The organism is Paraburkholderia ginsengisoli NBRC 100965, from assembly GCF_000739735.1.
GTDB lineage: Bacteria > Pseudomonadota > Gammaproteobacteria > Burkholderiales > Burkholderiaceae > Paraburkholderia > Paraburkholderia ginsengisoli.
The window spans coordinates 1-98,095 of sequence record NZ_BBJF01000012.1 but is presented as its reverse complement, the minus strand read 5'-3'; the positions used below and the strand labels follow the sequence as shown (position 1 = coordinate 98,095).

Below are 98,095 nucleotides of genomic sequence, written 5' to 3'. Positions count from 1 at the left end.
CCCGCGTATATCGACGACCTGTCGCTTGCCGATTCGCTGAATTTGCTACTGCGCGGCGGTCCGCTCACCGCGCATGTGTATGTCGGAGAGCCGCTCGCGGCGGGCGCGGATCGGCGTACGCTGGCCGCGCAAGCGCAGGAGGCGGTGGCCGCTGCGTTGCGGCAACTGCAAGGCGGCACGGCGAAGGCCGGCGCGCTGGTGGCGGAAGAAGCGGCTGCGGGCGCCGCGACCGGCGCGCTGATCGAACCGGTCGATCGGCCGGGCCGCTCGGCCTGAGGGCTTCGCGCTCATCGCGCGGCACGCTTCTATCGCGAGTGCCGGCGCGACACCGCGACACCGCGAGCGCGCGAGTCCGCAACCCGCGCCCCCTGATCGCGCAACGCCCCCGACCCTTCCAGACCTCCTCGTGTTAGTTGCCGCCGCCCGGCTCGCGGCACGACTCGCAATCGACCTGCGTCAGCGTGCGTTCCGCCGGATCTTGCGCGAGCCGCACGGCGGACAGCTTTGCGCCCCACACGCAGCCCGAGTCGAGTCCGATCAGGTTGTCGCGCAAGGTCAAACCGAGCGCGGCCCAATGACCGAACACGACGGTCACGTCGGCGGTCTTGCGCGACGGCACATCGAACCACGGCACACAGCCCGGCGGCGCGGAGTTCAGGCTGCCGCTGCTGCTGAAATCCATCGCGCCGTCGGCGTTGCAGAAGCGGATGCGCGTCAACGCGCTGCAGGTTACGCGCAAACGGTCGATGCCCTTCAAACCCGGCTTCCAGCGATTGGGCTCGTTGCCGTACAAACCGGCGAGCGTCTCCTTCCAGTTCCGCGCGCGCAACGCGCGCTGCAATTCGTCGGCGAGTTCCAGCGTCAGGTTCACGTCCCATTGCGGCAGGACGCCCGCATGCACCATCAGCATGCCGTGCTCGAAGTGCGCGAGCGGACGATGGCGTATCCATTCGAGCAGATCGGCGGCGTCGGGCGCGGCGAGGATCTCGTCGATCGTGTCGCCTTTCTTCGACTTGCGAATCCCCGCCGACACCGACAACAGATGCAGATCGTGATTGCCCAGCACCGGCACCGCACGTTCGCCGAGCGCGATCACGTCGCGCAGCGTGGCGAGCGATTCGGAGCCCCGGTTGATCAGATCGCCCGCGAACCACAACGGCGTGCCGTCTGGCGGCGCAGCCTTCGCGAGCAGTTGCTGGAACGGCTTGCGACAGCCTTGCAGATCGCCGAAAGCCAGAGGGACCAGGGCAGAGGAGGGGTGGGAGGTCGAGGAGGGTGTCATCAAGGAGTCGGTGCGGTTCGATACTCGCGGTGACGCACGGGGCGTGCCGCGTTGGGCAGTGCAACATGCTAGCGTGACATAATAGCCCGTTTGACGTTCCGATATCGTGACGTGCCGCGTCGAGCGCCGCTAGCAGGCGAGCCCACCTGCGCCGCGCGCGATATTGCAACACAACAGGATGACCCTCGTGAACGGAGAAAGCATGTCGTCTTCCCCTTCCCATGCGGAGCAACCTATCCGCACGCTCGTCACCGGTGCGAACGGTTTTACCGGCCGCTATCTGGTCGAAAAGCTGCTCGGTCGCGGCCATACCGTGATCGAAACGACGGCCGGCCACAGCGAACCCGACACGCCGACCCGCGTGCGTCTCGACATCACATCGCCCGAGGCGTGCCGGCGCGTGATCGAAAGCACGCGGCCCGACTACATTGTGCACCTCGCCGCGATCAGCTTCGTCGGCCATAAAGATCCGCTCGACTTCTACCGCGTCAACGTGATCGGCACGCTGAATCTGCTGGAGGCGTGCGACGCCGTCGGTCATACACCGCGCAAGCTGTTGATCGCGAGCAGCGCGAACGTCTACGGCAACGTGACGAGCGACGCGATCGACGAAAGCTTTCCGCTCACGCCAGTCAATCACTACGCGGCCAGCAAGGCGGCAATGGAAGCGATGGTGCGCACGTGGTTCGACCGCTTGCCGATCCTGATCGTGCGGCCGTTCAACTACACCGGTCGCGGGCAGGCAACGAACTTCCTCGTGCCGAAGATCGTCGAGCATTTCGCGCGCCGCGCGCCGTCGATCGAACTCGGCAACATCGACGTCGCGCGCGATTTTTCCGACGTGCGCTATGTGGCGAGCGCGTACGAAGCGCTACTCGATTCCGACGTCGCGGGCGAGACCGTCAACGTCTGCACCGGCACGCCCTACACGCTGCGCAACATTCTTGCGACCGCGAGCGAGCTGACGGGGCATGAGCTCGAAGTCCGCATCAATCCCGCTTTCGTTCGCCAAACCGACGTGAAGATGCTGGCCGGCTCGCCGGCCAGGCTGCGCTCGCTGGTGCCGGGCGTGGAGTCGATTCCGTTCATCGAAACGCTGCGCTGGATGCTTGCCGCATAACGTGCGGCAGCCGCGGCGCGTCGGCGCATCGCGATTGCGTCGCCTGCCGCGTTTTGCGTGCGCGTCTGCGCGTTTTTTCGGCATACGCTACGTTCGTTCCCCTTCCGCCGTGTCGCGTCGCTCATCCCCAGCGACGCGACCGTCTTCTCCGCGAATCGCCGGCCTGTCTTCCTACACCTCGACGCGAGTTGCAATCACGCGTCGCCACGCCATTGAGCGGCAAAAAAGTCCCCACATCCCGACCATCGGAAACCAAACCTGTCAAGCTGTTTCAAGTTGTTAGGGTTCTAGTTTTTGCCCGGGGCGGCTTTATAATCGGGGCATCATAAAATTGGCGTCTGAGCGTCTGCTTGCACACAAGCAGAGCAAACGACGCCTGCAGAATCGGAAAATCACCACGCGGGGTGAGCAGGGCGGCGAATCGAGTCCGGCTTGCCACTAACATCTAGAAGGGAATTTCATGATCCTGGTAACGGGCGGCGCCGGTTTTATCGGCGCCAATTTCGTGCTCGACTGGCTCGATGCCTCCGACGAAGCGGTGCTCAACGTAGACAAGCTGACGTACGCAGGCAATCTGCGCACGCTCAAATCGCAACAGGGCAATCCCAAACACGTCTTCGCGCGCGTGGATATCTGCGATCGCGACGCGCTCGACGCGCTGTTCGCCGAGCACAAGCCGCGCGCCGTTTTGCACTTCGCCGCCGAGAGCCACGTCGATCGTTCGATTCACGGCCCGGCTGACTTCGTGCAGACCAACGTGGTCGGCACCTTCACGCTGCTCGAAGCGACCCGCAACTACTGGAACACGCTCGGCGAGGCCGACAAGGCTGCGTTCCGTTTCCTGCACGTATCGACCGACGAAGTGTTCGGCTCGCTGTCCGCCACCGATCCGCAGTTCTCCGAAACCACGCCGTACGCGCCGAACAGTCCTTATTCGGCGACCAAGGCGGGTTCCGACCATCTGGTGCGCGCGTACCATCACACGTACGGCCTGCCGGTACTGACGACGAACTGCTCGAACAACTACGGCCCGTACCAGTTCCCCGAAAAGCTGATCCCGCTGATGATCGCCAATGCGCTCGCCGGTAAGCCGCTGCCGGTGTACGGCGACGGTCAGAACGTGCGCGACTGGCTGTATGTCGGCGACCACTGCAGCGCGATCCGCGAAGTGCTCGCGCGCGGCACGCCGGGCGAAACGTACAACGTCGGCGGCTGGAACGAGAAGAAGAACCTCGACGTCGTGCACACGCTGTGCGACCTGCTCGATCAACTGCGTCCGAAGGCGGGCGCTTCGTATCGCGATCAGATCACGTATGTGAAGGATCGTCCGGGCCACGACCGCCGTTATGCCATCGACGCTCGCAAGCTCGAACGCGAACTCGGCTGGAAGCCGGCGGAGACGTTCGAAACGGGTCTCGCCAAGACGGTCCAGTGGTATCTGGACAATCAGGCCTGGTCCGACGAAGTCGCTTCGGGCGAATATCGCAAGTGGGTTGAGACCAACTACGCGCAGCGCGCGTAAAGGCACGGCAATGGCGCGCAAAGGCATTATTCTCGCGGGCGGATCGGGCACACGCCTGTATCCGATCACGCACGTCGTATCGAAGCAACTGCTGCCGGTCTACGACAAACCGATGATCTATTACCCGCTGTCCACGCTGATGGTGGCGGGCATTCGCGACGTGTTGATCATCTCCACGCCGCAGGACACGCCGCGCTTCGAGGCGATGCTCGGCGACGGCAGCCAGTGGGGGATGAACATCCAGTACGCGGTGCAGCCTTCGCCGGACGGTCTCGCGCAGGCGTTCATCATCGGCCGCGCGTTCGTGGGCAACGATCCGTCGGCGCTGATTCTCGGCGACAACATCTTCTACGGCCACGATCTCGCGAAGCAGCTGGAGCACGCGAATAGTCAGGAAGAAGGCGCGACCGTGTTCGCGTATCACGTGCACGATCCGGAGCGCTACGGCGTGGTCGAATTCGACCGGGAATTTCGCGCGTTGTCGATCGAAGAAAAGCCGGCCAAACCGCGTTCGAACTATGCAGTCACCGGCCTATACTTCTACGACAAGCAGGTCTGCGATATCGCGGCGGAGATCAAGCCGTCGCCGCGCGGCGAGCTCGAAATCACCGACGTCAACTCGCACTACCTCGCGAACGCCGCGCTGAATGTCGAGATCATGGGCCGTGGTTATGCGTGGCTCGATACCGGCACGCACGATTCGCTGATCGAAGCGGCGACGTTCATCGCGACGCTGCAAAAGCGCCAGGGTCTGGTGGTCGCGTGTCCGGAAGAGATCGCGTACCGGCGCAACTGGATCAACGACGAGCAACTGCTGGCGCTCGCCAAGCCGCTCGCCAAGAACGCCTACGGGCAGTACCTCCAAAACATTCTTACGGACCACGTCGCATGGCCATCCAGGTAACCGCAACCGCGCTGCCCGAAGTCAAGATCATCGAGCCGAAGGTGTTCGGCGATGCGCGGGGCTTCTTCTTCGAGAGCTTCAATGCGCTCGAGTTTGCCGGGAAGGTCGAGGCGGGCGTCGAGTTCATTCAGGACAACCACTCGCGCTCCGCGAAAGGTGTGCTGCGCGGCCTGCACTATCAGATCGAGCACGCGCAAGGCAAACTGGTGCGTGTGGTCGAAGGCGAAGTGTTCGACGTGGCCGTCGATATCCGCAAGAGCTCGCCGAATTTCGGCAAGTGGGTCGGCGTGCATCTGTCGGTCGAGAACCATCGGCAGCTGTGGGTGCCGCCCGGTTTCGCGCATGGCTTCGTCGTGCTGTCCGAGTCGGCGCAGTTTCTCTACAAGACCACCGACTACTGGTTCCCCGAGCATGAGCGCAGCATCGTCTGGAACGATCCTGCGATCGGCATCGAATGGCCGATCGACTTCGAGCCGCTGCTCGCGGCGAAAGACGCGGCGGGCAAGCGGCTGGCGGAAGCGGACGTGTATGCATGAGGTGGGGCTGTGAAATCTGAACCGACGATCTTCGTGACAGGCGTAAATGGGCAGGTCGGCTTCGAACTGCTACGCTCGCTGCAAGGTTTGGGGCGTGTGGTTGCGTGCGACCGTTCGATGCTCGATTTGTCCGATCTGGACCGGGTACGCAGTGTCGTGCGCGAGTTGAAGCCGTCAATCATCGTGAATCCGGCCGCCTACACCGCCGTCGACAAGGCGGAGACAGACGTTGATGCGGCGCGCCGCCTGAATGCCGAGGTGCCGCGCGTCTTCGCGGAGGAAGCGGCGCGCAGCGGAGCGGCACTGGTTCATTACTCGACCGACTACGTGTTCGACGGCACCAAGAAGGGCGTCTATGTCGAAACCAATGAGACGAATCCGCAAAACGTGTATGGGCTGACAAAGCTCGAGGGTGAGCGGGCCATCGCGGCGACGGGATGCGCACACCTGATTCTTCGGACCAGCTGGGTGTACGGGCGGCGAGGCAAGAACTTCCTTTTGACGATGCTGAAGCTCGGCAGTGAGCGCTCCGAACTGCGCGTTGTTGACGATCAGATTGGCGCGCCGACTTGGGCGAAAACTATCGCCACGGCGACATCACATATTGTTGCGCAAGCGTTGGCGTCGGATGAGCGTGACTGGTGGGCGCGGCGCTCTGGCCTATATCACTTCGCGTCCGCTGGCGCCACATCGTGGCACGGATTTGCAGAAGCGATCTTTGCCGATGCGATGGGCGAGCGTGCGCCGAAGGTCGTGCCGATTCCGTCGAGCGACTATCCGGTGGCTGCAAAGCGTCCTGTCAATTCGCGGTTGTCGCACGACAAGCTGACCGAAGCATTTGGGTTGCGGTTGCCGGATTGGGCCGATGCGCTGAAGCTGTGCCTGAGTGAATAATTTGAGCCAATACCCCGCGCGTGAACAGCGGGCCGGTATCGTGGTCGTGTTTTATCGACCGGATCGCGACTGCGTGGCTCGCGCGAATCGGCTCGCCGAGGTGTGGCCGTGCGTGGTCGTCGACAATACGGAGAGCGCGTCCACGCCGGCCGCGCTTGGGCTCGACGCGCGGATCGACTATGTAGCGAACAACGCCAATCTTGGCATTGCGACGGCGCTTAATCAGGGAGTCGAGCGCCTCATTGGCATGGGTTGTACGTCAGCATTGCTGTTCGATCAGGATAGCGAACCATCGGAGCAGTTGCTGATTGAACTGCCGCGGACGCTGGAGGTCGAGCGCATGTGCGATCATCGCGTGGCGCTCATTGGCCCGGCTTATGAAGATGTGCGGCTGCGCGGAGTCGCGCCGTTCGTCCGCTTCGGTTATCTGTGGCTGCGCCGGATCCGGCCGGAAGGCGTGAAGCCGATCGACGTCGACTTTCTGATCACGTCGGGATCGTGTGTGAATCTCGCAGTCTGGCATGACATAGGCCCAATGGACGACGCGCTGTTCATTGATTTCGTCGATCTCGAATGGTGCGCGCGGGCTCGCTCGAAAGGATATTCGGTGCTCGGAGCGCCGGCATTGCGCCTCACGCATGAACTGGGCGGCCAACCCGTGAAGGTCTTCGGGCGAAGTTATCCCGGCCATAGTGCCCTTAGGCACTATTATTTGTTCCGCAACGCGATCGTACTGATCCGTCGCGCCTATGTGCCTTGGAGCTGGAAGTCGACGGAGCTTGTGAAGATGCCCGTGCGGCTACTCATCTACGGTTTGTTCATGCAGCCTCGCCTCTTGCATGTGCGATTGTCGCTGCTGGGCATTTGGCACGGGCTGACCGGGCGTACCGGGGCGCTTTGAAGCGCGGGACTGCCTGTTTTTCAATTTCACTCACTTACAAAGATTGCATGCTGACTCTTTCACTTCTTGACCTTAAACAGAGCATCTCGTCATGGCGGTTGTGGACGCTGCTTGGCTGGCTGGAGATCCGTCAGCGTTACGCGCGCTCTCGGGTCGGACCGTTCTGGCTCACGATTAGTATGGGCGTAATGATTGGGTCGCTCGGCATGGTCTATGGCACGTTGTTCGGACAGAAGATGGACGAATATCTCCCGTTCCTCGCGTCGAGCATCGTGCTATGGGGGCTCTTTTCGCAGTCGGTTAACGAAGGCAGTGTCGCGTATATCAGCGGGGCTTCTTACATACGACAGGTCCCTACGCCAAAGCTAATCTTCATTCTGCAGGTCGTATGGAGGAATCTGATCGTCCTCGCCCACAACTTCGTGATCGTGATTGGCCTCCTTGTGATCTATGGCGTTAAAAGCTGGGAGACGCTGCCGATCTTCATTCCTGGGTTGCTGGTGTACCTTCTGAATGTGCTTTGGATTGCGATGTTGACCGGCTTGTTGTCGGCGCGCTTTCGCGATCTACCGCAAATCATCAGTGCGTTGCTGCAAGTGGCTTTCTATATCACGCCCATCATTTTCCGTCCCGATGCATTGAACCGATTCGCGTTCATCGTCGAATGGAATCCGCTTGCTTATCTCATTGAGATCGTACGTGCTCCGCTGATCGGGCAAATGCCCAGCATGCTGGCATGGCAAGTGACCATTGGCATGGCGGTCATCGGCTGGCCGATTGCATTGCTGATGACCGGCCGATATTTGAAACGTCTTCCGTACTGGGTTTGAAGAGAGAGCGACATGGCTTACATTGAACTGAACAACGTGACGTTGGATCTGCCGATCTTCGACGTCCAGGGTCGCTCGCTGAAGAAGCAGGTGCTGCGTATGGGACGACGCAACCGGATTGCGGAAGGCAACGACGGTGTTATCGTCGTACGTGCGTTGGACGACCTCAGTTTTCGCTTCGAGCGCGGAGATCGCGTGGGCCTTATCGGCCACAACGGCGCAGGCAAGTCGACGCTATTACGGGCGATGGCGGGCATTTACCCTCCGACGGCGGGTACGCTGTCGCGAGACGGCAAGGTCGTGCCGTTGCTCGACATCAGTCTTGGCATGGACGAGAACTCGACCGGCATGCAGAACATCCGGCTGCGCGGTCTGCTGCTCGGCATGACCGATGCGGAGATTCGGGAGAAGCAAAGCGGTATCGCCGAGTTTAGCGAATTGGGCGACTATCTGGATCTTCCGATCCGTACATACTCAAGCGGGATGAGAATGCGGCTCGCGTTTGCCGTTTCCACAGCAGTCGATGCAGAGATTTTGCTTCTCGACGAAGTGATGGGCGTCGGCGATGCATCGTTCATGCACAAGGCGGAGGCGCGTCTCGAAGAGCTCCGCTGCCGGGCCGAAATCGTTGTTCTTGCAATGCATTCGAACTCGGAAATCCGCAAGGTTTGCAACAAGGCATTGTGGATGGAACGCGGGCGCGTGCGCGCGTTCGGAGAAGTCGAAGAAGTCGTGTCGCAGTACGCGACTGCAATGGGGGGCTGAAGCTTGTGGATTGGCAAAGCCGAGGTGGCAGGGTACTGAGTCCATGAGGATTCGCAAAAAGCGCTCGCTCCTGAACCAGGCAGCCGGCGGCGACGGTTTGCGACGGGTCGTACGCAAGGCGTACGGCGTCTTTCGCCGTGAAGGACTTGCGGGCATAAAAACCCGGATTGCGTGGTTGCGCGCAGGCGCGCCCGGTACGGTCGATCCCCGGCGCTACGGCGAATGGGTGCGCTGCTTTGATCAGATCGACGACGCAACTCGCGCAGTCATTCGTGAGCGCGTCGCCAACTTCGAGAATCCGCCTCGGATTTCGGTGGTGATGCCGGTGTACAATCCCAACCCCCAATGGCTTGCACAGGCGATCGAATCGATCCGCGCTCAGCTTTATCCGCATTGGGAACTTTGCATCGCAGACGACGTATCGACCGATCCTGCGATCCGACCGCTACTCGATCGTCATGCGTCCGCAGATGCGCGGATTAAGGTCGCTTTCCGCGAAAAGAACGGCCATATTTCGGCTGCGTCGAATACCGCTTTAGGACTCGCGACTGGCGCATGGGTCGCGCTGTTCGATCACGACGATGTTTTGCCGGAGCATGCGCTTTATTGCGTCGCCGATGCGATTCAGCGCAATCCAGAAATCCGGATGATTTACTCCGACGAAGACAAGATCGACGAATCAGGCAAGCGCCGTGAACCGTATTTCAAGTGCGACTGGAATCCCGATCTGTTTCTTTCGCAGAACATGTTCAGTCATCTGGGTGTGTTTCAGAAGGACCTGCTCGACGAAGTCGGTGGATTTCGAGAAGGATACGAAGGATCGCAAGATTATGACCTTGCGCTTCGTTGCGCCGAGCGCGCAGGTGGTGGCGCGATTCATCATATTCCTCGCGTGCTTTATCACTGGCGTGTTCATGCGGAAAGTACTGCGTCTGGCACGGATGCGAAGCCTTACGCAGTGGTGGCTGGCGAGCGCGCGCTCAACGATCACCTAGACAGAACGGGCATTCGAGGCACGGCTGAATTTGAGCTTAACGGTTACCGTGTACGATACGCGCTGCCGGATCCGGCGCCGCTCGTGAGTCTGATTATCCCGACGCGAAATGAGCCTGAGTTGGTCAGGGAGTGCATCAAGAGCATTGTCGATAAGACCACATACAGAAATTTCGAAATCATTGTGGTCGATAGTGGATCGGGTGATCCGGCCACGCTGGGCTCTATCGCCTCGCTCGAACATGACGAAGTCGTACGGGTACTGCGCGACGATCGACCGTTCAATTTCTCCGCATGGTGCAATTCGGCCATCGAGGCGTCGAATGGTGACATCGTGGGGTTAATCGACAATGGTATCGAGGTGATCACGCCCGGGTGGTTGTCGGAAATGGTCAGTATCGCGTTGCAGCCGGGCGTCGGGGCAGTAGGCGCGAAGGTGCTTTATCCCAATGACACGGTTCAGCATGCCGGTTTCGCGCTCGGTCTGTTGGGCATGGCGGGACGCGTCCACCACCACCTTCCGCGCGGATCATTCGGATATTTTGGCCGGGCTAGCCTTAGGTGTACCGTTTCCGCGGTGTCGGCTGCATGCATGATCGTGCGCAAGTCGGTTTATCGCGACACGGCAGGGCTGAATGAGAAGGATACAAGCATGGCGTTCAGCGATGTCGACTTTTGCATTCGTGTGCGTGAGGCCGGCTATCGCAATGTTTGGACGCCTTATGCGGAGTTGTATCACCATGAGTCGGCGACTCGACGTGACGACAGCGATCTCGCAATGCAGGCTCGCTTCGACAAAGAGGTGCAGTACATGCGGACGCGCTGGGGCAGCTTGCTGCGGGACGATCCGTTTTATAGTCCCAATCTGACTTTTGACGAAGAGAATTTCGGATTGGCGTGGCCGCCACGAGTGGGTGCGCTCGTCTGAGAGCGGGTGCCCGGCGGAGTGAGTTGCTTGCTGCCGGAATCGGTGAGTCTACTGATCGGTGGCCGGAAGTTTAGAGGCAAATTGGAACGGATTGAGTGTCGTCCGCTGGACGTCACAAGAAATTCAACATTGGTTAACTGAAAAGAAACATGACTGTTGCGATCATTACTGGCATTACAGGGCAGGACGGTGCATATCTCGCAGAACTTCTTCTCGAGAAAGGCCATACTGTCTATGGCACCTATCGGCGCACTAGTTCCGTGAACTTCTGGCGCATCGAAGAACTCGGCGTCGGCAATCATCCGAACCTCCACCTCGTCGAATATGATCTGACGGACCTGGGTGCGAGTATCCGACTGCTTCAGACAACGCAGGCAACCGAGGTTTACAACCTCGCGGCACAGAGCTTCGTGGGCGTATCGTTCGATCAGCCGGCCGCCACCGCGGAAATCACCGGGATCGGTGCGCTCAATCTGCTCGAGGCGATTCGAACCGTCAATCCGGCAATCCGTTTCTATCAGGCCAGCACGTCCGAGATGTTCGGCAAGGTGCAGGCGATTCCGCAGCTTGAAAGCACGCCTTTCTATCCGCGCAGCCCGTACGGTGTGGCGAAGCTCTACGCGCACTGGATGACGATCAACTACCGCGAGAGCTACGGCATCTTCGGTTGCAGCGGCATTCTGTTCAATCACGAATCGCCACTGCGCGGACGCGAGTTCGTCACGCGGAAAATCACGGACTGCCTCGCAAAGATCCGTCTCGGCAAGCTCGACGTGCTCGAGCTCGGCAACCTCGACGCCAAGCGCGACTGGGGTTATGCGAAGGAATACGTCGAAGGCATGTGGCGCATGCTGCAGGCGGACCGCCCTGACACCTACGTGCTTGCGACGAACCGTACGGAGAGCGTGCGGGATTTCGTGTCGATGGCAGCGCAGGCAGCTGGCTTCCAACTCGCGTGGGAAGGTGCCAGCGAGAACGAGATCGGTATCGATACGCGAACCGGCAAGACCTTGGTCAAAGTCAGCCCGAAGTTCTACCGGCCCGCTGAAGTCGATCTGCTGATCGGCAATCCGGAGAAGGCCCAGAAGGAACTTGGCTGGACGCCGAAGACCACGCTCGAGCAGTTGTGCCAGATGATGGTCGACGCGGATATCCGCCGGAACGAAGCGGGCTTTTCGTTTTAAAGCCGCAATAGAAGATGTTGTAGTGCACCCGGACGAGTTGAGTGGCCGCTAACTAGCGAAGGCGGGGTCGAGTCGTTCGGGTCACGAAAATGGTGCAAGCGCTAGCCGCGGCTTCACGACGCATGATCTGTGACGCTCGTTGCATTTGGCGCGGCACACACAGCCAGCGTCACGCCGGCAAACTCCACGGCGCTCGTCCAACTCGAAAGAATGCTATCGGGGGGCGACGGGTCGAGCCACATCATGGGTGGCGTATAGAAGCCAGCGCTAGCAGGCGCAAGCGTCGGTCGAACTCTCCGAGTCGGGTTGCTCCATTTCCGTGTTGTAAAAATTGTATTCGATCAGCGCACCGTCTGGGAGATTGCTGGGAGTGCGGACAAAATCCTGGACTATCTGGAGGTGGTCCATGTACTCGTACGAAGACCGCGTTCAAGCGGTTCGGCTCTACCTAATGTTGGGAAAGCGCATCAAGGCGACCATCAGGCAGTTGGGTTAGCCGACAAAGAATTCCCTGAAGGCCTGGCATCGTGAATACGAACAGTGTCATGATCTACGAACTGGCCATGTTCGTGCCGCGCCGAGGTATTCGGCCGAATAGAAGCAGCTGCCGTCGATCATTACCTGAGCCATGACCGTCGTGCTGCTGCAACCCTAAGGGCCTTGGGCTACCCGAGTCGCGGGACGTTTGCAGCCTGGATTGAAGAACTGTGCCCCGAAATCGGAAAAACACCTTGTCGGCAGAGCAGTTGGTAGCGTTCCGAAATCGCTAGCAGTGAACCGGGCGGCAGTCATCGAATTGTGCGCCAGAGAGGAAAGCGCACGCGTGGTCGCCCAAAAAACAGGCGTGAGCGGGCCGATGCTGTACGAATGGAAGAATCAGCTCCTAGGTCGGGAGGTTCCAGCATCCATGAAACGCCAGAAGAAGCCAGCACCGGACCATGAGCGTGCGGAACTGGAACGACAGGTCGAATCGCCTCGACGCGATATCCGGAAGTTGCAGCTCGAGCACGACATCCTCAAGAAGGCGAACGAACTGGTAAAAAAAGGAATGGGCATCGACCCGCAGCTCCTGAGCAACCGGGAGAAGACGATGCTGATTGATGCCCTGAAACAAACCTATCCGTTGCCAGAGCTGTTATCCGTTCTGAGGCTCGCCTGCAGTTCTTACTTCTATCACCGTGCACGTCTGCTTGTCGCTGGCAGGTATGCTGGCGCGCGTCGCATCATCGCAGACATCTTCGAATGCAATTATCGCTGCTACGGCTATCGTCGAATCCGACGCGGTATTGAGCAGGCAGCAGGTGTTCATCTCGGAGAAAGTCGTGCAACGTTTGATGCGACAGGAGGGGCTGGTCGCTGCCACGACCAGACGACGCCGCTACGGCACCTATCGTGGAGAAATAAGCTCTGCGCCGGAGAATCTCATCAATCGTGAGTTCCATGCAGTCGCCCCGAACCAGAAATGGCTCACTGACATTACCGAATTCCAGATCCCGGCCGGCAAGGTGTATCTGTTGCCGGTCATCGACTGCTTCGACGGTGTCGTTGTGAGCGGGTCAATCGGCACACGACCAGATGCTGAACTCGTCAATACCATGCTCGATTCGGCTACGAGTCGGTGGCTGATAGTGATGAGCGGCCAGTGGTCCACTCTGATCGCGGTGCGCACTATCGTCGGCCGGGATGGCTATCCGGGATGCACGATGCCAGGTTCGTTCGCTCGATGTGACGCAAAGGATGCTCGCCCGATAACGCAGCCTGTGAAGGCTCCTTCGGGCGACTCAAGACGGAAATATTCTATCCTCGTGACTGGCGGGCTACGACCGTTGATCAATTCATCGAGCCCCTTGACTCCTGCATCCGGTGGTACAACGCAACGCGGATCCACGTCTCGCTCGGCTCTCTCAGCGCCCTTGAATACCGGGAGAGTCTTGGAATTGCGGCATAAATCAGTCCAAGAATTTAGCCGCACCCCCAACAGACGGTATATATTGCAGCGTCGTGAATTGGAGCGATCCACTTGTTACGCGTGCCTTCTTTGATCTGATTCAAGAAAAATCAGGCAATCGAGCGGCTGCGTAGAAGAGCGACTGAGTGGAGCGTGTTACGCACTTGATTGAGATTTGGTGCCTTGGCGGGATGAAAAGAACAGACCCACAGGGTACCCGACCGATGTGTCAGCCCGGCCTTGTACCGCTCCCAAGCGCAGTTCATCGACTCGATGTGCATTCCCTACGCAATCCTGCTCTTCGGCTGCCACGTCGTGTACCACGCATCTTCAAAAATCGCGTCACACATCTTGCGATAGCAGTTGTCCCAGGTGAATTCCGATCCGGAGCGCGGACGGGGCGTAAAGCCGGTCGCGGCCCAGTTTCGCAGTGCCGTGGCAAGCGCCTCCGGATCGGTCCCAGAGAAGTAACAGGCATCGTCGCCGGCCACCTCCCGGAATACCGGAATGTCACGCACCAGAACCGGCAAGCCCGCCTGAAACGCCTCGACGATCGGCAAGCCGAATCCTTCGCTGACGGATGCCATAACGAGTCCCGAGCTTGCGTTATACAGGGCGCGAACCTCGTCATCGCTGCAGCGAGGCAGCCAATGCAAACGCTTGCCAAGCTCAGGTGAACGCTGAAGCTGGTCGGCGAATTCGTCCATCTTCCAGCCCTGCTTGCCGATGATGATGAGATTGAGCTTCTCATCGACTTCCCATAGACGTTCGAACGCTGCGAAGACCTGTGTGTGGCCTTTGCGGGGTTCGACCGTGCCCACCATGATGACGCTCGGTCGCTGCCTTGCATTGTCGAGAGCGGGCTGCGTGGCCGGCGAAATCCGCCCTTCCGACTCTTCCTTGCGAAAGTCGTTTCGAAAATCCGCGCCGAGATGAGCGAAGCCGATCGGCAGAGGCTTGTTGCGCAGACTAGGGTCTTCGTCGAGCCAAGCCATCACGTCATCCGCGACAGACTGGGAAATGCAAAGGGCGGCGTCGGCGATGCCAAGCAGATTGCCATACCAGTTCTGCGTGACGAGCTTGACGAAATCGTCATTGAAATATTGAGGACAACGCAACGGGAGCAGATCGTACACGAGCAGCACCACGCGCAGTCCGTTCAAGCGCAGGCGCCGCAATTCGTCGAATTCGGCCGCTGTGATGACGGGATTGACATCAGCGAGGAGCAGCACATCGCCAGGCCGGACATCGACCGGGGCCTCCGGCAGATCGAGTGGCGGCAGATTCAGCAGGGACAGGGGTCTCGCATAGGTATGGCGTAGCTGCCCTTCGCGGATCCGTACTGCTTCTCCGAGGCGGCCGTGTGGCGGTGCTTCGAGAGCACGACGGGTGATTTCGCGTACGACGCGTTGAATGCCCGAACCCGAATCGATCCGCGCCAATTCGGAAATATCGATCAGCAAGCGGTTATGGCCTCCGCCACGCCAAGGCGAGGGGAAGCTGCGGACTATACCGCGCGACGCAGCCGCGATGCCGTTTGGCAGCGCGGAGACTGCCTGGAGATCTGTCCGCATGCTTTGTGCAATGACGGAGGTGCCGGGCGTCGAGTAGACCTCTTCGATAGCATCGGCACAGATCCGGGCCGTGGCTTGAGCGGGCTGCTTTTCTGCGGGGATCACGACAAGCGAGCGCATCGCGTCTTGGCCGAAATGCTGGCTCATTACTCTGGTATCGAGGCACGAGTGCAGGATGACGCCGACCGCTTCCTGCAACACAGAAAGATTACACGGATAGTGCCGCAGCGTGGCTTCAATGCCGTTCTGTTCAGCGAAGCGCAAAGCCGGATATCCGTGGGCCTGCAGCAGCCCTGCCTGGAATTCATCGGGACGTCCCCGTTCGCTGCTAGACGTGTACATCAGGTCGGACAGCGATGCGTCATGCAGTACGACCAAACCTGGGCAGCGCGGCAACAGGGTCTCGATCTGGTAGCGGTGCAACGACGAATTGCCGATTTGATAAACGACGCGATCGAAGCGTCGGGCTTGCGCCAGGAAGTCTTGCGGCGTCAGTCGTGGAAATCCCCACAGGCGATGCTCCGACGTTTCCTCCTCACTGACGAGCGTGATGTCGTAGTGACGCGCGAGGCTGGGTAGTAGTTCTGCACTGTATGCGGCGACAGCAGTGTCCTGCGGCGGCAATGGCGAGACGAAGGCAAGGCTGAGGCGTTTCGGCAAGACGCTCGCGATGCGTGTGCGACCTTGTCGTGATCGTCTTTCAAGGATGGCCTCGAGCGCATCCCAACCCCTTTCGGCCGACGCCTGCCACGTAAAGCGTCCGGCCTGAAGTGGACCGTAGCTTGCGAGTTCCTGCTGAAACGCCGGATTCTCCAGTACCTTGCACATGCAAGCGGCAATGGAGTCGGGGTCTTCGGGGTCAAAGGTCGCATCTTCGCGCCCGATGACTTCGGGAAGACTCGTGGTATTACTAACAATGGTCGGCGCGCCGCATGCCATCGCCTCCCCAGCCGGCAAACCAAAACCTTCGTGCCGGGAAGGGAAGACAAAGAGATTGCAAGCGGAATAGAGCGCCTGCAAGTCGTTCTCCGCCACGAAGGGGGTGTATACGAGACTCTTGGCTGGGATGCCGAGTTCCGCCGCTTTCTGATAGAGCCTGTGCCGGTCTCGTTGCCCTGCTATGAAGAGCTGATGTTTCGTTTGCAATGCCTTCGGCAAGCGCGCATACGCTGCCAGCAACCCCGCTTCGTTCTTGTTCGGCGTGTCCGCGGCAAGAAACATGATGAACGCGTCGCTCAGGCCATAACGCGCCAGCAACTCAGCGCGTTGGTCAGCCGGCAGTGGCATTGGATGAAACTGCGGCCCAATACCGGCCCGAATGTTGAAAACGCGTTCCGGCGTGAACGCAAGATGGTCGATCGCCTCGTTACGGCTCGATTCGGAAATGGCGAGCAGGCCTTCGCACGACGCCAGCTCCTGAATGCCACGGTAATACCAACGCGTGTGCGGCGAAGGTACTTTTGAAGTTCCGAAGAAGTCCGCATGTCGCAATAGCGGGATCAGATCGTAGAAGGTCGCGACCACGGGCAACGGTTGCAGTTGGCGCGGCTGGCAACTGACGACGTCGTTGTCTTCGAGCATGCTGCATACGTGCACGAGGTCTGGCTGCAGGGAGGTAAGGAATTGCGCGCGCAAGGTTTCAGCAAAGGCAAGGCGGGGTGCGTCTTGCAGCAACGGTACCGCGCCGCGCGGCGGATGCCAGACGCGGATGTCCGCGCGCGGCAGAACTGACGAGAAGGTTGCGATCAGTTCCTCGGCTTTCTCCATATAGCTACCATTGAGCGCAATGATGACCTCATGCTCCCGCGCATTGCGGGCCATGGCCAGCGCAAGCTCCCGTGAATAGCGACCAATACCGCGGTCGCTGCCGCTTCCTTGGGCTGCCTGTAAATCGATCACAAGACGCATAGTGTCTGTTCTAAGAGTGCAATAGAGGGAGCATCGAGACGCGGACGATCAAGCCGATGTCGCAATGGCAGGATCGGTCGTGATCAATTGCCGATACAAGCGCGCCTCTTCAGGGCTAAGATCGGTCTCACTCGCAGGGGCGGCTGCCGCCACCTGTTGCTGCATGACCGCGGTTTGCTCGTACACCCGATAGCGACGAGCCAGCCATTCTGCCGGCCGTGGGGCAACCGCACGAACAAACCGCAAACCGCGTTGGCCTCCCGGCAGCCCCAGCAGGAATCGGCCGCCGCGATGAAACACCTCGCGAGCAAGCTGTTTGGTGGGCTGCATACGTCGCACCATGCGCAGCGGCGCGGTTACGCGCCAACACGTGCTGTTGAGCATCGCGGCCACTTGCTCGTTTGCCAGTCGCGCGGAGTGCTGCGCCGCGTGTGCGGCGCGCTGCGCGTCGTCGCCGCGCAGCGTCTGCTCGGCCAGAGCCGCATGGGCTCGCCGGGTCGATTCGTCCAGCGTTTGCGCCATCTGTTCTACTTGTTGCATGGCTGCGGCCGCACGATGGTTGGCCGCGTCGACGAGACGCGCGAACTGTTCGACGGCGGTGGCTGCCTGACGGCTCGTCGAATCCGCGTCACGCAGTGTTGCGGCTGCCTGCTCCTGTACACGCTGCGTTTCTTGCGCTGCTTCTTCGCGCACATGCTGCAGTTCATGGGCAGCCTGTACACGAGCCTGCTGCAGTTCCTGTTCGGCACGCTCGGCACGTTGCAGGAACTCGAAAGGCGTCCGAAACCCGTCAAAAACGTTGGGCTGAACCCGGAAGTACGCTCCCAGTTCGTGCTTCTTCTCGTCGGCCAGGTAAAAGCGGTTCAGTCCGTCGAACCACACGAAGCCATAGCCTTGCGACGTGAGCATCGGCTCCCAGTCGGCATAGGATTCTTCCTGCGAATTCGGCAGGGTGGCTTCCACCAGCACGATCCATGGGCGAAAACGCTGGAAGTCGGCGCCGGCCAGGACATCGCCTTCGGCGCCCTCGACATCGATTTTCAGGAAGTGAATGAGGCCATCGGGGCAGTGTTGCCGGCAGATCTCGGCGAGCGGTAGCGCTTCGATGGTCTCTTCCGTCACATGCCAGCCAGCAGCCTGATGGCGGGCGGCGATGTCGGCATCGACGGTGGAAAGGCCGCTGCCATCGATCCGGTGGAAGTGGAGCGATTTCGCTTCGCGACTAGCGGCGAGGCGAAGATTTACATCATGGGGCCGCGCCGCAATCAGCAATTCAAAGAATGTTGCGTCCGGCTCCAGATTGATGCCGTGCCAACCGTGGTCGTAGAAAAGTCGCGTGACCGACGACATCTTCGGGTCCGCTGCCCCCACATCGATATAAAACCCGTTGCAAACGTGTCCGAGCGCGCGCCAAAGCATGACGTCTTCTTGGTTCTGTGCGAAGGAGGTCAATGTCATGAGTGATCAGGACGTGATAGTGGTGGAGCGACGAAACATTTCTGATTCTCAGAGCATACGCATGAGCGTTTCTCGCAGCGACGGGACGTCGAGCGAGACGCCGTTCGCGTGAAGCAGGCTGTTCAGTTTGTCGGGGTTGCCGCAGAGCCGATGCACTTCGTTCTTGCGCACGAAGGCTGGATTGACTTCGATCGCCATCGGGTGCCCTGTGATTGACTCGAACGTGTCGATGATCTCTCGCAGCGTGTATGGCTGGCCTGTGCAGACGTTGTAGGTTTCGCCGGCTTGACCGTGCGACAACAATGCCATATAGGCATCGCAAACATACTGCACGTCGTTGAACTCGCGCTCGACGTCCAGGTTGCCAAGTGCTACCGAAGGGGCGCGCTCGGCAAAGTGTTTGGCGAGCTTGGGGATCAGGAAATTGACGCTCTGATCATGCCCCGTGTAGTTGAAGGGCCGACTAATGACAATGTTCAGCCGCTCTGCGTAGGTCCTCGCCATGTATTCCATCGCCAGCTTGCTCATCGCGTAATGGTTCACCGGCGCCGGCGGATGCGTTTCGTCCAGTGGGGATTGCTCGCTGTTGCCGTACACGTTGGCACTGCTCGCGATCAGCACGCGCTGCGGCGCGGTGGGCAATTGTGCGAGGGCATCGAGCAGATTCGTCGTGCCGACGACATTGACGCTATAGAACGCGCTGAGATCGGCATGTCCGACGAAGCTGATGGCCGCCAGGTGGACGACCGCATCCGGCGCTATCTTCGGCACTTCGTCCTGCAGCGCATCTTTGTCAGTGAGATTCGCGTGCAGTTCGACGATGTTGTGTCCCGCCGCCGCGGCTTGCGCCGCGAAGTGGCGGCCCGTAAAGCCGTGGGCTCCGGTGATGAGGATCTTCAAAACGAGAACCCGTCGGCGTTGCGGCGCAGATCGGCTTCGACCATCATCTGGCACAGTTGCTCGAGCGTGGTGTGCGGCGCCCACCCCAGTTTGGCTTCGGCCTTGGCGGGGTCGCCGATCAACAGATCGACCTCGGCCGGGCGGTAGAACTTCGGGTTCACGCACATAACCGTCTTCCCGGTGGCCGTGTCCACGGCCGATTCCTGTTCCCCACAGCCCTTGAAATCCACCGTTATGCCGGCGCCTTTGAACGCCATGCGAACGAAGTCGCGCACCGTCTCTGTCCGATTTGTGGCGAGCACGAAAGTGTCGGGCTCCTCGGCCTGCAGCATGCGCCACATGCCTTCAACGTATTCTTTTGCGAAGCCCCAGTCGCGCTTGGCGTCCAGGTTGCCCAGTTCCAGCACGTCCAGTTTGCCGAGCTTGATCTTGGCCACCGAGTCCGTAATCTTGCGCGTCACGAATTCACGCCCGCGCAGCGGACTTTCGTGATTGAACAGGATCCCGCTGGACCCGAAGATGCCGTAACTCTCGCGGTAGTTGACCGTCATCCAGTGCGCATACAGTTTTGCTACGCCATAAGGGCTGCGTGGATAGAACGGCGTGTCCTCCACCTGAGGGATCGCCTGGACCTTGCCGAACATTTCGGAGGTGGACGCCTGATAGTAGCGAATCTTCGGGTTCGTGAGCCGGATCGCTTCCAGCTGGTTCAACGCGCCGACACCGGTGATCTGCGCGGTGGTTGCCGGCTGGTTGAAACTGACACCGACGAAGCTCTGCGCTGCGAGGTTGTAGACCTCGTCCGGTTGGACATCTTGCATCAGCGTGATTGAGTTGCCCAGATCCGTCAGGTCATATTCGACGAGTTGCAGGTTTGGATTGTTCTGGATACCGAGTTCCTCGATACGCCAGAAGTTGACCGAGCTCGTGCGGCGATATGTGCCATAGACTCGATATCCCTTGTTCAACAGCAGTTCAGCCAGATAGGCGCCGTCCTGCCCGGTGATTCCGGTGATGACCGCACATTTCTTCGAGATCTGAGAAGTATTCATGACAGTGATTGACGTCGATACGGATGGGTGACAGGCGCTCAGTTCGTAGCGAGCGGACGCAATGCCAGCGATTGACGATCCAGCCCGGGATTGAACATCGGATCGTTGTACAGATAGGTTCGCCAGCGTTTGAGAAAGCGGTTCAGATCGGTGCCGGGAGGTGCCGTTTCGCCGCGCGAAGCCTTTTCATGATGAACCAGCTCAGCATGCGGCGTATAAACGATCCGGTATCCCAGCATCTTCAGCCGCAGACACATGTCCACGTCGTTGAATTCCAGCGTGAACACCTCGTCGAAGCCGTTGATCTCTTCGAGGACCGAGCGCCGGGTCGCAAACACGGCGCCGGTGACCATCGACCATTCACGATGGACGATCGCCCAGTCCTGATAGGTCGGCTGATCGGCAGGCCAGCCGAGCCAGGTGTGGGCGCACGTGCTGATTAGTCCGCCTGCCATCCCCGCGTGCTGAAGGGTACCATTCGGATACAACAGCCGCGCGCCAACGCCACCGACATCCTCCTGCATTGAGAAGGTCAGCAGCGCTTGCAGCCAATCAGTCGAATCAGCGCTAATGTCGTCGTTCATCAGCACGACTTGTTCAGTCTGGCTCAAGCGCCAGAGCTGATTCATCTTTTTCGCGTAATTGAACGGCTCCCCGGGAGCGCGCTTGGTGACGATGCGCGTCAGTTCGAAGGGCCAACGCCTGTCAGCATACGCCGAGCCGTCAGCCAGGTCATCACCGACGATGACTTGCACTCTGTCCATCGGATAGTCGAGACGCGCGATGGTTTCGAGCAAGCCGGTGATGAATGGACGGTTCCCCGCTCCAAGGCTGCCTTGCCGAGTAGGGATGCACAGCGTGACGGGCGGCATGTCGTCCGCATTTCGTCTTAGTTGCAACGCGTAGGGCGCAATACCCGGCCTCAGTTCGAAATGCGAGCGGTCCTGGCCAAGCCAGGCCTTTATCACGCGCTGACGGTCTTGCCGTGGAACTTGCGGGTAACGCTTGTCACGCGTCGCGAGGATCTGTGCAATGCGGCCGATGGCGACGCCAGTTTGGACGGCCTCTAGCAGCAGCGCATAGCTGAAGGCGACACCATGGGTCGTCGCGGCAGCCTGGAGCTTGCTCAGGACCTTCGCCTGAACGGCGATCGGCAGACCGATGTAGTCATAGGCGAGGAGCAGCGCCATATCGAATTCCGGACGCAGATCGAGCGCCTTATCGCGCTGTAGACGCTGATCGACGTAGAAGATGCCGATATCGGGCCGACCCATCGCTTCGCGTTGCAGGACCGAACCGAACTCCTCGGAGAGTTCAGTGCCTGCATCGCTCAGCACGTACCAATGCGGGCCGTCCTGAATTTGTGCCGCCCGGCCTTTCGTGTCGCGCAACTCACCGGCTGGGGTGACGGTCAAGGGAACCACAAACGAGTTCGACAATAGGTTTTGCATGAGGTCAGGCCCGTCGTTGTGGCGCGAGAAGTTGCTCGATGCTTTGCTGAATCAGCGCGCCGACCCGCTCGGGCGACAAATCCGTGGCAATGCGTGCACGTGCGTTTTCTCCGATTCCGTGGTCGCCCTTTTCAACAAGCGCGGCAGCCTTTTCGAGTGACTCGGCCAGATGATCTTCGTCGACTTGGGCCCAGACGTTGCCGGTCGTGTAGGCGCCGTGATCATCTTGCAGCGCGCTGACGGTATAGCGAACCGGAAACCCGCAGCTATCGTCCAGGAAGTCCCGTGTGCCGCTATAGTCGGTGGCGACCACGATCTTGCCCATCGCCATCGCTTCGGCGACTGTCAAGCCGAAGCCCTCGGCGCAATGCGGCGACGCGTAGATGTCGGCCATCGCCATCAGGTTGCGCATAGTGTCGAGATCGAGTGCGCGGTTAATCAGCACGACGCCATCCGCGGCATCGCATAGCTGCTGCAACTGGTTGCCCTGTTGCTGCATGTCGAACAGATGCTTGGTCTTCAGCACTAGCTTCCAGCCGGATCGCGCGAGGCGCGTTCGTGCAAAGGCTCGTACCAGCGCGAAGGGATTCTTGCGCACCAGATAGCTAGAACCGTCGAACGCATAAACGATCACGCGATTCTCAGCCTGCAGGCCGATTTCCACCTTGGTCCGGCGAATCTTGTCCGAGCTGGGCAGGCTGGGTGGTACCGTCACAACATACGGAATCACGTGAACGGGCGCATCGGTACTCGCTGCGAATGCTTTCTGGCAATAGCGGCTGGGAGCCCAGATCGCATCGACTGAACCGAATGTCGGATGCCAGTAGTTCGGAATATCTTCCGTTTCCCAGACGAAGAGCCCCAGTTTCAATGGGGCGCGCTGTATTGTCTGCCTTTGTTCTTCGATCAGCAGTGCCGGCCAGGCCTCTGGATTCAGATGGATGGCGACCACGTCGGCCGGCCCGGAAAAGTCGTTGATGTCCAGCGGCAAAGCCATACGCCGGTGAATATGGAAGGGGCGTTTGATCGGCGCGACATTGAGAGCGTAAGGGGTGCGCCGCAGGGCCGACAAATAGGAGCGGCTCGCGACGCCGAGGCCGTTTGCATAGTTCCAGGGGCCGATGAGCTGGATGGCCGGCGGCAGCGCAGAGCCGGGCAGATGCCGGGGGAGCGTCGAACGAGTCGGCACGCGGGACGGCGCCGTATTGTTCGCGGCTGGATCGGGATTCGCCGCAATCACCTGAAGCGCGGGCTCGGCCAGTGCCAAGTCATAACCGTGCGCCGTCAGTACCGCGCGCCAGCCGCTGCTGTCCACGCCTTCGATCTTGTCGCGCAGCGCCATGATTTTGACGAACGGGAAGCCATCGTCGATCAGCCTCTTCCAGTCGAACAGCGTGCGGTTGTCGCGATTCTCGGACGGGAACAGCACAGCATGGGAAATTCCGCTTGCACGCAGCGTAGGGGCGAACTTGAGTTCATACTGCTGGATGACATCGTGCTTCGTCGGCAGGATCACGACGCTGTTGAAAAAGTCCTGAAGAACGGGCGATGCCAGCGCCCCGCGACGCAGCGCGAGGAAGAAACTCTGGACGTGCCACTCATATTCCCAGCTTTCCGTCATGCCGATCATATCGGCGGGCTCCGAACGCAGGCGACACAGCAGCTTCTCGAAAAGTGTGTCGTTGAACGGGCCGATGAGGCTGTCATTGAGCAGGTAGAGCGTATCGCTATCGAACAGCTCTGGTTCCAGTTGGAGTACATGCGCCCAGGCGGCGAAGTCGAGCCCGAGGTTCTCGCGCACGACCAGCGTATCGACCTCGTCGAGCGGCAACGCATCCTGGTCGAGCCACGCCGCGTCCGCGGCCACGATCAACGTGACTTCGATGCCATGGCGGCGCAGTGCCGCAGTATACGGGCGCACGTGCGGTTTGAGCTTGCCGTCTGGCGAGTGCGTGACGAACAATGCGACCTCGCGGCCGTGACGCGTCGCTTTGCGATATTCGATGACCGCGTTGGTCACGGGTGGGCCGAGTGGGGCGCCAGACTCGTCTGTCGGATACGTGGGCGCGAGGCCGCTACCGTAAAGCGCCTGCTGTCGCCGTGCGCGCAGAAACGCGATGCGCGCGGGCATCCGATGAGGCGTCGCTGCCCACCAGAGGGCTTTAGCTCCGCGGCGCAGCGTTGAGCGAACAGAAGCCGGGATTCGGATCGTCGGTTTTCTGGAAGGTGCTTGCTGTCGTCGTGCTTGCAGAAACGCGATGCGTGCGGGTATCCGATGGGGGGTCGCTATCCACCACAGTGCCTTGGCACCTTGACGAAGCGTTGAGCGCATCGGAGCCGGCATCCGGGTCATCGTCCCGCGCAGCGGGGCCGCCATTCGCCATGACGCGCTGTTCATGATCTCCGCGACGCGTTCGTTAGCCCTCTGCGCGTCGCGTCGCACTTCATCGTTACGCCGTTCCTGCTCGGCCCGCGCTGCGCTGGACCGGCGCGTTGTTTCGTCGAGCCTTTGCGCCATCTGCGCAATGGCTTCAGTCGCGCGGCTGTTCGCAGCATCGGCTTTGCGCGCGGACTGCTCCACTGCCTCGATCGCTTCGCGGCTGATGGTATTCGCCTGGCGCAATGTCTCGGCGGCCTGTTCGCAAGCCCGTTGCATCTCCTGCGACGCCTGTTCGCGAACCTGTTGCAACTGCTGCGAGGCCTGCTCGCGAACCTGCCGCAGTTCGTGAGCAGCCTGCTCACGAGCCTTTCGCAGTTCCTGTTCGGCTCGTTCCGCGCGTTGCAGCAGGTGCACAGGGGCTTCAAAGGCGTCGAAAACATTCGGTTGAACCTGGAAGTGTTTTCCCAACTCATCCTTCATTTCGTCGGCCACGTAGAACCGGTTCAGGCCGTCGAACCAGACGAACCTATAACCCTGCGAGGTGAGGATCGGCTCCCACGCGTGGGACTCTTCCTGCGACAGCGGCAGCGTCGCTTCCACCAGCACGATCCACGGGCGGAAGCGGTTGAAGTCGGCGCCAGCCAGCACATCGCCTTCTGCGCCTTCGACGTCGATCTTCAGGAAATGAATCGGACCGTGAGGACGATGCAATTGGCAGATCTCGGCGAGCGTCAGCGCCTCGACGGTCTCCTCCACCACGTTCCATCCGCTCTCGCGATGACGCGCCGCGATCTCTGCGTCGAAAGTCGAGAGGCCGGTGCCATCGATTCTGTGGAAGACATGCGAGGCTGTTTCGCGACCCGCGGCGAGCTGCAGGTTGATGTCATGGGGACGCGCAGCGCTCAGTACGGCGAAGTAGCTCGCCTGAGGCTCCAGATTGATGCCGTGCCAGCCGTGGTCGTAAAAGAGCTTCGTCACCGACAGATCGGCGGGATCCGCGGCCCCAACATCGATGTAGAACCCGTTGTGCACGTGGCCGAGCGCACGCCACAGTATGATGTCTTCCTGGTTCTGCGCAAAGGAAATCAATGTCATGAATGGTCAGGCCGTGATGTTCGTGGTGCCGAGAAATATTTCTACCATGATTGACTGATGAATCACAGAGGGGGGCAGGCGGTCGACCATCTCATTGTGCGCGGTGGGCCGCACGGACAGGGGCCCCGTTTGCGCCAGAGGAGGCCGAAGAGGGCCGTACGACCTTGACGCGAGACGAGCCGCAAAGGCACGGAGCAGAGCGTTGACCATCGTGCCGAGGTGAAAGCCGACGCTGCGAAATGCTCAGTCCAACAGCCGCGTGCGGCTTCGCTCGGGCTGCTCTCGCATGGTAGCCGCGGGTCAGGCGTTAGCTGCGCCCGTAGATATCCTCGAAACGCACGATGTCGTCTTCGCCCAGATATTCGCCGCTCTGCACTTCGATCATGACCAGATCCAGCACGCCGGGGTTTTCGAGGCGGTGCTTGTGGCCGGCAGGGATGTACGTGGACTCGTTGGTACTTACGAAGAAGTCCCGGTCCCCATTGACCACCCTGGCCATGCCGCTGACTACGATCCAGTGTTCGCTGCGGTGGTGGTGCATCTGCAGACTCAGGCTCGCACCCGGCCTGACCTCGATGCGCTTGATCTTGAAGCGCGTGCCTTCTTCCAGCACGGTATAAGTGCCCCACGGACGGGTTACCGTGCGGTGCAGTTTGTAGGCTTCGTGGCCCTGCTTTTTCAGGCGCGCCACCACCTTCTTGACGTCCTGCGCCTTGTCGGGGTGAGCCACTAGCAAGGCATCGGGCGTGTCAATGATCATCAGATTGTCGACGCCCACGGTCGCCACCATGCGGTTGGGGTTGTGCACATAAGTGTTGTGGCTATCGACGAAGATCGCCTCGCCGGTGGTTCGGTTGTCGTTGGCGTCGGGCGTGGACAGGTCGCGCATCGCGACCCACGACCCGATATCGCTCCAGCCGAAGTCGGCAGGGACGACGGCGACGTGGTTGGAGCGTTCCATTACCGCGTAGTCGATCGAGATATCCGGTACCTGGGAGAAGGATGCCGCAGGGATTTCAAGCGTGGCGCCGTCGTGAGGCATCGATGCCCAGCAGGCCTCAACTGTCTTCCCGACGTCGGGTGCGTGGCGGGACATCTCGTCGAGGATCGTGCCTGTCCTGAAGCAGAACATCCCAGAGTTCCAATAGAAATTGCCGGCCTCGATATATTCGCGCGCCTTCTCCAGATCGGGCTTCTCAACGAAGCGCAGCGCGCGTTTGCCGCTGCCAATGGCTTCGCCTGCCTCGATGTACCCGAAGCCGGTTTCCGGAGCGTTGGGCACGATGCCGAACGTGGCCAGATGGCCTTGCTGGGCGAGGTTAACAGCCGCCTCCACGGCCTCCTCGAAGCGGTCCTGGTCGCGGATCAGATGGTCGGCCGACAGCACCAGCATCAGCGCTTCGCGGCCATACCTTGTGGCTACGTAGTGCGCCGCGAGGGCTATGGCTGGGGCGGTGTTGCGCCCCTGCGGTTCGAGCAGGAAAGCGCTGGCCCGGTCCACCTCGGCCCGCGCGAGTTCATCCTTGCTCATGAAATAGTAGTCGCGATTAGTGACCGTCAGGATTTCTGCGCCCTTCTCGGTCACCGTGGCCGCCCGCCGGTAGCTTTTATGCAGCAGGCTCTCCCCATCTGCCAGCTTCATGAAAGGTTTCGGATAGCCCTCCCTGGAAACCGGCCATAGTCGGGTTCCGGCGCCGCCGGCAAGTATGACGGGAATCAGCATGGTTCTCTTCATCACATTGCTAGGAAAGGGTAGGATTCTACCCGTAACCGGCGGTAATCGGTTACAGGCGATCGACAATGTGCGTTGCGCTGACCATCCACTGCCAACGAGCGGCAGTTGCTCATTCCACCGGCAGCGTGCTTGCCGTTTGGTATGGCGGGCACTCCGAAACCCGGCGCGATGGCTTGGATGAGATATCCGGGATTTGTGGCCTCGCAGGCTAAATTCTGAGCCGTCTAATCTCCGAGCCGCCGCTTGCTTGCGCATCTTATCGAACTGACGATTGATCGCCCGCTCTTGTCACATGCTTTGTTCAGCCGTCACAAACATCGCGCGGCGCGTCCCCGACAAATCGGCGCCAGGCAACTGCCCGGGTACCGCAATCAACCAAATCGTATAAGGATCAATTATGCGTATTGCCATTATCAGTTCTCCGCGAAGCGGAAATACTTGGGTGAGGTCGGTGCTGGCGAACAGTCTCGATTTGCAGGAAATCGCGGTACATAATTATTTGGACGCGCCGGCCGAATTGCCGCCGCGCTGCATCTTTCAGATTCACTGGTATCGCGAGCCGAACTTTCAGCGTTTCCTCGAAGAGAATCACTTCAAGTCGGTCATAATCGGACGGCATCCGTTGGACGTCCTGCTTTCCGTTTTGCAATTCATCCGCCACGAGCCCGCGACCAGTCAGTGGTTGCTGGGCAACGCAGAGATTCCACTCGATCTGGCCGGCCAGTCCCCTAGCTCCGATGCGTTCACCGACTATGCATTGGGGTGGGGTGCCGAAAATCTTTTATCGGTCACGTATCAGTGGTGGCATGATCAGCGCGCGCTGCGTGTCAAGTACGAGGACCTCGTGGAAGGCTCCAGCGAAAAGTTCGCCCGACTGGCCTGTGCCCTCGCCGGCGAGACGCCACGCGCGCGGCTCGACGAATCGCTGAAACGATTCAGTTTCAAGTATTTTCAATCGCTGCCCAATCATCACGGATGGGCAGGGCGCGCTGGCCTCTGGCGGCAACTGATTCCCACGCGGGCGGCGCGGGCTATTTACACGCGACACCGTCGTCTGTTCGACGTGCTCGGGTATGAGGTTCCGTGGACCTGGACGACGCGTCGGCAGGCGACGCGCAACTGGGACTCCTTGCGTTGACTTTCCCTGAAGGCAAACGCTTGCCTGGCGGCCTTGTTTTCGTCCGGGTATTCAATTGCGCGCAGTTGCTGGATGCCCCCAATTCGACACCGTTGTCCGAAACGCCGAGTTGTTGCAAAAGAGATTGGTCAAAAAGTAGAATATCGGCGGTCCCGCGGCCAGCGCGTGGAACGCGTGCTCCAAGTAACAAATAGAAAAGTCGGTTGCGAAAAGTGCGCATTTTGAGCACACTCGCCGCTCTCGACCGGCCCTTTAGACCATCCGCACACGATGCCCAATCCTCGCGTTCCGAGATGACAGTGACTGCAGTATCTAGCGTGGATCAAGCCGGGTTGACCGTCTCTGTGGTTGTGTTTTATCCGGACCGCCAACTGCTTGCGCGAACCTTTGCAAGCCTCGCACGAGCCCGCGCCGCGTTGGCGCGCGCCGCACCGGGAATGTCTGTCCACATGTATCTGGTCGACAATGGCGGCATGCCCGAGATCGGCGAGAGTTTCGCGATGTTGTCGCAAGCTGGCATCAGCTGCACGGTGCTCACTGGACACGGCAACGTCGGTTATGGGCGCGGCCACAATATTGCCATCGAGCAAGCCACGAGCCAATTTCACCTGATCCTGAACCCGGATATCGATATGGACGCGCAGGTGCTGGTGGCCGCCTGCGAATTCTTCGGCGCCCATGCCAACGCTGGCTTGCTGGCGCCTCGGATCGACGACGCGGCCGGTGGCGAGCAGTACCTGTGTCGCCGCTACCCGACGCTGCTCGTTCTGCTCGCACGCGGCTTCTGGCCGTCGATCCTGCGCCGGTCAGTGTTCGCGAAACATCTCGCCCAGTACGAAATGCGCGATGTCATGGACGGGACTTCCGTCGTCTGGGACCCACCGATCGTCAGTGGGTGTTTCATGCTGTTTCGCACGAACGTGCTTAAGCGACTCGGTGGTTTCGATCCGCGCTATTTTCTGTATTTCGAGGACTACGATTTGAGCCTGCGCACCCATGAAGTTGCCCGCGTCGCGTATGTACCCACTTTACGCGTCGTTCATCACGGCGGCGGCGCAGCACGTAAGGGTATTTCCCATATCCGCATGTTTGCCGTTTCCGCGTTCAACTTCTTTAGTCGATTCGGCTGGAGGTGGTGGTGAGCCTCGAGCTTGCCGATCGCCAACTGCGCAGCGTGCGGCACAGGGTTATTCGGAATGCGGGAGGGATCTTCGCCCATCAGACTGCTCTTGTGCGCGCCGACCGGATTGAAGTAGCGCGCGCGATCGGTCAGCTTTTCGGCGTGCCGTACATCGTTGCCGACACACCGACCGCGAACTGCCTGACGTTGCGACCGCCTATCACGCCGAGCAACGCCAGTAGGTTGCCGACGTTGTTGCTGTAGTATTCGATCGGCCCGCGACCGATTCGCCCGCCGCCTTCATCGCGGCGAAGTGAAGTCGCCGCGGTGTGCGCCGCGGCATGCGCCTCCAGCCCCGATGTTTCCAGCGTGCTTGGCAGGACGAACGCTTCGCAGGCTGCATAGGCCGAGAGCGCAGCACTGGCGAATCGTGAGCGAGCGTGCCCGCGTAGACGACCTAGTCCGCGCCTTCCGCGAAGCAGGCTTTCGCAGATTCCGGGCCGCGCTGATGGCCGATCAGCACTAGCGTGAGTTCGGGGAGCGACTTCATTGCGCGGATGAGCGCCAGCTGGTTCTTGCGCGGTTGGATGTTGTCCACGTTGAGGACGAAGCGATCCTGAATTCCGAATTCGCTGCGGAACAGTTCCGGCTCGACCGGCTCGTAAAAGCTCTGTTCGACACCGTTGAGCACACTGACGATTTTTTGCTGGGGCAGGTCGAAGATGCGCACGAGCGTGTCGCACCCGATCTTCGAATTCGCCACCACCCGGTCGGTGAGCGAAAACCGATGATGAATCTCGCCGATCGGATAGAGGTGCTTCGTTTCCTCCGTCACTCAGAGACTAGAGGAAACGACCAGCCGTATGCCCAACTGTTTAACAAAGTTATAGAAGTGAACCGAGCCGCCGACGCACGAAAAGGAATGCATCACATCGTGTTCGAGGAAGCGCGGATTCCATAGATCGACCAGCGTGACGTCCACCCCGTGCCCGGGCAGATGCTTGTGATACGCAAGCAGCTGGATCTCCCCCACCTCGGGCGGTATGGAAAGCCGTGGGGCAAGTAGCGAACAGCACTTCCACAGATCGGACTCTATTTGCTCAAACGTTTTCTTTTCGTCAAATCAGCGAAGCGCTGCGCAGACCGATGGCGTCAGCCGTATCGGATCTTGCGTGTCTGAAGTGGATGAAACACCGGCCCGTGAGCGATGCGTTCGCATCCGGGCCCGGATGTTGCGGAACCTTCGCATAGGAACATGCCGCGTGCTGTCGCGGCAATCCGACCTTGACTCGACGTGGCGCGGGCCGGTGGCCGCTCACACAGCTGCTGGGCGAGCCGGATTGTGCTGCCGTCGAACACGTCGAATCTTAGCGAATTCCACATGCGCGAATATGTTTGAGATGTTACGAAGTGTGCGGACGGCGCTTCTGAATCGCCTGTCCGTTTTATCATCACGGCCGGGACTTCGCCGTGCTTAAAAACTGTTGGGCTGCGGGGCACATTTACCGCCGAACCTTCGCGAGGAGTGGGCCGCAGCGGAAGTCGCCCGCATACAATACGTTCCCGATCAGACTTCTCAAGAAGCGTCACCGATGCCAGATTGTATTGTGTCTCATCTGCTTTTCCGGTCCTATTCGGGTAGGGCAACCCCTGTCGGTACACGCCCATGGTCGCGCTCGGGGCGGGCCGTCGCACGCCTCGCGCGGACAAGCTCCGCGATCACGCACAGGGCGGGAGCAGGGCGGCGACGCGGCAAGTCGGCTGCTGGCATGGCGGGGGCGTGGATCGGTTCCGTGACCCGCCTCGCCGGAGCCAGCCGATGACTCACTCTGTGCTAATCACCGGCGCCAACGGCTTCGTCGGCAAGTCGGTCTCCACAGCCTTGCTGCAGCGCGGCGACCGGGTCGTCGGCGCGGTACGCCGCGCCCAGACCGCGGCGCAAGGTGTGCGTGAATGGCTGCTCGACGCGGACGACTTCCAGGGCATCGAGCAACGCTGGCCGGTGACGCTGCAATGCGATGCGGTCATCCATCTCGCCGCTCGCGTCCACGTGATGCACGACACGACCGCGGAGTCGCTCGCCGCCTATCGCGCGACGAACGTCGACGGCTCGTTGCGCGTTGCCGCCGCGGCCCGTCGCGCGGGCGCGCGCCGCTTCGTGTTCGTCAGTAGCATCAAGGCGATGGCGGAAAACAGCGTCGGCCAGCCCATCAAGGCAACGGACCCGCCCGCGCCGTCCGATCCCTACGGCATCTCCAAGTTCGAAGCCGAGCGGGCGTTGCTCGAATACGGCCGCGAGTCGGGTCTTGAGATCGTGATCGTGCGGCCCCCGCTGGTCTACGGTCCGGGCGTACGCGCGAACTTCCTGCAACTGATGGATGCGATCGCCCGGGGCGTGCCGCTGCCGCTCGGCGCAATAGCCGCGCGCCGCAGCCTTGTGTTCGTCGACAATCTCGCGGACGCACTCGTGCATTGCACCACCGATCCTCGCGCGGCCGGTCACACGTTTCACGTCACCGACAACCGCGATCTGAGCGTGTCGGAGTTGGCGCGCGCGCTGGCCACGCAACTGCACGCGCAGCAGCGGCTCGTGTCGGTGCCGGTCGGCGTGCTGCGCCTCGTGGGCCGTCTGACGGGACGCTCGGCGCAGGTCGAGCGGCTGGTTGGCGAATTGCGCCTCGACAGTTCGCATATCTGCGAGTGCCTCGGCTGGTATCCGCCGCACACGGTCGAGCATGGCCTGCTGGAGACTGCCGCTTGGTATCGCTCCACACATTGATCACATAGAACCGAACGCACTGCCCTGCATTGAACCTTCTCCCAATGTCTTCACTTTCCACCTACCCGGTGGTCCATCTGCTGCTATGCGGTGCGCTCGCGCTGGGCGCGTGCGTGGCGATCCTGTGGGCGCTCCTCAGAAGCGGTCTCGCGTGGCGGCTCGCCACCGACATCCCCAACGACCGCTCGCTACACACCCGGCCGACGCCGCGCGTCGGCGGTTGGGGCATCGTGCCGGTGAGCGTGGTGCTGATCTGGCTGGTCGCGCCGGCGCTCTGGCTGCCCGCGCTGGCGGCGGCGGCGCTCGCCGCGCTGTCGCAAATCGACGACCGCCGCGGCTTGCCCGCGCGCGTGCGCTTCGGCGGGCATGCGGCGGCGGTGGCGGCGCTGATTGCCGTCTATCCGGCCGACGTTCCGTGGTGGGCGCTCGCGGCCATGGCGGTTTTACTCGTGTGGCTCGTCAATCTGTACAACTTCATGGACGGCTCGGACGGTCTGGCCGGCGGCATGGCCTTGTTCGGCTTCGGTGGCTATGCGATTTCCGCTTCGCTGCCGGCCGGGTATGCGGCTCATCCGGACCCCGCGCTTGCGCTGGCCAGCGTGGTCTTGGCCGGCGCGGCGGCGGGCTTTCTGCTGTTCAATTTCCACCCCGCGCGAATTTTTCTCGGCGACGCCGGTTCGATTCCGCTCGGCTTTCTCGCCGGTGCGCTCGGCTATTGGGGCTGGCGCGAAAGCGTATGGCCGGTCTGGTTTCCGGCGCTGTGCTTCGCGCCATTCATCTGCGATGCGTCGGTGACGCTCCTCAAACGCCTGCTGCGCGGTGAAAAATTTTGGCAAGCGCACCGCGAACACTACTATCAAAGACTGGTGCAGTCCGGTTTGGGACACGCATCGACGGCATGGGTTTGGTATTTGTTCATGGCGGCGGGCATAATGCTTGCTGTCTGGGCACTGAGATTTGCTGTCCTGTATCAATGGCTGGTTGTCGTCGTTTGGGCTGCCGTGCTGGCAGTCGCCGGGCTATGCATTGATCGCCGCTGGCGGCGCCACACGTCCCGTTCCGGGCAATCCTGAGGTTCTGCGCAATGAAAAGTTTTAAAGCCCGATGGCTTTCGTTCAGTGCGTTTGCGTTCGACTTGTGCGCAGTGGCTCTGGCCTGGCTGCTGGCATACGTGATCCGTTTCAACGGTCCGGTGCCTGCTGTGTTCTGGGCGAGCGGCCTGCATGCACTCGTGTGGGTGCTGCTGATCTACGCGGTGATGTTTCGCAGCTACGGCCTCTATCGAGGCATGTGGGTATTCGCGAGCCTGCCCGATCTCGTGCGCATCGCGAAGGCGATCGGCGTGGGTGCGCTGGTCGTCGTGATCGTCTCGGCGCTGTTGCAGCCGGCGCCGGTGGTGCCGCGCTCCGTGCTGATCGTCTCGCCCATGTTGCTGTTCCTTGCGATGGGCGGCTCGCGCGCACTCTATCGCGCGGCCAAGGAGTTCTATCGCTACGGCGGTCTGGTCGGGCAAGGCAAGCCGGTGCTGGTGCTCGGCGCGGGCAACGCCGGCGCGAACCTCGTGCGCGAATTGAAGCGCTCGGGCGAATGGCGCCTCGCGGGTCTGCTCGACGACGATCCGGTCAAGCAGGGCCGTGAAATCTACGGCTACCGCGTGCTCGGCGCGATCAGCGACCTGCAGAAAATTTCCGCCGAGTTGAAGGTGGAACACGTGATCATCGCGGTGCCGTCGGCGTCGGTCGAAGCACACCGGCGCATCGCCACGCTGTGCGTGCGCGCGGGCGTGCGGGCGATGACGTTGCCCGCGCTCACACCGCTCACGCAAGGTCAGGCGTTTCTGTCGCGGGTGCGTCAGATCGATCTCGAAGACCTGCTGGGCCGCGACCCGGTGACGATCGACACGGAGCACGTCGAAGCGCTGCTGAAGAACCGCGTGGTCATGGTGACGGGTGCGGGCGGCTCGATCGGCTCGGAACTGTGCCGGCAGATCCTGCGCTTCGGGCCCGTGCAGCTGGTCGCATTCGACATCTCCGAATTCTCGATCTATCGGCTCAACGAAGAACTGCGCGACAAGTATCCGGAAGTGTCGGTGGTGCCGATCATCGGCGACGTGAAGGATTCGCTGCTGCTCGACCAGGTGATGGGCCGCTACTGCCCGCACATCGTGTTCCATGCGGCGGCCTACAAGCACGTCCCGCTGATGGAAGAAGTCAACACGTGGCAGGCCGTGCGCAACAACGTGCTCGGCACGTATCGCGTGGGGCGCGCAGCGATCCGCCACGACGTCGCCCATTTCGTGCTGATCTCCACCGACAAGGCCGTCAACCCGACCAACGTGATGGGCGCGAGCAAGCGTCTCGCGGAGATGGCCTGTTCGGCGTTGCAGGCGCAGGGCGCGCGCCGCACGCAGTTCGAAACCGTGCGCTTCGGCAACGTGCTCGGCAGCGCCGGCAGCGTGATTCCGAAGTTCCAGGAGCAGATTGCGCGCGGCGGTCCGGTCACCGTCACGCACCCGGAGATCACGCGCTTCTTCATGACGATCCCGGAGGCGTCGCAACTGGTGTTGCAGGCGTCGAGCATGGGACGCGGCGGCGAGATCTTCATCCTCGACATGGGCAAGCCGGTGCGCATCGCCGATCTCGCGCACGACCTGATCCGTCTATACGGCTTCACCGAGGAGCAGATTCGCGTAGTGTTCACGGGGCTGCGTCCGGGCGAGAAGCTGTACGAAGAACTGCTCGCCGACGACGAAACCACGACCCGCACGCCGCATCCGAAGTTGCGCATCGCGCGGGCGCGCGAGGTGCCGGACAGTCTGATCGACAACCTGCTGCCGTGGCTGATGCAGCACCGCGTCCCGGCCGACGACGAAGTGCGCCGCGACCTGCGCCGCTGGGTGCCCGAATACCAGCCGGCGAGCACGACCGCGCTGCGCAGCGTGAGCCCGGCGACGCGGGCGTCGTAGTGTGGTTGTGTCAGGACCGGGCCGCGCAACGACGGCGGCCTTCCCGCTCAAGCAATAAAAAAGGCGCTTCGGCGCCTTTTTTATTGCAGTCACGTATTCACACCGGGGCCGCGTTCGCTCAGAACCGGCGGCAAGGATTCGGCGCTGTTGTCGTGCCGGCTTTGGTCGCCATCGACATCGCCCCCAGCGCCGCGACCGTTCCCGCAAACTTCAGCAGCTTCATCAGCGGATCGGCGTTCGCGTCGCCTGGCTGCGTCACCTGCCGGCCCGAGTAAGCGGTGCATTCCGGCTGTTCGGTCACGGCCGCCACCGGCCTCGCGCTCCAGGCGATGTTGTCCGACGCCGTGTTGGCGAAAGCGGGCAGACTGGCTGCCAGCAGGCTGATTGCAAATACATGAGCTTTGCACTGCATGCCGGTCTCCTCACGCTGATTATCGGAAACACCACGGCTGCTCCACGCAGCCGCCGCGCTCACGCCAACACAGCGTCGCTTCGCTGCCTAGCGCTTGCCCTTTCTCACCACCATCCACCTCGGCGACTTGAAGCGCACGATGCTCATGTACAGCCACACATAAGTCGCCGCGAACACCATCACGAAACAGAACAGATGCAGCGTATGCCGCCAGAACAATGTTGCGGGCACGACCGCGATCAGGCACAGCAGCCACAGATACGGCGAGGTCAGCGAATTGCGCCGCGTCAGCTCGCGTGCGGTGCGCGTGCCGACCGCCCAGCGCATCAGCCGCTTGTAGACCAGCATGTGCAGATGCACGCCGTCGGGAATGCCCGGCGACATCCCGCGAATGAACTTCTTGCGGTAGATCGAGAAGCAGGTCTCGAAGATCGGATACATGAACAGCAGTACCGGATACCACGCCGACACATCGCGATTGCGCATCACCAGCATGATCGACAGTTCGGCGAGCATGAAGCCGATGAAGTACGCGCCGCCGTCGCCGAGAAAGATCAGCCCCGCCGGGAAATTCCAGATGAAGAAGCCGAGCACCGCGCCCATCATCATGAACGACGCGGACAGCACGATCGGGTCGGACACCTGGAACGCGACATACGCGAGCGACGCGAACATCATGAACGCGACCATCGACGCGAGGCCATTGAAGCCGTCGATGATGTTGATCGCGTTCGCGAGCGCCGCCACCGCCAGCACCGTGACCGCGAACGAGATCACCGCGTACGACAGCAAGAAGTCGAGCGGCGGCACGCTGATGCGCGTGACCGCAATATCGAGCAGGAAGAAGGCGAGCGCGGCGGCCGCCATCGTGCAGACGAGGCGCGCGAGCGGCGACACGCGCTTGGTCAGATCCTCGACGAGACCCGAGCCGAACGCCGGCATCCCGCACGCAATGAGTCCGAGAATGCCGCCCGACACGGCCGGATACGCGCGGTGCAACTGCACGGCCGACACGATCAGCCCGACCAGAATTCCGGTGCCGCCGATGCGCGGCACGGGCCGCACGTGGAATTTCTGCACGCCGGCCAGATCGGTGTCGGTGGAGAATTTTTCATGCAGATGCGCATAGCGCACGATCAACAGCGTGATCAGCAGTGAAACGAGAAAGCCGAGCGCAAAACTAAGCATGAAGGTGAGCCTGAGCGAAGACGGCGAATTATACAAACGAAATCTGCGGCGCCCGGCAGACGGCGCATCGGCAAGAGCGGCGCGCCACGCGCCGCCGATCCCAGATAGTGAGGTTCGCAACGGGCGCAAAGGCGCGCCAGTCATGGATTTCACCTATCCAGCGGGCGCGCCGGGCGGTCGTTAACCTGGATGCGGCGAAGTGTAAGTCCCGCGCAACAGCCGGCAGCCACCGGCGGCGCGTGCGCCTGCCAACCTGTCTCGCCGCGGATCGGCATGACGTTCGGAGACCCAATGCTAAACAACATCACAATTCGTGGCGGCCTGACGCTGGTGATCAGCGTATTCGTCGCTTTCCTTCTGACGGTGATCGGTGTCGGTTACGGCGCGCTCAAGCTCGCCAACAACAGCCTCGACGACACGCAGCGCAGCGCGCTCGCGTTGTCGCATCTGAAGGCCAGTTCCGAGAAGCTGCTGCAGGTGCAGCTTGCGCTCGGCACGTACCAGACGCTGTTCAGCGTCGGCAAGCAGACCGACGATCTGCTGCCGGCCGCGCATAAGGTGCTGGTCGAATCGAACAAGGACTTCCGCAACTACATGGCCGGCCCGTTCGCGAGCGACGCGGAGCGCAAGCTCGCGCAGGGCGTCGAGCAGGCGCGCGCCGCGCTGGTCGACAAGGCGATCGAGCCGGAATTCAAGGCGCTCACCGACTTCGATTTCAACACCTTCCGCAACATTCAGGGCGACACCGCGAACAGCTTGTACGCGACGTACTCGAAGGCGATCGACGCGCTCGAAAACGCCCAGATCGACACCCAGCATCAGCAGGCGGCGACCGGCGCGCAGCGCTTCCAGCTGGCGACGCTGCTGTTCGTCGCGATCGGCGCGATCGCGCTCGTGATCGGCGTGGCGGCGCGCATCGCGTTGTCGGCGGCGCTGATCAAGCCGGTCAACGCGACCGTCAAGCACTTCGAGCGGATCGCCGCCGGCGATCTGACGGTCGCGATCAAGGTCCGCTCGCGCAACGAGATGGGCCAGTTGCTCGGCGCGCTGACGAAGATGCGCGACGGCCTCGTCGAGACCGTCGCGAAGGTGCGCGGCAGCACGACCGCGATCAGCCAGGGCGCGAACGAAATCGCGTCGGGCAACGCGGACCTGTCCGCGCGCACCGAGCAGCAGGCGGCCGCGCTGCAGCAGACGGCGGCGAGCATGGAGCAGTTGTCGGCGACGGTGAAGCAGAACGCGGACAACGCGAAGCAGGCTAACCGGCTCGCGCACGGCGCGCTCGATACGGTCACGCGCGGCGGCACGGTGGTGTCGCGCGTGACTGAAACGATGGACGGCATCAGCGAATCGTCGCGCAAGGTGACGGAGATCATCGGCATGATCGAGGGAATCGCGTTTCAGACCAACATTCTCGCGTTGAACGCGGCGGTGGAAGCGGCGCGCGCCGGCGAACAGGGCCGTGGCTTCGCGGTGGTCGCGTCGGAAGTGCGCAGCCTCGCGCAGCGCTCGGGCGCGGCGGCCAAGGAGATCAAGGAGCTGATCGGCGAATCGGCGGCCAAGGTCGAGGAGGGCGCGTCGCTCGTATCCGACGCGCAGAAGACGATTCACGAAGCGATGAGCGCGGTGGAGCGCGTCACCGGCGTGATGAACGAGATCGAGGCGTCCGCGCTGGAGCAGAGCGACGGCATCGAGCAGGTCAACAAGGCGGTTTCGCAGATCGACGAGGTCACTCAGCACAACGCGGCGCTCGTCGAACAGGCCGCGGCGGCGGCGAAGTCGCTGGAAGAGCAGGCGGCCATTCTGAAGGACGCCGTAGCGGTGTTTCGTCTCGACAAGCTGGCCGCGGTGGCTTGAGCCAGGCGTATGACGTGGCAGGGAAGCGAGTCGGTGACATGCGTCGGTGAAATGACCTGGCGAAGCCAGTCCACCGACACGATCAATGACTCGTGCCCAGATAAGCCGCCTTCACCGACGGATCGTTGCGCAGTTGCGCCGCCGGCCCATGCGCGGCGATCCGGCCGTTCTCCAGCACGTAACCGTAGTCGGCCACATTCAGCGCCGCCGCGGCGAACTGCTCGACCAGCAGCATCGTCACCCCCTGGCTCTTCAGATTCTCGATGATGCGAAACACCTCTTCGACGAGAATCGGCGCGAGCCCCATCGACGGTTCGTCGAGCAGCACCAGCTCCGGGTTCAGCATGATCGCGCGCGCCATCGCCAGCATCTGCTGTTCGCCGCCCGAGAGCGTGCCGGCCAGTTGATGACGCCGCTCCTTCAGACGCGGGAACAGTTCGATCGCGCGCTCCAGATCGGCGTTCACGTCGCCGCGCGGCCGCGCCCACGTGAGGCGCGGGAAAGCGCCGAGAATCAGGTTGTCGGTCACGCTCATCGTCGCAAACACGCGCCGGCCTTCCGGCGAATGCGCAAGGCCGAGCCGCGCGATGCGGTGCGAGTCGAGCGTGTCGATCCGCTTCGCGCTATCGCCGACGCCCATCGTGATCTCGCCGGCGCTTGGGCGGATCATCCCCGAGATCGCGCGCATCGTGGTGGTCTTGCCCGCGCCGTTCGAGCCGATCAGCGTGACGACCGATGCCTTCGGCACGTCGATCGAAATGCCGTGCAGCACTTTGACCTTGCCGTAGCCCGCATGCAGATTTCTGATCGATAGCATGTGTGTTCCTGTGAACCTCAAAACGCGTTCGTGCGACGCAGGTCGTGAAATCAGGCCGCTTGCCCGGCCGCCTGGCCGCCGAGATAAGCCTCGATGACTTTTTCGTTCGACTGGATGTCGGCCGGATTGCCTTCCGCGATCTTCTGCCCGAAGTCGAGCACCGACACGCGGTCGCACACGCTCATCACGACGTCCATGTGATGTTCGATCAGCACGACGGTAATGCCGTGATCGCGCACCTTGCGGATGATCGCGATCAGTTCCTTGATGTCCGGCGCGGTGAGGCCCGCGGCCGGTTCGTCGAGCAGCAGCACTTGCGGATCGAGCGCGAGCGCCCGTGCGATTTCGAGCAGCCGCTGCTTGCCGTAGGGCAGATTGCGCGCTTCTTCGCCGGCCGCGTTCTCCAGCCCGACGAACCGCAGCATGCCGAACGCGCGCTCGCGGGCGGCCTCTTCCTCGCGCCGGTAACGCGCGGTCATCAGTCCGACGTCCGCGAGATTCGCGCGGAACGTGTGATGCAGACCGACCAGCACGTTTTCGAGCGCGGTCATCTCGCCGAATAGCTGCACGTTCTGGAACGTGCGCGCGATGCCCGCCAGCGCGATCTGCGCCGAAGTTTTGCCCGCGAGCGACGTGCCCCGGTAATCCAGCGTGCCGGCGGTCGGCACGTAGATGCCGGTCAGCACGTTCATCATCGTGCTCTTGCCCGAGCCGTTCGGGCCGATCAGTCCGTGAATGGTGCCGCGCTGCACGGTGAGGTCGACGTTGTTGAGCGCCTTCAGGCCGCTGAACTGCATCAGGATGCCGCGCAGTTGCAGGATGTCTTCCGTGCCGCCGGACGGTGCCGCCTGTACCGCCTGAATCGCATCGCCGCCGACCGTCGCGGGCGCGGTGGTGTCGACGGTGACCGTGCGCACGCGGCCATGCAGCACGATCTTGCGCACGAAGCCGACCACGCCGTCCTGCAGGTAATACACGACCAGCAGAATCATCAGGCCGAAGATCGTCAGCCGCCAGTCGGCGAGCGTATCGATGCGGTACGAGAACGCGGCGAGCCCGACCGTGCCGAGCACCGGAATCGCGACCTTGCGCGGCGTCGATACCTTGCGCGCGAGCGCCACGCCCGCGCCGATCACGACCACCGCCGCCAGCACCGACGCGACGATGCGGAACATGTCGATGTCGTCGAGCAGTTTCGGCAGCAGCACGATGATCGCCGAGCCGAGCAGCGCGCCGGTGCGCGTCTTGCGTCCGCCCATGATGATCGCCAGCAGGAACAGGATGGTGAGTTCGAAGTTGTACGTGTTCGGCGAGATGTACTGCTCCGAATACGAGTACAGGCAACCGGCCAGGCCCGCGAAGCCCGCGCTGATCACGAACGCGTAGACCTTGTAGCGATACACCGACACGCCCATGCAGTCCGACGCGATCGGGCTGTCGCGCAGCGCTTCGAACGCGCGGCCCAGATGCGACTTGAGCACGCGATGCACGACGATCAGCGACACCACCAGCAGCGCCGCGACGAGCCAGTAGTATTCGACTTCGTTCATCGGCCGGCCGCCAAGCGACGGCTTCGGAATCTTCACGCCCATCGGCCCGTTGGTCAGGAAATCCATCTCGTTGATGAGAATCTGCAGGATCGTGCCGAACGCGAGCGTGACCATCGCGAGATACGGGCCGGACACGCGCAACGCGGGCAGCGCGAGGATCGCGCCGAAGCCGGCGGTGATCAGGATCGCGAGCGGCGCGGTCACGAAGAACGGCATGCCGAGCTTGAAGAACAGCACGCCCGCCGTGTAAGCGCCGACGCCGAACAGCCCCGCATGGCCGAGCGAAACCTGGCCGGTATAGCCGACCACGATGTCGAGACCGAACAGCAGGATCGCGTAGATCATGATGGTCTCGAACAGATGGATGTAATACGGGTTGCCCGACAACACCGGGAACACCGCGAGCGCAACCAGCGCCACAGCCGACGCAATGAGTTTCTTCAGGTTCACGGCGGGCCTCACACTTTCTTGATCGAGGTCTTGCCGAACAGGCCGGCGGGTTTCAGCGCGAGCACGATCAGCAGCAGCACGAGCCCTGGCACGTCCTTGTAGCCGGTGGAGATGTAGAAGCCCGTGGTGGTCTCCGCGATCCCGAGAATCACGCCGCCGACCACGATGCCCAATCCGCTCGACAGCCCGCCGATGATCGCCACCGCGAACGCCTTGAGCCCGAGCACCGCGCCCATCGTTGCGCCGGTCAGCGTGAGCGGGGCGATCAGCACGCCCGCGAACGCGGCGGTCAGCGACGACAGCGCGTAGGAAAACGTGATCACGAGGCCGGTGTTGATGCCCATCAGCGCGGCGGCGTCGCGGTCGTTCGCGGTGGCCACCACCGCCTTGCCGAAGATCGTCTTGCGGTTGAAGAACTCGACGGCCAGCATCATCACGAGCGCGCCGCCGACCACCAGCAGTTCCATCGGCAGCACGTTCGCGCCGAACACCTTGAGCGGCGCTTCGGGCAGCGGCGACGGGAAGCGCAGATCGTCGCGCCCCCAGACGTTCTCCGCGACGTTCTTGAAGATGATGCCGAGCGCGATGGTCGACATGATCCAGCCGAATTCGGATTTGATCTTGATCGCGGGCCGCACGCCGATGCGTTCGACGAACGCGCCTTGCAACAGACCGAACAGGCAGACGAGCGGAATCATCAGCCAGTAGTTGACGCCGAGTGAGACGAGCGTGAGGCCGACCAGCGCTCCGAGCATCAGCGCGTCGCCCTGGCCGAAGTTCAGCGTGCCGGATGTCGCGAACGTGAGTTGGTAGCCGAATGCGATCACGGCGTAGATCATGCCGAGTGCAATGCCGCTATAGATGAGCTGCAGAAGAATGGCCATCGTCGTGCGCCTTCGTGTTCACCGCTGATGAGGCAAAAGCCGCGCTCGCTATCAGGCGGGCGCGGCTCCCGGAGCATGCTGCCGCGCGTCGTGCGCGCGGGTTTGCCGTGAGACCGGCGCGGGTTGCGCGCCGGGGTTCACGTCGGGTTTGCGTCGGGCCCGCCTAGTTCGACGACGCCTGCTTGGTGCGCAACTGACCGCCGCCCTTGCGATCGGCTTCGTACGCATAGACCACGCGGCCGCCCTTGACCTCGCCGACCACCGGCACGTTCGGACTGATCGCTTCGTGGTCGTCGTGCGTGAACGGCTTGTCGTAGACCATCACGACGCCTTCCACCTTGGTGTTGAGGCTTTCGAGCGCGGCGCGCACCTTCGGGCCGTCGGTCGAGCCGGCCTGGGTGATCGCGGCGGCCAGCAGGTAGATCGAGTCGTAACCTTGCGCGGCCGACACCGGCGAATCGATGCGATTGTTCTTCGGCTTGAATTCCTTCAGGTACGCGTCGATGAACGCCTTGCGTTTGGGCGTATTCGCTTCCTGAATGAAGGTCTGGGGCATGCGCGCGCCTTCGCCGTTGGTGCTCGCGTTGTCGATGTAGTTCGCCATCGAGAGCGTCCAGCTGCCGATCAGCGGCACTTTCCAGCCGAGCTTGGCCATGCCGTTGGCGATCTGCGCGAGCTCAGGGCCGATGCCGTACGTCAGCACCGCTTCAGCGCCGGCCTCCTTGGCCTTGAGCAACTGCGCGGTCATGTCGACGTCCTTGATGTTAAATTTCTCGACGGCGACCGGCTTCACGCCTTTCGCGGCGAGCGCTTTTTCGAGGTCTTCTCGGCCGAGCTGGCCGTAGTTGGTCGAGTCGGCGAGAATCGCGACTTTCTTGAAACCGCGTTTCGTGACGGCTTCGTCGACGATCATCGGCGCCTGAATGCGGTCCGCGGCGGCGTTGCGGAACACGTAGTTGTCGGGCTGATCGGTGAACTGTTTGGTGACGACGCTGCCGGTCGCGACGTTGTTGAAGACCGGGATCTTCGCTTCCTGGAAGAAGCGTTGCGACGCGAGCGCGACGCCGGTGTTGATGTAGCCGACCACCGCGACGACTTTCTCCTTGTTGATCAGCTCTTGCGCGATCTGGACGCCGCGTTCGTTTTTCGCTTCGTCGTCGCGTTCGACCAGCACGATCTGCCGGCCGAGCACGCCGCCGCTCTTGTTGATTTCGGCGGTGGCGAGACGTACGCCGTCGCGCATGCTCACGCCCATCGAAGACGAGCCGCCGGTGAAAGGTCCGTCGACGCCGATCTTGATCGGGTCGGCTGCGTAGCTGACATTAGCGAGGGCGCAAAACGCGAGCGCGCTCACGACGCTCTTCAAGCGAATTCCCATGACTGTCTCCGTAGCATGTCTTATCTTGCACGAAGCCCCGATGCGGCTCCCATGCGCGCCGATCGGACGTTCTTAGGAAGCCTGACCGTCCACCGGTGAGGCAGTATAGAAATCGTAAAGTATTAGTAATATTCGGACTTACCCGCTTGGTGCAATCCCGCAATGGGGATATCGACGGCGGCGGAGTTCGTGTATCGCAACCCGCCAGTTCCGCCGTCGATTTTCACCTACCTTGTTGCCGCGCGCCTCAAGCAAACCCACGCGGATTGCTCGACTGCCAGCGCCAGTGATCCGCACACATCCGTTCGATGCCGAACTGCGCGCGCCAGCCGATGATGTTCTCAGCCGCGGCCGGATCGGCGAAGCACGACGCGACGTCGCCCGGACGGCGCGCGACGATCTCGTACGGCACCGGCTTGCCCGACGCCTTCTCGAACGCGTGCACCACGTCCAGCACGCTATAGCCCTGGCCCGTGCCGAGGTTCACGACGAAGCTCGCATCGCGCTTGACCAGCGCGTCGAGCGCGAGCAGATGCCCGCGCGCCAGATCGACCACGTGGATGTAATCACGCACGCCGGTGCCGTCGGGCGTTTCATAATCGCCGCCGAACACGCGCAGCTTGTCGAGCTTGCCGACCGCCACCTGCGCGACGTACGGCATCAGGTTGTTCGGAATGCCGGCTGGGTCTTCGCCGATCAGCCCGCTCTCGTGCGCGCCGACCGGGTTGAAGTAACGCAGCGTGGCGATGCGCCACGACGGATCGGACAGTTCCAGATCGCGCAGCACCTGCTCGGCGATCAGCTTCGACTGGCCGTACGGATTGGTCGCCGACAGCGGGAACGACTCGTCGATCGGTGAGCTTTTCGGCACGCCGTACACGGTGGCCGACGAACTGAACACGAACTGCCTGACGTTGCGATCGCGCATCACGCCGAGCAGCGTCAGCAGGCTGCCGACGTTGTTGCTGTAGTACTCGATCGGCTTCGCGACCGATTCGCCGACCGCCTTCAGCGCGGCGAAGTGAATCGCGCCCGTGATCGGGTGCGCGTCGAAAATACGGTTGAGCGCGTCGACGTCGCGGGCGTCGTTGTCGTAGAAGGTCACGGCGCGGCCGGTGATTTTTTCCACGCGCCGCAGCGATTCGCGGTTGCTGTTCACGAGATTGTCGATCACCACGACGTCGTAGCCGCCGTTGAGCAGTTCGACACATGTGTGCGAACCGATGAAGCCGGCGCCGCCCGTTACCAGAATCGTGCCCTTCGTGGTCATGCTGTTTGCTCCATTAAAGTAAAACACCCGTCATTTTCTGCACCAGGTCTTTATACGTTTCGACGACAACGCGTTCGTCGAATTCTTGTGCGACTTTCTGCCGGCCGCGCTCGGCCATCGCGCGGCGTTCGGCGTTGCTCATGTCGAGCATGCGCGCGAGTTGCGCGGCGAGGCTTTCCGCGTTGCGCACTTCGCACAGCAAGCCGTTGACCCCGTCGGCCACGACCTCGCGGCAACCCGGCACGTCGGTCGTGACGATCGGCCGGCCCATCGCCGACGCTTCCATCAGCGTGCGCGGCACGCCTTCGCGATACGACGGCAACACGACGCAATCCGCGTCGGCGATGAAGGGCCGCACGTCGTGCGCCTCGCCGAGATACTCGATCACGCCTTCCTTTTCCCACGCCGCCACTTCGTCGCGCGTGAGCGCGCTCGGATTGTCGACGCCGACCGGACCGAGCAGCTGGAACCGCGCGTGCGGATAACGTTCACGCAAACGCCGCGCGGCCTCCACGTATTCGCCGACCCCTTTGTCCCACAGGAGCCGCCCGATCAGCACGAATTTAAAGGTTTGCCGCTCGGGCAACGGTGCGACTGCGAACTGTTCCAGATCGACACCTTCGCCGTGCAGTAGCCGCGCCCGCTCAGGATGCACCAACAAATTCTGCTCGACAAACGCGGCCTGGTCGTCGCGATTCAGAAACCAGATTTCGCGCGGGAAGCGGAACGCAAAACGATACAGTTTTTTCGCCACCTGCGCGGCGCGGCTCTGCTGGATGAACACGTAGCCGAGCCCGGTCGTCACCGCGACCGACTGCACGCCCGCGAGCTTCGCGGCGATCGAGCCGTAAATGTTCGGCTTGATTGTGTAGTGGAACACCACGTGCGGACGAATGATTCGGTATTGCCGGTAGAGCGCGAGCAGCGTGCGCAGATCGTCGCGCGGATTGGTGCCTTTGGACGCGACCGGCAGTTCGATGCAGCGACAGCCCATCGCGGTGAGCAGTTCGAACGTGCGGTCGCGCGGCGCGAGCACCGTCACGTCGACGCCGCGTCCGACCAGCATGCGGATCAGCCCTTGCCGATAGGTATGGATGGCCCAGGCGGTGTTGCAGACGAGTGTGATGCGCAGCGCGGGCGTCGACTTCAGGACAGGCTTCATGCGGAACGGGCTCGGCGGTGAATGGGGCGGTGTGGGGCGGCGGATGCTTCAGTGGTTCGCGCGCGGCGCGAGCAGCACGCGTTTGACCCGTTGCAGCGCGCGATACGGCGTGACCAGATGCAGAAAATTTTTCGCGAGGCCGAGCCAGTCGCACGGATTGGCGACGTTGAAGTAGCGCAACTGCAAACGCATTGTCGACGTGATCTGACGGCGCCGTTTGGTCGCGCTGATACCGCCTTCGTTCAGCTCGTAGTAGAGCCCGAGTTCCGGCAGGTTCGCGCAGTCGTAGCGTTCCATCAGACGTACGAACAGATCGAGGTCTTCGGCGGAACGATAGTCGGCGCGGTAGTTGCCGACCGCGCGCACGGCGTCGACGCGCAGCATCATCGACGGATGCGCGAGGCACGAGCGCAGGAAACGTTGACGGCGGATCACGTCCGGCGCGGCGGGCGGCATCAGCATGAAGAGGGGTTCGCCCGCGCGCGTGACGACCTGGGTCCACATGCCGAGGCCGGCCACGTGCGGATGCGATTCCATGAACGCGCGCTGCTTCGCGAGCCGTTGCGGCACGCTGCGGTCGCCCGCGTCGATTCGCGCGGCATAGCGGAAGCCGCGCTGTGCGAGCGCGTCGATACCGGTTTGCAACGCACGTTCGATGCCACCGTTCTCCGGCATGCGCAGCACTTCGATACGCAGGTTGGGCAGCGCCGGCGCGACGATTGGCGGCGTGCTGCCGTCGTCGATGATCAATACGTGAACCAGCGCACTTTCATCGAACGACGCAAGCGTTAGATTCACGTCGGCCTGGCCGTTGTACGCGGGCATCAGCACCGCGACATCGTCCAGAGCAATCTGCGCGTTGGCGGATGGGTTCGTCATGGGCGCAATTTGAAACGGATGTAATAAAGATTGACCGACGCGGCCGCCAGATAACCCGCCGCGAGGCCGACCAGCGCGCCGTAAGCGCCGAGCCGCGGGATCGCCAGCAGATTCACGGCGAACGCGACGGCCAGCGCGAGCAGCCATTTGGACAGCAGCACGAACTTGGCTTGGTACTTCAACACGATAAGATTGCCGATCGCTTCGATGCCGGCGGGTACGGACAACCACACGGCCCAGCGGAAGATGTCGATGGCGCCTTCGAAGTCCGGCCCGAACACGCGGCGAATGATGAAGCCGGCGAGCAGGTCGAGCACGAATGCGCCGCTCACCATCAACGCGGCGGTCAGCGCGGTGAGGCGCCACACGTTGCGGCGCAGTTGCGCGGCGTCCTGCACGCGGTAGATGAAAGCCGGCGCGATGGTCTGCGCGAGCATCAGCGCGAGCGTGATCCAGTTTTCGTTCAACTGCTGCGCGGCGGAGTAGCGTCCGAGATCAGCGAAGGAGATCGCGCGTTCGAGCATCAGGCGGTCGAGTTTCAGGAACAGGTACATACCGATCAGGCCGAGCCAGAACACCGTGCCGGCGCTCGCGAAATGCCGGAACAGCGAGCGGTCGAAACGCCAGCCGAGCTGGCCGCCGTGGCGGCGCATGAAGTAGATCAGCAGCACTGCGCCGATCGCCGCGGATTCGAGCGCCCACAGCCAGCCGAAGCGTGCGGGCGCGGCGGCGGCGCGAACCAGCAGGTAGACGCAGCCGGCTTTGAGCACGGCCGTGCTCATGCTGGTGAGCAACTGTGGCTTGCTGTAGGTCATGCTTTGCAGCCACGCGTTGATTACGCCGACGAACGGCTCGCGAAACAGCATCGTCACCGCAAGGCCGGCGAGCATTGCGCCGACGAGCGGTTCGAACAGATGCAGCGCGATGCCGAGCCAGGTGAGCAGCAGCGCCACGATCGACACGGTGATGCGCAACGCGAACGCGCTGCCGAGCACCGTGCCGAGTTGGGCGGGAGGGCGGTTGACGATGGTGGGCACGAGGATTTCCGCGCCGCACACCCAGGTGATCGGCGAGAGCACCAGCAGCAATGTGTTCGCGTATTGCCACTTGCCGAACACGTCGGGCCCGAAGTAACGCGCCAGCATGCCGCTGATCGCGATGGCCACGCCGATCTGCGTGAGTCGTTCGAGTCCGAGCCAGACGATATTCGTGAACGCGCGGGTGACGTCGGGATTGGCGAAGCGTTTGAGCGTCAGCATCCGGTGGCCGCTTGCCGGTGCGCGTATGCGGATTGCACAGCGTCAATGTGCGCGTTCGCCCACCCGGCCGACAGTCGCGGCAACTTTACAAACGGAGGGCGTCTAAGCATTAGAATGGCGTAATTCAGGCGGGTCAGAAAAACGCAATTATAAGTTGGAACCGGATCGCTTCCGGCAAGGGCGCACCGCAGCGTTTTATCGCTACTTTTCATCACTCGTTTCATCGCCAGTTTTACCGATGGTCAGCGGTGCGCCGGTCAAAATTTTCCATTGCACGTAAGTGAGCCAACATGATCTCCAAATCCATTTTCAAGGCGTATGACATTCGCGGCGTGATCGGCAAGACGCTCGACGCCGATGCCGCGCGCGCCATCGGCCGCGCGTTCGGCAGCGAAGTGCGTGCGCAGGGCGGCGACGCGGTCGTGGTCGCGCGCGACGGGCGCCTGTCGGGTCCCGAGTTGATCCAGGCGCTGTCGGACGGTTTGCGTGCGGCGGGCGTCGACGTGGTCAACGTCGGCATGGTGCCGACGCCCGTCGGCTACTTCGCGGCCAGCGTGCCGTTGCAACTCGAAGGCGGCGAGCGCCGCGTCGACTCGTGCATCGTCGTCACGGGTAGCCACAATCCGCCTGACTACAACGGCTTCAAGATGGTCCTGCGCGGCGCGGCCATTTACGGCGAACAGATTCTCGCGCTGCATCAACGCATCGTCGACGAAAACTTCAGCGACGGCAGCGGCACCTACACCGAGTACGACATCGCCGACGCGTACCTCGAACGCATCGCGAGCGACATCAAGCTCGCGCGTCCGATGAAGATCGTCGTCGACACCGGCAACGGTGTGGCCGGCGGCCTCGCGCCGAAGCTGTTCAAAAAGCTCGGCTGCGAACTGGTCGAACTGTTCACCGAGATCGACGGCAACTTCCCGAACCATCACCCGGACCCGGCGCACCCGGAAAACCTCCAGGACGTGATTCGCGCGCTGAAGGAAACGGATGCGGAAATCGGCTTCGCGTTCGACGGCGACGGCGACCGCCTCGGCGTCGTCACGAAAGATGGCCAGATCATCTATCCGGACCGTCAGTTGATGCTGTTCGCCGAAGAAGTGCTGTCGCGCAACAAGGGCGCGCAGATCATTTACGACGTGAAGTGCACGCGCAATCTGGCGAAGTGGGTGAAGGACAAGGGCGGCGAACCGCTGATGTGGAAGACCGGCCACTCGCTCGTGAAGGCGAAGCTGCGCGAAACCGGCGCGCCGCTCGCGGGCGAAATGAGCGGCCACGTGTTCTTCAAGGACCGCTGGTACGGTTTCGACGACGGCCTGTACACGGGCGCGCGTCTGCTCGAAATTCTCACGCGCGTTCAAGACCCGAGCGCATTGCTGAACTCGCTCCCGAACTCGAACTCCACGCCGGAGCTGCAACTGAAGCTCGAAGAAGGCGAGAATTTCGAACTGATCGCGCGCTTGCAGCAGAACGCGAAGTTCACTGGCGCGGACGACGTCGTGAAGATCGACGGCCTGCGCGTCGAATACCCGGACGGCTTCGGTCTCGCGCGTTCGTCGAACACCACGCCGGTCGTGGTGATGCGTTTCGAAGCCGATAACGACGCGGCGCTCAAGCGCATCCAGGAAGACTTCCGCCGCGTGATCCTCGCGGAGAAGGCCGATGCGAAACTGCCGTTCTGAAGGCTGAGGCGGCGCGGCGGTTCGGGCCGGGTTCGCCTGGTTCGAATCGCCGCCGTGGCTGAACGCGGCGCGGGTTGCACTTACCGCGCCGCGTTTTTTCATGTGTTTTACATGCGACGCGCTAAAATTGCGCTCCTCATGAGAACACGCCGGGCTATCCCGGCGTGTTCGTACCTTCGTGGGGTTTCCTTAACGCATCTTCGGGCCGCATAGCCGGTTTTCCCACTCTTGAGCGTGCAAAAGATACTCATCGTGAGGGTGTCGTCCTTGGGCGACGTCGTTCACAACATGCCGGTGATCGCCGACATCCGACGCCGCCATCCCGATGCCCAGATCGACTGGCTCGTCGAAGAAAGCTTCGTCGGGCTCGTGCAACTGGTGAGCGGCGTGCGGCGGGCGATCCCCGTGTCGCTGCGGCGCTGGCGCAAGCGCATCCTGTCGGCAGAGAACTGGCGCGAGATCGGCGCGTTCCGGCGCGCGCTCGCCGCCGAGCACTACGATCTCGTGATCGACTGCCAGGGGCTCATCAAGACCGCGTGGGTCGCGAGCATGGCGCGCGGGCCGCTGGTCGGCCTCGGCAACCGGACCGACGGCGCGGGCTTCGAATGGCCGGTGCGTTTCTTCTACGACAAGCGCGTGCCGATCGAGCCGCGCACTCATGTGGTCGAACGCACGCGGCAACTGGTCGCCGCGGCGCTGGGCGATCCGCCGCCGCAACCCACCGACGACATCGACTTCGGCCTCGACACCGGGCGCGCGGCGCTCGCGTTGTCGGAAGCGAATCTGAATCTGCCCGTGCCCTACGTGGTGTTCGTGCACGCGACCTCGCGCGCCGACAAGCAATGGCCCGATACCGCGTGGATCGAACTCGGGCAGTCGCTGGTGCGGCGCGGCGCGTCGATCGTGCTGCCGTGGGGCAGCGACGCCGAACGCGCGACCAGCGAGCGTCTCGCAAAGGAATTCGGCGCCGCCGCGATCGTGCCGCCGAAGCTGTCGTTGCCCGCGGTGGTCGGTTTGATCGAAGGCGCGGCCGCGACGGTCGGCGTTGACACAGGTCTAGTGCACATCGCGGCGGCGCTGAAGCGGCCCACGGTCGAGTTGTACAATTTCTCGACCGCGTGGCGCACCGGCGGCTACTGGTCGCCGAACGTCGTCAATCTCGGCTCGGCCGGACAGCCGCCCACGCTGCAACAGGTCAAGTCGGCACTGGCCGCTTTTGGCCTGCTGTAACCCGTCGGTGCGCTTCGCCTTGCGCACTCTCCGTTCTCAAGGGCGACCATGAACGAAACCCAGATCATCGAAGTAGCGAACGCCGACTGGCACGCACGCAATCTGTCCGTGCCGCGCGAGACGCTGCTCGCCGGCGTCGAGCGCGGCAAGGTGCTGTACTTCCCGAACCTGCGCTTCGCGATCGAAGGCGGCGAGCAGGCGCTGCTCGATCCGAAGCTGGCCGACCCGAGCCGCAAGAACATCAGCCTCGAACCGAATGGCGGCGCGTTGCACGGCGTGGCCGGCGACGCCGTCACGCAATCGGCGGTGCGCGCGCTGGTCGCGCGTTATCAGGCGAATGCGCGCACGCTGGTCGATGGGCTCTTTCCCGAATACAACGGCCGGTTGCGCGTCGCGCCGACCAGCTTGCGGCTGCACCAGGTGGAGACACGCGAAACCTCATGGCGTAAAGACGACAGCCGTCTGCATGTCGACGCGTTTCCGTCGCGGCCTAATTACGGCGAGCGCATTCTGCGCGTGTTCACCAACGTCAACCCGCATGGCGCGCCGCGCGTGTGGCGCGTCGGCGAACCGTTCGAGGACATGGCCAAACGCTTTCTGCCGCGTATCAAACCGCAGATGCCGGGCTCGGCCTGGCTGCTGAATCTTTTGCACGTGACCAAGTCGCCGCGCAGCGAGTACGACCATCTGATGCTGCATCTGCACGACGGCATGAAGGCCGATCTCGACTATCAGAAGTCGAGCCCGCAGGAGACCATGCCGTTTCCGCCGGGCTGCGTGTGGGTGTGTTTCTCCGACCAGACCTCGCACGCGGTGATGTCCGGCCAGTACATGATGGAGCAGACTTTCTTCCTGCCGGTCAAGGCGATGGCGCAGCCCGAATGCGCGCCGCTCGGCATTCTCGAGCGCCTGAAGGGCAGGGCGCTGGTTTGAGCGCCACGGTTCCTGACGTGATGTGCCGACGCGTAGGCGGCCGTGCGTTCGCGCGCGTGAAGCGCGTCGAAGGTGCGGGACGCGTTGAACACGTACAGCATGCGGAGCGCCGATGCTGAGGGCGATTTATAACGCGCTCTGGTGGATCATCGCGCCGCTTGCCGTGCTGCGTCTGCTGATCCGTTCGCGCAAGGAACGCGGTTATCGCGAGCACATCGGCGAGCGCTTCGGTTATTCGCGCCGGCGCTTGCCCGAGGACAACGGGCCATTGATCTGGGTGCATGCGGTGTCGGTCGGCGAAACGCGCGCTGCGCAACCGCTGATCGACGCGCTGATGAAGGCGCGCCCCGACGCGCGCATTCTGTTGACTCATATGACGCCGAGCGGCCGCGCCACCGGCATCGAGATTTTCGGCGATCGCGTGTTGCGCAGCTATCTGCCGTACGACATGCCGCATGCGGTGCGACGCTTTTTGCGCGCGTGGCGTCCATCGCTCGGTCTGGTGATGGAAACCGAAGTGTGGCCGACGCTGATCGACGAATGCCGGCGCGCGGACGTGCCGCTCGTGCTCACCAACGCACGGATGTCGGCGCGTTCGTACAAGCGCGCGGCGAAATTTGGCGGCGCGACGAAGGACGTGTTCGGCGGCTTTGCGCGCGTGCTCGCGCAAAGTCCGGCGGATGCCGAGCGGCTCACCGCGCTCGGCGCGCGCAACGTCGCGGTGCTCGGCAATCTGAAGTTCGACATGACCACGCCGCCGGAACTGGCGGCGCGCGGACATGCGTGGCGCGCGGCGATCGGCACGCGGCCGGTGTGGGTCGCGGCGAGCACCCGCGAGGGCGAAGAGGCGCTGGTACTGCAGGCGTTCGCGGCGCTGAACATCGACGATGCGCTGCTGATTCTGGTGCCGCGTCATCCGCAACGCTTCAACGAAGTGGCGGCGCTGGTCGAGAAAGCGGGGCTGCGGCTCGAACGACGTTCGACGTGGGCGCCGGATGCGAAGGTGGCGTCGGCGGCCGCGAGCGGCGCGGTGCCGGCGTTGCCTGCCGGCGTGACGGTGCTGCTCGGCGATTCGATGGGCGAATTGGGCGCGTACTATGCGGCGGCGGATCTGGCGTTTATCGGCGGGAGTCTGTTGCCGCTTGGCGGGCAGAATCTGATCGAAGCATGCGCTGTCGGTGTGCCCGTGCTGATCGGGCCGCATGTGTTCAACTTCACGCAGGCCACCGCCGATGCGGTCGCGGCGGGCGCGGCGGTACAGGTGCAAGACCCGGCCGATCTCGCGCGTGCGCTGCGCGAGCTGTTCGGCGACAAGGCGCGGCGCTTGGCGATGGGCGGCGCGGCGTCGGCATTTGCCGCGCGGCATCGCGGGGCGACGGCGCGGACGGTGGATGTGTTGATGGCGTTGTTGCCGGAGTGACGGGCGGGTGATGTGAGCTACGGAGCGCGGTTCGTCGCTTCGCTTGTCGATAAATCATATATTCTGCGCAGATTGGCTTGTGTATCCGCGGCCCTGTGACTTGAACCGCTTTTTCACCGCCTGCAATGACGCTTTTCACCGACCTCGGCTTTCAATGGGATCGCGCCGCGATTCCTCAAGACATCCCGGTTCACTCAATTAAACGAGTGTGCTTCCGCTTTCATCGAATGCTTCCGGAATTCGTGTGGGATGCGAGTGTGCTCGAAGGTAACCCCTTTACGTTTCCCGAGGTGAAGACGCTGCTCGACGGCGTGACTGTGGGCGGCAGGAAAATATCCGATCAGGAGCAGATCCTGAACCTCGCGGAGAGTTCGAAGCGTTTGCTGGCGATCGTTCAGGACGGGCGATTTGCGCTTGATAAAACCACGTTCTGCGACTTGCATCGTCTTGTTGCGCGCAATGAGGCCCTCGAGTGGGGAGTCTTCCGAGGCGAAGGAGAGGAAACCCGATATACGCCTGACGTCGCATTGGGTGAAGCAGGACGTTACACGCCACTACCTACCTTGCCCGGAGCCCCGGAACTCAACCGGGTTTTCGCCGAAGGCACCCGCGCGCTTGCGGATCAGGTTTCGAATGCATTCGAACGCGGCTGCGCATTCTTCCTGTTCGGCGCATTGCAGCAGTTCTTCTTCGACGGGAACAAACGCACCTCGCGTTTCATGATGAACGGCGTGCTGATGGCAAACGGTATCGACGCGATCAGCGTCCCCGCACGGCGAGCGGCGGACTTCAACGAAAAAATGGTGCGCTTCTATCTGTCGAAGGATGGCTCGGAAATGATGGCATTTCTGCTGGAATGCCATCCGGGGGAGTGAAGCCTCAAGCCTTCAACAACCCCTTCCGCTCGATAAACCCCACCACCTGATCCAACCCGTCGAGCGCCTTCAGATTGCACATCACGAAGAGCCGCTCGCCGCGCATCTTCTTCGCGTCCGACGCCATTACGTCGAGATTCGCGCCGACCATCGGCGCGAGGTCCGTCTTGTTGATGACCAGCAGATCCGACTTCGTAATGCCAGGCCCGCCCTTGCGCGGAATCTTCTCGCCACCCGCCACGTCGATTACGTAGATCGTCAGGTCCGACAGTTCCGGGCTGAACGTCGCCGCGAGATTGTCGCCGCCCGATTCGATGAACACGATGTCCGCATCGGGAAAGCGCGTCAGCATGCGGTCGACGGCTTCGAGATTGATCGACGCGTCTTCGCGGATCGCCGTGTGCGGGCAGCCGCCGGTTTCGACGCCCATGATCCGCTCGGCCGGCAACGCGCCCGCCACGGTCAGCAGACGCTGATCCTCTTTCGTGTAGATGTCGTTGGTGATCGCGACGAGGTCGTACCGGTCGCGCATCGCCTTGCAGAGCATTTCGAGCAGCGTGGTCTTGCCGGAGCCGACCGGGCCGCCGACGCCCACGCGCAGCGGCGGCAGTTTCTTCGTGCGGACGGACGAGTGAGCGGGCTGATGAGGTGCGTTCATGATGGATCGTTTTATGAGCGGAAGAGCCGCGAATACTGCGACTCGTGACGCGCCGACAGAATGCCGAGTTGCGGCGCGAATGTGTTGATGTTTTCGGGTGAAGTGGACAAAGCGCGCGTGACGGCCGCATCGATCGGCTCGCGCAACGCGACGATGATGCGCTGCCCCGCAAGCTGTCCCAACGGCACCGCCTTCAACGCGGCGGCGGCCTGGTTCTCGACCCAGCTGAATGCATAAGCGGCGAGCGCGGCGTCGACGGCGGCATCGTGCGCATAGGCGGCGAACGCGAACGCGGTGGGCTGCGCGAGCGGCATGAGCGAAGCGAGCGTCGCGCGTCGTTCAGCATCGCCCCATTCGAGCGACACGCACAACTGCCGCAGCGACCAGCCCATCTGTTCGGTTTCGCGCCGCAGTTCGGCGGACTCGCGGCTCGCGAGGAATTCGCGGTTCGCCTCGGCGAGGCCTGCCGCGTCATGCGAGCGCCAGCGCTCCATTTGATGCGCGAGGAACGGCAGCTCGCCGTGCGCGAGCACGTCGGTCAGGCCGCTTTCGATCCACGCGCGCGCGGAATCGGCGTCGGTGATCAATTGCGCTTCGATGGCCGCTTCGAGCCCCTGCGAGTAGCTGAACGCGCCGATCGGCAGCGCCGGCGACGCGAGATGCAGCAGCGCGGTGAGTTCAGCGATGCGCATGGTGCGAGTGATGCGCGTGGCCACACGATTCGTCGTGGACGTGACCGCTGTGGTCGTGATCGTGCGAATGACCATGCCCGTGCTCATGATCATGCGAATGCCCATGCCCATGATGCTCGCCAAACACCTGCTGCGCGAGCGCATAGTCCTCGGCGAACGTCTCGTCATGCCCATGCTTATGGCCGCCGCCATAAGCGCCGGACTCCGGCTGAAACGGCATCGACACCTGATCGACCGTCGCGCCGATTCGCTTGAGCATATCGGCCAGCACCGGATCGTATTCGAGCTTCAGATAATCCGCGCCAACCTCGACCGGCGTATGACGATTGCCGAGGTGATACGCGGCGCGCGTCAGCGTCAACGCATCTTTCGCGCGCACGTAAAGCACCGATTCCGGCGCGGCGACTACGCGCACGAGGCCGCCATCGTCGGCGACCAGCACGTCGCCGTCGCGCAGCACCGTACCGCGCGGCAACAGCAGCGCGACTTCCTCGCCGTTATCGAGCGTGGCCGCAAGGCGGCTCTTGCGCCGTTCATCGAAGGCGAGCGTCAGCGTCGGCGCCCGTTTCACCAGCACCGGCGCGAGCTTCAGATGCGGCGCCAGCAGTTTGTCGAGAGTACGCATGGTTAGAACAGGAAGTAGCGTTGCGCCATCGGCAGCACGGTGGCCGGCTCGCAGGTCAGCAGCTGACCGTCGGCGATCACCTGATAGGTTTCCGGATCGACGCTGATCGCCGGACGCCACGCGTTGTGAATCATGTCTGCCTTCGAGATGTTGCGGCAGTTCTTCACGGCCACGATACGCTTATTCAGGCCGTACCGTTCGGCGACGCCCGCGTCGGCGGCCATCTGCGAAACGAAGGTCAGCGACGTGCGCCCCAGCGCTCCACCGCGCGTCGCGAACATCTCGCGATAGTGGACCGGCTGCGGCGTCGGAATCGACGCGTTCGGGTCGCCCATCTGCGCCATCGCGATCATGCCGCCCTTGAGAATCAGCGACGGCTTGATGCCGAAGAACGCCGGCTCCCAGAACACGAGGTCGGCCCACTTGCCCGGCTCAATCGAACCGACTTCATGCGCGATGCCGTGCGTGATCGCCGGGTTGATCGTGTACTTGGCAACGTAGCGCTTCGCGCGGAAGTTGTCGTGGCGCGCGTTGTCTTCAGGCAGCGCGCCGCGTTGCACCTTCATCTTGTGCGCGGTCTGCCACGTACGGATGATCACTTCGCCCACGCGCCCCATCGCCTGCGAATCCGACGACAGCATCGACAGCGCGCCGAGGTCGTGCAGGATGTCTTCGGCCGCAATCGTCTCGCGACGAATACGTGACTCGGCGAACGCGATGTCTTCCGCGATCGACGGGTCCAGGTGATGGCACACCATCAGCATGTCGAGATGCTCTTCGAGCGTGTTGACGGTGTACGGGCGCGTCGGATTGGTCGACGAGGGCAGCACGTTCGCCTCGCCGCACACCTTGATGATGTCCGGCGCGTGGCCGCCGCCCGCGCCTTCGGTGTGATACGTGTGGATCGTGCGGCCCTTGAACGCGGCCACCGTCGCTTCGACGAAGCCCGCTTCGTTCAGCGTGTCGGTGTGGATCGCGACCTGCGTGTCGGTGTCGTCGGCAACCGAGAGGCAGTTGTCGATTGCGGCGGGCGTCGTGCCCCAGTCCTCGTGCAGCTTCAGACCGATTGCGCCGGCGGCGATCTGCTCCAGCGCGGGTTGCGGCTGGCTCACGTTGCCCTTGCCGAGAAAGCCGAGGTTCATCGGATAACCATCGGCCGCCTGCAGCATCCGTTCGAGATGCCACGGACCCGGCGTGCAGGTGGTTGCGTTCGTGCCCGTTGCCGGACCCGTGCCGCCGCCGAGCATCGTCGTCACGCCGCTCGCGAGTGCTTCCTCGATCTGCTGCGGGCTGATGAAGTGAATGTGTGTGTCGATGCCGCCCGCCGTCACGATCAGCCCTTCGCCCGCGATCACTTCGGTGGACGCGCCGATCGCGATCGTCACATTCGGCTGGATGTCGGGATTGCCCGCTTTGCCGATCGCGGCGATGCGGCCGTTCTTGATGCCGATGTCGGCCTTGACGATGCCCCAGTGATCGAGAATCACCGCGTTCGTCACGACCGTGTCGACCACGTCGGCGTGCACGCGTTGCGACTGGCCCATGCCGTCGCGAATCACCTTGCCGCCGCCGAATTTGACTTCTTCGCCGTAGGTCGTGAAGTCGCGCTCGACTTCGATCAGCAACTCGGTATCGGCGAGACGCACGCGGTCGCCGGAGGTGGGGCCGAACATTTCCGCGTAGGCGCGGCGGTCGATGCGTAAGGTCATGGTGTGAGTCCGGAATTGAGCAGGGCGGTGCGGGCGAGAGGGCACAGGAGCGCATGGCGCGCACGGTGGCTCACAGCTTGCCCATCACCTTGCCGTTGAAGCCGTAGACGACACGGTCGCCCGCCAGCGCGACCAGCTCGACGGTGCGTTCCTGGCCGGGCTCGAAGCGCACGGCGGTGCCCGCCGCGATATTCAGCCGGAAGCCGCGCGCCGTTTCGCGATCGAACGAGAGCGCCTCGTTCACCTCGTAGAAGTGGTAGTGCGAGCCGATCTGCACCGGGCGGTCGCCGGTATTCGACACGACCACCGTGACCGTCGCGCGGCCCGCGTTGAGCTCGTGTTCGCCGTCGTCGGTGATGAGTTCGCCGGGAATCATGGGGCTTGCCTTGTACGCTTAAGGGATCGGGTGATGAACGGTGACGAGCTTGGTGCCGTCGGGAAACGTCGCTTCGACCTGGATGTCGGGGATCATCTCCGGCACGCCTTCCATCACGTCGTCGCGCGTGAGCAGCGTGGTGCCGTAGTACATGACCTCGGCGACGGTCTTGCCGTCGCGGGCCGCTTCCATCAGCGCGGCGGTGATGAACGCGATCGCTTCCGGATAGTTGAGTTTGAGGCCGCGCGCGCGGCGCCGTTCGGCGAGCAGCGCGGCGGTGAAGATCAGCAGCTTGTCCTTCTCGCGAGGTGTGAGCTTCATCGAATGTGTGCGTTCGGTTGTGACGGTCTGGTGACGGCCGGGTGGTGGTCATGGCAACGGCCCCCGCAGGGGCCGGCCATGACCATGATAGGCGTTGCCCCGGGGCGGCAACGCCGGCAACGCCTGGTCAGCCGGTCACGGTATCAAGTCCGGCTAACGGCGTGCTTACAGATCGGCCGGCAACGGCGCACCGAACCACTTCCTGGACATCGTCTCCAGCGTGCCGTCGTGTTTGGCCTGCGCGATCGCGGCGTCCACTTTCTGCTGCAGGCGCGGCTCGTTCTTGTTCATGCCGACGAAACACGGCGAATTCTTGATGATGAACTTCGGCTCCGGCCGGCGCGGCGGATTCTTCGCGATGATCGCGGCGGCGACGATGTTGCCCGCGGCGATCAACTGCACCTGGCCCGACAGGAACGCGGCGATGGTCGCGTTGTTGTCCTCGAAGCGGTTGATCGTCGCGTTCGGCGCCATCTGCGAGAGGCCGATCTCTTCGAGCGCGCCACGCGTGGCGCCGACCGTCTTGCCGGTGAGATCGGCGGGACCGCTCACCTTGATGTCGGCGGGGCCGAACACGCCTTGGTAGTACGGCGCATAGGCGCTCGAAAAGTCGATCACCTTCTCGCGCTCCGGCGTCTTGCCGAGCGACGAGATCACCAGATCGACCTTGCCGGTTTGCAGATACGGAATGCGGTTCGCGCTGTTGACCGGCACGAGTTCGAGCTTCACGTTCATCGACTTCGCGAGCAGCGCGGCGGTGTCGATGTCGTAGCCCTGCGGCTTCATGTCGGGGCCGACCGCGCCGAACGGCGGATAGTCTTCCGGCACGGCCACTTTCAGCACACCCGCTTTGGCGATGCTATCGAGCGTATCGGCGTGAGCGGACGCGGCATGAAAGGCGAGGTGAGCGACGATGGGCACGGACAGCAGCGCGGCGAGCAACGCGCGGCGCGCGGGGCGAGTGAGCGATAGTTTCATGGTCTGTCGGCGGTGGCGCGGTGTGGTGATTGTCGTGACGGCGATGTGCCGATCGGCTGCCGTCGAGGCGCGGCAGCATCGTGGCGCTTGACGATGCAAGGTGTGTGCCATCGCCGTGCCGCTTGAGCTTGCGAGTAGGGAGGAGAGGTGCTGCACCCGATTGGGGCGAGCGTATGCGCCGCGGTGGTGCGCGCATGGCCTTGCAAAGGTGAAAGGCGCTGACCGCGCCCAGTCCGCCCCGGACGAATGAATCAGGTCGACCAGATCCGCAGGGGCTTTGCTTGAACGCCATGCACGACCGGCCGCAATTGCAGCCAGCAGCGCGTCAGCGCGTGCTGAAGCGTTTCCATCGAACGCGAGACCGCGCGCACGAGCAGTACGCCGTTCGTCACGCACGAGGCGGCGGCGCGCAGCGAATCGTCGAACGGCAGTTGCGCGGTCAGGGACTCGGCGAGCGCGTCGTCGCAAGCGGGGCCGACGGCCCACAGCGTCCCGTAGGCGGGGAAGCCGGCGAGCCCTTGGGGTGCATTGCGCAGCGGATCGTCCGCGTCGAGATTCGCGCGTTCGAGCCACAGCAACTCGCCGTCGGCGCCGACGATCCGCGAGACGGCTCGCAGGTGCCCATTCGACCAGTGTTCGCCGGCTGCCTGTCGACCGAGCTGGGTCGCATCCCAGCCCAATGCGGTGGCGCCCTCGGCGAGCGTCAGCGAGAACTCCAGATGCGCGTTCGCGTGGTCGAACACGATGTTGTTTTGCGGCAGCCAGTCGAGCTTCGCGCGCTCGCCGACATGCACGTCGATAAGCTGATGCGCAGCGCGGCCGTTCGACTTGTACCACTTGGTCGCGCCCGGCGTCGTGACGACCGCATGCGCATCGGCGTCGAGCACGACGTCGATGTCGAGCCGGTCGCCGCCCGCGATCCCGCCGGGCGGATGAACGATCACCGCATGGCAGATCGCGTGACCTTCGGGATAGAGCGGACGCTGCACGCGCAGCGGGCCGTCATGCAGCCGATGCGCGAGCGTCGTGCGTTCGTGGTGTTTGGCGAAGCCGAGTTCGAGACGCGCGCGCCATGACGAATGCGCGGCGGGTTGCGTCGCGTTTTGCGCCGAAGTCGACACAGCGGCGAGCGTGGCGTGATTTTCGTGAAGCGACATGCGAATGGACGTGCGAGCGACGTGTTGGCTAAGCGGGCTTGCGCCCGCAGGGCAGACGCGAACCGCGCCGCCCAAGGATGCGGCGAGAATAGCACGCGCAATGGCGCATGCCGGTCACGCTGCGATGACTCGAAGATCGAACGGCAATCAATCGGCGATCAATCGGCGATCAAACGGCACTCAAACCGCGATCAACGCGCGCACGCCGTCGCTATCCATGTTCGCGCCTTCGCCGCCCGCGACGATCTCGCCACGGCTCATCACCCAGTAACGATCCGCGATGTCCTTCGCGAAGTCGTAGTACTGCTCGACGAGCAGCACCGTCATGCCCATTTCCTCGACCAGTTGCCGCAGCGTGCGGCCGATGTCCTGGATGATCGACGGCTGGATGCCTTCGGTCGGTTCGTCGAGGATCAGCAGTTGCGGATCGCTCATCAGCGCGCGGCCAATCGCGAGCTGCTGCTGCTGACCGCCCGACAGATCGCCGCCGCGACGGCTGCGCATGTCCTTCAGCACCGGGAACAGTTCGTAGATCCGGTCGGGGATTTTCTTCGGCGCCTTCTTGCTGGCCGCGCCGACCAGCAGATTCTCCTCGACGGTCAGCCGCGGGAAAATATCGCGGCCTTGCGGCACATACGCGAGCCCCTGCTCGACGCGCGAGTAGGTCGGCAGTTTGGTGATCGGCGTGCCGCGCCAGGCGATCGAGCCGCTCTTCGTCTGCACGACGCCCATCAGGCAGCGCAAGAGCGTGGTCTTGCCGACGCCGTTGCGGCCCAGCAGGACGGTGAGCTTGCCGTCGGGCACGGTGAGTTTCACATCGCGCAGGATGTGGCTGCCGCCGTAGTACTGGTTCAGCTTGTCTACTTCCAGCATGTTCGTTTTATCCGTTCGAAGCAGTGGTTCATCGGTCAACTGATCGGCCCGCTTATCTGCCAAGGTAAGACTCGATGACCGTCTCGTCTTTCTTCACTTCGTCGAGCGTGCCGTGCGCGAGCACACGCCCTTCGGCCATCACCGTCACCTTGCCGGTCGCGCCCGACAACGCGGCCACGAACTCCATATCGTGTTCGACGACCATCATCGAGCAGGTGCCGCGCAGATGATTGAGCAACTCGGCCAACTGCATGGTCTCGTCGTCGGTCATGCCGGCGGCCGGTTCGTCGAGTAGCAACAGAGCCGGTTGCTGCATCAGCAGCATGCCGATTTCGAGCCGCTGCTTCTGTCCGTGCGAAAGCTCGCCGGCCGAGCGCCGCGCTTCGCTCTCCAGACCGATCAGCGCCAGCGTCTCTTCGATACGCGCCTGCGCCTCGCGATCCAGCCGCGCGCGCAACGACGCGAACCAGCCCTTGTCGGTCTTCATCGCCAGTTCGAGGTTTTCCCACACGGGGTGCTGCTCGAACACGGTCGGTTTCTGGAACTTGCGGCCGATCCCCGCACGCGCGATGGACGGCTCGTTCATCCGCGTGAGGTCGATCGACTGGCCGAGAAACACCTTGCCGGAATCCGGCTCGGTCTTGCCGGTGATGACGTCCATCATCGTCGTCTTGCCGGCGCCGTTCGGGCCGATGATGCAACGCAGTTCGCCGGCGTCGATGGTGAGCGTCAGCGCGTTCAGCGCGCGAAAGCCGTCGAAGCTCACGGTCACGTCCTCGAGGTAGAGGATCGTGCCGTGCGACACATCGATCTCGCCCGGCACCACCGCGCGCCCCATGCTCGCGACGCCACTCAGCGAATGCACGGCGGGGTCTTCCGGTAAATCCAGATCAGGAACCATCGGGTTTTCGTTCATGAGCGGTTCCTCTTGCGCGTCACGAGTTCGATCAGCCCCATGATGCCGTTCGGCAGCAGCAGCGGGACCAGCACGAAAATCAGACCGAGAAAGAACAGCCAGTATTCAGGGAAATTCGCCGTAAAGAAGCTCTTCGCGCCGTTCACCGCGAACGCGCCGATGATCGGCCCGATCAGCGTGCCGCGTCCGCCCACCGCGACCCAGATCGCCATCTCGATCGAGTTGCCCGGCGACATCTCGCCCGGGTTGATGATGCCGACCTGCGGCACGTACAACGCGCCGGCGATCCCGCACAGCACCGCCGACACGGTCCACACGAACAGCTTGTATGCGAGCGGGCTGTAGCCGAGGAACATCAGGCGGGTTTCGCCATCGCGCACGGCGGTCACGACGCGTCCCAGCTTAGATGTGACGATGGCGCGCGCGCCGAGGAACGCGAGAATCAGCACCGCGAAGGTGATCAGCAGCAGGGCGGTGCGCGTGCCTGGATGCGTGATCGGAAAGCCGCCGATGCGTTTGAAGTCCGTGAAGCCGTTATTGCCGCCGAAACCCGTCTCGTTGCGATAGAACAGCAGCATCGCGGCGAAGGTCATCGCCTGCGTGATGATCGACAGGTACACGCCTTTCACGCGCGAGCGGAACGTGAAGAAGCCGAATACCCACGCGACCACCGCCGGCACCAGCACCACCAGCAGCAACGCGTAGCCGAGATGCTGGGTGCCCTGCCAGTACCACGGCAGTTGATGCCAGTCGAGGAACACCATGAAGTCGGGCAGGTCGCTGCCGTACTTGCCGTCATGGCCGATCGCGCGCATCAGGTACATGCCGATCGCGTAGCCGCCGAGCGCGAAGAACAGCGCATGGCCGAGGCTCAGGATGCCGCAGTAGCCCCACACCAGATCGAGCGCGAGCGCCGCGATCGCGTAGCACATGAACTTGCCGGTGATGGTCGTCGCGTACGCGGACAGATGCAGTGCGCTCGTTTCGGGCACCACCAGCGTGGCGAACGGCACGCCGAGGCCGAATACGATGATCAGCGCGATCAGCGCGAGCCATGCGCGCCGGGACAGCAGCGCGGGACGCGGCGGCAAGCCGAGCGCGAAGCCGGCCTGCGCATCGCGTCCGGACGCCGCGCCGCCGGTGCTGCTTGCGCGGACGTGAGTCGATGAGGTAGCAGAAGTCATCTCATGCCTCCGCGCTGCGGCCCTTGAGGGCGAACATGCCCTGCGGACGCTTCTGGATGAACAGCACGATCAGCACGAGCACCGCGATCTTCGCGAGCACCGCGCCCCAGAACGGTTCGATCGCTTTGCTGACGAGCCCGAGCCCGAAGCCGCCGATCACCGTCCCCGCGAGCTGACCCACTCCGCCCAGCACGACCGCCATGAACGAATCGATGATGTAGCTCTGGCCGAGATCCGGTCCGACATTGCCGATCTGCGACAGCGCGCAGCCGCCGAGACCCGCGATGCCCGCGCCGAACGCGAACGCATACGAATCGACCCGTGCGGTCTTCACGCCGACGCAAGCGGCCATCCGGCGATTCTGCGTGACCGCGCGCACGAACAAGCCGAGGCGTGTCTTGGTCAACACCGCCCACGCGATGCCGACCACGATCAGCGAGAACGCCAGAATCGCCAGCCGGTTGTACGGCAGGATCAGATTCGGCAGCACGGTCACGCCGCCGCTCATCCACGCGGGGTTGATCACCTGCACGTTCTGCGCGCCGAACAGCATGCGCGTCGCCTGAATCAGGATCAGGCTGACGCCAAAAGTGGTCAGCAGCGTTTCGAGCGGACGGCCGTACAGGTGCTTCAACACCAGCCGTTCGAGCACGATGCCGACCAGCGCCGCCGCGACGAACGAGGCCGGCACCGCGAGCAGCGGATACCAGTCGAACGCGCCGGGCGCGAAGCGCTGAAACAGGTTCTGCACGACATAGGTGGCGTACGCGCCGATCATCAGGAATTCGCCGTGCGCCATATTGATCACGCCGATCAGCCCATACGTGATCGCAAGGCCGAGCGCGGCGAGCAGCAGCACGCTGCCGAGCGACAAACCGGCGAACAGCGTGCCGGCGATCTGGCTGCGGCGCTGGATCGCATCGAGTTCGTCGATGCCGCTTTGAGCGGCGGCGCGCACGCGATCGTCGGCTTCGACGAAGCTGCCGTCCGGCTTCTTCGCGACCAGCGGGCGCAGCAGTTCGTTCATATCGAGGTCGTGCCGCGCGGCCACCAGTTGCACGGCCTCCAGCCGCTTGGCCGGGTCGGCGTCGTGCAGCGCCGTCATCGCCCACAGCGTGTCGAGGCGCTTCTTCAACGCCGGATCGGTTTCCTTCGCGCGCGCCGCGTCGACCAGCGGCTTGATCGCCGGATCGGGATTGCGCAGCAGCGACGTGATCGCGGCGTCGCGGGTAGCGGGGTCGGCCGAGTCGAGTTGCAGGCCCGATAGCGCGCCCGCCACTTTCGAACGCAGCAGGTTGTTCAGCGTCACCGGTTGCGCGTCGCCAGCGGCCACCGTCTTGCCGGTGACGGCGTCGCGCGCGGTGTCGCCGTCCTGCAGCAGCACGGCGCCCGCGTCGGTGGCGAGCGCGCTGTCGTCGGCGAGCGCCTTGAGCACCGCGAGCGATTCTTTGTCGTGGTTGGCGATCAGCTTGTCGATCGCCGCGGATTTGGCGTCGAAGTCGTCGCCGGCGAGCGGCGCGACATCGGCGGGGACGAGCGCGAACGCGGCGAGCGGCGCGCCGGCTAGCAGCACCAGCGCCGCGCCGGCGATGCCGCGCCGGGCGAAGCCTCGTGCGCGTCGTACGGAATTGGGAAATGAAAACGCCATGGTGGCCTTTGAAGAAAAACCGGCAGCGCGGCGCCGCTTGCTTGATGCAAGCGGCTGGGTCGCGCTGTCGGATTACTGCGTCGCGGATGGCGCGCCGCGAATCGGCTTCGGCCGCCGTCACTGCGACGTGAGCGGCACGGTGCGCGCGGCGCGTGCCTTCCGCGAATTCAACCGCGCAAGAAACAACCGCGCGAATCGAGGTCTACGGTGCATAGCCAACCGCGCATGCACGCGCCCGAACCCGCCTCACCGCGACTGAACGCGCGGTGAGGCGAGCGCGTCCGTCGTCGAATCACATCGGCTCGCGACGCGGCGAAGCGGTTAATGAGGCCGCTAACGAAAGCGGCCAACTTCGCCGCCGACCAGGATCAACCTGTACGCCGCCGAGCCTTCCTGTCGCTCCGCTCAGGCGACGCGCGAGCGCTTCAGGAACGCCGGGATCGAACTGACCACATCCGGCTTGCTCGAATTACCCGCGATGAACGGGCTCCACGGCTGCGCGCGAATCGCGGTCTTGGTCCGCCACACGACGTTGAACTGGCCGTCGGCACGCACTTCGCCGATCATCACCGGCTTGTGCAGATGGTGATTGCCGTCCATCTCCAGCGTGAAGCCCGACGGCGCTGCGAAGGTCTGGCCGACCATCGCCACGCGCACCTTGTCGACCTCGGTGCTCTTCGCTTTCTCGACCGCCTGCTTCCACATATGGATGCCGACGAAGGTCGCTTCCATCGGGTCGTTGGTCACGCGCTTCGTGCCGCCCGGCAGGTTGTTCTGCGCGACCCATGCGGCCCATTGCTTCTTGAACTTGTCGTTGGCCGGACTGCGCACCGACATGAAGTAGTTCCATGCCGCGAGGTTGCCGACCAGCGGCTTCGTATCGATGCCGCGCAGTTCCTCTTCGCCGACCGAGAACGCGACCACCGGCACATCCGACGCCTTCAGCCCCTGGTTGCCCAGTTCCTTGTAGAACGGCACGTTCGAGTCGCCGTTCACCGTCGAGATCACCGCGGTCTTGCCGCCCTGCGAGAAGGTCTTGATGTTCGCGACGATGGTCTGGTAGTCGCTATGGCCGAACGGCGTGTAGACCTCCTGAATATCGGCTTCCTGGACGCCCTTGGACTTGAGGAACGCGCGCAGGATCTTGTTGGTCGTGCGTGGATATACATAGTCGGTGCCTAGCAGGAAGAAGCGCTTGGCGCCGCCGCCTTCGGCGCTCATCAGATATTCGGTCGCGGGGATCGCCTGCTGATTGGGCGCCGCGCCGGTATAGAACACGTTGCGCGACATTTCCTCGCCTTCGTACTGCACCGGATAGAACAGCAGGCCGTTCAGTTCCTCGAACACCGGCAGCACCGATTTGCGCGACACCGACGTCCAGCAGCCGAACACCACCGAGCACTTCTCCTGCGTGATCAGCTGACGCGCTTTCTCGGCGAACAGCGGCCAGTTCGACGCGGGGTCGACCACTACCGGCTGAAGCTGACGGCCCATCACGCCGCCGTTCTTGTTGATGTCCGCAATGGTCATCAACGCGGTGTCCTTCAGCGACGTTTCGGAGATGGCCATCGTGCCGGACAGCGAATGCAGGATGCCCACCTTGATCGGACCGCTGTCCGACTGCGCATTCGCGAACGGCACCTGGCCAGCAAGCGCCAATGCGCCGGACATGGAGCCGAACTTCAACAGACTGCGACGTTTCATGTGTTTCCCCTTGCCATTGATGGTGACTGTTTATGGGCGTCTATTTCAGCCAGCAGGGCTTATCCCGCATGACTTGCCGCTCGTGTACTGCAAGGCACATGCCATGCGGCAATTTCGACTGGAACTACGCGGATCGCGCGCTGCGGCGCGGCTGCGCGGCAGCGCTGCGGGACGCGCAGCAGCGCGAATCTGGTGCAGCAGCGCGGCGAGCGCCTCGTTCGGGTGCGCGCCGCGCCGCAACGAAGCGCGCGTATCCGCCAGCGGGCGTCGGCGGTGCATGGCCGCCGCGCCTTTGTGCATGGGCCGCGCTCTGCCTACACTGAAAGACCACACACACGAGGAGACACGAACATGAGCGAGCGCGTCAGCCCACCCGATATGGCCGCTTTCTGGATGCCCTTCACCGCGAACCGCCAGTTCAAGAGCGCACCGCGCCTGCTGGCGAGCGCGAAGGGGATGTACTACACGTCGCACGATGGACGGCGCATTCTCGACGGTACGGCCGGCCTGTGGTGCGTCAACGCGGGTCATTGCCGCGACGAGATCGTCGCGGCGGTGCAGGCGCAAGCGGCCGAGATGGATTTCGCGCCGACCTTCCAGATGGGCCACCCGAAGGCCTTCGAGGCCGCGACGAAAATCGCCCGTCATACGCCCGGCGATCTGAAACACATCTTCTTTGCCAACTCCGGCTCGGAGGCGGTCGATACCGCGCTGAAGATCGCGCTCGCCTATCACCGCGCGCGCGGCGAAGGACAGCGCACGCGGCTGATCGGACGTGAGCGCGGGTATCACGGCGTCGGCTTCGGCGGTATTTCGGTGGGCGGCATCGCGCCGAATCGCAAGGCGTTTTCAGGCGGACTGCTGCCGGCGATCGATCATCTGCCGCATACGCTGAACATCAAGGAAGCGGCGTTCTCGAAGGGACAACCCGCGTGGGGTGCGCATCTCGCCGATGAGCTCGAACGGCTCGTCACGCTGCACGATGCCTCGACGATTGCGGCAGTGATCGTCGAGCCGGTGGCCGGATCGACCGGCGTGCTGATTCCGCCGCAAGGCTACTTGCAACGTTTGCGCGAAATCTGCGACAAGCACGGCATCCTGCTGATCTTCGATGAAGTGATCACCGGCTGGGGGCGCCTCGGCGCGCCGTTCGCCGCGCAATACTTCGGCGTCACGCCCGACCTGCTGACGATGGCCAAGGGCACCAACAATGCCGCCGCGCCGATGGGCGCGGTCGCGGCGAGCGCGAAGATTCACGACACGATCGTGAACGGCGCGCCGGGCGGCATCGAGCTGTTCCACGGTTATACGTACTCGGGGCATCCGATTGCCGCTGCCGCCGCGTGCGCGACGATCGATCTGTACGAGCGCGAGCAACTCTTCGAACGGGCCGCGCGGATGGCGCCGCTGTTCGAGAACGCGATCCACAAGCTGCGCGGCGAGCGGCATGTGATCGACGTGCGCAATCTCGGCCTCGTGGGCGGCGTCGAGTTGGCGCCGCGCGACGGCGCGCCGGGCACGCGCGCGTATGACGTGTTCGTACGCTGCTTCGAGAAGGGAGTGTTGACGCGTTATACCGGCGATATTCTGGCGTTCTCACCGCCGTTGATCGTCGAGGAGGCGCAGTTGGAGGAGATCTTCGGGACGGTCGCGGAGGTGTTGCGGGAGACAGAGTAGCGCGTGCGTATTGCGCGCGATTGTCGTGGGCGATCCAGTTGACCGCGCTGCTGGCGAAAAAAGGCCGGCGCCTCCGGGCGCCGGCCTTTCCGTTTCGTGCTTCGTTAGCTCCGCGTCGCGTGCTTAGAACGCGATGAACGGCCCTGTGTGTGTGCCGATCGTCGCATTGTTGAGAGCGGTATAGACGCTGCGGCCGTAAAAGAACGGCAGCCCCCAGAGGAACGTGTAGTACAACGGCCCGCCCAGGCTGTCATAGGCCGCGTACTGATTGGCTAGCAGCGTATAGCCATTCGCCAGCGAGAAGGGCACGGTCACCGGCGTGGATCCGCTGGCGTTGCCCACGAGGATCGCGGACAGGCTGAGCGTGCTGGTCGGCACGAACCAGTCGCCCGAATAGAGCGTCGTGGTGTCCGTGAAGAAGTTCGCGTTGGAGCCGCTGTCGATCGCGCTGAGATACTGCGTGCCCTTGTACGTGGTCGTGAAATAGCCGTACTGGTTTAGCGTCAGGACGTTCGCATTCGACGGCAGCGCATTGTTCGACTGCGTGCCGATGCCGAACACCAGTTCGCCCGTTGCGCTCAGCTGGCCGCCCGCCGGCAACGCGGGCAGACGGATGATCGAGCCGTTGTTGTCCGACGTGAAATTGGCGATCGGATTCATGACCTGCGTGTCGAGCGGCACGCGCGTGCTCGTGCACGACGTCGCGGACGTGCAGTAGTAGTACGTCGCCGGCAGCGCGGTGTTCGCCGCGGCCGCGTAATCGCGCGTTGAGGGCGAAATGCCAACTACGCCATTCGCGCCCATCGTGTCCGTTGAGTTCAGGTTGGTGCCGCCGCGCTTCAGGCAGTCGTCCGGCGTCGAGTACTTGCCGTCGGCGATCACCTGGATCGGCAGGTTGCCCGCCACCTTGCTGCCGAGCGTCACGTCCGCGCGTCTGACGGCCCCCCATGTATAGCTGGAGCTGAACTGCGCGCATTCGGCGATCGGCGCGTTACCGGTCGGATCGTCGGTGGCGCCCGATTGCGCCGGCAGGCTCGCGGCGAACGCCGAACCTAACGCGCTGGCGAGCACGCGCACGCCGACCGAGCCGGTGTCGACCTGCATGTGATCGATCGTCTTGCACTGGTTCGCGCCCTGGCCGCCGGGAATGCAGATCGTCACGCTGACATAGGGGATGTTGACGTAGCTCGTCCAGCGTTCCACGGTGAGGGGGACGGTGTTGGTGGGGGTCGGGGTCGGGCTTGGGCTTGGACTTGGACTTGGGGTTGGACTTGGAGTCGGGCTTGGACTCGGGCTCGGGCTCGGACTCGGACTCGGACTCGGACTCGGACTCGGGCTTGGACTCGGACTCGGGCTCGGGCTCGGGCTTGGACTCGGACTCGGACTTGGACTCGGACTCGGACTCGGGCTCGGGCTCGGACTCGGACTCGGACTCGGACTCGGGCTCGGGCTCGGGCTCGGACTCGGACTTGGGCTCGGGCTTGGACTCGGGCTTGGACTCGGACTCGGACTCGGGCTCGGGCTCGGGCTCGGACTCGGACTCGGACTCGGACTCGGACTCGGACTCGGACTCGGACTCGGGCTCGGGCTCAGGCTTGGACTCGGACTCGGGCTAGGTGTCGGACTCGGGCTAGGTGTCGGAGTTGGCGTAGGCGTAGGCGTAGCCGCGGGATCGCCCCCATCCCCCCCACCGCCGCACGCGGACAGCGCCACACTCGCGCTCACGAGCGCGCAGCAAAGCTTCCTGTTGAAAGTCGTCATGGTGTTGCTGTTCGATGAATCCACGCGCCGCTTCATTGCAGACTCTCCATGCTGACATTGGCGGGAACGAGCCGCGGTAGATAGGCCCTGCCGAAGAAGTAGCCGCTATGGCCGGCCGACTCGATATGGAAAGCGCTGTTGTGCTGGACCATCGGACCGATGCCGTGCGCGCGTCCTTCGCCCGCGTTGGCGAAGTTCGGGAAGTAGCTGCCGAGCAGTTCGCTCATGTCCGGGCGCACCGGACCTTGCCACGCGACGGCAAACACCACGTTGCTGGGCAACACGTATTCGCGGATCGTCACGCCATCGGCGCCCTTCGCTTCGCGCACCGTGTACGACGCGGTGGCGGCCGTAGCCGACACGCCGCTCGTCGCCGACGACTGCAGCATCGAGCGCGGCGCGGCAACCGCATGCGTACGCGCGATCGGTGCAGTGCCCAATGCCGCGTAAGCAGCGAGCGGCGCCAGCGCCGTGAGCGCCAGCGCGAACTTCAACAATTTCATGTCAATGCTCCGGAAAACAGATCGGAGCATGGTGCCCGTGGGCCGTTATTGGGATTGCAGGAAACGTCTGAATGGAGGGTAGGAAAGGGCGGTGGACGGCGCCATCGACTAGCGCCACCCACGCATTCATGCTGTCGTCAGAACGCGACGAACGGTCCGGTCCGCTGGCCGATCTTCGCGGCGCCGATCACCGTGTAGACGCTGCGGCCGTAGAAAAACGGCAGTCCCCACAGGAACATGCGGTTGCCGGTGGTCCCCGCGAAGTAACTGCCGACGTTGTCGAGCGCCGCGTTGCCGGTGGCCATCAGGTCGTACGCGTTGCCGATCGAAAACGGCATCTGGACCGGCGCGCTGCTGCCGTCGGTGGGCTCCATTGTCGCGGTCAATTGCAGCGTGCCCGGCGGCAGATACCATAAGGCGTCCGGATCATGGGTGATCGCTTGATCCCCGAACGCGTAGTTGTTGGTGCCGCTGTCGATCGCGCTGCGGTTGAACACCTGCCCCTGGTACTGCGTCGTGAAGGTGCCGTGCTTGTCGACGGCGAGCACCGTGGGACGCGCCGGCATCGCATTGTTCTGCCGCGTGTTAACGCCGAACACCAACTGGCCCGTCACGCTCGTCTGGCCGCCCGCCGTCAGCGCGGGCAGACGGATGACCGTGCCGTTGTTGTCGGTGGCGAAGGCGGCAACGGGATTCGCAACCTGCTTCGTCGCCACCACGCGCGTGCTGATGCAGTTGTCTTTCGCCGTGCAATAGTAGTAGTTGCCGGGTATCGCGGTTTTGACGGCGTCGGCGGAGTCGCTCGTGAAGTTGTCGATGCCGATGATGCCGTTGATGCTGTAATCGGCGAGGTCCGCGAGATCCGGCAGCGCGCCCATGTCCGAGCCGCCGTAGTCGGTGCAGCTGTCCGGAATGTCGAACGCGCCGTCGTCGATCAACTGGATCGGCAGATTGCTCGCCGTCTTGCCGCCCATGCCGATGTCCGCGCGTTTGACCGAGCCCCACGTGTAGCCGGATGCGAACGGCATGCACTCGGCGATCGGCAATGCGCCGCTCGCGTCGTCGGCCGCGCCGACTTGCGTGAGCAGCAGCGGGGCGATCGACGGAATTGCGCGGGCGGCGATGCGCACGCCGGTGGAGCCGGTGTCGACCAGCATGTTGTCGACGGTCACGCATTGGTCTGGACTCTGCGAGCCGGGCACGCAAACCTTGATCGACGCGAGCAGCACATTGACGTTGTTCGACGACTTGTCGACGCGGACCGGCATGGTGTTATCGCCGGCCGGCGTCGAACTGCCCGAATCGTTCGACGTGTTGGACCCGATCGGCCAGTCGGGTTGCGCGTCCCAGTGCACGTCGCTGCTGCTGGCGCTGCCGCCGCCACAGGCGGCGAGCGCGATGGTCGCGATGGCCAGGATAGCCGCCGCGGGCCAGAGCGTCTTTTTCATGTTGTTCATAGTCGGGTTTCCGTCGCTCGCGCGGGGCTATTGCAGGTCGCTCGGACGCACGCCGGTGGGTATCAGATGCGGCAGCCACGCGACGCCGTAGAAGTGTCCGAGACGGCCGCCCGATTCGATGCGAAACGTGTCGTCGCCGCCGGTCAGCGGCCCGCTGCCGAACGGGCGGCTTCGACCCGCGCTCAGGTAGTTGGGGAAATACTGGCCGAGCAGCGCCGTCATGTTGGGACGGATCGGGCCGTCCCAGGTGACCGCGAACACCACGTTGCCGGGCAGCACGTATTCGCGGATCGTGACGCCGTTGGCGTCGAGCGATGGGTGGACGGTGTAGGGTGTGGCGGCGGTTGACTGGGTTGCTTGAGCTGGCTGGGCTGCCTGGCCCGTGCTCGTCGCCGCGGCCGATAGCGGCAGGGCGCGCAGTACCGTTGCGGACGCGGTGCCGGTGTTCGGCGCGCCGCCGAGGCTTGCATACGATGACAGCGGCAATACGCTTGCGGCCAGCATCGCGATTTTCATCGATCTCATCACGCGGCTCCAGAAAATGTCGAAGCATGGTGCCCGCGCGTTGCTCAGGAAACCGTACGAAGTTTCTGAAGCTGGTGTGTGAAGGGGCGTAATGGAAACCGGCTGTGCGGTCGGTTATGTGAGCGGCACGCTGCGCGCTGGGTGAGCGTTGCTTGAAACGAGGGGGCGAGGCGAACGGGCGAAGCGGCGACGATGCACAGCGGCGAAGAAGCGAGAGGCGAGAAGCGCAGACCCAATCACCCCTCGCCCCTACCGGCCCACCCCCGCACCCGGCACCTCCCTTCGCCCAAGCTTCCCGGCCGCGCCCTTAGCCGCCACGCCCGGATGCGGCACCGTCGGCGCCTGCGGCAACGCGGTCAGCGCGCCGTCATCGACCGGCGACAGCAATGCGCTCAACAGCAGCACGTCCTGATCGGTGAGACTCGCGGTCGACGCCTTCAGCTTCAGAGTGTTGACCAGCGTGTCGTAACGCGCCTTCGCGAGATCGCGGCGCGCCGAAAACAACTGGTCCTGTGCGTTGAGGACGTCGATGTTGATCCGCACGCCGACCTGATAGCCGAGCAGATTCGATTCGAGCGACGTATTGGCGGAACGCTCGGCGGTCTGCAGCGCGCGCACCTGCGCAAGCCCGCTCACCACGCCGAGAAACGCCTGCCGCGCGGACAGCGCCGCGTTGCGCCGGGCCGTGTCGAGGTCGGCGGCGGCCTGGTCTTCGAGCGCGAGCGTCTGACGCACGCGGCTTTGCGTCGCGCCGCCGGCGAAGAGCGGAATCGTCACCTGCACGCCGATCGTGCTGTTCGTGTACGACGAGCCGAGATTGCCCAGTTCCGCGGCCAGCGCCGGCGTGCCGCCCGGCAGCGTATTCGCGCCGCTGCCGAAGCCGCCACCGAAATTGCCGCCGAAGTTGCCCGCGCCCGCCGCGCCCAAACTGCTGCGCGAGCGGCTCGCGACCAGATCGACAGTGGGCAGGTGGCCGGCCTTGGCCTTGGACGTTTCGCGCTGCGCGCTGGCCAGCGCGAGCTGCTTGAGCACGACCTGATAGTTGGCGTCGCTCGCGGCATCGACCCACAGGTTGATGTCGGCGGGAACGGGCGGCGGCAGCGGCGCGCCGGCCGCGAGTCCGTCCACCTGCTCGACCGGATGGCCGACGATCTGCTGCAGCGCCGCCAGCTTCACCGCGAGATCGTTCTGCGCGCCGATTTCCTGCGACACCGCCTGATCGTATTTGGCCTGTGCTTCGTTGGTGTCGGTGATCGTCGTGTTGCCGACCTCGAACGAGCGCCGCGCCGACTCGAGCTGCTGCGCGATCGACGCCTTCTGCGAGCGCGCGATCGCGACGCTGTCCTGCGCGGCGAGCGCGTCGAAGTATGCCTGGCCGAGCCGCACGATCAGGTCCTGGCGGGCCTGCGCAAACGACGCCTGCGCCGAATCCACCGCGAGTTGCCCTTGCGCATAGCCGTACCAGCTATCGACGTGAATCAGCGGCTGCGTGAGCGAGACCACGTAGCCGTTGCTATTGCCGGACGAAGCGGGGAAGCCGCCGCCGAAATCGGTGTTCTGGCGGCTGCCGGTGAGCGAGGCCGACAGTTGCGGCAGCAGTTTGGCGCGCGCGAGCGGCAGCTCTTCGCTGTTGGCGGCGAGCGCGGCGCGCGCGCTTTGCAGTTGCGCGTCGCTGGCGAGCGCTTCGTCGTAGAGCTGGGAGAGGCCGACGGCGTGTGCCGTGGAGGCGTGAAGCGCGCCGTAAAGAACGGCGAGATGCGCACCGGCCAGCGTCAGCGCCAGCACGGCCGCGCGGACCGGCGCCCGCTGACGCGTCATCGCGACAGCGCGCTCAGTAGGTGGGAACGGACGGATCGACCTGACGCGACCACGCGTCGATGCCGCCTTGCAGATTGAACACGTTGCTATGGCCGCGCGATTCGAGGAACATCGCGACCTGGGCGCTGCGCGCGCCGTGATGGCAGACGCAGACGATTTGCGCGTCGTCGTCGAGTTCCTCGCTGCGCGCCGGAATCTCGCGCATCGGGATCGACACGGCGCCAGCGATCGACGCCGTCTGCAATTCCCACGGCTCGCGCACGTCGAGCAGCACGGGCGCGGGACGCGAAGTGTCGGCGAGCCATTCGGCGAGGGCCGGAGCGGTCAGATTTTGCATCAGCGGAACATCCAGTTCAGATGACGACCGCGCATGGCGGTCGTGCGGATCGACGTAGGCTTAGAACTTGAAACGCGGCGGCTGCACCGCGTTGATGAGCGGCTCGACGTAGGTTTCGAACACGTCGGCGATGCGGTACTGCTTCTCGTCGATACGCGTGATGATCTGCGCCTTCATGACCGGCGCGGTGCCGACGAATGCTGCGAGGCGCCCGCCGATCTTCAGGTGTTCGAGGATTTCCTGCGGCAGCACCGGCAGGCCGCCCGACACGCAAATCACGTCGTACGGCGCGGCGCCGGCCCAGCCGCGCGACGCGTCGCCGGTGGCGACTTCGGCGTTCAGCACGCCGTTGGCGATCAGGTTGTTGCGGGCCAGCTCGGCCAGTTCCGGTTCGATGTCGACCGTCAGCACGTGCTGCGCGCGATGCGCGAGCAGTGCCGCCATGTAGCCCGAGCCCGCGCCGATTTCGAGCACGCTCTCGTGCTTCTTCACCGCCAGTTCCTGCAGCACGCGCGCTTCGATGCGCGGCGCCAGCATGTGCTGGCCGGCCGGCAGCGGCACTTCGAAGTCGACGAAAGCCAGATCGCGATAGACGGCGGGGACGAAATTTTCACGCTTGACGATCGAGAGCAGATTCAGCACGTCCTGGTCGAGCACTTCCCAGGGGCGGATCTGCTGTTCGATCATGTTGAAACGCGCTTGCTCGATATTCATGGTGGATTCGGCGGTTTTGGTTTGGCGAGCGGGCGACGGGTTCGACCGAAAACGCTTCGGGTACAAGCCGCGCCAGGGTAACTGCGGGATTGTACCAAATGGCGGCAGCGAGCCGGGCTGTCGCGGGCAATCCCGCGGACAACGCAGCGGACACCCGGCGCGGAACGTGACCGCCCACGCGCCGGCGCGTGGGCATGGCGAGCGTGGTGGCCCCCGTGTTTATCCCTAGCGATCCGTCCTTGCGCTTCCCGCTTCGATCGCTCAAAAATGTAATCGATTACATTTTCGACGCGAGTTCACTTGACCAGATCGTCGTCCAAAGCGTCTCCGGCAGCGATATCGGGGGCGCAACCTCAGCCCGGGATTCGGCCGCTGCGCGCGGCCGACGGCCTGTCGATCGCCGGCGTGGCCGAGCAGGCGGGGGTGTCGGTGGCGACGGTGTCGCGCGTGCTGAACGGTCACGAGAACGTGCGTCCCGCGACGCGCGACAAGGTGCTCGCCGCGATCGACGCGAGCGGCTACCGCGTCAACGAACTCGCGCGCAATCTACGCACCGCCGAGAGCCGGTTGCTGCTGACCATGGTGCCCGACGTCGGCAATCCGTTTTACGCGGAGATCGTGCGCGGCATCGACAGCGTCGCGCGTCAGCACGGCTACTTCATGCTGTTGTGCGACACGGGCGCGGACCCAGGGCGCGAGCGCAGCTACTTCGATCTGCTGCGCCGCCGCCGCGCGGACGGCGCGATCTGTCTCGACCCGGCCACCATCCAGCAGGCGCTCGGCGAAGCGTCGCACGCGCTGCCGTGGGTCGCGTGCTGCGAGTTCGACCCGGCGGTCGGCGTGCCGTACGTGGGCATCGACAACTACCGCGCGGCCGGCGACGCAGTGCGGCACCTGCTCGCGCGCGGCCACCGGCGCATCGGCCTGATCAACTCCGACGTCGACTACCTGTACGCGCGGCAGCGTCAGCAAGGCTATCTCGACGCGCTGACCGAAGCCGGCATCGCGCCCGATCCGCGCTGGCGCATGAACCTGAACAGCCTCGACTACGAAGCCGGCGCGTCGGCCGCGGTCACGCTGACCCAGCAACCGGATGCGCCGAGCGCGATCTTCGCCGTGTCGGACACGCTGGCGATCGGCGTGATCCACGGCTTGCGCAGCGTCGGCAAGCGTGTGCCGGACGACGTCGCGGTGGTCGGCTTCGATGACATCTCGCTCGCCGCGCAGATCGATCCGCCGCTCACGACCATCGCCCAGCCGATGCGCGAACTCGGCGAAACCGCCGCGCGTCTGCTGTTGCAGCGGCTCGCGAATCCGCTGGCGAACGTGCCGGGCGTGCTGCTGCCGCATCGGCTCGTGATTCGCGGGAGCGCGTGACCATGAGCCTCGCGATCCGTTTCGACGACATCCGCAAAGACTTCGGCCCGGTGCGCGTGCTGCACGGCGTGAGCTTCGAACTTGCGCCGGGGCGCATCTACGGTCTGCTCGGTGAGAACGGTGCGGGCAAATCGACGCTGATGAAAATCCTCGCCGGTTATGAAACCGCGACGTCGGGCCGCTTGCTGGTCGATGGCCAAGAACATCGATTCATCGGCTCGCGCGACGCCGAAGCGCAGGGCATCGTGCTGATCCACCAGGAGTTCAATCTCGCCGAGCATCTGACGATCGCGCAGAACATGTACCTCGGCCACGAGAAGCGGCGCGGCTGGTTCGTCGACGACGCGGCGATGCGCGCCGAGGCCGCGCGCTATCTCGCGCAGGTCGGGCTGGAGAAGACGCCGGATACGAAGGTGCGCGAGCTGATCGTCGCGGAAAAGCAGATGGTGGAGATCGCGAAGGCGCTGTCGCGGCGCGCGCGTCTGCTGATCATGGACGAGCCGACCGCGACGCTCACGCCGTCGGAAACCGAGCGGCTGTTCACGCTGATGGCGAAGCTCAAGGCCGACGGCGTGACGATCGTCTACATCTCGCACAAGCTCGACGAGGTGGAGCGCATCACCGACGAAGTGATCGTGATGCGCGACGGCCGCTTCGTCGCGCGCGGCGAGACGGCGGGGCTCGCGCGTCAGCAGATGGCGAACCTGATGGTCGGGCGCGAGCTGTCCGACATGTTCCCCGACAAGCTGACCGTGCCCGCGAACGCGCCGCTCGCGCTGAAGGTGGAAGGGCTCGCGGTGCCCGATTGGGTCGAGGACCTGAGCTTCGACGTGCGCGCGGGCGAAGTGCTCGGCTTCGCGGGGCTGGTCGGCGCAGGCCGCACCGAGGCGTTCGAGGCGATCATCGGCTTGCGCAAGCGCACGGCGGGGAGCATTGAAATCGCAGGAAAGCGCGCCGATCTGAAGAGCCCGCGCGACGCGATGCGCCACGGCCTCACGTATCTCAGCGAGGATCGCAAGGGCAAAGGCCTGCATGTGAATCTGAGCTTGCAGGACAACGTCACGCTGATGACGCTCGAACGCTACGCGCATCCTTTCCTCGACATGAAGGCGGGACGCGCGGCGTTGACGAAGGCGGTCGGCGAATTCGGCATTCGCACCGGCGACCTGTCGAGCCGAGCACGCATGCTCTCCGGCGGCAATCAGCAGAAGCTCGCGCTCGCCAAGTTCCTGCAACCGGACCCGAACGTGATCGTGCTCGACGAGCCGACGCGCGGCGTCGATGTCGGCGCGAAACGCGACATCTATTTCCTGATTCATCGGCTCGCCGCGCAAGGCCGCGCGGTGATCGTCATTTCATCCGAACTGATCGAGCTGATCGGCTTGTGCCACCGCGTCGCCGTGATGCGCGCGGGGCGCCTGCAAGCCACCCTCACGCTCGACCATCTGACCGAAGAGGAGTTGATCGCTCATGCGACCGGCACCCACTGAAGCCGTGCAATCCGGCCGCGCGCTGCGCTTCGCGCATCGTCTGTATGCGCTCGGGCCGCTTGTCGGACTGATTCTGCTGTGCGTGATCGGCACGCTGCTGAACCGCGATTTCGCGACCGTCGACAACATGATGAACGTGCTTACGCGCACGTCGTTCATCGGCATCATCGCGGTGGGCATGACCTTCGTGATCATTTCGGGCGGCATCGATCTGTCGGTCGGCTCAATGGCCGCGCTGATCGCGGGCAGCATGATCTGGCTGATGAACGGGCTCGCGTCGGGCGCAACCGGCCACACGTTTGCGCCGCTCGCGATCGTCACGATCGGCATCGTCGCGGCGCTCGTGCTCGGCGGGTTGTTCGGCTGTGCGCACGGACTGCTGATTACCAAAGGGCGGATCGAGCCGTTCATTGTCACGCTCGGTACGTTGGGGATTTTTCGCGCGGTGCTGACCTGGCTCGCCGACGGCGGCGCACTCACCCTCGATAATTCGTTATCCGATCTATATGGGCCGGTGTATTACGCGAGCCTGTTCGGCGTGCCGGTGCCGATCTGGGTGTTCCTCGTGGTGGCCGCGGGCGGCGCGCTGATCCTCAATCGCACCGCGTTCGGCCGGCACGTACAGGCGATCGGTTCGAATGAACAGGTCGCGCGCTACGCGGCGATTCGTGTCGATACCGTGAAGATCGTCACGTATGTGCTGCTCGGCATCTGCGTGGGCGTCGCCACCGTGCTCTACGTACCGCGGCTCGGTTCGGCCACGCCGACCACCGGGCTGCTGTGGGAACTGGAGGCGATTGCGTCAGTGGTGGTCGGCGGCACTGCGTTGAAGGGCGGTGAAGGGCGCGTAGTCGGCACGGTGATCGGCGCGATCCTGCTCTCGGTGATCGCCAATATTCTGAATCTGACCAGCATCATCAGCGTGTATCTGAACGCGGCGGTGCAGGGCGTGGTGATTATCTTCGTCGCGTTCGTGCAGCGCGGACGGCGATAGGTTTAGTGGTTCAAAGGCGGTTCAAGGAGCAACACCAGCAGGTCCAATAATCGGGGCGCCGGAACGCCTCACCAACTGGATGGAGACATAACCATGAAGCAGGTCATTCGAGCGGTCGGCGCCGGCATGCTGGCGTTGGGGATACTGGGCGCAGCGGGCGTCGCGCGTGCCGATGAGAAAGTCACGCTGGGCGTCGCGATTCCGACAGCCGACCACGGCTTCACGGGCGGCATCGTCTGGTGGGCGAACAAGGCGAAAGCCGATCTGGAGAAAGCGCATCCGGATCTGAAGGTGATCGTCAAAACCGCAGCCGGCGCGCCCGAACAGGCCAATCAGTTGCAGGACCTCGTGACGGTCAACAAGATCAACGCGCTGGTGATCTTTCCGTTCGAATCGGCATCGCTCACGCAGCCGGTCGCGCAGGTGAAGAAGAAGGGCGTGTACGTGACGGTGGTCGATCGCGGCCTGACCGACACCAGCGCGCAGGACGCGTACGTCGCGGGCGACAACACCGCGTTCGGCAAGATTCCCGCCGAGTTTCTGGCGAAGGAACTAGGCGGCAAAGGCAACATCGTCGCGCTGCGCGGCATCCCGACCACGCTCGACAACGAGCGCTGGACCGCCTTCACCGGCGTGCTGAAGAATTATCCGGAGATCAAGATTCTGGACGGCAAGTACGCGAACTGGAATCGCGACGACGCGTTCAAGGTGATGCAGGACTACCTGACGCGCTTCAAGCACATCGACGCCGTGTGGGCCGCCGACGACGACATGGCGGTCGGCGTCATCAAGGCGATCGATCAGGCCAAGCGCACCGACATCAAGATCGTATTCGGCGGCGCGGGCTCGAAGGGCATGGTGAAGAACGTGATGGACGGCGCGCCGATGATCAAGGCCGACGTATCGTACTCGCCAAAATTCATCTACGACGCGATCAAGCTCACCGCCGAGGCGCGTCTGAAAGGCGAGAAGCTGCCGGCCACGACGATCATTCCGTCGGTGCTGATCACGAAGGAAAACGCGCAGCAGTTCTATTTCCCGGACTCGCCGTTCTGAGCCTGTGCCTGAACCCGAGTCAGCGCGCGCGTTCGCCGTGGTGTTGCCGCTAGCTCCCGGCGAGCGCGCGATCGTTCGAGGAACCGTACGATGAAAACCATCAAAGGGCCGGCGATTTTTCTCGCGCAGTTCATGGGCGACGAGGTGCCGTTCGACAATCTGGCGCATCTGGCCGAGTGGGCCGCGGGTCTCGGCTTCAAGGGGATTCAGGTGCCGTGCGATGCGCGCCTGATCGATCTGGAGCAGGCGGCCGCGAGTCAGGCCTATTGCGACGAGTTGCGCGAGATTGCCGACGATGCGGGCGTGACGATCACCGAACTGTCGACGCATCTGCAAGGGCAGCTGGTTGCCGTGCATCCGGCGTACGACGTGTTGTTCGACGGCTTCGCCGCGCCGCAGGTGCGAGGTAATCCGGCCGCGCGCACGCAATGGGCGATCGCGCAGATGAAGCTCGCGGCGACGGCGTCGCAGCGTTTGGGTTTGACGACGCACGTGTCGTTTTCCGGCGCGTTGGCGTGGCCGTATCTGTACCCGTGGCCGCAGCGTCCGGCCGGTCTCGTGGAAGCCGCGTTCGATGAACTCGCGCGCCGCTGGACGCCGATTCTCGATGCGTTCGACGCAGCCGGCGTGGACGTCTGCTACGAATTGCATCCGGGTGAGGATCTGCACGACGGCGTGACGTTCGAGCGCTTTCTCGATGCGGTGAAGCAGCATGCGCGCGCGAACATCCTCTACGATCCGAGCCATTTCGTTTTGCAGCAGCTCGACTACCTTGCGTTCATCGATATCTATCACGAGCGCATCAAGGCGTTCCATGTGAAGGACGCCGAGTTCCGCCCGACCGGCAAGCAGGGCGTGTACGGCGGCTATAGCGGCTGGGTCGAACGGGCGGGGCGCTTCAGATCGCTCGGCGACGGACAGATCGACTTCGGCGCGATCTTCTCGAAGATGGCGCAATACGATTTTCCCGGCTGGGCTGTGCTCGAATGGGAATGCGCGTTGAAGCATCCGCACGACGGCGCGCGCGAAGGCGCGGAATTCATTCGCCAGCACATCATTCGCGTTGCGGAACATGCGTTCGATGATTTTGCCGGGAGTGGCGTGGACGACGCGCAGGTGAAGCGGGTGCTGGGGCTTTGATCGAAGGTTTGCGGCGAGCGGTTCCACCACGCACCCGTCGCAGCATCCAGACGAAGGAGTCAATACGGTGCCACAAAGAAAGCTCAGGTTGGGCATGGTCGGCGGCGGACAGGGCGCGTTCATCGGCGCGGTGCATCGGATCGCGGCGCGGCTCGACGACCGCTTCGAACTGGTCGCGGGCGCGTTATCGTCCGATCCGCAGCGCGCGCAGGCGAGCGCCGCCGAGGCCGGCATCGCGCGCAGCTACGCGGACTGGCGCGAGATGGCGCGGGCCGAAGCCGCCCGCGACGACGGCATCGACGTGGTCGCGATCGTTACGCCGAATCATCTGCATGCGCCGGTGGCCACCGCGTTTCTCGAAGCGGGCATCCACGTGATATGCGACAAGCCGCTGGCGATTTCATTGGCCGAAGGTGGAGCGCTCGCGAAGCTCGCGCGCGACAAGCGCAAGCTCTTTGCGCTCACGCATACGTACTCCGGCTATCCACTAGTGCGTCATGCGCGCGAGCTGATCGAGCGCGGCGAGCTGGGCGAGATCCGCGTGGTGCAGGTCGAATACGCGCAGGACTGGCTGGCCGAACCGGTCGAGACGAGCGGCGCGAACAAGCAGGCCGGCTGGCGTACGGACCCATCGTTGGCGGGACCGGCGGGCTGTCTCGGCGATATCGGCACGCACGCGTATCACCTCGCGGCCTTCGTCACGGGGATGACGCCGCGCGCGCTGTCGGCGGAATTGCACACGTTCGTGCCGGGACGGCGCATCGACGATCACGTACAGGCGATGCTACGCTATGAGAACGGCGCGCGCGGCATGTTGTGGGCGAGCCAGGTGGCGAGCGGCGCGGAGAATGCGCTGCGTTTGCGGGTGTACGGAACGAAGGCCGGTCTCGCTTTCGATCAGGAGCAGCCGAACGAATTGTGGTTCACGCCGTTAGGCGGGCTGGCCGAGCGGCTGACGCGGGGACGCGTGAAAAGCGCACTCGCCGCGCACGCGACGCGCGTGCCGCCGGGGCATCCCGAAGGTTATCTGGAAGCGTTCGCGCAGTTGTACAAGGACGCCGCGTTGCAGATAGAAGCGTTGGACGAGGCGCGCGCGCTGCCTGCCGAAAGCCTGCTGCTCACCACGGTGGATGATGGTGTCGCGGGACTGCGCTTTATCGATGCCGTGCTCGCGAGCAGCGCGGCGGATGGGCAGTGGCGCGAGATTGAAGGGACTTGAGGGGACTTGAGAGGGCTTGAAGCGGCGCTCGGTCCGCTCACCCACCTTTGCTCTTGTTGATCTGCTCTTCGAACGCGATGTCGAGCTTGCTCGCCTTGCGCGGTTTTTGCGGACCGTATGCATCGACGAATTTGACGAAGTCGTCGAGCGTCAGCGGATCGGAGACCTTCTTGTCGGTGCCGCTCGATTTGTCGACCAGATAGAACAGGCCGCCGGACAGGCTGATCGCGGCGAACTGCGGATTGCCGCTGCGCGTTTTCAGCCGTTCGACAGCGTGGATGGCTCGGGTGGTGCGCATGGTGTGGGACTGCTGATCGGGGAAAGACTGCTACTTTAACAATTTCGCCGACGCCGCGCGCCTTCTCCGGTATCTGTCAGTTCCCCTTGCGCCGCAACACCCGCCGCAGCCACTGCGCCCAATCCTCCAGCACGGTGTACACCACCGGCACCACCACCAGCGTCAGAATCGACGACGTAATCACCCCGCCAATCACCGTCTGCCCGAGCGGCCCGCGTTGCTCCCCGCCTTCGCCGAGCGCCGCAGCCAACGGCAACATGCCGAAGATCATCGCCAGCGTGGTCATCAGAATCGGCCGCAGACGCACGCGCGCCGCTTCGAGCAGCGCCTCGCGGCGCTCCATCATGCGGCCCTGGCCGGCGGCGTCGAGCAGTGTGCCGCGCCTCGCCTGGTTCGCGAAGTCCACCAGCAGAATCGCGTTCTTGGTCACGAGCCCCATCAGCATCACGAAGCCAATGATCGAGAACATGTTCAGCGTGCTGCCGAACAGCAGCAGCGCGATCAGCACGCCGATCAGCGTGAGCGGCAACGACGCCATGATCGCGAGCGGCTGCGCGAAGCTCGCGAACTGCGACGCGAGAATCATGTAGATGAAAATCACCGCCAACGCGAGTGCCTCGATCGCATACACGAACGACTCCTTCATGCTCTTGGTCGAGCCTTCGAAGCGGTACTGATAGCCGGCGGGCAGATGCATCGCGTCGAGCGTCTTCGCGATATCGGCGGCGACTTCGCCCGGCGAGCGGCCGTTCACGTTCGCCGACAGCATTACCTCGCGTTGCAGGTCGCGCCGGTTCAGCACATCGGGGCCGGTCGTCCTGACGATGTCCGCGATCTGGCGCAGCGGCACCAGTACCGGCGCGCCGTTCGCGTCGGTGCGATTGGTGGCGATCATCAGGCGCGCGAGATCGTCGACGTCCTCGCGCTGCGTGCGTGGCAGGCGCACGCTGACGTCGTAGTCCTGGTCGTCGGGCGCGCGCCACGTGCTGATCGCGTCGCCGGAAAGCAAAGGCCGCAACGCGGTGCCGATGTCGGCCACGCCGACGCCGAGGTCCGACGCCAGCTCGCGCTTCACGTTGATCGCGACGATCGGTTTGTCGGCCTTCAGGCTCGAATCGAGATCGACCAGGCCGGGGATCTTCGCCATCTTCACTTGCGCGGCCTCCGAGAGCCGCCGCAATTCGTCGATGTTGTCGCCCTGCAAGCTCAACTGGATCGCCTTGGTGCTGCCCGCGCCGTCCGGCACGCCGATCTCGGTCACCGCGATGCCCGCCACCGACGCGAGCCGCGCGCGAAACACCTGGTTCAGCTCGAGCATGCCGCGCGAACGGTCGCGCCGATCCTTGAGCCGCACGGTGATGAGTGCCGTGTTCTTGCCTTGCGTGTTGCCCGAGTTGATCGTCGCGTACGTGAAGCGCACTTCCGGGTAGGTCGCGAGAATCGCCTGCACCTGTTTGACTTTTTCCGCGGTGGCGTCGAGCGACGTGCCTACCGGCGTGTTCAAACCGATCTGCGTTTCGGAGAAGTCCGCGCTCGGCACGAACTCGGTGCCGACGAACGGCACCAGCAGCAGGCTGCCGAAGAAGGTCGCCGCCGCGACCGCGAGCGTGATCGCGCGATGCCTGAGCGACCAGCCGAGCAGGCGCTGATAGAAAATCGTCAGCGCGTCGATCTGCCTGTCGAACAGGTGCAGCGAACGTTGCACGAGCCGGCCGTAGCGGTAGCCTTTGCGGCCGGTGTCGGCGTCGCGCAGATCGGGGTCCGGCCAGATCGACGACAGCATCGGGTCGAGTGTGAACGACACGAACATCGAGATCAGCACGGCCGCCGCCACGGTGATGCCGAACTGATGGAAGAAGCGGCCGATGATGCCGCCCATGAAGCCCACTGGTAAAAACACCGCGACGATCGAGAAGGTGGTCGCCAGCACGGCGAGCGCGATTTCCCTGGTGCCGTCGAGCGCGGCCTTGCGATGGTCCGCGCCGAGCTGGACGTGCCGCACGATGTTCTCGCGCACCACGATCGCGTCGTCGATCAGCAGGCCGACGCACAGCGACAACGCCATCAGCGTGATCACGTTGATCGTGAAGCCGCACGCGTACATCACCGCGAACGTGCCGATCAGCGCGATCGGCAGCGTGAGGCCGGTGATCACCGTGCTGCGCCACGAGCCGAGAAACAGGAACACGATCAGCACCGTCAGCAACGCGCCTTCGATCAGCGTGCGCTTCACTTCGTTGACGCTGTCTTCGATGTTGATCGCGGAGTCGTCGGTGATGTCGAGCTTCACGCCGGGCGGCAGTTGCGCCTGCAGACGCGCGACTTCGGCGCGCACGCCGCGCGCGACATCCACCGTGTTTTCGCCCTGCGCCTTGATGATCGACAGAAACAGCGCGCGCCGGCCGTTCAGCAGCGCCATGCTGTCGGGTTCCTGCTGGCCGTCGGTGACGTCCGCAAGTTGATCGAGCGTGACCGGCTGGGTCGCCGACGAAGCCGTGGGAATCGCGGACTGCGCGCCGCGCCGCGCGACGATGATGCGCTTGAAGTCGTCCGGCTTCTCGAAGCGGCCCTTCACCTGCACCGCCTGCTCGACATTGCCCGACGTGAGCGGCCCGGCCGGAATCTCCTGATTCTCGTTCTGCACCGCGCGGATCACCTGATCGACCCCGATCGACAGCGCCTGCAATTTCTCCGGCCTCACGTCGATCTGCACCTGGCGCTTCACGCCGCCCACCAGCGACACCGAGCCGACGCCGCGCACGGTTTCGAGCCGTTTGCGCACGATCTGATCGGCGACGGTGGTGAGATCGCGCGTGGACAGCGATGCGCCCGACGCGTTCGACACAGCGACCGTGACGATCGGCATATCCGCCGGGTCATAACGCAGCACGCGCGGCTCCTTCACGCCGTCGCGCAGATCGGGGCGGATCAACGCGATCTTGTCGCGCACGTCCTGCGCGGCCTGCACCGCGTCGACCGACAGATCGAACTGCACGATCACCACCGACTGCGCGTCGTACGAGCGCGACGTGATCTGGTCGATGCCGCTGATCGTGTTGACCGCTTCCTCGATCTTGCGCGTCACGTCCGACTCGACCGATTCCGGCGACGCGCCCGGATAGGCGGTTTGCACGACCACGATCGGGAACGTGATGTCGGGAAACTGATCGACCTTCAGGCGCTGATACGAGAACAGACCGATGACGAGGAACGCCGTCATCATCATCGTGGCGAGCACCGGATTGGCGATGCTGATGCGCGTGAACCACATGGGCGGCGGCTCCGGTCAGTGCGCGGCGGACGCGGGCGTCGCCGGCTGCGCGGGCTGCACCACGTGCACGGTGCTGCCGATGCGCAGCGAGCCGAGATTGTTCTTCACGATCCGCTGACCGGGGCTCAGCGACGCGCCGACGATCTCGGTCCACGTGGCGCCGTCTGCATCGCCGGATGCGCCGGTCTGCACCGGCTGCTCGACGAGCTTGCCGCCGGTGAGCGCATAGACCGCGTGACGCGTGCCGTCCGTGCGTACCGCGGTGGCCGGCACCACCAGCACGTTCTCGCGGCGGCCCACGCCGATCGTGCCGGTGCCGAACATGCCGACACGCAGCGTTCCCTCGGGATTGGCGACCTGCACGTACACCATGATCGAACGCGAGCCCGGCTGCGCGGCCGGATTGATGCGCGTGACGGCGCCTTGCAGCGGCGCGTCGATGCCGTCGAACGCGATGGTGACCGGCTGGCCGATCCGCACGCGGCCGATCTCGCCGACCGGCACCGGTGCTTCCAGTTCGAGCGTGCGCAGATCGACCACGTCGAACAGCTTGGCGTCGACGGCGACTTTTTCGCCGGGCTCGACCGAGCGCGACGCGATCTGTCCGTCGAGCGGCGAACGCACGACCGTATCGGCAAGCGACAGGTTCGACGACGCGAGCGCCGCGCGCGCCGCATCGAGATTCGCGCGGGCGATCTCGTACTGGCTTTGCGCGGTGTCGAACGCGTTCTTCGAAATGAAGCCCTTTTCGACCAGCACGCGGTTGTTGTCGAGCGTCTGTTTGGCGATGTCCAGTTGACCGGCCATCGCCGCCATCTGACCGCGGCTTTGCTCGGCGCGGGCCACGTAGTCACGCGCGTCGATCTTCGCGAGAATCTGGCCGGCCTTGACGGCGTCGCCTTCGCGCACGGCGACGTCGAGCGCGGTGCCGGCGACTTTCGATTTGACGGCGGCCTGCGTGACCGCGCGCAACGAGCCGGTCAGCGGCAGCGTTTCGGTGAGGGTGCGACGGCTCACCGTGGTGAGATCGTCCGGCGCGAATTCGACGACCGAGGAAACCGCGTCGGCGGTCGAGGCCTGGGCGCTGCGTTTGTGGATCGCCTGGACAATCGCGATCGCGAGGATCACGGCGACAACGGCGGCGGCGATGATGATGCGTTTTCTGGTTTTGAGCATGCGCGGTCTGACGGACTTCACGGCACTGGCGGTTGGCGATATGCGTTGGGCGCTCGCTCGTGAACGAGAGGCGCCGCGCGTATCGCGCGGAATCGGCTAATGGGCCTGGGCTCGCGGGCCGCTTGCGGACACCGGAAGCCGGCCGTCAGCATGGTACACGGAGCGCGAGTGCGCGAGGCCGGGCGAATGGCGGAGCCTGGCGGCGGCTCGCCGTGCGGGCCGGTTCGTCAGTGACTCGCGTTTTCGGGCGGGGCACCGACGCGAGTGTTCGCGCAGGGCGGAGCGTAACTGTGGCAAGCCGCAGCGGCCAGGAGGCCTCGGCGGCTTGCCGTCACAGTGTCACGGCGTCACTGGCTCAGATAGACGAACTTGCCGTCTTTGATCACACCCATCACGCTCGCCCGTTGATCCAGACCGACGTGGTCCTTCGGGCTCGTATTGACCACACCGTTCGGCACGACCAGTTCATGCGCGTGCTCCAGTTCGTTGCGCAACGCGACGCGGAATGCCGGCGTGCCCGGCTGCGCGGTCTTCAGCGCGCGGGCCATCGCGTCCTGCAAACGCGGATACACGCCGGCGGCATCGCCCGCGAACTGGGTCACGCTGCCCGCGCCGTACTTCGCCTCATACTCGTTGGTGAACGCGAGCGCCGCCTTCTTCGCCGGATGATCGGCCGGCAGCGTGCGCGCGACCACCACCGGCTGGGTCGGGAACAGCGTGCCTTCGACGTCCTTGCCGCCGAGCTTGATGAACTCCGGCGTCGCGATGCCGTGCGTCTGATAGATCGGCCCCTTGTAGCCGCGCTCGATCAGCGTGCGCTGCGGCAGCACGGTCGGCGTGCCGGCGCCCGCGATCAGGATCGCGTCGGGCTTCGCGGCCATCAGCTTCAGAATCTGGCCGGTCACGCTCGCATCGGTGCGGTTATAGCGCTCGGTCGCGACCAGCTGGATATGGCGCAGCGCCGCGAACTTGCTGAATTCGTTGAGCCAGCTCTCGCCGTAGCCGTCCGCGAAACCGATGAAGCCCACCGTCTTCACGTTGTGATTGGCCATGTGGCGCGTCATCACGTCGGCCATCGCGCTGTCGGTCTGCGCCATCTTGTAGGCCCACACCTTCTTGCCTTCCTGCGGCTCCACGACGCTGGCCGAGCCGATCAGCGTGATCATCGGCGTCTGGCTTTCGGCGACCGGATCGAGCGCGGCCATCGCGGCCGGCGTGATGTTTGGGCCGACGATCACATCGACGTGGTCCTCGTTGATCAGCTTGCGGATGTTGCGCACGGCCGCGCCGGGGTCGGACGCGTCGTCGAGGAAAATGTAGTCGGCTTTCTGGCCGGCGATCGTCGCGGGCCACATCAGCATCGCGTTCTTGCTCGTGATGCCGATCACGGCCGCGGGGCCCGTGCTCGACAGATCGATGCCGACCTTCACGTCGGCGTGAGCGGCGGTGACGGTGGCGAGCAACAGCGCGCCGAGAGCGGCGGCGCCGCGAAGTTTGCTGTTCGGTTTGTTGTTATGCGACTTCATCGACAAAGGTCTCCGTAGCGGAATAGCAGAAAGCGGTGGTGATATCAGAGTTCGTAGGTTTCGTGCTCGCCCTTGAGCGCCTGTTCGATCAGCTTGCGGTTCATGCTCGGCGACAGCAGTTCGACGAGCGTGTACACATAGCTGCGCAGATAGGCGCCCTGTTTCAGCGCGACGCGCGTCACGTTGCTGCCGAACAGGTGGCCGACCGGCATCGCGCGCAAATGACGGTCGCGCTCGGCGTTGAACGCGATATCCGCCATGATGCCGACGCCGAGCCCCAGCTCGACATAGGTCTTGATCACGTCGGCGTCGATCGCCTCCAGCACGATGTCCGGATGCAGGCCCCGCAGACGGAATGCCTCGTTGATCTTGGTGCGGCCGGCGAACGCATTGTCATACGTAATCAGCGGATACTGGGTCAGATCATCCAGCGACAAAAGTTTGCGGTCCAGCAGCGGATGATCCGGCTGCATCACGGCGATGTGATGCCACTGGAAGCAGGGCAGCGACACCAGTTCCTTATAGTTGGCGATCGCCTCGGTGGCGATAGCGAGATCGGCCTGGTCGTGCAGCACCATCTCGGCAACCTGGGTCGGGCTGCCTTGCAGAATCGAAAGGTGGACTTTCGGGAAGCGTTTCTTGAACTCAGCGATCGCAGCGGGCAGCGAGTAGCGCGCCTGCGTGTGTGTCGCGGCGATCACCAGATTGCCCTGATCCTGCGCCGCGTAATCCTTACCGACGCGTTTCAGGCTCTCCACCTCCTGCAGGATCTTCTCGACCGACTGCAAGATGATGCGCCCCGGCTCGGTAAGCGAGCGCACGCGTTTGCCGTGCCGCGTGAAGATTTCGACGCCCAGCTCGTCTTCCAGCTCGATGATGGCCTTGGAAACGCCCGGCTGGCTGGTAAACAGCGCCTTCGCGGCTTCCGTGAGGTTGAAGTTCTGCCGCACGGCCTCGCGGACGAAGCGGAATTGGTGCAGGTTCATATATAACCTCTCCGCATATAAAAAGAATTTTTTAGTCGTTTGAAATATAAGGCGAGTTTATTACGATCTGTCCATCTTTTTCAATATGGATATCTGTATTTGTCATAAGCAAATGAGAGATGGGTCTAAACGCTCGTTTGCGGTTGCTGACTAACACGGATATTCAAGGCGCGGCGGAACCGGACCGCCGTGTGTCTCGCCAAAAAATTGGGGTCCCCGAATGTACCAATACGATCAGTACGACCAGACCATCGTCGATGAACGGGTCGCGCAATACGCCGATCAGGTTCGCCGCCGCTTGTCGGGCGAATTGAGCGAAGAGGAGTTTCGTCCGCTGCGCCTGCAGAACGGCCTGTACTACCAGCGCCACGCGTACATGCACCGCATCGCGATTCCGTACGGCAACCTGCGCAGCGACCAGATGCGCGTGCTCGCGCAGATCGCGCGGGAACACGATCGCGGCTACGGCCATTTCTCGACGCGCTCGAACATCCAGTACAACTGGATCAAGCTCGAAGAAACGCCGGAAATCCTGCGCAAGCTCGCCGCAGTGCAGATGCACGGCATTCAGACCTCGGGCAACTGCATCCGCAACATCACCGCCGACCAGTTCGCCGGCGTCGCGCCCGATGAGGTCGTCGATCCGCGTCCCTGGGCGGAAATCCTGCGCCAATGGTCGACGTTTCACCCGGAATTCGCGTGGCTGCCGCGTAAGTTCAAGATCGCCGTGTCGGGTTCGAAGGAAGACCGCGCGGCCGTGCAGATTCACGACATGGGCGTGTATCTGAAGAAGAACGAGCAGGGCGAACTGGTGGTCGACATCCTGGCCGGCGGCGGCATGGGCCGTACGCCGATCATCGGCGCGATCATCCGCAAGGATTTGCCGTGGCAACATCTGCTGACGTACTGCGAAGCCGTGCTGCGCGTGTACAACCGCTACGGCCGCCGCGACAACATGTACAAGGCGCGCATCAAGATTCTCGTGAAGGCGTTGAGCCCGGAGAAATTCTCGGCGCAGGTCGAAGAAGAATGGCAGCACCTGAAGGACGGCCCGTCGACGCTTACGCAAGCCGAAGTGGATCGCGTGGTCCAGTACTTCCAGCCGCCGGTCTACGAGAAGTTGCCGGACACCGACGCGTCGTTCGAAAACCACCTGCTGGAAAACCGCGCGTTCGCGCGCTGGGTCGAACGTAACGTGCGGCCGCACAAGGTATCGGGCTACGCGTCGGTGACGCTGTCGCTGAAGCCGACCACGATCGCCCCGGGCGACGCGACGGACGTGCAGATGGAAGCGGTCGCCGATTGGGCCGACGAGTATTCGCTCGGCGAAATCCGTGTGTCGCACGAACAGAATCTGATTCTCGCCAACGTCAAGAAGCGCGACCTTTTCGCGCTGTGGGAAAAGGCCAAGGCGCAAGGTTTCGCGACGCCGAACATCGGCTTGCTGACCGACATCATCGCGTGCCCGGGTGGCGATTTCTGCTCGCTCGCGAATGCGAAGTCGATTCCGATCGCGCTGGCGATCCAGGAACGCTTCAACGATCTCGACTACGTGTACGACCTCGGCGACGTGTCGCTGAACATCTCGGGCTGCATCAACGCGTGCGGTCACCACCACGTCGGCAACATCGGCATTCTGGGCGTCGATAAGGACGGCTCGGAGTGGTATCAGGTGACGCTCGGCGGCGAGCAGGGCACGGGCGCCACCGGCGCGCACCTCGGCCGCGTGATCGGCCCGTCGTTCTCGGCGGAAGAAATGCCGGACGTGATGAGCAAGGTGATCGACACCTTCGTGGAAAACCGCCACGAAGGCGAGCGCTTCATCGAAACGTACAACCGCATCGGCATCACCCCGTTCAAGGAACGTGTGTACGCCTCGCGTCAACCGGCTCACGCGTAACCGCGAAAAGGATACTGAACACATGGCTTCTATCATCAAGAACCGCGCAATCGTCAACGATGACTGGACCGTTGTGCGTCCGGCGGAAGACGGCGCGCTGCCGGCGGTGAACGAACTGCCGGCCGGCAAGGTGCTGGTGCCGCTCGCGTTGTGGCAAGCGGAACGTGACGCGTTGAGCGCGTCGCGCAGTGCCGCCGAGATCGGCGTGTGGCTTGCGCCGGACAGCGAACCGGCGGATATCGTCGGCGACTTCGACAAGATTGCGCTGATCGCCGTGGACTTCCCGGTGTTCCGCGACGGCCGTGGCTACAGCATCGGCCGCCTGCTGCGCGAACGTTATGGCTACAAGGGCGAACTGCGCGCGATCGGCGACGTGCTGCGCGATCAGATCACGTTCATGTTCCGTTGCGGCTTCGACGCCTATGCGTTGCGCGCGGACAAAGACTTCAACGATGCGCTCAAAGCGTTCGACGAATTCAGCTTCAACTATCAGGGCGCGGTGAATTCGTCGCCGCTGTTCCGCCGCCGCGAAGCGGGCGAACTGCAAAAGGCGTCGGCATGAGCGGAGTTCAATCGCTCACGCCGGAACTCGCTGCGAAGGTCGAGCGCCTCGATGCGCTGCTCGACTCGATCGCCGCGCGTCACGCGAACGTGAAGCTTGCAAGCAGCCTTGCAGCGGAAGACATGCTGCTCACGCACGCGATCCTGTCGCGCGGCGTGAAGATCGGCATCTTCTCGCTGAATACGGGCCGGCTGCATGCGGAAACGCTCGGTATGCTCGATCGCGTGAAAGAGCGCTATGGCTACGAGATCGAACAGTTTCATCCGCAGCCAGCGGCCGTCGACGAATACATCGGCTCACACGGTCTGAATGCGTTTTACGAAAGCGTCGATCTGCGCAAGCGTTGCTGCGAGATTCGCAAGGTCGAGCCGCTGAACCGCGCGCTGTCGGATGTCAGCGCATGGGTGACGGGCCAGCGCCGCGAGCAGTCGGTGACGCGTGCCGAACTGCATGCGGAAGAGCACGACGCCGCGCGCAACATCGCCAAGTTCAATCCGTTGACGGACTGGACCGAAACCGAAGTGTGGGACTACCTGAAAGCGTTCGACGTGCCGGTCAATCCGCTGCACGCGCGCGGTTATCCGAGCATCGGCTGCGAACCGTGTACGCGCGCGATCCGTCCCGGCGAGGACAGCCGCGCAGGGCGCTGGTGGTGGGAGTCGCGCGATACGAAGGAATGCGGACTGCACATCACGACGATCACCCCGATCGCGGTCGAACGCAGCGAAAACGCTCCGGTCTGATATCTCGCTACACTGAGGGCAGGTTCCCGGCTTGAACGGGTCGAACGCCGCCCGGATCGATTTGAATACTTGTGCCGGGCGAGCAACCGCTCGCCGGGCAAACAAACGAAGGACCCAACATGAGCACCACGCTCGACTCCACTGTGAACGCTCCGCTTATCAACACGGCGAACCGTATGGATCACCTTGACTGGCTCGAAGCCGAGTCGATCCACATCCTGCGCGAACTGGTCGCCGAATGCAGCAAGCCCGCACTGTTGTTCTCGGGCGGCAAGGACTCGGTCGTGGTGCTGCACCTCGCGCTGAAGGCGTTCGGCATCGGTGCGAATCGCAAGACCGTGCTGCCGTTCCCGCTCGTACATATCGATACCGGCCACAACTACGACGAAGTGATCGACTTCCGCGATCGCCGCGCGCAAGAGATCGGTGCGGAACTGGTGGTGGGCCACGTCGAAGATTCGATCAAGCGTGGCACCGTGCGTCTGCGCCGCGAAACGGACTCGCGCAACGCCGCGCAAGCGGTGACGCTGCTCGAAACCATCGAACAGCACGGCTATACCGCGCTGATCGGCGGCGCGCGTCGCGATGAAGAGAAGGCTCGTGCGAAAGAACGCATCTTCTCGTTCCGCGACGAGTTCGGCCAATGGGACCCGAAGGCGCAGCGCCCGGAACTGTGGAGCCTGTACAACGCGCGTCTGCACAACGGCGAACACCTGCGCGTGTTCCCGATCTCGAACTGGACCGAACTCGACGTATGGCAGTACATCGCGCGTGAGCAGCTCGAACTGCCGTCGATCTACTACGCGCATCAACGCGAGATCGTGCGTCGTAACGGGCTGCTCGTGCCGGTCACGCCGCTCACGCCGATGCGTGAAGGCGAAGTCAGCGAAAGCGCGCTGGTGCGTTTCCGTACCGTCGGCGACATCAGCTGCACATGCCCGGTGGAAAGCGATGCGGACGATCTCGAGAAGATCATCGCCGAAACGGCCGTGACTGAAATCACGGAACGTGGCGCGACGCGGATGGACGATCAGGTCTCCGAAGCGGCGATGGAACAGCGTAAGAAGCAAGGTTATTTCTAAAGCACACGGGGTAAGACAATCATGAGCAGTATTCATCAACCGGAAGACCTCGGCGTGCTGCGTTTCATCACTGCGGGTAGCGTCGACGACGGCAAGAGCACATTGATCGGTCGCCTGCTGTACGACAGCAAGGCCGTGTTGAGCGACCAGCTCTCGGCGCTCTCGCGCGCGAAGAACAAGCGCACCGTCGGCGACGAAATCGATCTGTCGCTGCTGACCGATGGTCTCGAAGCCGAGCGCGAGCAGGGCATCACGATCGACGTCGCGTACCGTTACTTCGCGACCGCGAAGCGCAAGTTCATCATCGCCGACACGCCGGGCCACGAGCAGTACACGCGCAACATGGTGACGGGCGCGTCGACCGCGCACGCGGCGATCATTCTCGTCGACGCGACGCGCGTGACCTTCGTCGACGGCGTGGCGCAACTGCTGCCGCAAACCAAGCGTCATAGCGCGATCGTCAAGCTGCTGGGCTTGCAGCACGCGATCGTTGCGATCAACAAGATGGATCTCGTCGATTACAGCGAGCAGCGCTTCAACGAAATTCGCGACGCGTATGTCGAACTCGCGCGTCAACTGGGTCTCGCCGACGTGCGCTTCGTGCCGGTGTCGGCGCTCAAGGGCGACAACATCGTGACTGCGAGCGAAAGCATGCCGTGGTACGCGGGCGAGCCACTGCTGGACCTGCTCGAAGCACTGCCGGTCGAGATTCCGACGGGCCAGGCGCTGCGTTTCCCGGTGCAGTGGGTGGCGCGCCAGGACGGCAGCCAGGCCGACGATTTCCGCGGCTACATGGGCCGGGTCGAGGCGGGCGAAGTGAAGGTCGGCGATACGATCGTCGTGTTGCCGGCCAACCGTGAAGCCACGGTGGCCGAGATCATCGCGCCGGTGGTGGGCGGCACGGCTGCGGTGGATCGCGCATTCGCCGGCCAGACGGTGACGATCCGTCTCGCGGAAGACGTCGATGTGTCGCGCGGCGACACCTTCGTGCTGCGCGAAGCTGCACCGGAACCGGCGAAGAAGCTCGAAGCCGATCTGTGCTGGTTCGACGACACGCCGCTGTCGACGCAACGCAAGTATCTGCTGAAGCAAACCACCAACACGGTGTTCGCGCGGATCGGTGCGATCAAGGAAGTGCTTGACGTGCATACGCTGTCGCAGGCGACCGATCGCAAGGAACTCGCGATGAACGACATCGGCCGCGTTGCGCTGACGTTGCAAAAGCCGCTGGTGTGCGACGTGTACGACTCGCATCAGGGCACGGGCGCGTTCGTATTGATCGACGAAGCAACGCACCACACCGTCGCGGCCGGGATGATCCGGGCGTTTTCGGCGTAAGCGGGCGATGGGTGGCCGGCGGCGCGACGTGATGTATCGCGATGCTGTGCGCCGTTGCGCGGCGCCGGCGCCCTAACCAACGGGTTGAAGCAAATGGGTAAGGTTTATCTGATCGGCGCGGGGCCGGGTGCTGCGGACCTGATTACGGTGCGCGGCGCGCGGCTTCTGGGCGCCGCCGATGTGGTGTTGCACGATGCGCTGGTCGAACCCGCCATGCTCGACTACGCGCCTTCGCACGCGAAGCGGATTGCGGTGGGCAAGCGCTGCGGACAGTTGTCGACGGCGCAGCAGTTCATCAACAAGCAGATCGTCGATGCCGCTTTGGAGCACGCTGTGGTGGTGCGCCTGAAGGGCGGCGACCCAATGCTGTTCGGCCGCGCCGATGAAGAAATGCGGGCGTTGGAAGCGGCGGGCATCGAGTACGAGGTGGTGCCGGGGATCACCGCGGCGCTGGCGAGCGCGGCTTCGTTGAAGCGGTCGCTGACGCTCAGGGGCGTGTCGCGCAGCGTCGCGCTGGCGACGTTCAGCCGTGCGCCTGGCTCCGACGAGATTCGCGAGCAGGTGAACGCGGATTCGCTCGTGTTTTACATGGGCCGGGACAGCGGCGTGGAGATCGCGCAGCAGTTGATCGATGCGGGCAAGCCTGTGACGACGCCGGTGGCGATTGTCGAGGCGTGCAGTACGGAGCGCGAGCGGATGCTGACGTTGACGCTCGAAGACCTGGCTGCGGGGGACGCGCTGAAGTGGGTCGATGCTTCGCAGCCGAGCTTGCTGATGATCGGCGAGGCGTTTGCGGACCGCGCGAAGGCGAGGGTGCGCGCTGCGGATGGGATGCTAGTGGCGGCTTAGGTTTTTTGTTGGGTGTGCGGCCGGAGTGGTCGGACGCGCAGCCAGCTTCGTTTGCTACAGGAAAGGCGCATTGATTGCGCCTTTTTTTACGTCTGAGGCAGGGCGCGGCGAGGTCGTGTCAATGCGCAGTGGCAGTGGAGCGAGGGTGGTTTTGAAGCGAGCCTGTCTGATCTGTACTGCCTTGGATGCGCGGACACGCTTGCGGCCTTCCAATGCCTTCGTGGCCGCTTTTGCCAGCAGGTTCGCTGCGTGGCGGGCGGTGATACGGCTTCGAGGGATTCCCTTCGCGTTCAGCGCGATGACCTGGTACAGCTCGCGGTCAGTTTCGAGTTCTCGCCGGAAATCTTCGCCGGTATCGATCAGCAGTCCCAGCAGTGTTCTCCGGCGGGACCTTTCATCGTGTGTCAGAGCGGGGCCTCTGTATATCGACGCTGCCAGGGTGACCAGCTTGTCTAGTTGGCTGATTTGCCGTTCGATGAGTCCGAAAGCGGATAGCGCGATTTTTTCGTATTGGAGAGCGTCAACGGGCGGGTGCGAGGCGGTTCGCGAATACCTGGCGGATTTGCTCATGTGCGATCTCCCTGAAAACTTGGCTGGATCGCCCGTCACTCGCTTGCGAGGGGTGAGCGGGCACAGTGACAAGGTTGGCAGTCCGGTGTAGAACCCAAAACCGGCAGACTCGGAAGTCTCCTTGCCACGGCTCGCCCATAGAAGAAGACGTGCAGAGGCTAATGCACGTCTGTATTCACAGACGTGCGGGTGCTACTCAACGCAGGCTGCCAAGCCTGACCGTCGCTGTCTTGACGGCGAAATGAGTGTAAAGGGGATCGTCGGGGGAGTGATT

80 protein-coding genes and 3 pseudogenes are annotated in these 98,095 nt (G+C 63.4%); 37 read left to right on the top strand and 46 right to left on the bottom strand.

Annotated elements, in window-relative coordinates; all coding sequences use genetic code 11:
- Positions 1-276 (top strand): annotated as a pseudogene (locus BGI01S_RS30625) (1-acyl-sn-glycerol-3-phosphate acyltransferase); the annotation flags it as partial.
- Positions 277-409: 133 nt separating this feature from the next.
- Here the strand turns inward: BGI01S_RS30625 and BGI01S_RS20495 are convergent.
- On the bottom strand, positions 410-1,282 hold the full coding sequence (locus BGI01S_RS20495) for a symmetrical bis(5'-nucleosyl)-tetraphosphatase (RefSeq protein ID WP_042327835.1): 873 nt from the start codon (positions 1,280-1,282) through the stop codon (positions 410-412).
- Between the two features lie 202 nt (positions 1,283-1,484).
- Between BGI01S_RS20495 and BGI01S_RS20490 the strand changes: the two genes are divergently transcribed.
- The 11 genes and pseudogenes from BGI01S_RS20490 (at position 1,485) to BGI01S_RS20440 (ending at position 13,807) form a co-directional block, all read left to right on the top strand.
- Entirely contained in the window at positions 1,485-2,402 is a 918-nt protein-coding gene (locus BGI01S_RS20490) for a GDP-mannose 4,6-dehydratase (RefSeq protein WP_232624311.1), read from the top strand.
- Between the two features lie 460 nt (positions 2,403-2,862).
- On the top strand, positions 2,863-3,924 hold the full coding sequence (gene rfbB / locus BGI01S_RS20485; protein ID WP_042327833.1) for a dTDP-glucose 4,6-dehydratase: 1,062 nt from the start codon (positions 2,863-2,865) through the stop codon (positions 3,922-3,924).
- A gap of 10 nt (positions 3,925-3,934) precedes the next feature.
- Entirely contained in the window at positions 3,935-4,828 is an 894-nt protein-coding gene (rfbA, locus tag BGI01S_RS20480; RefSeq protein ID WP_042327832.1) for a glucose-1-phosphate thymidylyltransferase RfbA, read from the top strand.
- Positions 4,813-5,364 carry a dTDP-4-dehydrorhamnose 3,5-epimerase gene (gene rfbC, locus BGI01S_RS20475; protein ID WP_042327831.1) on the top strand — a complete coding sequence of 184 codons (552 nt, stop codon included), beginning with the start codon at positions 4,813-4,815 and terminating at the stop codon, positions 5,362-5,364. The genes rfbA and rfbC overlap by 16 nt, the downstream gene beginning before the upstream one ends.
- 9 nt (positions 5,365-5,373) lie before the next feature.
- On the top strand, positions 5,374-6,258 hold the full coding sequence (gene rfbD, locus BGI01S_RS20470; protein WP_042327830.1) for a dTDP-4-dehydrorhamnose reductase: 885 nt from the start codon (positions 5,374-5,376) through the stop codon (positions 6,256-6,258).
- Between the two features lie 40 nt (positions 6,259-6,298).
- Complete coding sequence (locus BGI01S_RS20465; RefSeq protein ID WP_042327846.1) at positions 6,299-7,159, top strand: glycosyltransferase family 2 protein; 861 nt, start codon at positions 6,299-6,301, stop codon at positions 7,157-7,159.
- A 47-nt stretch (positions 7,160-7,206) separates the two neighbouring features.
- Positions 7,207-7,989 (top strand): ABC transporter permease, encoded by a 783-nt coding sequence (locus tag BGI01S_RS20460; protein WP_042327829.1) that lies wholly within the window; start codon positions 7,207-7,209, stop codon positions 7,987-7,989.
- Positions 7,990-8,001: 12 nt separating this feature from the next.
- Positions 8,002-8,754, top strand: a complete 753-nt coding sequence (locus tag BGI01S_RS20455; RefSeq protein ID WP_042327828.1) for an ABC transporter ATP-binding protein — start codon at positions 8,002-8,004, stop codon at positions 8,752-8,754.
- Between the two features lie 43 nt (positions 8,755-8,797).
- Entirely contained in the window at positions 8,798-10,675 is a 1,878-nt protein-coding gene (locus BGI01S_RS20450; RefSeq protein WP_042327827.1) for a glycosyltransferase family 2 protein, read from the top strand.
- Between the two features lie 149 nt (positions 10,676-10,824).
- Positions 10,825-11,859 carry a GDP-mannose 4,6-dehydratase gene (gmd, locus tag BGI01S_RS20445; protein WP_042327826.1) on the top strand — a complete coding sequence of 345 codons (1,035 nt, stop codon included), beginning with the start codon at positions 10,825-10,827 and terminating at the stop codon, positions 11,857-11,859.
- A gap of 406 nt (positions 11,860-12,265) precedes the next feature.
- Positions 12,266-13,807, top strand: a pseudogene (locus tag BGI01S_RS20440) (IS3 family transposase).
- Positions 13,808-14,091: 284 nt separating this feature from the next.
- On the opposite strand, the gene BGI01S_RS29030 reads toward BGI01S_RS20440, so the two are convergent.
- From BGI01S_RS29030 to BGI01S_RS20400, 7 genes are all read right to left on the bottom strand, one after another.
- Positions 14,092-17,289: a glycosyltransferase family 4 protein gene (locus tag BGI01S_RS29030; RefSeq protein WP_084585437.1), complete on the bottom strand. Its 3,198-nt coding sequence runs from the start codon at positions 17,287-17,289 to the stop codon at positions 14,092-14,094.
- A gap of 48 nt (positions 17,290-17,337) precedes the next feature.
- A complete protein-coding gene (locus BGI01S_RS29125; RefSeq protein ID WP_062857795.1) occupies positions 17,338-18,747 on the bottom strand; it encodes an FkbM family methyltransferase in 1,410 nt (469 codons plus the stop codon).
- Between the two features lie 48 nt (positions 18,748-18,795).
- On the bottom strand, positions 18,796-19,647 hold the full coding sequence (locus BGI01S_RS20425) for a GDP-mannose 4,6-dehydratase (protein WP_042327825.1): 852 nt from the start codon (positions 19,645-19,647) through the stop codon (positions 18,796-18,798).
- Positions 19,644-20,699, bottom strand: a complete 1,056-nt coding sequence (gene gmd / locus BGI01S_RS20420) for a GDP-mannose 4,6-dehydratase (RefSeq protein WP_042327824.1) — start codon at positions 20,697-20,699, stop codon at positions 19,644-19,646. The genes BGI01S_RS20425 and gmd (BGI01S_RS20420) overlap by 4 nt, the downstream gene beginning before the upstream one ends.
- 38 nt (positions 20,700-20,737) lie before the next feature.
- Positions 20,738-22,150, bottom strand: coding sequence for a glycosyltransferase family 2 protein (locus BGI01S_RS20415; RefSeq protein ID WP_042327823.1), 1,413 nt, complete (start codon positions 22,148-22,150; stop codon positions 20,738-20,740).
- Between the two features lie 4 nt (positions 22,151-22,154).
- Entirely contained in the window at positions 22,155-25,625 is a 3,471-nt protein-coding gene (locus BGI01S_RS29025; protein WP_052400500.1) for an FkbM family methyltransferase, read from the bottom strand.
- Between the two features lie 307 nt (positions 25,626-25,932).
- Positions 25,933-27,348 (bottom strand): mannose-1-phosphate guanylyltransferase/mannose-6-phosphate isomerase, encoded by a 1,416-nt coding sequence (locus tag BGI01S_RS20400; RefSeq protein ID WP_042327822.1) that lies wholly within the window; start codon positions 27,346-27,348, stop codon positions 25,933-25,935.
- Positions 27,349-27,757: 409 nt separating this feature from the next.
- On the opposite strand from BGI01S_RS20400, the gene BGI01S_RS20395 reads away from it, so the two are divergent.
- Entirely contained in the window at positions 27,758-28,498 is a 741-nt protein-coding gene (locus BGI01S_RS20395; protein WP_157004237.1) for a sulfotransferase domain-containing protein, read from the top strand.
- Between the two features lie 293 nt (positions 28,499-28,791).
- Positions 28,792-29,640 (top strand): glycosyltransferase, encoded by an 849-nt coding sequence (locus BGI01S_RS20390; protein ID WP_042327820.1) that lies wholly within the window; start codon positions 28,792-28,794, stop codon positions 29,638-29,640.
- A 2-nt stretch (positions 29,641-29,642) separates the two neighbouring features.
- Here BGI01S_RS20390 and BGI01S_RS31180 read toward each other — a convergent pair.
- Together BGI01S_RS31180 and BGI01S_RS31175 are read right to left on the bottom strand one after the other, a co-directional pair.
- Positions 29,643-29,937, bottom strand: a pseudogene (locus tag BGI01S_RS31180) (NAD-dependent epimerase/dehydratase family protein); the annotation flags it as partial.
- Positions 29,938-30,075: 138 nt separating this feature from the next.
- Entirely contained in the window at positions 30,076-30,453 is a 378-nt protein-coding gene (locus BGI01S_RS31175; protein ID WP_232624310.1) for a glycosyltransferase family protein, read from the bottom strand.
- Positions 30,454-31,437: 984 nt separating this feature from the next.
- On the opposite strand from BGI01S_RS31175, the gene BGI01S_RS20380 reads away from it, so the two are divergent.
- The 3 genes from BGI01S_RS20380 to BGI01S_RS20370 are packed head-to-tail and all read left to right on the top strand — an operon-like array spanning position 31,438 to position 35,362.
- Positions 31,438-32,397 carry an NAD-dependent epimerase/dehydratase family protein gene (locus BGI01S_RS20380; protein WP_042327819.1) on the top strand — a complete coding sequence of 320 codons (960 nt, stop codon included), beginning with the start codon at positions 31,438-31,440 and terminating at the stop codon, positions 32,395-32,397.
- A gap of 44 nt (positions 32,398-32,441) precedes the next feature.
- A complete protein-coding gene (locus BGI01S_RS20375; RefSeq protein ID WP_042327818.1) occupies positions 32,442-33,470 on the top strand; it encodes an MraY family glycosyltransferase in 1,029 nt (342 codons plus the stop codon).
- Positions 33,471-33,481: 11 nt separating this feature from the next.
- Positions 33,482-35,362 (top strand): polysaccharide biosynthesis protein, encoded by a 1,881-nt coding sequence (locus BGI01S_RS20370; protein ID WP_042327817.1) that lies wholly within the window; start codon positions 33,482-33,484, stop codon positions 35,360-35,362.
- 118 nt (positions 35,363-35,480) lie between these two features.
- On the opposite strand, the gene BGI01S_RS20365 is transcribed toward BGI01S_RS20370, so the two are convergent.
- Together BGI01S_RS20365 and BGI01S_RS20360 are read right to left on the bottom strand one after the other, a co-directional pair.
- Positions 35,481-35,774, bottom strand: coding sequence for a hypothetical protein (locus BGI01S_RS20365; RefSeq protein WP_042327815.1), 294 nt, complete (start codon positions 35,772-35,774; stop codon positions 35,481-35,483).
- A gap of 87 nt (positions 35,775-35,861) precedes the next feature.
- Positions 35,862-36,962 carry an MraY family glycosyltransferase gene (locus tag BGI01S_RS20360; RefSeq protein ID WP_042327814.1) on the bottom strand — a complete coding sequence of 367 codons (1,101 nt, stop codon included), beginning with the start codon at positions 36,960-36,962 and terminating at the stop codon, positions 35,862-35,864.
- A 291-nt stretch (positions 36,963-37,253) separates the two neighbouring features.
- Between BGI01S_RS20360 and BGI01S_RS20355 the strand changes: the two genes are divergently transcribed.
- Positions 37,254-38,819, top strand: coding sequence for a methyl-accepting chemotaxis protein (locus tag BGI01S_RS20355; protein ID WP_042327813.1), 1,566 nt, complete (start codon positions 37,254-37,256; stop codon positions 38,817-38,819).
- A gap of 82 nt (positions 38,820-38,901) precedes the next feature.
- Here BGI01S_RS20355 and BGI01S_RS20350 read toward each other — a convergent pair whose 3' ends face one another.
- The 8 genes from BGI01S_RS20350 to BGI01S_RS20315 all read right to left on the bottom strand — a co-directional run bounded on the left by BGI01S_RS20350 (position 38,902) and on the right by BGI01S_RS20315 (position 48,468).
- Positions 38,902-39,636 (bottom strand): ABC transporter ATP-binding protein, encoded by a 735-nt coding sequence (locus tag BGI01S_RS20350; RefSeq protein WP_042327812.1) that lies wholly within the window; start codon positions 39,634-39,636, stop codon positions 38,902-38,904.
- 50 nt (positions 39,637-39,686) lie between these two features.
- Complete coding sequence (locus tag BGI01S_RS20345) at positions 39,687-41,636, bottom strand: branched-chain amino acid ABC transporter ATP-binding protein/permease (RefSeq protein WP_042327840.1); 1,950 nt, start codon at positions 41,634-41,636, stop codon at positions 39,687-39,689.
- 8 nt (positions 41,637-41,644) lie between these two features.
- Entirely contained in the window at positions 41,645-42,520 is an 876-nt protein-coding gene (locus BGI01S_RS20340) for a branched-chain amino acid ABC transporter permease (RefSeq protein ID WP_042327810.1), read from the bottom strand.
- A gap of 163 nt (positions 42,521-42,683) precedes the next feature.
- The gene (locus BGI01S_RS20335; protein ID WP_042327809.1) at positions 42,684-43,898 is read right to left on the bottom strand and encodes an ABC transporter substrate-binding protein; all 1,215 of its coding nucleotides are present in this window, start codon (positions 43,896-43,898) and stop codon (positions 42,684-42,686) included.
- 247 nt (positions 43,899-44,145) lie between these two features.
- On the bottom strand, positions 44,146-45,168 hold the full coding sequence (galE, locus tag BGI01S_RS20330; protein WP_042327808.1) for a UDP-glucose 4-epimerase GalE: 1,023 nt from the start codon (positions 45,166-45,168) through the stop codon (positions 44,146-44,148).
- Between the two features lie 13 nt (positions 45,169-45,181).
- Positions 45,182-46,330 carry a glycosyltransferase family 4 protein gene (locus tag BGI01S_RS20325; RefSeq protein WP_042327807.1) on the bottom strand — a complete coding sequence of 383 codons (1,149 nt, stop codon included), beginning with the start codon at positions 46,328-46,330 and terminating at the stop codon, positions 45,182-45,184.
- Positions 46,331-46,378: 48 nt separating this feature from the next.
- Positions 46,379-47,209, bottom strand: a complete 831-nt coding sequence (locus tag BGI01S_RS20320; RefSeq protein WP_042327806.1) for a glycosyltransferase — start codon at positions 47,207-47,209, stop codon at positions 46,379-46,381.
- Entirely contained in the window at positions 47,206-48,468 is a 1,263-nt protein-coding gene (locus tag BGI01S_RS20315) for an oligosaccharide flippase family protein (protein WP_042327805.1), read from the bottom strand. Before BGI01S_RS20315 ends, BGI01S_RS20320 begins: the two co-directional genes overlap by 4 nt.
- Positions 48,469-48,758: 290 nt before the next feature.
- Between BGI01S_RS20315 and BGI01S_RS20310 the strand changes: the two genes are divergently transcribed.
- From BGI01S_RS20310 to BGI01S_RS20290, 5 genes are all read left to right on the top strand, one after another.
- Complete coding sequence (locus tag BGI01S_RS20310) at positions 48,759-50,153, top strand: phosphomannomutase/phosphoglucomutase (protein WP_042327804.1); 1,395 nt, start codon at positions 48,759-48,761, stop codon at positions 50,151-50,153.
- A gap of 228 nt (positions 50,154-50,381) precedes the next feature.
- The gene (gene waaC, locus BGI01S_RS20305) at positions 50,382-51,383 is read left to right on the top strand and encodes a lipopolysaccharide heptosyltransferase I (protein ID WP_042327803.1); all 1,002 of its coding nucleotides are present in this window, start codon (positions 50,382-50,384) and stop codon (positions 51,381-51,383) included.
- A 48-nt stretch (positions 51,384-51,431) separates the two neighbouring features.
- A complete protein-coding gene (locus BGI01S_RS20300) occupies positions 51,432-52,316 on the top strand; it encodes a Kdo hydroxylase family protein (protein ID WP_042327802.1) in 885 nt (294 codons plus the stop codon).
- Positions 52,317-52,428: 112 nt separating this feature from the next.
- Positions 52,429-53,736 (top strand): lipid IV(A) 3-deoxy-D-manno-octulosonic acid transferase, encoded by a 1,308-nt coding sequence (gene waaA, locus BGI01S_RS20295; protein WP_042327801.1) that lies wholly within the window; start codon positions 52,429-52,431, stop codon positions 53,734-53,736.
- A 125-nt stretch (positions 53,737-53,861) separates the two neighbouring features.
- Positions 53,862-54,611: a Fic family protein gene (locus BGI01S_RS20290; RefSeq protein ID WP_042327799.1), complete on the top strand. Its 750-nt coding sequence runs from the start codon at positions 53,862-53,864 to the stop codon at positions 54,609-54,611.
- A 4-nt stretch (positions 54,612-54,615) separates the two neighbouring features.
- Here BGI01S_RS20290 and ureG read toward each other — a convergent pair whose 3' ends face one another.
- The 13 genes from ureG to urtA all read right to left on the bottom strand — a co-directional run bounded on the left by ureG (position 54,616) and on the right by urtA (position 67,452).
- Positions 54,616-55,269 (bottom strand): urease accessory protein UreG, encoded by a 654-nt coding sequence (gene ureG / locus BGI01S_RS20285; RefSeq protein ID WP_042327798.1) that lies wholly within the window; start codon positions 55,267-55,269, stop codon positions 54,616-54,618.
- Positions 55,270-55,280: 11 nt separating this feature from the next.
- A complete protein-coding gene (locus tag BGI01S_RS20280; RefSeq protein ID WP_042327797.1) occupies positions 55,281-55,961 on the bottom strand; it encodes an urease accessory protein UreF in 681 nt (226 codons plus the stop codon).
- Positions 55,948-56,586 (bottom strand): urease accessory protein UreE, encoded by a 639-nt coding sequence (gene ureE, locus BGI01S_RS20275; protein WP_042327796.1) that lies wholly within the window; start codon positions 56,584-56,586, stop codon positions 55,948-55,950. The genes BGI01S_RS20280 and ureE overlap by 14 nt, the downstream gene beginning before the upstream one ends.
- A gap of 2 nt (positions 56,587-56,588) precedes the next feature.
- Complete coding sequence (gene ureC / locus BGI01S_RS20270) at positions 56,589-58,295, bottom strand: urease subunit alpha (protein WP_042327795.1); 1,707 nt, start codon at positions 58,293-58,295, stop codon at positions 56,589-56,591.
- A gap of 70 nt (positions 58,296-58,365) precedes the next feature.
- Entirely contained in the window at positions 58,366-58,671 is a 306-nt protein-coding gene (locus BGI01S_RS20265; RefSeq protein ID WP_042327794.1) for an urease subunit beta, read from the bottom strand.
- Between the two features lie 18 nt (positions 58,672-58,689).
- Positions 58,690-58,992 (bottom strand): urease subunit gamma, encoded by a 303-nt coding sequence (gene ureA, locus BGI01S_RS20260; protein WP_042327793.1) that lies wholly within the window; start codon positions 58,990-58,992, stop codon positions 58,690-58,692.
- 165 nt (positions 58,993-59,157) lie between these two features.
- Positions 59,158-59,970, bottom strand: coding sequence for a transporter substrate-binding domain-containing protein (locus tag BGI01S_RS20255; RefSeq protein WP_042327792.1), 813 nt, complete (start codon positions 59,968-59,970; stop codon positions 59,158-59,160).
- Between the two features lie 251 nt (positions 59,971-60,221).
- Complete coding sequence (locus tag BGI01S_RS20250) at positions 60,222-61,127, bottom strand: urease accessory protein UreD (RefSeq protein WP_042327791.1); 906 nt, start codon at positions 61,125-61,127, stop codon at positions 60,222-60,224.
- A gap of 180 nt (positions 61,128-61,307) precedes the next feature.
- Positions 61,308-62,000, bottom strand: a complete 693-nt coding sequence (gene urtE, locus BGI01S_RS20245) for an urea ABC transporter ATP-binding subunit UrtE (protein ID WP_042327790.1) — start codon at positions 61,998-62,000, stop codon at positions 61,308-61,310.
- 52 nt (positions 62,001-62,052) lie between these two features.
- Positions 62,053-62,916: an urea ABC transporter ATP-binding protein UrtD gene (urtD, locus tag BGI01S_RS20240; protein WP_042327789.1), complete on the bottom strand. Its 864-nt coding sequence runs from the start codon at positions 62,914-62,916 to the stop codon at positions 62,053-62,055.
- A complete protein-coding gene (gene urtC, locus BGI01S_RS20235; protein WP_042327788.1) occupies positions 62,913-64,100 on the bottom strand; it encodes an urea ABC transporter permease subunit UrtC in 1,188 nt (395 codons plus the stop codon). The genes urtD and urtC overlap by 4 nt, the downstream gene beginning before the upstream one ends.
- A 1-nt stretch (position 64,101) precedes the next feature.
- Positions 64,102-65,748 (bottom strand): urea ABC transporter permease subunit UrtB, encoded by a 1,647-nt coding sequence (gene urtB / locus BGI01S_RS20230; RefSeq protein WP_084585435.1) that lies wholly within the window; start codon positions 65,746-65,748, stop codon positions 64,102-64,104.
- Positions 65,749-66,153: 405 nt separating this feature from the next.
- On the bottom strand, positions 66,154-67,452 hold the full coding sequence (gene urtA, locus BGI01S_RS20220; RefSeq protein ID WP_042327785.1) for an urea ABC transporter substrate-binding protein: 1,299 nt from the start codon (positions 67,450-67,452) through the stop codon (positions 66,154-66,156).
- Between the two features lie 351 nt (positions 67,453-67,803).
- On the opposite strand from urtA, the gene BGI01S_RS20210 reads away from it, so the two are divergent.
- The gene (locus tag BGI01S_RS20210; protein ID WP_042327783.1) at positions 67,804-69,129 is read left to right on the top strand and encodes an omega-aminotransferase AptA; all 1,326 of its coding nucleotides are present in this window, start codon (positions 67,804-67,806) and stop codon (positions 69,127-69,129) included.
- A gap of 123 nt (positions 69,130-69,252) precedes the next feature.
- Here BGI01S_RS20210 and BGI01S_RS31170 read toward each other — a convergent pair whose 3' ends face one another.
- Complete coding sequence (locus BGI01S_RS31170) at positions 69,253-70,332, bottom strand: DUF3443 family protein (RefSeq protein ID WP_232624367.1); 1,080 nt, start codon at positions 70,330-70,332, stop codon at positions 69,253-69,255.
- Positions 70,333-70,345: 13 nt separating this feature from the next.
- Here BGI01S_RS31170 and BGI01S_RS31165 point away from each other — a divergent pair, with 13 nt between their 5' ends.
- A complete protein-coding gene (locus BGI01S_RS31165) occupies positions 70,346-70,945 on the top strand; it encodes a hypothetical protein (protein ID WP_232624366.1) in 600 nt (199 codons plus the stop codon).
- Here BGI01S_RS31165 and BGI01S_RS20195 read toward each other — a convergent pair.
- The 6 genes from BGI01S_RS20195 to BGI01S_RS20170 all read right to left on the bottom strand — a co-directional run bounded on the left by BGI01S_RS20195 (position 70,923) and on the right by BGI01S_RS20170 (position 76,244).
- Complete coding sequence (locus BGI01S_RS20195; protein ID WP_042327781.1) at positions 70,923-71,393, bottom strand: DUF2844 domain-containing protein; 471 nt, start codon at positions 71,391-71,393, stop codon at positions 70,923-70,925. The two genes, BGI01S_RS31165 and BGI01S_RS20195, sit on opposite strands and share 23 nt — an antisense overlap.
- Positions 71,394-71,530: 137 nt before the next feature.
- Positions 71,531-72,850 (bottom strand): DUF3443 domain-containing protein, encoded by a 1,320-nt coding sequence (locus BGI01S_RS20190; RefSeq protein WP_042327780.1) that lies wholly within the window; start codon positions 72,848-72,850, stop codon positions 71,531-71,533.
- 27 nt (positions 72,851-72,877) lie between these two features.
- Positions 72,878-73,375 carry a DUF2844 domain-containing protein gene (locus BGI01S_RS20185; RefSeq protein ID WP_042327779.1) on the bottom strand — a complete coding sequence of 166 codons (498 nt, stop codon included), beginning with the start codon at positions 73,373-73,375 and terminating at the stop codon, positions 72,878-72,880.
- A 249-nt stretch (positions 73,376-73,624) separates the two neighbouring features.
- The gene (locus tag BGI01S_RS20180; protein ID WP_042327778.1) at positions 73,625-75,193 is read right to left on the bottom strand and encodes a TolC family outer membrane protein; all 1,569 of its coding nucleotides are present in this window, start codon (positions 75,191-75,193) and stop codon (positions 73,625-73,627) included.
- Positions 75,194-75,206: 13 nt separating this feature from the next.
- A complete protein-coding gene (locus tag BGI01S_RS20175) occupies positions 75,207-75,530 on the bottom strand; it encodes a rhodanese-like domain-containing protein (RefSeq protein WP_042327777.1) in 324 nt (107 codons plus the stop codon).
- A gap of 60 nt (positions 75,531-75,590) precedes the next feature.
- Positions 75,591-76,244, bottom strand: coding sequence for a protein-L-isoaspartate O-methyltransferase family protein (locus BGI01S_RS20170; protein ID WP_042327776.1), 654 nt, complete (start codon positions 76,242-76,244; stop codon positions 75,591-75,593).
- Between the two features lie 300 nt (positions 76,245-76,544).
- On the opposite strand from BGI01S_RS20170, the gene BGI01S_RS20165 reads away from it, so the two are divergent.
- From BGI01S_RS20165 to BGI01S_RS20140, 6 genes are all read left to right on the top strand, one after another.
- Positions 76,545-77,621 (top strand): LacI family DNA-binding transcriptional regulator, encoded by a 1,077-nt coding sequence (locus tag BGI01S_RS20165; protein WP_042327775.1) that lies wholly within the window; start codon positions 76,545-76,547, stop codon positions 77,619-77,621.
- Positions 77,622-77,623: 2 nt separating this feature from the next.
- Positions 77,624-79,111, top strand: coding sequence for a sugar ABC transporter ATP-binding protein (locus BGI01S_RS20160; RefSeq protein ID WP_042327774.1), 1,488 nt, complete (start codon positions 77,624-77,626; stop codon positions 79,109-79,111).
- Positions 79,092-80,105 carry an ABC transporter permease gene (locus tag BGI01S_RS20155; protein WP_042327773.1) on the top strand — a complete coding sequence of 338 codons (1,014 nt, stop codon included), beginning with the start codon at positions 79,092-79,094 and terminating at the stop codon, positions 80,103-80,105. Before BGI01S_RS20160 ends, BGI01S_RS20155 begins: the two co-directional genes overlap by 20 nt.
- Positions 80,106-80,198: 93 nt before the next feature.
- Positions 80,199-81,161 carry a substrate-binding domain-containing protein gene (locus BGI01S_RS20150; protein WP_042327772.1) on the top strand — a complete coding sequence of 321 codons (963 nt, stop codon included), beginning with the start codon at positions 80,199-80,201 and terminating at the stop codon, positions 81,159-81,161.
- A gap of 90 nt (positions 81,162-81,251) precedes the next feature.
- On the top strand, positions 81,252-82,301 hold the full coding sequence (locus BGI01S_RS20145) for a sugar phosphate isomerase/epimerase family protein (RefSeq protein WP_042327771.1): 1,050 nt from the start codon (positions 81,252-81,254) through the stop codon (positions 82,299-82,301).
- A gap of 67 nt (positions 82,302-82,368) precedes the next feature.
- Entirely contained in the window at positions 82,369-83,520 is a 1,152-nt protein-coding gene (locus BGI01S_RS20140) for a Gfo/Idh/MocA family protein (protein WP_042327770.1), read from the top strand.
- A gap of 37 nt (positions 83,521-83,557) precedes the next feature.
- On the opposite strand, the gene BGI01S_RS20135 is transcribed toward BGI01S_RS20140, so the two are convergent.
- From BGI01S_RS20135 to BGI01S_RS20115, 5 genes are all read right to left on the bottom strand, one after another.
- A complete protein-coding gene (locus tag BGI01S_RS20135) occupies positions 83,558-83,818 on the bottom strand; it encodes a hypothetical protein (RefSeq protein WP_042327769.1) in 261 nt (86 codons plus the stop codon).
- Between the two features lie 76 nt (positions 83,819-83,894).
- Positions 83,895-87,089, bottom strand: a complete 3,195-nt coding sequence (locus tag BGI01S_RS20130) for an efflux RND transporter permease subunit (protein WP_042327768.1) — start codon at positions 87,087-87,089, stop codon at positions 83,895-83,897.
- Between the two features lie 15 nt (positions 87,090-87,104).
- Positions 87,105-88,265: an efflux RND transporter periplasmic adaptor subunit gene (locus tag BGI01S_RS20125; RefSeq protein WP_042327767.1), complete on the bottom strand. Its 1,161-nt coding sequence runs from the start codon at positions 88,263-88,265 to the stop codon at positions 87,105-87,107.
- Between the two features lie 347 nt (positions 88,266-88,612).
- Positions 88,613-89,791: an ABC transporter substrate-binding protein gene (locus BGI01S_RS20120; RefSeq protein ID WP_042327766.1), complete on the bottom strand. Its 1,179-nt coding sequence runs from the start codon at positions 89,789-89,791 to the stop codon at positions 88,613-88,615.
- Between the two features lie 44 nt (positions 89,792-89,835).
- Positions 89,836-90,777 carry a CysB family HTH-type transcriptional regulator gene (locus BGI01S_RS20115; RefSeq protein ID WP_042327765.1) on the bottom strand — a complete coding sequence of 314 codons (942 nt, stop codon included), beginning with the start codon at positions 90,775-90,777 and terminating at the stop codon, positions 89,836-89,838.
- Positions 90,778-90,997: 220 nt separating this feature from the next.
- On the opposite strand from BGI01S_RS20115, the gene BGI01S_RS20110 reads away from it, so the two are divergent.
- The 6 genes from BGI01S_RS20110 (at position 90,998) to cobA (ending at position 97,251) form a co-directional block, all read left to right on the top strand.
- On the top strand, positions 90,998-92,677 hold the full coding sequence (locus tag BGI01S_RS20110; protein WP_042327764.1) for a nitrite/sulfite reductase: 1,680 nt from the start codon (positions 90,998-91,000) through the stop codon (positions 92,675-92,677).
- 22 nt (positions 92,678-92,699) lie between these two features.
- Complete coding sequence (locus BGI01S_RS20105) at positions 92,700-93,239, top strand: DUF934 domain-containing protein (protein WP_042327763.1); 540 nt, start codon at positions 92,700-92,702, stop codon at positions 93,237-93,239.
- Positions 93,236-93,982 carry a phosphoadenylyl-sulfate reductase gene (locus BGI01S_RS20100; protein ID WP_042327762.1) on the top strand — a complete coding sequence of 249 codons (747 nt, stop codon included), beginning with the start codon at positions 93,236-93,238 and terminating at the stop codon, positions 93,980-93,982. The genes BGI01S_RS20105 and BGI01S_RS20100 overlap by 4 nt, the downstream gene beginning before the upstream one ends.
- Before the next feature lie 119 nt (positions 93,983-94,101).
- Positions 94,102-95,064, top strand: a complete 963-nt coding sequence (gene cysD, locus BGI01S_RS20095; protein WP_042327761.1) for a sulfate adenylyltransferase subunit CysD — start codon at positions 94,102-94,104, stop codon at positions 95,062-95,064.
- Positions 95,065-95,085: 21 nt separating this feature from the next.
- A complete protein-coding gene (locus BGI01S_RS20090) occupies positions 95,086-96,402 on the top strand; it encodes a sulfate adenylyltransferase subunit 1 (protein WP_042327760.1) in 1,317 nt (438 codons plus the stop codon).
- Between the two features lie 93 nt (positions 96,403-96,495).
- The gene (cobA, locus tag BGI01S_RS20085) at positions 96,496-97,251 is read left to right on the top strand and encodes a uroporphyrinogen-III C-methyltransferase (protein WP_042327759.1); all 756 of its coding nucleotides are present in this window, start codon (positions 96,496-96,498) and stop codon (positions 97,249-97,251) included.
- A 54-nt stretch (positions 97,252-97,305) separates the two neighbouring features.
- On the opposite strand, the gene BGI01S_RS20080 is transcribed toward cobA, so the two are convergent.
- A complete protein-coding gene (locus tag BGI01S_RS20080) occupies positions 97,306-97,821 on the bottom strand; it encodes a hypothetical protein (RefSeq protein ID WP_232624365.1) in 516 nt (171 codons plus the stop codon).
- Positions 97,822-98,095: the final 274 nt, after the last annotated feature.

Excerpts from the sequence above, each read along its gene's own strand:
- BGI01S_RS20495 (WP_042327835.1), bottom strand. The coding sequence starts at position 1,282 with ATGACACCCTCCTCGACCTCCCACCCCTCCTCTGCCCTGGTCCCTCTG.
- BGI01S_RS20490 (WP_232624311.1), top strand. The coding sequence starts at position 1,485 with ATGTCGTCTTCCCCTTCCCATGCGGAGCAACCTATCCGCACGCTCGTC.
- rfbB (WP_042327833.1), top strand. The coding sequence starts at position 2,863 with ATGATCCTGGTAACGGGCGGCGCCGGTTTTATCGGCGCCAATTTCGTG.
- rfbA (WP_042327832.1), top strand. The coding sequence starts at position 3,935 with ATGGCGCGCAAAGGCATTATTCTCGCGGGCGGATCGGGCACACGCCTG.
- rfbC (WP_042327831.1), top strand. The coding sequence starts at position 4,813 with ATGGCCATCCAGGTAACCGCAACCGCGCTGCCCGAAGTCAAGATCATC.
- BGI01S_RS20460 (WP_042327829.1), top strand. The coding sequence starts at position 7,207 with ATGCTGACTCTTTCACTTCTTGACCTTAAACAGAGCATCTCGTCATGG.
- BGI01S_RS20455 (WP_042327828.1), top strand. The coding sequence starts at position 8,002 with ATGGCTTACATTGAACTGAACAACGTGACGTTGGATCTGCCGATCTTC.
- BGI01S_RS20450 (WP_042327827.1), top strand. The coding sequence starts at position 8,798 with ATGAGGATTCGCAAAAAGCGCTCGCTCCTGAACCAGGCAGCCGGCGGC.
- gmd (WP_042327826.1), top strand. The coding sequence starts at position 10,825 with ATGACTGTTGCGATCATTACTGGCATTACAGGGCAGGACGGTGCATAT.
- BGI01S_RS29030 (WP_084585437.1), bottom strand. The coding sequence starts at position 17,289 with ATGCGTCTTGTGATCGATTTACAGGCAGCCCAAGGAAGCGGCAGCGAC.
- BGI01S_RS29125 (WP_062857795.1), bottom strand. The coding sequence starts at position 18,747 with ATGACATTGACCTCCTTCGCACAGAACCAAGAAGACGTCATGCTTTGG.
- gmd (WP_042327824.1), bottom strand. The coding sequence starts at position 20,699 with ATGAATACTTCTCAGATCTCGAAGAAATGTGCGGTCATCACCGGAATC.
- BGI01S_RS20415 (WP_042327823.1), bottom strand. The coding sequence starts at position 22,150 with ATGCAAAACCTATTGTCGAACTCGTTTGTGGTTCCCTTGACCGTCACC.
- BGI01S_RS29025 (WP_052400500.1), bottom strand. The coding sequence starts at position 25,625 with ATGACATTGATTTCCTTTGCGCAGAACCAGGAAGACATCATACTGTGG.
- BGI01S_RS20400 (WP_042327822.1), bottom strand. The coding sequence starts at position 27,348 with ATGCTGATTCCCGTCATACTTGCCGGCGGCGCCGGAACCCGACTATGG.
- BGI01S_RS20395 (WP_157004237.1), top strand. The coding sequence starts at position 27,758 with ATGCGTATTGCCATTATCAGTTCTCCGCGAAGCGGAAATACTTGGGTG.
- BGI01S_RS20390 (WP_042327820.1), top strand. The coding sequence starts at position 28,792 with ATGACAGTGACTGCAGTATCTAGCGTGGATCAAGCCGGGTTGACCGTC.
- BGI01S_RS20380 (WP_042327819.1), top strand. The coding sequence starts at position 31,438 with ATGACTCACTCTGTGCTAATCACCGGCGCCAACGGCTTCGTCGGCAAG.
- BGI01S_RS20375 (WP_042327818.1), top strand. The coding sequence starts at position 32,442 with ATGTCTTCACTTTCCACCTACCCGGTGGTCCATCTGCTGCTATGCGGT.
- BGI01S_RS20370 (WP_042327817.1), top strand. The coding sequence starts at position 33,482 with ATGAAAAGTTTTAAAGCCCGATGGCTTTCGTTCAGTGCGTTTGCGTTC.
- BGI01S_RS20365 (WP_042327815.1), bottom strand. The coding sequence starts at position 35,774 with ATGCAGTGCAAAGCTCATGTATTTGCAATCAGCCTGCTGGCAGCCAGT.
- BGI01S_RS20360 (WP_042327814.1), bottom strand. The coding sequence starts at position 36,962 with ATGCTTAGTTTTGCGCTCGGCTTTCTCGTTTCACTGCTGATCACGCTG.
- BGI01S_RS20355 (WP_042327813.1), top strand. The coding sequence starts at position 37,254 with ATGCTAAACAACATCACAATTCGTGGCGGCCTGACGCTGGTGATCAGC.
- BGI01S_RS20350 (WP_042327812.1), bottom strand. The coding sequence starts at position 39,636 with ATGCTATCGATCAGAAATCTGCATGCGGGCTACGGCAAGGTCAAAGTG.
- BGI01S_RS20340 (WP_042327810.1), bottom strand. The coding sequence starts at position 42,520 with ATGGCCATTCTTCTGCAGCTCATCTATAGCGGCATTGCACTCGGCATG.
- BGI01S_RS20335 (WP_042327809.1), bottom strand. The coding sequence starts at position 43,898 with ATGGGAATTCGCTTGAAGAGCGTCGTGAGCGCGCTCGCGTTTTGCGCC.
- galE (WP_042327808.1), bottom strand. The coding sequence starts at position 45,168 with ATGACCACGAAGGGCACGATTCTGGTAACGGGCGGCGCCGGCTTCATC.
- BGI01S_RS20325 (WP_042327807.1), bottom strand. The coding sequence starts at position 46,330 with ATGAAGCCTGTCCTGAAGTCGACGCCCGCGCTGCGCATCACACTCGTC.
- BGI01S_RS20320 (WP_042327806.1), bottom strand. The coding sequence starts at position 47,209 with ATGACGAACCCATCCGCCAACGCGCAGATTGCTCTGGACGATGTCGCG.
- BGI01S_RS20315 (WP_042327805.1), bottom strand. The coding sequence starts at position 48,468 with ATGCTGACGCTCAAACGCTTCGCCAATCCCGACGTCACCCGCGCGTTC.
- BGI01S_RS20310 (WP_042327804.1), top strand. The coding sequence starts at position 48,759 with ATGATCTCCAAATCCATTTTCAAGGCGTATGACATTCGCGGCGTGATC.
- BGI01S_RS20300 (WP_042327802.1), top strand. The coding sequence starts at position 51,432 with ATGAACGAAACCCAGATCATCGAAGTAGCGAACGCCGACTGGCACGCA.
- waaA (WP_042327801.1), top strand. The coding sequence starts at position 52,429 with ATGCTGAGGGCGATTTATAACGCGCTCTGGTGGATCATCGCGCCGCTT.
- BGI01S_RS20290 (WP_042327799.1), top strand. The coding sequence starts at position 53,862 with ATGACGCTTTTCACCGACCTCGGCTTTCAATGGGATCGCGCCGCGATT.
- ureG (WP_042327798.1), bottom strand. The coding sequence starts at position 55,269 with ATGAACGCACCTCATCAGCCCGCTCACTCGTCCGTCCGCACGAAGAAA.
- BGI01S_RS20280 (WP_042327797.1), bottom strand. The coding sequence starts at position 55,961 with ATGCGCATCGCTGAACTCACCGCGCTGCTGCATCTCGCGTCGCCGGCG.
- ureE (WP_042327796.1), bottom strand. The coding sequence starts at position 56,586 with ATGCGTACTCTCGACAAACTGCTGGCGCCGCATCTGAAGCTCGCGCCG.
- ureC (WP_042327795.1), bottom strand. The coding sequence starts at position 58,295 with ATGACCTTACGCATCGACCGCCGCGCCTACGCGGAAATGTTCGGCCCC.
- BGI01S_RS20265 (WP_042327794.1), bottom strand. The coding sequence starts at position 58,671 with ATGATTCCCGGCGAACTCATCACCGACGACGGCGAACACGAGCTCAAC.
- ureA (WP_042327793.1), bottom strand. The coding sequence starts at position 58,992 with ATGAAGCTCACACCTCGCGAGAAGGACAAGCTGCTGATCTTCACCGCC.
- BGI01S_RS20255 (WP_042327792.1), bottom strand. The coding sequence starts at position 59,970 with ATGAAACTATCGCTCACTCGCCCCGCGCGCCGCGCGTTGCTCGCCGCG.
- BGI01S_RS20250 (WP_042327791.1), bottom strand. The coding sequence starts at position 61,127 with ATGTCGCTTCACGAAAATCACGCCACGCTCGCCGCTGTGTCGACTTCG.
- urtE (WP_042327790.1), bottom strand. The coding sequence starts at position 62,000 with ATGCTGGAAGTAGACAAGCTGAACCAGTACTACGGCGGCAGCCACATC.
- urtD (WP_042327789.1), bottom strand. The coding sequence starts at position 62,916 with ATGAACGAAAACCCGATGGTTCCTGATCTGGATTTACCGGAAGACCCC.
- urtC (WP_042327788.1), bottom strand. The coding sequence starts at position 64,100 with ATGACTTCTGCTACCTCATCGACTCACGTCCGCGCAAGCAGCACCGGC.
- urtB (WP_084585435.1), bottom strand. The coding sequence starts at position 65,748 with ATGGCGTTTTCATTTCCCAATTCCGTACGACGCGCACGAGGCTTCGCC.
- urtA (WP_042327785.1), bottom strand. The coding sequence starts at position 67,452 with ATGAAACGTCGCAGTCTGTTGAAGTTCGGCTCCATGTCCGGCGCATTG.
- BGI01S_RS20210 (WP_042327783.1), top strand. The coding sequence starts at position 67,804 with ATGAGCGAGCGCGTCAGCCCACCCGATATGGCCGCTTTCTGGATGCCC.
- BGI01S_RS20195 (WP_042327781.1), bottom strand. The coding sequence starts at position 71,393 with ATGAAATTGTTGAAGTTCGCGCTGGCGCTCACGGCGCTGGCGCCGCTC.
- BGI01S_RS20190 (WP_042327780.1), bottom strand. The coding sequence starts at position 72,850 with ATGAACAACATGAAAAAGACGCTCTGGCCCGCGGCGGCTATCCTGGCC.
- BGI01S_RS20185 (WP_042327779.1), bottom strand. The coding sequence starts at position 73,375 with ATGAGATCGATGAAAATCGCGATGCTGGCCGCAAGCGTATTGCCGCTG.
- BGI01S_RS20180 (WP_042327778.1), bottom strand. The coding sequence starts at position 75,193 with ATGACGCGTCAGCGGGCGCCGGTCCGCGCGGCCGTGCTGGCGCTGACG.
- BGI01S_RS20175 (WP_042327777.1), bottom strand. The coding sequence starts at position 75,530 with ATGCAAAATCTGACCGCTCCGGCCCTCGCCGAATGGCTCGCCGACACT.
- BGI01S_RS20170 (WP_042327776.1), bottom strand. The coding sequence starts at position 76,244 with ATGAATATCGAGCAAGCGCGTTTCAACATGATCGAACAGCAGATCCGC.
- BGI01S_RS20160 (WP_042327774.1), top strand. The coding sequence starts at position 77,624 with ATGAGCCTCGCGATCCGTTTCGACGACATCCGCAAAGACTTCGGCCCG.
- BGI01S_RS20155 (WP_042327773.1), top strand. The coding sequence starts at position 79,092 with ATGCGACCGGCACCCACTGAAGCCGTGCAATCCGGCCGCGCGCTGCGC.
- BGI01S_RS20150 (WP_042327772.1), top strand. The coding sequence starts at position 80,199 with ATGAAGCAGGTCATTCGAGCGGTCGGCGCCGGCATGCTGGCGTTGGGG.
- BGI01S_RS20145 (WP_042327771.1), top strand. The coding sequence starts at position 81,252 with ATGAAAACCATCAAAGGGCCGGCGATTTTTCTCGCGCAGTTCATGGGC.
- BGI01S_RS20135 (WP_042327769.1), bottom strand. The coding sequence starts at position 83,818 with ATGCGCACCACCCGAGCCATCCACGCTGTCGAACGGCTGAAAACGCGC.
- BGI01S_RS20130 (WP_042327768.1), bottom strand. The coding sequence starts at position 87,089 with ATGTGGTTCACGCGCATCAGCATCGCCAATCCGGTGCTCGCCACGATG.
- BGI01S_RS20125 (WP_042327767.1), bottom strand. The coding sequence starts at position 88,265 with ATGCTCAAAACCAGAAAACGCATCATCATCGCCGCCGCCGTTGTCGCC.
- BGI01S_RS20120 (WP_042327766.1), bottom strand. The coding sequence starts at position 89,791 with ATGAAGTCGCATAACAACAAACCGAACAGCAAACTTCGCGGCGCCGCC.
- BGI01S_RS20115 (WP_042327765.1), bottom strand. The coding sequence starts at position 90,777 with ATGAACCTGCACCAATTCCGCTTCGTCCGCGAGGCCGTGCGGCAGAAC.
- BGI01S_RS20110 (WP_042327764.1), top strand. The coding sequence starts at position 90,998 with ATGTACCAATACGATCAGTACGACCAGACCATCGTCGATGAACGGGTC.
- BGI01S_RS20105 (WP_042327763.1), top strand. The coding sequence starts at position 92,700 with ATGGCTTCTATCATCAAGAACCGCGCAATCGTCAACGATGACTGGACC.
- BGI01S_RS20100 (WP_042327762.1), top strand. The coding sequence starts at position 93,236 with ATGAGCGGAGTTCAATCGCTCACGCCGGAACTCGCTGCGAAGGTCGAG.
- cysD (WP_042327761.1), top strand. The coding sequence starts at position 94,102 with ATGAGCACCACGCTCGACTCCACTGTGAACGCTCCGCTTATCAACACG.
- BGI01S_RS20090 (WP_042327760.1), top strand. The coding sequence starts at position 95,086 with ATGAGCAGTATTCATCAACCGGAAGACCTCGGCGTGCTGCGTTTCATC.
- cobA (WP_042327759.1), top strand. The coding sequence starts at position 96,496 with ATGGGTAAGGTTTATCTGATCGGCGCGGGGCCGGGTGCTGCGGACCTG.
- BGI01S_RS20080 (WP_232624365.1), bottom strand. The coding sequence starts at position 97,821 with ATGAGCAAATCCGCCAGGTATTCGCGAACCGCCTCGCACCCGCCCGTT.